The 115343-nt window shown below is 70.7% G+C and carries 86 protein-coding genes (2 of these 86 running past the window's edge); 41 read left to right on the forward strand and 45 right to left on the reverse strand.

What is annotated here, in order from left to right; all coding sequences use genetic code 11:
* A protein-coding gene (locus POL72_RS03010) for a hypothetical protein (RefSeq protein WP_272093469.1) crosses the window boundary here: on the reverse strand, nucleotides 1–857 show its 5' portion. 52 nt of this gene lie to the left of the window's left edge; 857 of the gene's 909 nt are visible here — the first part of the coding sequence; it begins with the start codon at nucleotides 855–857; the stop codon falls past the left edge of the window.
* A 233-nt stretch (nucleotides 858–1090) separates the two neighbouring features.
* On the opposite strand from POL72_RS03010, the gene POL72_RS03015 reads away from it, so the two are divergent.
* Nucleotides 1091–2467, forward strand: coding sequence for an MATE family efflux transporter (locus tag POL72_RS03015; protein WP_272093470.1), 1377 nt, complete (start codon nucleotides 1091–1093; stop codon nucleotides 2465–2467).
* A gap of 257 nt (nucleotides 2468–2724) precedes the next feature.
* Nucleotides 2725–3327 carry a carbonic anhydrase gene (locus POL72_RS03020; RefSeq protein WP_272093471.1) on the forward strand — a complete coding sequence of 201 codons (603 nt, stop codon included), beginning with the start codon at nucleotides 2725–2727 and terminating at the stop codon, nucleotides 3325–3327.
* Between the two features lie 187 nt (nucleotides 3328–3514).
* Here POL72_RS03020 and POL72_RS03025 read toward each other — a convergent pair whose 3' ends face one another.
* Together POL72_RS03025 and POL72_RS03030 are read right to left on the reverse strand one after the other, a co-directional pair.
* Complete coding sequence (locus POL72_RS03025; RefSeq protein WP_272093472.1) at nucleotides 3515–7099, reverse strand: DEAD/DEAH box helicase; 3585 nt, start codon at nucleotides 7097–7099, stop codon at nucleotides 3515–3517.
* Between the two features lie 37 nt (nucleotides 7100–7136).
* Nucleotides 7137–7685, reverse strand: coding sequence for a hypothetical protein (locus tag POL72_RS03030; protein ID WP_272093473.1), 549 nt, complete (start codon nucleotides 7683–7685; stop codon nucleotides 7137–7139).
* A gap of 76 nt (nucleotides 7686–7761) precedes the next feature.
* Between POL72_RS03030 and pdxR the strand changes: the two genes are divergently transcribed.
* Both pdxR and POL72_RS03040 read left to right on the forward strand, forming a co-directional pair.
* The gene (gene pdxR / locus POL72_RS03035; RefSeq protein WP_272093474.1) at nucleotides 7762–9240 is read left to right on the forward strand and encodes a MocR-like pyridoxine biosynthesis transcription factor PdxR; all 1479 of its coding nucleotides are present in this window, start codon (nucleotides 7762–7764) and stop codon (nucleotides 9238–9240) included.
* 166 nt (nucleotides 9241–9406) lie between these two features.
* The gene (locus tag POL72_RS03040) at nucleotides 9407–10627 is read left to right on the forward strand and encodes a serine/threonine-protein kinase (protein ID WP_272093475.1); all 1221 of its coding nucleotides are present in this window, start codon (nucleotides 9407–9409) and stop codon (nucleotides 10625–10627) included.
* A 144-nt stretch (nucleotides 10628–10771) separates the two neighbouring features.
* Here the strand turns inward: POL72_RS03040 and POL72_RS03045 are convergent, their stop codons facing one another.
* The 5 genes from POL72_RS03045 to POL72_RS03065 are packed head-to-tail and all read right to left on the reverse strand — an operon-like array spanning nucleotide 10772 to nucleotide 14140.
* Nucleotides 10772–11146: a hypothetical protein gene (locus tag POL72_RS03045; protein WP_272093476.1), complete on the reverse strand. Its 375-nt coding sequence runs from the start codon at nucleotides 11144–11146 to the stop codon at nucleotides 10772–10774.
* 52 nt (nucleotides 11147–11198) lie between these two features.
* Nucleotides 11199–11771 (reverse strand): hypothetical protein, encoded by a 573-nt coding sequence (locus POL72_RS03050; protein WP_272093477.1) that lies wholly within the window; start codon nucleotides 11769–11771, stop codon nucleotides 11199–11201.
* Nucleotides 11743–12546 (reverse strand): ParA family protein, encoded by an 804-nt coding sequence (locus POL72_RS03055; RefSeq protein WP_272093478.1) that lies wholly within the window; start codon nucleotides 12544–12546, stop codon nucleotides 11743–11745. Before POL72_RS03055 ends, POL72_RS03050 begins: the two co-directional genes overlap by 29 nt.
* Nucleotides 12543–13418: a DUF4388 domain-containing protein gene (locus POL72_RS03060; protein ID WP_272093479.1), complete on the reverse strand. Its 876-nt coding sequence runs from the start codon at nucleotides 13416–13418 to the stop codon at nucleotides 12543–12545. The genes POL72_RS03055 and POL72_RS03060 overlap by 4 nt, the downstream gene beginning before the upstream one ends.
* Entirely contained in the window at nucleotides 13418–14140 is a 723-nt protein-coding gene (locus POL72_RS03065; protein ID WP_272093480.1) for a TRP-like protein, read from the reverse strand. The genes POL72_RS03060 and POL72_RS03065 overlap by 1 nt, the downstream gene beginning before the upstream one ends.
* A gap of 726 nt (nucleotides 14141–14866) precedes the next feature.
* On the opposite strand from POL72_RS03065, the gene POL72_RS03070 reads away from it, so the two are divergent.
* Both POL72_RS03070 and POL72_RS03075 read left to right on the forward strand, forming a co-directional pair.
* Complete coding sequence (locus POL72_RS03070) at nucleotides 14867–15640, forward strand: hypothetical protein (RefSeq protein WP_272093481.1); 774 nt, start codon at nucleotides 14867–14869, stop codon at nucleotides 15638–15640.
* 318 nt (nucleotides 15641–15958) lie between these two features.
* Nucleotides 15959–17443, forward strand: a complete 1485-nt coding sequence (locus tag POL72_RS03075) for an RCC1 domain-containing protein (protein WP_272093482.1) — start codon at nucleotides 15959–15961, stop codon at nucleotides 17441–17443.
* Nucleotides 17444–17664: 221 nt separating this feature from the next.
* Here POL72_RS03075 and POL72_RS03080 read toward each other — a convergent pair whose 3' ends face one another.
* A complete protein-coding gene (locus POL72_RS03080) occupies nucleotides 17665–18255 on the reverse strand; it encodes a Uma2 family endonuclease (protein ID WP_272093483.1) in 591 nt (196 codons plus the stop codon).
* A gap of 407 nt (nucleotides 18256–18662) precedes the next feature.
* Between POL72_RS03080 and POL72_RS03085 the strand changes: the two genes are divergently transcribed.
* The 3 genes from POL72_RS03085 (at nucleotide 18663) to POL72_RS03095 (ending at nucleotide 21222) form a co-directional block, all read left to right on the forward strand.
* On the forward strand, nucleotides 18663–19010 hold the full coding sequence (locus tag POL72_RS03085; RefSeq protein ID WP_272093484.1) for a hypothetical protein: 348 nt from the start codon (nucleotides 18663–18665) through the stop codon (nucleotides 19008–19010).
* Nucleotides 19011–19146: 136 nt separating this feature from the next.
* A complete protein-coding gene (locus POL72_RS03090) occupies nucleotides 19147–19797 on the forward strand; it encodes a hypothetical protein (RefSeq protein ID WP_272093485.1) in 651 nt (216 codons plus the stop codon).
* A gap of 75 nt (nucleotides 19798–19872) precedes the next feature.
* Nucleotides 19873–21222: a type VI immunity family protein gene (locus POL72_RS03095; protein WP_272093486.1), complete on the forward strand. Its 1350-nt coding sequence runs from the start codon at nucleotides 19873–19875 to the stop codon at nucleotides 21220–21222.
* An 82-nt stretch (nucleotides 21223–21304) separates the two neighbouring features.
* Here POL72_RS03095 and POL72_RS03100 read toward each other — a convergent pair whose 3' ends face one another.
* The 3 genes from POL72_RS03100 to POL72_RS03110 form a co-directional block, all read right to left on the reverse strand.
* Complete coding sequence (locus POL72_RS03100) at nucleotides 21305–22483, reverse strand: hypothetical protein (protein WP_272093487.1); 1179 nt, start codon at nucleotides 22481–22483, stop codon at nucleotides 21305–21307.
* Between the two features lie 167 nt (nucleotides 22484–22650).
* Entirely contained in the window at nucleotides 22651–23049 is a 399-nt protein-coding gene (locus POL72_RS03105; protein ID WP_272093488.1) for a hypothetical protein, read from the reverse strand.
* 439 nt (nucleotides 23050–23488) lie between these two features.
* Nucleotides 23489–23917: a MarR family winged helix-turn-helix transcriptional regulator gene (locus tag POL72_RS03110; RefSeq protein WP_272093489.1), complete on the reverse strand. Its 429-nt coding sequence runs from the start codon at nucleotides 23915–23917 to the stop codon at nucleotides 23489–23491.
* A 134-nt stretch (nucleotides 23918–24051) separates the two neighbouring features.
* Here POL72_RS03110 and POL72_RS03115 point away from each other — a divergent pair, with 134 nt between their 5' ends.
* The gene (locus POL72_RS03115) at nucleotides 24052–25557 is read left to right on the forward strand and encodes an FAD-dependent oxidoreductase (RefSeq protein WP_272093490.1); all 1506 of its coding nucleotides are present in this window, start codon (nucleotides 24052–24054) and stop codon (nucleotides 25555–25557) included.
* Between the two features lie 43 nt (nucleotides 25558–25600).
* Here POL72_RS03115 and POL72_RS03120 read toward each other — a convergent pair whose 3' ends face one another.
* The 3 genes from POL72_RS03120 to POL72_RS03130 all read right to left on the reverse strand — a co-directional run bounded on the left by POL72_RS03120 (nucleotide 25601) and on the right by POL72_RS03130 (nucleotide 27578).
* Nucleotides 25601–26353 carry a hypothetical protein gene (locus POL72_RS03120; RefSeq protein ID WP_272093491.1) on the reverse strand — a complete coding sequence of 251 codons (753 nt, stop codon included), beginning with the start codon at nucleotides 26351–26353 and terminating at the stop codon, nucleotides 25601–25603.
* Nucleotides 26354–26633: 280 nt separating this feature from the next.
* On the reverse strand, nucleotides 26634–27299 hold the full coding sequence (locus tag POL72_RS03125; RefSeq protein WP_272093492.1) for a hypothetical protein: 666 nt from the start codon (nucleotides 27297–27299) through the stop codon (nucleotides 26634–26636).
* A 138-nt stretch (nucleotides 27300–27437) separates the two neighbouring features.
* Entirely contained in the window at nucleotides 27438–27578 is a 141-nt protein-coding gene (locus POL72_RS03130; RefSeq protein WP_272093493.1) for a hypothetical protein, read from the reverse strand.
* A 78-nt stretch (nucleotides 27579–27656) separates the two neighbouring features.
* On the opposite strand from POL72_RS03130, the gene POL72_RS03135 reads away from it, so the two are divergent.
* Nucleotides 27657–28400: an SGNH/GDSL hydrolase family protein gene (locus POL72_RS03135; RefSeq protein WP_272093494.1), complete on the forward strand. Its 744-nt coding sequence runs from the start codon at nucleotides 27657–27659 to the stop codon at nucleotides 28398–28400.
* Nucleotides 28401–28412: 12 nt separating this feature from the next.
* Here the strand turns inward: POL72_RS03135 and POL72_RS03140 are convergent, their stop codons facing one another.
* The 3 genes from POL72_RS03140 to POL72_RS03150 all read right to left on the reverse strand — a co-directional run bounded on the left by POL72_RS03140 (nucleotide 28413) and on the right by POL72_RS03150 (nucleotide 33222).
* Nucleotides 28413–30113, reverse strand: coding sequence for a S9 family peptidase (locus POL72_RS03140; RefSeq protein ID WP_272093495.1), 1701 nt, complete (start codon nucleotides 30111–30113; stop codon nucleotides 28413–28415).
* Nucleotides 30114–30612: 499 nt separating this feature from the next.
* A complete protein-coding gene (locus tag POL72_RS03145; RefSeq protein WP_272093496.1) occupies nucleotides 30613–31005 on the reverse strand; it encodes a hypothetical protein in 393 nt (130 codons plus the stop codon).
* 732 nt (nucleotides 31006–31737) lie between these two features.
* Complete coding sequence (locus POL72_RS03150) at nucleotides 31738–33222, reverse strand: serine/threonine-protein kinase (protein ID WP_272093497.1); 1485 nt, start codon at nucleotides 33220–33222, stop codon at nucleotides 31738–31740.
* Between the two features lie 110 nt (nucleotides 33223–33332).
* Here POL72_RS03150 and POL72_RS03155 point away from each other — a divergent pair, with 110 nt between their 5' ends.
* Nucleotides 33333–37490 carry a protein kinase domain-containing protein gene (locus POL72_RS03155; RefSeq protein ID WP_272093498.1) on the forward strand — a complete coding sequence of 1386 codons (4158 nt, stop codon included), beginning with the start codon at nucleotides 33333–33335 and terminating at the stop codon, nucleotides 37488–37490.
* Nucleotides 37491–37536: 46 nt separating this feature from the next.
* Nucleotides 37537–39285 carry a hypothetical protein gene (locus POL72_RS03160; protein WP_272093499.1) on the forward strand — a complete coding sequence of 583 codons (1749 nt, stop codon included), beginning with the start codon at nucleotides 37537–37539 and terminating at the stop codon, nucleotides 39283–39285.
* Nucleotides 39286–39300: 15 nt separating this feature from the next.
* On the opposite strand, the gene POL72_RS03165 is transcribed toward POL72_RS03160, so the two are convergent.
* Together POL72_RS03165 and POL72_RS03170 are read right to left on the reverse strand one after the other, a co-directional pair.
* Nucleotides 39301–40734 (reverse strand): FHA and sigma-54 interaction domain-containing protein, encoded by a 1434-nt coding sequence (locus POL72_RS03165; protein ID WP_272093500.1) that lies wholly within the window; start codon nucleotides 40732–40734, stop codon nucleotides 39301–39303.
* A gap of 122 nt (nucleotides 40735–40856) precedes the next feature.
* Nucleotides 40857–41978, reverse strand: a complete 1122-nt coding sequence (locus POL72_RS03170) for a hypothetical protein (protein WP_272093501.1) — start codon at nucleotides 41976–41978, stop codon at nucleotides 40857–40859.
* A gap of 677 nt (nucleotides 41979–42655) precedes the next feature.
* On the opposite strand from POL72_RS03170, the gene POL72_RS03175 reads away from it, so the two are divergent.
* Together POL72_RS03175 and POL72_RS03180 are read left to right on the forward strand one after the other, a co-directional pair.
* A complete protein-coding gene (locus tag POL72_RS03175; protein WP_444547637.1) occupies nucleotides 42656–44158 on the forward strand; it encodes an endo-1,4-beta-xylanase in 1503 nt (500 codons plus the stop codon).
* 179 nt (nucleotides 44159–44337) lie between these two features.
* A complete protein-coding gene (locus POL72_RS03180) occupies nucleotides 44338–45951 on the forward strand; it encodes a non-reducing end alpha-L-arabinofuranosidase family hydrolase (protein WP_272093503.1) in 1614 nt (537 codons plus the stop codon).
* Nucleotides 45952–46230: 279 nt separating this feature from the next.
* Here POL72_RS03180 and POL72_RS03185 read toward each other — a convergent pair whose 3' ends face one another.
* The 3 genes from POL72_RS03185 to POL72_RS03195 all read right to left on the reverse strand — a co-directional run bounded on the left by POL72_RS03185 (nucleotide 46231) and on the right by POL72_RS03195 (nucleotide 50340).
* A complete protein-coding gene (locus POL72_RS03185; protein ID WP_272093504.1) occupies nucleotides 46231–47157 on the reverse strand; it encodes a hypothetical protein in 927 nt (308 codons plus the stop codon).
* Nucleotides 47158–47254: 97 nt separating this feature from the next.
* The gene (locus POL72_RS03190) at nucleotides 47255–48616 is read right to left on the reverse strand and encodes a DUF1552 domain-containing protein (protein WP_272093505.1); all 1362 of its coding nucleotides are present in this window, start codon (nucleotides 48614–48616) and stop codon (nucleotides 47255–47257) included.
* 29 nt (nucleotides 48617–48645) lie between these two features.
* Nucleotides 48646–50340 carry a DUF1592 domain-containing protein gene (locus POL72_RS03195; protein ID WP_272093506.1) on the reverse strand — a complete coding sequence of 565 codons (1695 nt, stop codon included), beginning with the start codon at nucleotides 50338–50340 and terminating at the stop codon, nucleotides 48646–48648.
* An 864-nt stretch (nucleotides 50341–51204) separates the two neighbouring features.
* On the opposite strand from POL72_RS03195, the gene POL72_RS03200 reads away from it, so the two are divergent.
* On the forward strand, nucleotides 51205–51441 hold the full coding sequence (locus tag POL72_RS03200; RefSeq protein ID WP_272093507.1) for a hypothetical protein: 237 nt from the start codon (nucleotides 51205–51207) through the stop codon (nucleotides 51439–51441).
* A gap of 166 nt (nucleotides 51442–51607) precedes the next feature.
* On the forward strand, nucleotides 51608–52648 hold the full coding sequence (locus POL72_RS03205; RefSeq protein WP_272093508.1) for a Gfo/Idh/MocA family protein: 1041 nt from the start codon (nucleotides 51608–51610) through the stop codon (nucleotides 52646–52648).
* 99 nt (nucleotides 52649–52747) lie between these two features.
* Here the strand turns inward: POL72_RS03205 and POL72_RS03210 are convergent, their stop codons facing one another.
* The 5 genes from POL72_RS03210 to POL72_RS03230 all read right to left on the reverse strand — a co-directional run bounded on the left by POL72_RS03210 (nucleotide 52748) and on the right by POL72_RS03230 (nucleotide 58070).
* Nucleotides 52748–53383, reverse strand: coding sequence for an HD domain-containing protein (locus tag POL72_RS03210; RefSeq protein WP_272093509.1), 636 nt, complete (start codon nucleotides 53381–53383; stop codon nucleotides 52748–52750).
* Between the two features lie 418 nt (nucleotides 53384–53801).
* A complete protein-coding gene (locus POL72_RS03215; RefSeq protein WP_272093510.1) occupies nucleotides 53802–54989 on the reverse strand; it encodes a family 16 glycosylhydrolase in 1188 nt (395 codons plus the stop codon).
* A 30-nt stretch (nucleotides 54990–55019) separates the two neighbouring features.
* The gene (locus POL72_RS03220; RefSeq protein WP_272093511.1) at nucleotides 55020–56771 is read right to left on the reverse strand and encodes a glycoside hydrolase family 43 protein; all 1752 of its coding nucleotides are present in this window, start codon (nucleotides 56769–56771) and stop codon (nucleotides 55020–55022) included.
* 237 nt (nucleotides 56772–57008) lie between these two features.
* Entirely contained in the window at nucleotides 57009–57149 is a 141-nt protein-coding gene (locus POL72_RS03225) for a hypothetical protein (RefSeq protein ID WP_272093512.1), read from the reverse strand.
* Between the two features lie 3 nt (nucleotides 57150–57152).
* On the reverse strand, nucleotides 57153–58070 hold the full coding sequence (locus POL72_RS03230) for an endo-1,4-beta-xylanase (RefSeq protein WP_272093513.1): 918 nt from the start codon (nucleotides 58068–58070) through the stop codon (nucleotides 57153–57155).
* Between POL72_RS03230 and POL72_RS03235 the strand changes: the two genes are divergently transcribed.
* Nucleotides 58039–58395: a hypothetical protein gene (locus POL72_RS03235; RefSeq protein ID WP_272093514.1), complete on the forward strand. Its 357-nt coding sequence runs from the start codon at nucleotides 58039–58041 to the stop codon at nucleotides 58393–58395. The two genes, POL72_RS03230 and POL72_RS03235, sit on opposite strands and share 32 nt — an antisense overlap.
* 76 nt (nucleotides 58396–58471) lie before the next feature.
* Here POL72_RS03235 and POL72_RS03240 read toward each other — a convergent pair whose 3' ends face one another.
* Nucleotides 58472–60424, reverse strand: a complete 1953-nt coding sequence (locus POL72_RS03240) for a DUF1552 domain-containing protein (protein ID WP_272093515.1) — start codon at nucleotides 60422–60424, stop codon at nucleotides 58472–58474.
* Between the two features lie 573 nt (nucleotides 60425–60997).
* Nucleotides 60998–62131, reverse strand: coding sequence for a carboxylesterase family protein (locus POL72_RS03245; protein WP_272093516.1), 1134 nt, complete (start codon nucleotides 62129–62131; stop codon nucleotides 60998–61000).
* Nucleotides 62132–63278: 1147 nt separating this feature from the next.
* On the opposite strand from POL72_RS03245, the gene POL72_RS03250 reads away from it, so the two are divergent.
* From POL72_RS03250 to POL72_RS03275, 6 genes are all read left to right on the forward strand, one after another.
* Nucleotides 63279–64064: a CE1 family esterase gene (locus tag POL72_RS03250; protein ID WP_272093517.1), complete on the forward strand. Its 786-nt coding sequence runs from the start codon at nucleotides 63279–63281 to the stop codon at nucleotides 64062–64064.
* Between the two features lie 122 nt (nucleotides 64065–64186).
* Nucleotides 64187–65425 carry a CE1 family esterase gene (locus POL72_RS03255; protein WP_272093518.1) on the forward strand — a complete coding sequence of 413 codons (1239 nt, stop codon included), beginning with the start codon at nucleotides 64187–64189 and terminating at the stop codon, nucleotides 65423–65425.
* A gap of 196 nt (nucleotides 65426–65621) precedes the next feature.
* Nucleotides 65622–67274: a DUF1592 domain-containing protein gene (locus tag POL72_RS03260; protein ID WP_272095908.1), complete on the forward strand. Its 1653-nt coding sequence runs from the start codon at nucleotides 65622–65624 to the stop codon at nucleotides 67272–67274.
* Between the two features lie 14 nt (nucleotides 67275–67288).
* Nucleotides 67289–68713, forward strand: coding sequence for a DUF1552 domain-containing protein (locus POL72_RS03265; RefSeq protein ID WP_272093519.1), 1425 nt, complete (start codon nucleotides 67289–67291; stop codon nucleotides 68711–68713).
* Nucleotides 68714–68846: 133 nt separating this feature from the next.
* Nucleotides 68847–70037: an alpha/beta hydrolase family protein gene (locus tag POL72_RS03270; protein WP_272093520.1), complete on the forward strand. Its 1191-nt coding sequence runs from the start codon at nucleotides 68847–68849 to the stop codon at nucleotides 70035–70037.
* Between the two features lie 382 nt (nucleotides 70038–70419).
* Complete coding sequence (locus tag POL72_RS03275) at nucleotides 70420–71889, forward strand: PAS domain-containing protein (protein ID WP_272093521.1); 1470 nt, start codon at nucleotides 70420–70422, stop codon at nucleotides 71887–71889.
* Between the two features lie 749 nt (nucleotides 71890–72638).
* Here the strand turns inward: POL72_RS03275 and POL72_RS03280 are convergent.
* The 4 genes from POL72_RS03280 to POL72_RS03295 all read right to left on the reverse strand — a co-directional run bounded on the left by POL72_RS03280 (nucleotide 72639) and on the right by POL72_RS03295 (nucleotide 80556).
* A complete protein-coding gene (locus POL72_RS03280) occupies nucleotides 72639–74018 on the reverse strand; it encodes a DUF1552 domain-containing protein (protein WP_272093522.1) in 1380 nt (459 codons plus the stop codon).
* Nucleotides 74018–75679, reverse strand: a complete 1662-nt coding sequence (locus tag POL72_RS03285) for a DUF1592 domain-containing protein (protein WP_272093523.1) — start codon at nucleotides 75677–75679, stop codon at nucleotides 74018–74020. Before POL72_RS03285 ends, POL72_RS03280 begins: the two co-directional genes overlap by 1 nt.
* Nucleotides 75680–76642: 963 nt before the next feature.
* Complete coding sequence (locus POL72_RS03290) at nucleotides 76643–77767, reverse strand: serine/threonine-protein kinase (RefSeq protein WP_272093524.1); 1125 nt, start codon at nucleotides 77765–77767, stop codon at nucleotides 76643–76645.
* Nucleotides 77768–77811: 44 nt separating this feature from the next.
* Complete coding sequence (locus POL72_RS03295; protein WP_272093525.1) at nucleotides 77812–80556, reverse strand: serine/threonine-protein kinase; 2745 nt, start codon at nucleotides 80554–80556, stop codon at nucleotides 77812–77814.
* A 189-nt stretch (nucleotides 80557–80745) separates the two neighbouring features.
* Here POL72_RS03295 and POL72_RS03300 point away from each other — a divergent pair, with 189 nt between their 5' ends.
* The gene (locus POL72_RS03300) at nucleotides 80746–82245 is read left to right on the forward strand and encodes a serine/threonine-protein kinase (protein WP_272093526.1); all 1500 of its coding nucleotides are present in this window, start codon (nucleotides 80746–80748) and stop codon (nucleotides 82243–82245) included.
* A gap of 335 nt (nucleotides 82246–82580) precedes the next feature.
* Nucleotides 82581–83063, forward strand: a complete 483-nt coding sequence (locus tag POL72_RS03305; protein ID WP_272093527.1) for a hypothetical protein — start codon at nucleotides 82581–82583, stop codon at nucleotides 83061–83063.
* Between the two features lie 30 nt (nucleotides 83064–83093).
* Here POL72_RS03305 and POL72_RS03310 read toward each other — a convergent pair whose 3' ends face one another.
* Nucleotides 83094–84257 carry a hypothetical protein gene (locus POL72_RS03310; protein ID WP_272093528.1) on the reverse strand — a complete coding sequence of 388 codons (1164 nt, stop codon included), beginning with the start codon at nucleotides 84255–84257 and terminating at the stop codon, nucleotides 83094–83096.
* 235 nt (nucleotides 84258–84492) lie between these two features.
* Between POL72_RS03310 and POL72_RS03315 the strand changes: the two genes are divergently transcribed.
* Together POL72_RS03315 and POL72_RS03320 are read left to right on the forward strand one after the other, a co-directional pair.
* Nucleotides 84493–84975: a peroxiredoxin gene (locus POL72_RS03315; protein ID WP_272093529.1), complete on the forward strand. Its 483-nt coding sequence runs from the start codon at nucleotides 84493–84495 to the stop codon at nucleotides 84973–84975.
* Nucleotides 84976–85090: 115 nt separating this feature from the next.
* The gene (locus POL72_RS03320) at nucleotides 85091–87097 is read left to right on the forward strand and encodes a DUF4139 domain-containing protein (protein WP_272093530.1); all 2007 of its coding nucleotides are present in this window, start codon (nucleotides 85091–85093) and stop codon (nucleotides 87095–87097) included.
* A gap of 88 nt (nucleotides 87098–87185) precedes the next feature.
* Here the strand turns inward: POL72_RS03320 and POL72_RS03325 are convergent, their stop codons facing one another.
* The 3 genes from POL72_RS03325 to POL72_RS03335 all read right to left on the reverse strand — a co-directional run bounded on the left by POL72_RS03325 (nucleotide 87186) and on the right by POL72_RS03335 (nucleotide 90370).
* Entirely contained in the window at nucleotides 87186–88427 is a 1242-nt protein-coding gene (locus POL72_RS03325) for an alpha/beta hydrolase family protein (protein WP_272093531.1), read from the reverse strand.
* 314 nt (nucleotides 88428–88741) lie between these two features.
* Nucleotides 88742–89713, reverse strand: a complete 972-nt coding sequence (locus tag POL72_RS03330; RefSeq protein ID WP_272093532.1) for a type 1 glutamine amidotransferase domain-containing protein — start codon at nucleotides 89711–89713, stop codon at nucleotides 88742–88744.
* A gap of 45 nt (nucleotides 89714–89758) precedes the next feature.
* Nucleotides 89759–90370 carry a Crp/Fnr family transcriptional regulator gene (locus tag POL72_RS03335; RefSeq protein ID WP_272093533.1) on the reverse strand — a complete coding sequence of 204 codons (612 nt, stop codon included), beginning with the start codon at nucleotides 90368–90370 and terminating at the stop codon, nucleotides 89759–89761.
* Nucleotides 90371–90561: 191 nt separating this feature from the next.
* Between POL72_RS03335 and POL72_RS03340 the strand changes: the two genes are divergently transcribed.
* The 3 genes from POL72_RS03340 to POL72_RS03350 all read left to right on the forward strand — a co-directional run bounded on the left by POL72_RS03340 (nucleotide 90562) and on the right by POL72_RS03350 (nucleotide 93027).
* A complete protein-coding gene (locus POL72_RS03340) occupies nucleotides 90562–91050 on the forward strand; it encodes a hypothetical protein (RefSeq protein WP_272093534.1) in 489 nt (162 codons plus the stop codon).
* Between the two features lie 423 nt (nucleotides 91051–91473).
* Nucleotides 91474–92337, forward strand: a complete 864-nt coding sequence (locus POL72_RS03345) for a mechanosensitive ion channel family protein (RefSeq protein ID WP_272093535.1) — start codon at nucleotides 91474–91476, stop codon at nucleotides 92335–92337.
* Nucleotides 92338–92595: 258 nt separating this feature from the next.
* Nucleotides 92596–93027 (forward strand): nuclear transport factor 2 family protein, encoded by a 432-nt coding sequence (locus tag POL72_RS03350; protein WP_272093536.1) that lies wholly within the window; start codon nucleotides 92596–92598, stop codon nucleotides 93025–93027.
* Between the two features lie 81 nt (nucleotides 93028–93108).
* On the opposite strand, the gene POL72_RS03355 is transcribed toward POL72_RS03350, so the two are convergent.
* Together POL72_RS03355 and POL72_RS03360 are read right to left on the reverse strand one after the other, a co-directional pair.
* Nucleotides 93109–94509, reverse strand: coding sequence for a vanadium-dependent haloperoxidase (locus POL72_RS03355; protein WP_272093537.1), 1401 nt, complete (start codon nucleotides 94507–94509; stop codon nucleotides 93109–93111).
* 448 nt (nucleotides 94510–94957) lie between these two features.
* Nucleotides 94958–95695 (reverse strand): helix-turn-helix transcriptional regulator, encoded by a 738-nt coding sequence (locus POL72_RS03360; RefSeq protein ID WP_272093538.1) that lies wholly within the window; start codon nucleotides 95693–95695, stop codon nucleotides 94958–94960.
* Nucleotides 95696–95798: 103 nt separating this feature from the next.
* Here POL72_RS03360 and POL72_RS03365 point away from each other — a divergent pair, with 103 nt between their 5' ends.
* Together POL72_RS03365 and POL72_RS03370 are read left to right on the forward strand one after the other, a co-directional pair.
* The gene (locus POL72_RS03365) at nucleotides 95799–96911 is read left to right on the forward strand and encodes a DNA alkylation repair protein (RefSeq protein ID WP_272093539.1); all 1113 of its coding nucleotides are present in this window, start codon (nucleotides 95799–95801) and stop codon (nucleotides 96909–96911) included.
* A 57-nt stretch (nucleotides 96912–96968) separates the two neighbouring features.
* Nucleotides 96969–97622 (forward strand): HD domain-containing protein, encoded by a 654-nt coding sequence (locus POL72_RS03370; protein ID WP_272093540.1) that lies wholly within the window; start codon nucleotides 96969–96971, stop codon nucleotides 97620–97622.
* Nucleotides 97623–97664: 42 nt separating this feature from the next.
* On the opposite strand, the gene POL72_RS03375 is transcribed toward POL72_RS03370, so the two are convergent.
* Nucleotides 97665–98624, reverse strand: a complete 960-nt coding sequence (locus POL72_RS03375) for a diacylglycerol/polyprenol kinase family protein (protein ID WP_272093541.1) — start codon at nucleotides 98622–98624, stop codon at nucleotides 97665–97667.
* Nucleotides 98625–99223: 599 nt separating this feature from the next.
* Here POL72_RS03375 and POL72_RS03380 point away from each other — a divergent pair.
* Both POL72_RS03380 and POL72_RS03385 read left to right on the forward strand, forming a co-directional pair.
* The gene (locus POL72_RS03380) at nucleotides 99224–103171 is read left to right on the forward strand and encodes a M36 family metallopeptidase (protein WP_272093542.1); all 3948 of its coding nucleotides are present in this window, start codon (nucleotides 99224–99226) and stop codon (nucleotides 103169–103171) included.
* An 89-nt stretch (nucleotides 103172–103260) separates the two neighbouring features.
* On the forward strand, nucleotides 103261–103920 hold the full coding sequence (locus POL72_RS03385) for a carbonic anhydrase (protein ID WP_272093543.1): 660 nt from the start codon (nucleotides 103261–103263) through the stop codon (nucleotides 103918–103920).
* 352 nt (nucleotides 103921–104272) lie between these two features.
* On the opposite strand, the gene POL72_RS03390 is transcribed toward POL72_RS03385, so the two are convergent.
* Nucleotides 104273–105496, reverse strand: a complete 1224-nt coding sequence (locus POL72_RS03390; protein ID WP_272093544.1) for a cytochrome P450 — start codon at nucleotides 105494–105496, stop codon at nucleotides 104273–104275.
* 683 nt (nucleotides 105497–106179) lie between these two features.
* On the opposite strand from POL72_RS03390, the gene POL72_RS03395 reads away from it, so the two are divergent.
* From POL72_RS03395 to POL72_RS03420, 6 genes are all read left to right on the forward strand, one after another.
* The gene (locus POL72_RS03395) at nucleotides 106180–107370 is read left to right on the forward strand and encodes an STAS domain-containing protein (RefSeq protein WP_272093545.1); all 1191 of its coding nucleotides are present in this window, start codon (nucleotides 106180–106182) and stop codon (nucleotides 107368–107370) included.
* 166 nt (nucleotides 107371–107536) lie between these two features.
* Entirely contained in the window at nucleotides 107537–108865 is a 1329-nt protein-coding gene (locus tag POL72_RS03400) for a cytochrome P450 (RefSeq protein WP_272093546.1), read from the forward strand.
* Nucleotides 108866–108986: 121 nt separating this feature from the next.
* Complete coding sequence (locus POL72_RS03405) at nucleotides 108987–110522, forward strand: prenyltransferase/squalene oxidase repeat-containing protein (protein WP_272093547.1); 1536 nt, start codon at nucleotides 108987–108989, stop codon at nucleotides 110520–110522.
* Nucleotides 110510–111688: a hypothetical protein gene (locus POL72_RS03410; RefSeq protein WP_272093548.1), complete on the forward strand. Its 1179-nt coding sequence runs from the start codon at nucleotides 110510–110512 to the stop codon at nucleotides 111686–111688. Before POL72_RS03405 ends, POL72_RS03410 begins: the two co-directional genes overlap by 13 nt.
* 128 nt (nucleotides 111689–111816) lie before the next feature.
* The gene (locus tag POL72_RS03415; protein ID WP_272093549.1) at nucleotides 111817–111984 is read left to right on the forward strand and encodes a hypothetical protein; all 168 of its coding nucleotides are present in this window, start codon (nucleotides 111817–111819) and stop codon (nucleotides 111982–111984) included.
* A complete protein-coding gene (locus POL72_RS03420; RefSeq protein WP_272093550.1) occupies nucleotides 111981–113117 on the forward strand; it encodes a tetratricopeptide repeat protein in 1137 nt (378 codons plus the stop codon). Before POL72_RS03415 ends, POL72_RS03420 begins: the two co-directional genes overlap by 4 nt.
* Before the next feature lie 81 nt (nucleotides 113118–113198).
* On the opposite strand, the gene POL72_RS03425 is transcribed toward POL72_RS03420, so the two are convergent.
* The 3 genes from POL72_RS03425 to POL72_RS03435 all read right to left on the reverse strand — a co-directional run.
* Complete coding sequence (locus POL72_RS03425) at nucleotides 113199–113735, reverse strand: hypothetical protein (RefSeq protein ID WP_272093551.1); 537 nt, start codon at nucleotides 113733–113735, stop codon at nucleotides 113199–113201.
* A gap of 439 nt (nucleotides 113736–114174) precedes the next feature.
* Nucleotides 114175–114879, reverse strand: a complete 705-nt coding sequence (locus POL72_RS03430; RefSeq protein WP_272093552.1) for an HPP family protein — start codon at nucleotides 114877–114879, stop codon at nucleotides 114175–114177.
* A 272-nt stretch (nucleotides 114880–115151) separates the two neighbouring features.
* Nucleotides 115152–115343, reverse strand: partial view of an SDR family NAD(P)-dependent oxidoreductase gene (locus POL72_RS03435; RefSeq protein ID WP_272093553.1) — the final stretch only. 525 nt of this gene lie beyond the right edge of the window; only the last 192 of its 717 coding nucleotides appear in the window; its start codon lies beyond the right edge, outside the window; the stop codon is at nucleotides 115152–115154.

Consider the following 115343-nt stretch of genomic DNA (forward strand, 5'->3'; position numbering starts at 1 on the left):
TCGTCGAGCGGCACGTCCTCCTCGATCACCTCTCCGGCGGCGGCCGCCGTGCGCCGCACGGCCGTGAGGCCGAGCTGGATCTGCGCCTTCACCGGGAAGACCTGCCGGAGCGTCGTCGCCCAGTCGTTGAACCAGTCCCGCAGGCCCTCGAGCCCCTCCCGTTGCTCCCGCCAGGCCCTCGCCAGCTCGGCCGCCGGCACCCGAGGCGGCTGCGCCTGCGCCCCGGCGCCGGCCTCGAGCCTCGCGAGCAGATCGCGCACCTGCTGCACCTTCGCCTCGGTCAGCCCGCGCGCCGCGAGGGTCCTGTGGACCTTCTTCGCGTCACCATCGCTGTTCCTGGCGAGCCCCTCGAGGCGGCGGAGGTACGTCCCGACCGACGTGGTCACCGTCGACCCGAGCGGCTGCGGCTCCAGGTGCTTGAAGAACGCGGCCTCGAAGCCCTCGCGCCTCTCGCGCGCCACGACGCGGCGGATGATCGCGCGCGTGCGCGGGAACCACGTGTTCTCGAAGACGTCGACCTCCCGGAGCAGCTGCATCCGCTCGGCCCCCTCGACGCCCCCGCCGCTCGCGGCCTCCACCGCGGCCTCCGCGAAGAGGTGCTCGAGCGGGCGCTGCTCGCCCGCGGCGAGCTTGAACAGCCGCCACCCCTCGCGGTGCTCGTTCGCCGCGTAGCCCTCGCGACGCGCCCGCGCGATGAACGGCGCCGCCTGGACGTTGACGAGGAACCGGAGAGCGCGACCCAGGAGGTCCTGCTCGGCCGCGGTGAGCGCCAGCGGCAGGGACGCCTCGGAAGGCCCGGACGACGCGGGCCGCGCTCCCGGATTCCGGGAAGCGCTCGCGGACTTCGCTTTCGACATGTCGTTTCTCCTCGCTGGCGCGCCTGGACTGGGCTCGAGCGCTCAGCGGCGTCGGCGGACTGCAAGCTGCGCGCCAGCGGGGTGGACGGTGGACTGTCGCCGCGCGTTCGCTACGTTACGCCGCGACTGAACAGGCCACCACGAGGCCGCTTTCCACCCGCTCCCAGGCGAGGAACCTGATGCAATCGAAGTTTGGAACCGACCTGACGACAGGCAGTATCCCGAGACATATCGTGAGTTTCTCCCTCCCGATGCTGATCGGGGGCTTCCTTCAGACGACCTACAGCTTCATCAATGCCATCTGGGTCGGTCAGTTCCTGGGCACGGCGGCCCTGGCGGCCGTCACCGTGAGCTTCCCGGTCATCTTCACCATCTTCGGCGTCGGGATGGGGATGACCCTGGCAACGAACATCCTCGTCTCGCAGAGCTTCGGCGCCAGGCGGTTCGATGAGCTGCGGCGCGTGGTCGACGGCTCCACCGTGCTGATCTACGGCCTGGGCCTCCTGCTGACCGCCCTCGGGGAGCTCTTCACGCCCCAGATCCTCCGCGCGATGGACACGCCGGCCGACGTCTTCGCGCCGTCGGTCAGCTATCTCCGCATCTACCTGCTCTCGCTGCCGTTCAGCTTCGGCATGTTCGCGCTCCGGAGCATGCTGCAAGGCACCGGCGACTCCAAGACGCCGCTCTATTTCCTGCTCGGCTCCGTCGCGCTGACGACCGTCCTCGACCCGCTCCTCATCTTCGGGCGGCTGGGGCTGCCGGAGCTCGGCCTGAACGGGACGGCCTGGGCCACGCTCGTCTCTCAGGCCATCGCGCTCGTGGCGCTCAACCTGTACCTCCACGCCCGCAGGTCGCCGATCGCGCCGAGCTGGCCGCGCTTCGGCCAGCTCGGACCGACGATCCGAAAGACGCTCCGTATCGGCGCGCCGGCGGCCGTCCAGCAGTCGGTGGTGGCGCTGGGCATGGTCGTCGTGACGGGGATCGTGAACGGGTTCGGGGAGATCGCGACCGCAGCGTTCGGCGCGGCCTCGCGCATCGACCAGATCGCCTTCCTGCCGGCGATCAACATGGGGATGGCGATATCGACGCTCGCCGGGCAGAACCTCGGGGCGGGGCACCACGGCCGCGTGCGCGAGATCTTCGCGTGGGGTTGCCTGTTCAGCGGCGGGATGACGCTCCTCATCTCGGCGGTGGCGGTCGCGTTCCCCGAGGCGCTCCTCAGGGTGTTCATCACCGATCCGGCCGTCATCGAGCTCGGCGTGTCGTACCTGCACACGGTCGGCGCGTGCTACGTGTTCTTCGGCCTCACCTTCGTGAGCAACGGCATCATCAACGGCGCCGGCGCGACCATGGTCACGACCGCGACGACGCTGCTCAGCCTCTGGGTCGTCCGCGCCCCGCTCGCGTACTGGCTCTCGCGCGAGATGCGCAACGTGAAGGGCGTCTGGTACGCCATCGCGGCGAGCTTCGTCGTGTCGATGATCACGGGCACCGCCTACTACGCCTCGGGGCGATGGAAGCGGGCCCTTGTCCAGAAGGCGCCTCCGGGCGAGGCGCCGAGGCAGGCCGACCCCGCGCAGGCGTTTGCGAGCGAGGTCGGAGAGGCGTGAGGGCGGCGGAAGCGCCCGCGCGGACCGGCCGCCCTGCGCGGGGGCTGCCGCGCAGGGCGGAAGGCCTCGGATCGCCGCCGCTCGGCCGCCTCGCGCCGTGGACGCGCGCCCGGTTTGCCTCGTCCGGTTCGCCCGCTTCGCCTCGCGCCGGTTCCCCTCGCCGCTCCCCCTCGCCTGATGACGCGCAGAGCGCGGGAACCTGACGCGCCCCCGTTCCGACTCATGCGGGGACCGCTCCTGGTCCGCGAGGAGAACCGATGCAGCTCTCGAACAGCAGGTCACCCGAGGCCCCCGCCTCGACGCGGCGGCGGCGCGCAACCGCAGCGCTGGATCCCCGCCATACGCTGCTGATCTCGTGCTTCGACGCCGCGCTCCCCTTCGGACGGATGGGGCTCGCTGCCGACGGGGTGCCCTGCGCGCAGGTCCGATCGCCGGCGCACCTCGTGGCGCCCTGGAAGGACAACGCCGAGAGCGAGAATGCTTCGCTCCTGCTGTCGCTCTCGATGCGGGAGACACACGACGTCGTGATCTGCGGCCACGTCCGGTGCGCGGCGCTCGAGGTGCTCCTCGACGGGGAACGCGATCGGCAGGCCTTCAGGCTCCTGTCGCAGGTGCCCGCGGCGCGCGCCACGATCGACCTCGTGCGCCACAACTACGTCGGCCTCCACCGCGACGCCCTCCGCGAGGTGACGGCCCAGGAGAACGTGCTGACCCAGCTCGATCACCTGCTCACCTACCCGCTCCTGGCGCAGGGAGGCGGGCCGCGCGTCCACGCCTGGCTATACGACGAGCGCGACACGTCGCTCTGGGCCTACTCCTTCGAGGAGTCGCAGTTCGCGCACCAGATCTCGCTCCGGTGAGGAAGAGCGCGGGTCGGAGAGCGCACGTCGGGCGGCACGAGTCAGAGCGCGCGACTCGGGATAGGGCGAATTCTGCCGGAATGACGGAACCGCCAAGGCGCCATAAGACGCCAAGATTTTGTGTTTTCTTGGCGTCTTATGGCGCCTTGGCGGTTCAAACGACCCCGCCTTCAGTCAAAGCACTCCGTCACGGACTCGGAGGGCTTGAGTCCGAGAGCTCGCCGTCCCCGCCCTCGCCGCCGTCCGGCCCCCGGAGCTGCGCCGAGAGCAGGCCGACGAGCTCCTGCGTCGAGAGCTTGCCGGCGGCGTCCTTGCCGCCGAGCACCTGGGCCACGAGCGAGCGCTTCTCCGCGTGCAGCGACAGCATCTTCTCCTCGATCGTCCCGAGCGCCACCAGGCGATAGATGGTGACCGGCCGCCGCTGACCCAGGCGGTGCGCCCGATCCGACGCCTGATCCTCGACCGCGGGGTTCCACCAGGGGTCGAGGTGGATCACGTTGGTGGCCGCCGTGAGGTTGATGCCGAAGCCCCCCGCCTTGAGCGAGATCAGAAAGAGCGGCGCCGACCCCTCCTGGAACTCGCGCACCCGCTCGGCCCGGGCCTTCCGGGGCGTCTCGCCGTCGAGGTAGACGTACGCGACGCCGCGCGCCTCGAGCGCCTCGCGCACCAGCGCGAGGTGCGACGTGAACTGGCTGAACACGAGCGCGCGCTGCCCCTCCGCGCACAGCTCGTCGACGAGCCCGAGGAAGCGCGCGAGCTTGGACGAGTCGAGCGCCGAGCGCGCGTCGTAGAGGCGCGGGTGCGAGGCGAGCAGCCTGAGGCGCGTGAGCGCCGCCAGCACCTCGACGCGCCGCTCCTGCTCGCGCCGGACCGCCCGGCTCGTCTCGAGGTCGGACAGCGCCGCGAGGCGCGCGTCCTCGTACAGCTGCCACTCGGCGCCCGAGAGCACGACCGGCACGCGCACCTCGGTGCGCGCCGGCAGCTCGGCCTCCACCTGCGCCTTGGTCCGCCGGAGGAGGAACGGGGCGAGCACGCGCCCGAGCGCGGGCCCGGCGGCGGGGTCGATCTGCCGCTCGATCGGCATGGCGTAGCGGTCGCGGAACGCGTCCCATCCGCCGAGGAGGCCGGGGAAGACGAGCGCGAAGAGGCTCCAGAGCTCGCCGAGGTGGTTCTCGATCGGCGTGCCCGAGAGCGCGAACCTGAAGTCCGCCTGGAGCGCCCTCGCGGCGCGGAAGCGCTGGGTGGTCGCGTTCTTCAGGCTCTGCGCCTCGTCGAAGACGACCGTGGCGAAGCGCCGCGCCGCGAGGCGCGCGGCGTCGCGCACGAGCAGGCCGTAGCTGAGCACCATCACGTCGCCCGGGCCGAGCCGCGCGAGCGCGCCGTCGCGATCGGCCTCGTCCGCGTAGACCGTGAGGCGGAGGGAGGGCGCGAAGCGCCGCGCCTCGTCCTGCCAGTTGAAGGCCACCGAGGTGGGCGCGACGACGAGCGCCGGCCCGCGCTCGCCGCGCTCGAGCAGGACGGCGAGCGCCTGCACCGTCTTGCCGAGGCCCATGTCGTCGGCGAGCACGCCCCCCGCGCCCCAGGCCGCGAGCCGCACGAGCCAGCGGTACCCGTCGAGCTGGTAAGGGCGGAGCTCGGCCACGAGCGCCGCCGGCGCGATGGGGCAGAGCTCGCCGGCGGCCACGACCCGCTCCACGAGCTGCCGGAAGGCGCCGTCCGCCTCGAGCGCGGCGCCGGCCCGCTCGAGCTCCCACAGCACCATGGCGGCCGAGGGGCCCACCGAGAGGCCGTGCCGGGCGTCGTGGACGTGATCGGCCAGGCGCTCGAGGTGAGCGCGCAGGGCCTCGCCCAGCTCCACGTAGGTGGTGGCCTCGACCTGCACGTAGCGCTCGTGGCGGCGCGCCGAGTCGAGGAGCCGGGCCAGCTCCACGCGCTCTCCCGCGACGCTCAGCCCGCCGAGGACGCCGAACCACTCGCGCCGCTTCTCGAGGACGACCTTGAGCGCGCGGGGGCCGCCGTCGCCCACGACCCGCAGGGGCTCGCTGACCCACTCGAGCTCCGGGGGCGGCTCGCGCCGCGCGCAGGCTGCGAGCAGATCGAGCGCGCCCTGCGCGCTGGCGAAGCGGTAGTGGAACGGGCGGTCCTCGAACGGCTCGGCCCCGGCGAGCGGGAGCTCGGCGGCGAGCGCGGCGGCGAAGTCCTCTTCCCGGCGCAGGTCGCGCACCGCGTGCAGGGCCCGGTCGCCGCGCCGCACGTGGACGTCGCGCGCGCCCGCGCCCGGCACGAGCGGCGGGGCGTCGGCGAGCGGCCGCACGCGCAGCTCGACCTCCACCGCGCCGCGCGGCTGGGCCGTGAGCCGCAGCACCGGGAGCAGCTCCGGCGGGACCGACTCGCCCATCACGCTGCGCGGCATGGCCACGGGCACGCGCAGCGCCCACCGCGAGAGCGCGGCGAGCAGCGCACCGTGGCTCTCGGGCGGGAAGACGTCGCCCTCGCGCGCGAGCACGTCGAGCAGCGCCCGGATCTCGGCCTTGACGTCGAGCAGCGTGAGCCGCCGCGCGCCCTTGTCCCAGTCCCAGAGGAACAGCACCTCCTCGGGCCGGGCGCGGCGCGCGCGATCGAGCAGAGCAGGGGGCAGCGCCGTGCCCTCAACGCCGGCGCTCACCCGCACGGCGCCGTGGCGCTCCTCGGCCACGACGCCCACCGGCGCGCGCTCGATCCTCACGGCCACATCGGGCGCCTCGTCGAGGAAGAGGCGCGGGTGGCCGATGAGCGCGTCGAGCAGCGCCCGCGAGGCGAAGGCGTTGCCCTCGGGCAGGAGCGACGCGATGCGGGCGTCCTCGGCGGAGAGCTTGCCGCCGTGCTCCAGGAGCAGGCGCTTCTTGCCGAGCCGCGCCCCGGCGCCGCGCTGCCCCTTCTTGCCCAGCCGGTGGATCCAGGGCGCGACCACCACGCCGGCCGCCTCGACGACGTCGAGCCGGAAGGCGAGCTCGACGCCGCCGCGCGCCCCGGGGCCCTCGTCGAGGGCCCTGTCGAGCGCCTGCAAGGCCCGCTCCCAGGCCGGGCGGCCGAGCTCGTCGAGCGCCTGGAAGAAGGCCTCGCTCGGGGGCTGGCGGAGCCAGAGCAGCGCGGCGTCGATGGCCGCGAGCACGTGGACGCAACCGCCCGCGCCGCAATCGCACTCGGCGCGGAGGGCCCCGGGCGCGAGGATCAGCCGCGCCTCCGGCCTGACGAAGCCGGCGCCCGCGCGGTGCGCCTCGAAGGGCCGCGGATCGTCGAGGCGAAAGCCGGGGAGCGCGGCGTCGAAACGCAGCGCGGCGGCCCGAAGCGCCCGCTCGGGGCGCGGGGCCGCCGCGTCCGGCACGCGCGCGCGCAGCTCGCAGAGCCGCTCGTGCGCCGACAGGGCCCTCGGCTCCTCGGGCGCCCGCAGCAGCGACGGCGCCGCGGCGCGCGCGAGCGCGGCGTCGTCGCGCTCGTCCTCCAGGAAGCGAGCCACGAGGGGCGGCAACACGTCGCGCAGGCGCGAGGGCGCGAGCCACACGAGCGCGCTCGCGAGCTCCTCGGCGCTCGCGAGGTCGATGAGGCGCCGCCGCGCGCCGAGGAGCTGCAGCTCGGGCCAGAGCGTGGGGTCGACGCGCGGCGCCACCGCCTCGAGGCTCAGCCGGGCCAGGTGCGCGACGCCGTGCTGCGCGAGCCACGCGAAGAGGGCCGCGCGGGTCTCGAAGGGCGCCGCCGGCGCTGCGGGAGGGACGGCCTGGGTGTCGCCTGGCATGACAGGCGGCGTAACGTCGTCGGTGCGAGGGCGCGGTTCAAGGGGTTCTGGCGCGCTGGCCCCCGCGGGCGAGCGCGCCGAAGGGCACGGCGGGCGCGGCCGCGAGCAGCAGCGCCCCGCCCGCGGCCGTGTAAACCGAGTAGGAGAGCACCGCCTCGAGGCCGCGCCCCGAGAAGGTCATCGCCAGCGCGAACGCGAGCAGCAGCATCCCGCTCGCGAACGCGAGCGCCCGCGTCCACACGCCCGCGAGCAGGCCGACCCCGAGCGCCGTCTCCAGCGCGGTCGCCGACCAGGCGAGCGCCGGGACCATCCAGGCCGGCGCCCACGGGTTGATCGCGCCGGTGTACGCGACGAAGCGGCCCCACTCGCCCCAGGCCACGTTGCCGGTGCCCGGCGGGCCCCACAGGCCGAAGCGGTCGGCGACCGCCGACAGGAACGCGGCGGCGAGGCCCAGCCGGAGCAGCAGCGCGCTCGCCCAGGCGAAGCGTGGCGAAGCCCACGGCGGGGCGAGGCCTAGCCCGTGGGCGGCGGCGAGAGCGTCGGCTGCAGGATCGGCGGGGCGCGGGGCGGAATGCGAGATCGTCATGGCTCCTCTTTCGCCCCGGAAGCTGGCTCCGGGGTGGTCCAGTGAGGAGGTCCATTTCTGGCATGATGGCTGGACCATGCGCCCGTGGACCTTCCCCGTCTCGCTCGACCCGGGCTCGGCGGAGCCGCTGTTCCTGCAGATCGCCCGGCGGATCGCCGCGGACATCGGCCGCGGGAGGCTCCGGCCCGGCGCGGTGCTGCCCGGGTCGCGCACGCTGGCGAAGACGCTCGGGGTGCACCGCAACACCGTGCTGGCCGCGTACGACGAGCTCGAGGCCGAGGGCTGGCTCAGCTCCGCCGAGCGCAGCACGCGCGTCTCCGCGGCGCTGCCGCCGCGCCCGCGCGGGGTGGCAGCGCCCCGGGGCGAGCTCGGCTACGACCTCCCTGCCCGCCCGGCGTGGCGCACCTTCGCGCCGGATCCGGCGCGCCGGGGCGTGCTCCACTTCGGGGCGGGGCTGCCCGACCTCCGCCTGGCGCCCGCCGACGAGCTGGCCAGGGCGTACCGGGCGGCCGCGCGGGCAGGCGGCCGGACCGCGCTCGGGTACAGCGATCCCCGGGGCGACGTGCACCTCCGGCGCGCGCTCGCTTCGCTGCTGCGGGAGACGCGCGGGCTCGCGTGCGACGAGGACCACCTCCTCGTCACGGCGGGCAGCCAGGGCGCGATCGACCTCGTCGCGCGCCGCCTCCTCGGGCCGGGCGACGCGGTCGCGGTCGAGGACCCTGGCTACCCGCCGGCCTGGGACGCGCTGGCGTCGACAGGCGCCGAGCTCCTGCCCGTCGGCGTCGACGGCGATGGATTGCGCGTCGACGCGCTGGAGGCGCTCGCCGCGCGGCGGCGGGTGCGGCTCCTGTACCTGACGCCGCACCACCAGTTCCCGACCACGGTCACGCTCTCGACGGCGCGGCGGCTCCAGCTGCTCGACGTCGCGCGCGCGCGGCGGATCGCCGTCCTCGAGGACGACTACGATTTCGAGTTCCACTACGACGGCCGCCCGGTCCTGCCGCTCGCGGCCACGGACATGGGCGCGGTGATCTACGTCGGCACGCTGTCGAAGATCCTCGCGCCCGGGCTGCGCCTCGGGTGGGTGGCCGGGCCGCGGCCGCTCGTCGAGGCGCTCGCCGCGCAGCGCATGCGCGCCGACCGGCACGGCAGCCCGGCGCTCGAGCGGGCCGTCGCCGCGCTGATCGAGGACGGGCTCCTCTCGCGCCACGCGCGCAAGATGCGGCGCGTGTACGAGGCGCGGCGGAATGCGCTCGCGGAGGCGCTCCGGGCCGAGCTGGGCGGCGCCGCGGAGCTCGCCGTCCCGGCCGGCGGGATGAGCCTCTGGGTCTCGTTCCCCGAGGGCGTGGACGCCGAGGTCGCGGCGCGCGCCGCCCCCCGGCACGGGGTGGGGTTCTACCCCGGCGCGCGCTTCAGCTTCCGCGGGGGCGAAGCGCGCGCCGCGCGGCTCGGGTTCGCGTCGCTCGATGAACGCGAGCTGCGCGAGGCGACGCGCCGGCTCTGCGCCGCCCTGCGTGCCCGGCCCGACATCCAGCGCGGCCGTACGACCTTGTGAGTACACATCCCCGATTGGCACTCTGCTGGAGGTGCGCTGTCCGGGATTCCCAGGGTCCCATGTTCGCGATACGCTCTGGGGATGCCCCGGTCCCTGACCCCAGCGCGTCGCCCGAGAGGGACACCGACGTGGCTGGGACGCAGAGGCGGCACGGAGGTGCTCGATCGTGTTCCATCCTTCCTCGTTCGATTCACAACCTGACTCCCAGAGGAGAGACAGCGCGCGCGCGAAAGGAGCGCTCGCTGATCGACCGGCAGACTCCCGCCCCGCCTCGTCGCGCCGCTCCGTACGGCTGCGAGGCCGCCTCATCGACGGGCGTTACCAGGTCGATCAGCTGCTCGGGCGCGGCGCGATGGGCGAGGTCTGGCGCGCGCACGACGGCGTCCGGCGCGCCGATGTCGCGCTGAAGTTCCTCACGGTGGCGCGCGGCGGGCGCAACGTCGACGCGATCGAGCGGTTCCGCCTGGAGGCGCGGGTCGCGGCGCAGCTCGGACAGAAGACCCGCGGCGTCGTCGCCGTGCTCGACGCCGGCGAGGACCCCGCGGCGGGCCCGTACATCGTGATGGAGCACGTGTGCGGCAGGTCGCTGCGTCAGCTGCTGGAGGAGCGAGGCACGATCCCCGCCGTCGAGCTCGCGTCGTTGCTCCGCCAGCTCGGAGAGGCGCTGTCGATGGCGCACGGCCTCGGCGTCGTGCACCGGGACATCAAGCCGTCGAACATCCTGCTCGTCGAGGGGAGCGACGGCCATCTCTGCGCCAAGATCACCGACTTCGGGATCGCCAAGTGGGTCGGCCAGGATCGGCCGGCCGATTTCCGCCGCCGCACCGCGGACGGCGTGGTGCTGGGCACGCCGGCCTACCTGAGCCCGGAGCACACGTGTGAGGGTCTTGGCGGCCCGCAGCTCGACATGTGGTCGCTCGCGGTCGTCGCGCACGAGGCGCTGACCGGGCGGCAGCCGTTCCCGGGCCGCAACCTGGCCGCGGTGCTCGCGGCCATCCTTGTCAGCGGGCGCCCCCCGCTGGCCACGTTGTGCCCGGGAGCGCCGCCCGCCCTGGAGGCGTGGTTCGCGCGCGCCTTCGCCATCAGCCCATCGGAGCGGTTCCCCAGCGTCCAGGCGATGATCTCCGCCTTCGAGGCCGCGGCAGGGGTGCCGGTGGCGCCGCCGGCCGCGGCGCGGGGGCGGCGCTGGCGCGTCGCTGTGGCCGGGGTCGCGGTGGCGCTCGGCCTCGCGGTGCCCGCGGCGCTGCTCTGGGAGCGGTCCGGGAGCGACGGCGCGCGCCGCGCGGATGAGGTGGTCCGCGACGCGGCGCGCGCTGCCGCCCGCGTCGCCGACGCCGCGCAGGCAATGACAGCGCGCCTCCTGGAACGCCAGCGCACAGCGCCCTGATCGCGGATTTCGCGCCGCGTCCGCCTCGTCAGGACGCGGGCGGAGCCGTCCAGGAACTAAGTCAAGCCCAGGCTCGATGGGGGCCCGCGATGAACAGGCCGACCCAGACGTCGCGCGGTGGTGGTGATCGGGCGGCCGAGCAGCTCAGCGCTCGCTCGCGTGCGCGATGGTCTCGATCATGCGCGGGATGGCCACGGAGATGAGGATCCCCAGGTTCGCCCGCTTGTTGTCCACCAGCATGCCCTGGAGCAGATTCCCGTGGTTGAGCACCACCACGGTGTGGTTGCCCGCCATGTCGAGCAGGTAATACCGCCCTAACGGAGGGAAGTTCGAGTCGCGCAGCGAGCTGTCCAGCTCCTCGGTGATGCGGGTGAAGAGGGCCACCGCCACCGGTTGCTGGTTGAAGCCGGCGAGCGACAGGCCCGCCGAACGTTCCCAGATGTCGGTGGCCAGCAGCCCGTCGCGGAGGATGTTGCGGAGATCATGGACTGCGGCCTCGAGGACTTTGGTATCGATCATCGTGCTTCCGTCGCTCCTGGGCGCGCGCGCCCGCATTGAAAACCCGGATGTACTACAGCCCGCGCAAGGTCGTCGCGAGCGCCTCCTTCAGCTGCTCGAACGACCGCGTGGAGAGAGCCTCGTCGCCCACGGTGCCGAGGCAGAAGCCACCGCGCGCCGTGCGCGCCTCGACCCAGGACATCATCTGCGCGCCCAGCCAGAGCGCGCCCGCCGTGGCGTCGACGCCGGGGATGCTGCGGACGCCGACCAGCGCCGAGAGCAGCGGCCCCACGAGGGACACGTGCGCCTCGGAGATGCCGTGCGCCGCCAGCGTGAGGCCGTTGTCGTCGGCCACGAAGGCGCCCACGCACGCGTGGTGATCGAGCGTCCAGGCGACGAGCGCGTCGAGCCGATCGGCCGGGTTGTCGGAGGTCTGAACGAGGCGCGGCACCTCCTTCACCTCCTTGGGCACGTCCTTGGGCGCGGCCTTCGCCGGCACGGGCGCCGCCTTCGCCGGCGCGCCGGCGCGCGGTGCCCCCATGGCGCTCACGAGCGCCGCGGGCTCCCGCGACCGCGTCGCGCTCACCCGCGCGAGGAGCGAGCTCACCCGCTGCGCGTCAGTCCACGAGACGGATCGGACCGTCATCCTCGCCTCCTGCGTTGGAGCCCAGGCGCTCCTCGATCTCGGCCACCAGCTTGTCGAACACCGCGGAGACCGCGGGCGGGCGGCGGCTCAGCAGGCCGAGCGGCACGCCCGCGCGGCTCGCCTGGAGGAACGTGCTGTCGCGCGGGACCGCGGTGTCGAAGACCTGATCGCGGTAGAGGGACCACAGCTCCTCCAGCGAGGCCAGCATCACCGGCTCGCGGAACGAGCTCATGGTGCCGACCACGCCGAGGAGGGAGCAGGCGGAGCCGATGTCGCGGAGCCGCGCCAGGAGCTCGAGCAACCGGGGCATGGCCCGCAGCGCGAGCGGCTCGCACTGCGCGACGGCGATGACGCTGTCCACCTCCTCCAGCGTGAGGCGCGACATCCCGCCGAGCCCGGCCGGCGTATCGAAGAGGACGAGGTCGAAGTCGCGCTGGCTCTGCTCCAGGATGCGCCCCACGATGTTCGCCTCGCGCGCGTTGATGGCGAAGCGATCCTCATCGAGCGCGTCGACGGGGCCCATGGGCAAAAGACAGAGCTCCGGGAGCCGGGTCTTCACCAGACCCTCGAGCGGGGGGCCGCCGCGCGCGAGGCTCGCGGCCAGGCCGGGGCGGTCGCTGACGCCGTCGAGCGACATGCCGATGGCGCCCTGCAGATCCGTGTCGACGAGCAGGGTCCGCGCGCCTCGGCGCGCGAAGGCGAAGGCGCAGTTGAGCGCCACGGTGGTCTTTCCGACTCCGCCCTTGAGGCTGGCGAATGCGATGGATCGGGTCATCTTGGGTATCCGAGCTTGCGTAGCTGTTCCAGGTTAGCGCGCACGAGGCTGGATGCGGGATCGAGCGTCGAGAGGTCGATGAGGACGCAGGCCGCCTCGCTGTAGCTGCGTTCCATCAAGAGGCGCCGCGCGTCGGCGTTGAGCTGCTTGATGCGGGCCGCGCGCTGCTCCGGCGAGATGAGCGCGATCTCGATCCGCCTCGACGAGATCGGCGGCGGCGCCTCCACGCTACCTTCGTCGATCCGGCGCAACGAGTCGAGCACCAGCTCCGCCAGATCCTTGAAGATGGTGCGCTCCTTCGTCGAGCCGACGGCGGGGGTGACGCGCACCCGCATCTCGGGGCGGATGAGCCGCGCGAACGCCTCCTCGCCCACGCCGAGGCCGTCGAACGCCGTCCACACCTGGCCGCGCCGCACCTCGATCAGACCCACGTCGGCGCTGGCGTTGCTGACCACGAGGACGTGCGACTCGCCGGACATGCAGATCATCTGCAAGAAGTCGACGGGCACGAAGTTCATCCCGATCGGCGCCGACTGGGCGCCCGCGGCGTGCGCCATGAGGATGAGCGTCTCCTCGGCGATGGGCCACGTCACCCGCGTGGTGCCCGCCGCTCCCGGGACCTCCACGCCATCGTTGACGGCGAGCACCAGCCGCGCCGTGCGGCGGAGGAGCTGCGCGACGGCGTCCTCCGGCCCACCCGGGAGCGACGGCGCGTAGATGATCAGCTCCGCGCTCTGCACGCCGTCGAGGGCTTGATCGAGCTCCTCCCAGGTCGCGGCGCCGAGGGCGCTCACCGGCGCCTGCCCGGCGATGACGCGGATGCACCGCATGCGCTCGCGCAGATCGGGAACAGCGACCACGACGATGGCCATCAGCCTCCGGTGTCGCGCCGCACCCGGCGCAGCATGACCGACGACGCCGTATCGCCCGGGCGCATGCGCGCGCACGCCTCGAACGCCTCGACCGCAGCGTCGTAGCGGCGCTGCACGAACGCGGCGGTACCGCGGGCGAACGCCTCGCGGTAGAGCCGATCCTCCTCGGTCTCGTACACCCGTGGCGTGAACGGCGCGCTCGCGGGGGGAGTCGGCGCGCTCGCGGGAGGAGTTCGCACGCTCGCGGGGGGAGCCTCCGGCGGTCGCCGCTCCAGGCCGCGCTCCGGCACCGTCGGCGGCCCCGGATCGGCGCCGGCCTCGGACGGCAGCGTGTCCAGCTGCGGCCGGAAGGAGACCGACGGCCGGTCGCTGAACGGCGACGCCACCTCCCTCCCCGTGTAGAGGCCGACCAGCACCTGCAGCGTGCGGAGCCGCCCGAGCGGGCACATTTGAATGATGTCGTCGAACGTCGAGGAGCCGTCGATGTACCGCGCCACCAAGAGCGCGTCGGGCGAGCGGCCCGCCGACACCGGGATGGGCCCCGCCACCTGATCGAGGCCGCCGAGCCGCTTGGCGTAGGCGCCGGCGAGGAACTCTTTGATCCGCTCGATGCTCGCCTGCAGCTCGCGATCGCCGGGCGACTCCGCGCGCGCCCGGTACAGCACCGCCAGCGCCTCCTCGTAGCGCTTCTCACGGACCAGCCGCACAATCTCCGCCCGCATGGGCGCGCTCTTCGGGACCGCGCGGCTCTCGGGCTCCACCATCAGCGCTGAGTCGAGTTGGTCTTTCACGGCACAATGGCAAGTTACATGCCTCGACCGCCGGCATTCAAGCTGTTTGGCTGCACCTTCACGGCGGCCGTCCCCGGTCAGCGTCGTCGATACCGGCTCGCCATCGTTCAGGTACGCGCGTGTGGGACCAGCCAGCACCCGCCAGAACATCGGGGGCTGCAACATGGGTCCCATGAAGGCCGGGGAGACAGGGGACGAGGCAATGACAGCCGCCCGCCTCCGCATTCGGTCCATTGAGTCGCCACGCGCTCTCGGGCGTTCCGACGGGTCAATCGTCAGCCAATCGCGGACGTCGCAAGCCGTATCCCACCCCAACGCCGGTTCGCCCACCGGCCGCCGTTTCAAATTTGAATGGTGATCACAAGATAGTGGGTGCAACTTACGTTGGGCTTGCGCTACAGTGGATGCACCGGCTGGACGCACCCCGCAACGTTGCATAAACGTCTGAGGTGGTTGTTGGAAAATTCCAGTAATCAAGCTCGGCATGCAGCGCGAGGGGGAAGCGCAGGATTTCAACCGAGGTGAGGTCCAGCAGCAGCGTCCATTTCGGTGCGCCGTGGTTTGTCTTGAAGCCACTCGAGGCGCTCACGGCGCTTGGTTCAGGTAAACAGAGGGATTGTTCAACCAACTGACACACAGCCGAAAAGGAGATCGCTCATGCGGCAGGTCTTGCGGCACATTTTCGAGAAGAAGCAGGCATACGCTCGTCTACCCCTGTTCGAGCGCATGCGAGACGAACGGCTCGATCCGAGCGAGCGGCTCGCCTTCTATCCATGCATGGCGTACTTCATCCTGAGCTTCGGTGATCTGAACAAATTCGTACTACGGGAGGAGCACGCGGCGGACGAATACCAAGAGATGGTCAACGCCCACACGCGCGAGGACGACCATCACTGGCCCTGGTACCTGGAGGATCTGTCCAAGCTCGGCTACGACGTCGAGGGCCGGACCACGGACCTGCTGCACTTCCTCTGGGGTGAGGAGACGATGCAGAATCGGGTCCTCACCGCGCGGCTCACCGCGCTCATCAAGGGCACGACGGGCCTCGAGCGGCTCGTCATCATCGAGGCGATCGAGGAGACCGGCAACGTGCTCTTCGGGGCGATGCTCCCGCTGGCGGAGACCCTGGAGAAGCGCCTCGGCACGCAGCTGCGCTACTGCGGCTCGTTCCACTTCGAGCGCGAGTCGGGCCACGCGGTGAACGCCGACCACGCCGAGCTCGCGCGCATCCCGCTCGACGCGGAGACGCGCGCGCGGTACATCGCGCTCGCGGACGAGGTGTTCACGATATTCGAGCCGTGGACCCACGAGCTCTTGCGCTATGCCCTCGCGCACCCCATGAGCGTCCCCGTGGCCGACCCCGAAACGGACGGCGTGAGCCAGGTGATGACCCGGTCGTCGGTGCTCACCGCGAGAAGCACCGCCGCGTGAAGCACCGCGGTTGAAGCCTCTCGGGTCGCGGTGGCACCGCGCCCTCCACAGCACCCATCCCTCCGGTGCTTGCCGCGCGCCGAGCGCGCTGCGCAAGATGCTCAATCCAATCTTGCACCGATGGTGATCGCCGTTGAAACGGCGAGGGAGCGCACTCACAGACCGTTGCCGCTCGCACGGATGTCGGGTGCGCGCCGAAGCGCCCTTGAGGCCTCCGGGAAAGCGGAGACATCGGAGATCGGGCATCAACTGGACTTCTCGTCCTCCGTGCGGTAGGGCTGTGCAAAAGGACGCCAGGAGTGTAACCGGATGCTTGAGATGAAGAGGACCCCCCAGACGCGACCCACCTTCTGCTCCTTTCTCGTCGTCGCCGCCACCCTCGCTGCGGGGGCAGGATGCGCCGCTCCCGACCGGCATTTCTCGGACAACGGCGCGGGTGGCGGAACGGGCGGCGGTCCGAGCGATGCGCAGGGTGGCGGAGGCGACGGCGCGTCGGGCGGGGGCGGCGGGGACACCTCCGGCGCGGGCGGCGGGGGCGCGTCCGGCGCTGGGACGTCCGGCGGCGGGGGCGGGGGCGGCGGGGGTGATCCTGGATGCCAGATCCCGGCAGACAGCCCCACGCTCGCCGACGCCGTCATGGTGGCTGCGGGCGGCAACCATACGTGCGCGATCCGGCATGACGGCTCTCTCACCTGCTGGGGGGACAACTCGTTCGGCCAGCTGGGTGTTCCGCAGGCGGTGGCGGTCTCCTCGAGCACGCCGGTGAGAGTGCAATTTCCCGCGTCGCTCGGCACGGCGACGATCACGCAGATCGCGTTGACCGAGCAGGCGACCTTCGCCATCGACAGCCAGCTCCGACTCTGGGCCTGGGGAAACAACGAGACCGGCATCCTCGCGAATGGCTCCAAGGACGCGATGGCCCACGACGCCCCGGCGATCGTCAATGACGGTACGGCCCCGCTGCTCGTGCGCAAGATCGCGCCCGAGTGGTACTCGGCGTGCGCGCTCACCTCGACCAGCAGCATTTACTGCTGGGGGGCCAACCTGTTCTCGAGCCTCGGGCCGGAGGCGACCGGCGAGGAGAGCCTCGTCCCGGTGAAAGCGTTCAACTTCACCGCGACGGCCGGTCCGAGGGCCGTCCTCGCACCGGGCATCGGCTCGATAGGCAGCTGCTTCTCGACCGGTGCCGCGGAAGACGGGCTGCGTTGCTGGGGCGCGATGGGCGGCGGATATATCCTCACGAACACCCCGGCCGGCTCCGAGGGCGGCGCGAACTACAGCGCGCACACGCCGCTCATCGCGGCGGGAGCGACGCTGCCCCTCTCCGAGATCTCCTACGGCACGAACTTCGGCTGTGCGCGCGATGACGTGGGAGGCCTCTTCTGCTGGGGGACGAACAACAGCTCAGGTCAGCACGGCGCCGAGGCTCCCCCGGCCGGGACGGCGGCTGCGATCCCGGGTGTCTGGGGTCCGATGTCCACCGGCTACGTCTTCGTCTGCGCGATCGACGACCAAAGGCAGCTCCGCTGCCGTGGCAGCAACGAGCAAGGGCAGCTCGGTCGCAGCACGCCGACGAGGGCCGATAACACGCGGATGGAGCCCGTCGTGCTCGGCGACGGCACGGCCCTCGCCAAGGTCGTCGCGGTGAGCGCCGGCTTCTTCCACACGTGCGCGATCGTCGAGGGGGCGTGCGGCCCCACGGGCCCTGGCCAGGTCCTGTGCTGGGGCAAAGGCACCCTGGGTCAGCTCGGCGACGGCGCCGCGACGAGCTCCGCGATCCCCGTCGAGGTGAAGGCGCCCTGAGCGCGACGCCCCCGGCAGTGTGCGAGTACTCACGTTCGACGATTGTCGGGACATCGACATCGGGCTCGCTTGGCAAACCGACGCGGCGACTTTCCGATGATCTCCGCCTTCGAGGCCGCGGCAGGGGTGCCGGTGGCGCCGCCGGCAGCGGCGCGGGGGCGGCGCTGGCGCGTCAGGGCGGGCGGGGCCGTCCAGGAACTCTAGCGCGCCGTCCAGGAACTCTAGCGCACCCAGAGGACCGAGAGATCGAGCTCGATCGCCTCGAAGGGCTCGACGCGGACGCGAGCGGCGTCGCGGTGGACGACGGCGGGCCCCCAACCCCGACCCGAGGCGAGCGAGAAGACCTCCAACGTCCGCGCGATCGGGTCGACAAGCCACGCGTGCCGCACGCCCTCGCGCGCGTAGATCGGCATCTTCTCGTCGCGGTCCACGTCCTCGGTCGAAGGGCTCAGCACCTCGCAGACCCAATCCGGGGCGAGCGGGAAGAAAGCCGTCGTGGGCAGTTCGGGCATGCGTTCTCGACGCCAGCCAGCGATGTCCGGTACGACCGCCTCCACCTCGCCCGGCTGCGCTGGGTCCGGAAAGCGCAGTTCGGGCTCGTCCAGGATCCACCAGCCGCCAGGACCCCCCCTCCCTGCATCGAACGGACCGCCGAGCTCGATGCCGAGGCGGGACGATGCGCGGGCATGAGGCGGCGCCGGCCTGGGGAACACGTGCAAGGTGCCCGCGATGAGCTCCGCCACCTTGTTCGGCGGGACGGCTTCGAGGTCGGCGTACGTCGCGCGGCGCTGCTTGGCGGCGGGCTGGCCCATGGCGGAAGCCTGCCCGGGGACGCGCGGCGCGGCAAGGCAACGACGAGCAGGGGTCCGGCGGCGCGCCGGCCGGGGCGCTCATCGACGCGGGGGCACCACGGCGACCACCAGGGCCAACCCGAGCGCGTGCGTGTGCGGGTCCGGCGGCTCGCTGCTCTTGCACCTGCAAATCATCGAACAGTCCACGAGCGCCCCCTATCGCCGGTGAGAGCGAAGCTGGAGCACGGTGAGCGAGAGGACCTGCTCGAGTTTGAAGAAGCGCGCCCTGGACAAGCATCATAATTTGGCCGGGCAGACATTCCAGCTCATCGACGAGGCGCACGCAGCGGTTCGGGAGCAGCCGCGATAGCCGCCCTGGCGCAGCGCGATGCTTGACGAGCGTCAGACGCCTCGCCTACCGTTCGGGCATGTCCGCTTTTGGTCCCGCCTTGTTCGTTCGACGCACCGACGGCAAGGATCTCGACGAGAGGGAGCAACAGGCCGTCGTCGAGATGGTGCGTCAGGCCACGCGAAAGCTCGGCGTGACGGACGAGCACGACGAGGCGATCGAGCCTCGCCGCCGCGACTACGGGGAGACCGAGGCCGGCGCTCTCTGCGTGCTCCTTTATTCATCCTACAGCTACTACGGCATGCCCGAAGAGGTCATGGCGGACCAGAACGAGACATGGAAAGAGCTCGGAATGAAGATCGCTCGCGAGGTCGAGGCGGCCGCGCCGAGCACCTATCGGTTCGACTGCTACACCATCGAGGACTGACCTCCTCGGCGCCCGGAGACCGATGGTTGCGTCGAAGCGTCTCCTTCGACGTCGGGTCAACTCGGCATCACGTCGAGGTTGATCGTCCTCGGATTTTCGAGACGCGGAGCTCGGAGCCGGGTAGGCTCGCGACCCCATGGCCTGGTTCTACGTCGTCCACGGCTCCATCCGCTTTCCGACAGCAGATGGCCCACCGGCCTGGCACGACGCTCCCATCCCCACCTGGAAAGGAAAGGGCAAGCTCGAGGTCGGCAAAGCGCTCGAGTGGACCGCACGCGAGGCCCTTGTCGACCCGAGCGCTCCGGCGGGGGAGCGCGCGGCGTACTTCTTCGATGCCGTCGCTGACGGCTCCGTCGTGACGTTCCGCGGCTTCATCCATCGCGACGACGCGGACACGGTCATGGCGGTGCTCGGCGTCGCCGCGGAGCTCGAGGCCAAAGGCGAGGTGCTCTTGCATCATGTGTTCGATCGAGACTCGGGGGTGCGGGTCACGGTTGCGAAGGGCCGGATGACCGTGCGCGAGGGAGACGTGAAGATGCCGAGTCACGTCATCGAGGAGGTCGAGCAAGAGAGCATGTCGCGCGCGCGGCGGCTCGAGGCTGGCGAAAAGCCCCCGCCTGCGAAGGCGAAGGCTGCGACAAAGAAGACGCCGAAGGCGAACGCTGCGACGAAGGCAACGAAGGCTGCGACGAAAGCGACAAAGGCGGTGAAGGCTGCGACGAAGGCGGTGAAGGCTGCGACGAAGGCGACGAAGGCTGCGACGAAGACGAAGGACAATCGTTCCTGAAGCCGAGGTGAGCCGTACGCTCTCCGAACGGCGGCCCTTGCGCCACATCGAGGCATGGTCTACGGGGCGGGCGCCATGGCAAACCGCCCCGCCCGCTCCTCCGCCACGATCGATTGGCCGAAGAGCGTCGAGCCCACCGAACCCGCGTTCCTGAACCTTCGTTTTGCGGCGGTGGCCGACGGGATCTCTCGACCCGAGGTCGAGTCGAGCGTGCTCCACCTGCTCGACGAGCTGTCGCGGCACGGTGGCCAGTCGGGCGGCGCGTCGTTTCTCTGGTCCAGTGGTCACGACGTGGAGTGCTCCGTGGAGGGCCTCGTCCTTCCGCCAAAGGCGAGCACGTGGCTTCGCACGCGACTCCAGAGCCAATGGCGCAAAGCGCTCGTCGAGCTTCGACTGCATCAGGAGCTCGCGCCCGTGCGCGCCAACCAGCCCTCGCGAGGCGTCGCCGCGGAAGAGCATGCCGCGGGAGCGACCGAGGCGTCGGCGCTCGGCGCCTTCGAGCCGCTGACCCTTCGCCATCCCGACACGCACGAGGTGCTCGTGCTTCCTTGCATCGAGATCATGGTGGTGGCAGCCGGGGAAAACGCGACCGTGCGCTCCGCGGTCCGCGAATTCGGCGCGCGCTGGCTCGCGCGATTCCCTGACACGGCCCTCCTCTCGAAGGGGGGAGATCACAAGGCATATCGGGTATCGAGCGTCGCCCAGGCCCAGGCGTCGTGGTGCTCCCATTTCGACGCGAAAAATCGGCGGGTCGGGGGCGTGCATTCGCTCGCCGCCGGGGGAAATGTGCGCTCGCCCGAGCCCCCGACGCTCGTCGGGGAGCTCATGCCCGAAGGCGCCGCGGCGCGCGGGTGCCTTCCGATCGCGTGGGCATCGCGCCCTTCCGAGCTCGCGACCCTCGTGGACGAGCTCTGCGGAGGCCTCGAGCTCACCTCCGGTTGGTGTGGCATTTCGCAGTACGTCGGCCCCGACGGAGACGCGCAGCGATGGCTCGAGGACCAATGGGGGCCCCTGCGTGAACGAGGGCTCCCGAGTCATGCTTCGTGGATCCGCGATTTCCCGGGGATCACCGTGGGAGAGCCGTTCGTGTACTCGATCTGGGGCAATCAACCGTATCTGCTCCACGTCGGGTGGATCACGCTGCTCGGGCGTGATTTCGCGAGACGGATGAACCAGGAGCTCGCCTCGCTCGCGTCGGCCGTGGAGATGGCGTCTCTCCCGGGCGGCGTCGTTCGAATCCGCACCGGGGACGCGCCGAACGCGGGTGGCACCATCGACGACGGCCGCGAGCTTCGTGTCCGTGAGCGCGTCGGACGCGCGCTGCGATCGCTGCGCCTTCCGGATGATGATCTCGAGCACTTCGGCGTCCGGGCGCTCTCCGAAAGAGAGAACCGCGCCTATTATTTGCGCTTCTTCGGCGCGTGAGGCCCCTTCGGGGAACACGTCGGCCTCGCCCGGGGATCCCTGCCATCGCAAGCAGGCTCCGAGGCCGGTTGTGCGCTCGCGGCTAGTCGGCGAGCTGCCTGGCCCACGCGATGTAGACATCGTAGCGGGGGGGATACGCGACCGTGGACGGCTGGGCGGCGCGGCGCTGGAAGAGCTCCAGGGCGTGCGCGGCGAGGCCACGGCTGATCTCCGCCGCCTCCGACGCGGTGACGGCCGGCGGACCGGGCTCGTTCTTGAGGCGCCGCTCCGCGAAGGGGTGCGCGCCTTCGGCGACCTGGCGGAACACCTTGGCGGCCTTCCACGAGGCGATGGCGCAGAGATCGTCCACGTGGCTGTCCGCCCGCACCCAGGGCGAGCGCAGGTGCCCCGAGGCGTCGGCGATGGCGCGCAGGCGCAGCAGCGTGCGCTCGGCCTCGGCCGGCTCGTTCGAGGCGAGCAGGGCCTCGTAGCGCAGCGGCAAGAGATGCGGGATCGCCACGCCATACGCCAGCAGGATGTCGAGCATCGGCAGCGCCTCCGGGTAGGCGGCGCGCGAGACCAGGCGCGTCACCCAGCGCTCGATCACGCCCATGGCGCCCTCGCGCCAGAGCCCCACGCCCTGACGACACACGGGCACCACGCGCTGCACGAGCAGGCGATGGATACCCAGCACCTTCGTCGGGTTCTCGCGCAGGGCATCGCGCAGCCAGTAGAGCGCCTCCAGGCGCTCGAGGGGCATGGCGCTGGCCAGGAATTCGAGCGGTATCTTCACGAGCTCCACGGTCGAGAGCGCGCTCTTCTTCGCGAAGGCCTCGTGCTGCGCCGCCGGGATCGCGCCGCGGATGAACGGGTGCTCGCCGTGGATCGACTCGGCGAAGGAGGCAGAGCATCGACACGCGAGGGCCTCCAGCGCATCCGGCAGGGACGCCTCGAGCGTGCGCAGCGCCGACGCCACGGCGTCCGCCTCGAGCAGGCGCTGCATCGGGGCCCACACCGCGCCATCGAAGTCGGAGAGCGTGGGCAGCAGGACCTCGAGCGCTCGCGCGCGCTCGTCCGGCAGGGTCTGCACCCAGAGCCGGCCGCACAGGCGCTTCCACTCGGACGCGTGCTCCTCGAGCACACCGCGGCTCGTCGTCAGACGGATCCTCGGCCCGTCGAGGCTCGCCTCGTACGGAGGCGCCGCGTCGCCGGGCGCGAAGCTCTCGCCGAACGCGGAGATCAGGCTGTGGATGGCATCGACCGGCGACGGCGCGGGAGGCACGACCTGGTGTATATCCGCGGCCGCCGCGGGCCGCCAGCGTGGCCCTCCTCGTCGAAGCACCTCGGTGAGATCGGACAGCGCCTCGCGGCGAAGGCCACCTGCGCGGCGGACTCCCGGATGGGGAGCTCGGGATGGATCACCCCATCACCGCACGCATCGAGGACCTGTCAGCAGAGATATGCGTAGAAATTCCCGAGGGCGCGAAGCGGCTCCACCATTTCCTGCTTGCCGTCCGCCAGAGCCGATTGCCTCCAGCGAATCGCTCGGTCGAGCATGGCTGCAATCCTCCGCTCCAGCTCGGGATCCCTCATGAGCGGCGCCCAGAGACGCATGCCTGCACCGTCGACACCTGCGCCACCGTAGGCGACCCAGCTGGCGGGATTCTCCCGCCTGAACTGGAGCAGAAACCTGTGAGCCGAGCCGTCAGAGAATTCCAGACTATTGATCGTGCCCGATCGCCACGTGACCAGCTCAGCCACGTCGAGCCCGCTCATCACGGTCGAGCGCCAGGTCGCTCCCAGGTCACTCGAGCTCCTGACGGCCTCGGGCACGAGCCCGTCACCCACGCCGAGCTCCACCGACGGCAGCACCCCCACGAAAGCCCAGGTGCCGAACAGTGCGCCGCGACGGTGGGAGCCTCGGAGGAGCCCCCCACAGTCGCAACGAATCGTCCACCGCCCATCGTCCAACCGCACCGGCTTACCGAGGAGCGATGCCAGCGGCAGCCCACAGGCGTCGCACGCCGTAGGAGGTCGCCAACCGTGGACCCCCTTGCGCACACCGAACGGAAGCCGCGAGAAACAGTTGTCGCAAAGGCTCATGCCTTCCAGCTGGATGCTTCCCGCCGTGAACGGGCACTCGATGTGCGCATTGTGCAAGGCGGTGGCTGTCACGCGTTCCAGGTGCCCACTCCTTTACCGAACCCGGTCACTGGACCGGGGACCAGGAAATCCACCCCACAGCCTGCGGGCACCCCGACGGCGCCGCAGGAGGCCTGCGACCACCTCAGGTCTTGTCCGTTCCGCCTGACGGATCCATCAAGTCGTCCACGAACCGGCGCATCAGGCGCACCAGGTCGCTGAAGTCTTCCTCACTCCACTTGGCGAGGATAGGGGCCGCAATCCTCTGACGGGCGGCGTCCAAGGCGTCGGTCATCTGCCGCCCCTTGTCGGTGATCACCGCCTCATGGATGCGACGATCGGCCGGGCTCGGTCGACGTTCGATCAGCCCCAGGCTCTCGAGCTTTGCGACCTGGCGGCTGACGGTCGTGTAATCGCGCCCGGCTCGGTCCGAAAGCTCGACCACGCCGATCGGCCCGAAGCGCTCGATCCCCACCAGCAGCGGAAAGAGGGCTCGATCCAGGGAGATGCCTGCCTCCGCGAGCAGCGCCTGATCGCGCTGCGGCTGATTCATGAGCGCGACCAGATCGACCATGGCTCCGTGGAGCTCGCGGAGCTTCTTTTTTATAATCCGTGTATTTTGCACAAATTCCCTTGACGCTCCGGGAGGCGCGACTATATGCATAGTACACATATCCGAGACGCAGTCCAACAAAAACGGAGGTCTCAGTGGAGTCTAATTTTTCGACGGATGTCCTGATCGTCGGCGCAGGTGCTGCTGGGTTGACCCTCGCCATCGAGCTCGCCCGTCGGGGCGTCGCGTTCCGGCTCATCGACAGGCTGGACCGGCCATTTCCCGGCTCGCGCGGCAAAGGGATCCAGCCGCGCAGCCAGGAGGTGTTCGAGGATCTGGGCATCCTCGACCGCGTCGTCGCGATCGGCGGTCTGTACCCACCCCCGCGGGAGTATCGCGATGACGGAGGCTACGAGGAGTCGCAGATCATGGATCCTCAGGACCCGACGCCTGGCGAGCCCTATCGCCTGGCGCTCCTCGTGCCTCAATTCCTGACCGAAGCCGCGATGCGCGAGCGTCTGGCGGAGCTCGGGAAGTACCCGGAGTTCGGCCGCGAGCTGAAGAGCTTCGAGCAGGATGGCGAGGGCGTCGACGCCCGCATCTCCGGCCCGACGGGTGAGGAGACCGTCCGCGTCCGCTATCTCGTCGGAGCGGACGGCGGCCGCAGCGTCGTACGGCAGGCGCTCGCGATCGGCTTTCCCGGCAAGACGATGGGGGTGCGCGCGGTCGTCGCCGACGTCGTCCTGGATGGGCTCAGCAGGGCCGCCTGGCATCGCTTCAACCATGGGTCGATGGAGAAGCAGATGTCGCTGTGCCCGCTCGCCGGCACCGACATGTTCCAGTTGCAGGCGCCGATCCCGCTGGAGGGCGATGTGGATCTCTCCGCGGAAGGCCTCACAGCGATGGTCACGGGCCGCACGGGCCGAGGCGACATCGTGATCCGCTCGGTCTCCTGGGCCTCCGCCTACACCATGAACGCGCGCCTCGCCGACCGTTACCGGGACGGACGCGTCTTCCTCACCGGCGACGCCGCGCATATCCACCCGCCGACGGGTGGACAGGGCCTCAACACGAGCGTGCAGGATGCCTACAACCTCGGCTGGAAGCTCGCCGCCGTCCTGGCAGGTGCTCCGGAGGCGCTGCTCGCGACCTACGAGGAGGAGCGGCGGCCGATCGCCGCGGAGGTGCTCGGCCTGTCGACGAAGCTGCTGGAGGCGGCCAAGCGAGGCGACATGCGCCGCGGTCGCGAGGTGCATCAGCTCGATCTCGGGTATCCGGAATCGTCGCTGGCGATGGAAAAGCCGAAACGCAGCGGCGGCATCCTCGCGGGCAACCGAGCGCCGGACGCGCCCGTCCGCGGCGCGGCGGGGATGCCGACACGGCTCTTCAAGCTCTTCCAGGGTCCGCATTGGACCTTGCTGGGTTACGGCGTGGACCGGCTCTCGCCCGTCGAGCCGCGTCCCGGACTCCACATCCACGCCGTCGGGCCGCGCGGCGACATCGTCGATGAGGGCGGCCATCTCCGCGCTGCTTATGGCGTGTCGCTCGGCGACTGGGTGCTCGTCCGGCCGGACGGATATATCGGCGCCATCGTGTCGTCCGATCATGCACCGGCCCTGGAAGCCTACCTTGCCAGCGTCGGCCTCCCCTCACGGGGATGACACGTCGGGGCCGTTCAACGAGCCAGCGGCGCGGCCCTCCGCGTCAGGGGAGACGGAACATCGACCAGGGCACCTGGACGCCGGTACCACCGTTCTGGCCGATCAGGTTCGCGGTCTCCGTTCCGGGGTCCAGCGTGATCGACGAGATGTAGCGATCCCCCGTGACCATCACCGGGCCCTTGATCAGGTTGTTCTGCGCGTCGTACCCGGTCACGCCGAAGAAGCTCTCGTTCTCGACGTCCGAGTACACCCAGAAGGTGAGCTCCCCGCAGCGCACGATCGGGCACGGCGTGGTGAGGCAGGTGATCTTCCAGCCCGCGGGCGGCGTGGGCAACTCGTCTGTCGCGCTCGCGACGCTGGGAACACATACGACGCATTCCAGGCTCCCCTCTGCGCCGGAGCAGTCGTGGTCCAGCGCGCAGGCGTTTCCGCACGCCCCGCAGTCCTTGGCCGTGTCCAGCGACGCGCAGTAGGCGGGCTGCCCGCCGCTGGCGGGGCATGTCGTCTGCTGCGGTTCGCATACGACGCTACAGGTGCCCTCGGCGCACACCTGCGGCGTCGCGCACGCGTCGTCGCAGGTGCCGCAGTGCTCCGGATCGGTCGCGAGGTTCGTGCAGATCGTCGTGCCTCCCTGGGAGCACGCGTCCGGGCTCGTCGGCGGGCAAACGCACGCGCTGTCCGAGCACGCCTGGCCATCGCCGCACTTCACCCCGCACCCTCCGCAGTTGTTCACGTCGCTCGTTGTGTCGGCGCAGTAGGTGCTCGCGACCGGCGGGCACGCCGTCGGCTGCGACATGGGACAGCTGAGGCTCCCTCCGGAGGAAGACTGAGCGCTCGTCCCGCCGTCGCCGTCGTCTCCGCACGCTCCGAGGACCACCGCCGCCAGCACGATCGAAGCACCCATCACGAGGCCATTCCGGCATGTACGCATCGCGGCAAACCTCCCGTTATCGGATCAAGCTACAAGGGGTGCTCGCTGCACCACAAGACGACCGGCCGCCAGGAACCCGGCCGGCTCATTGCCTGAGAGCCACCTCACGTGCGCGAGCGACGCCTCGCCGTCCCCGAGCTCCTCTCTACCCGAGAAGCGGCTGGAACACGTCGGGCAGCACGCCGCGCTCCGCGGCGCTCCGGAGCGCGTCGCGGCAAGCGGCGCACGCCGGCGCGTGCTCGCGGTAGCTCGGCGTGAGGCCATCCGTGCGGAAGATGCCGGCAGCGGCGGCCTCCGTGTCCGGGTGGACGTGGAACTGGACGGGCACGCCGAGCGCGTAGAGGGGCGCGCCGTCGCTCCGCAACACGTAGAGCGAATAGGGCGTGTCATCGCGCGTGCGCCACCTGTCGATGGAGAAGAGATACGGCGCCTCGCTCGCGGCGCCGGCGTGCCGGCGAAGAAAGCACAGGTCGCCCGCGTAGGAGACGAGCTCGTCGAGGTCCGTCGCCACCGCGACGGGGATCGGGCGCTCCAGCCATCGCTCGAGCGCGAGCCACACGGCCCCGAGGACCGCCGGATCGGCCGCGGCGTGCTCGTCCACCACGAACGCGCGGTCCACGGCGCTCGCCTCCGAGGGGCCGCGCACGCCATAGATCGACGCCAGCGCCGAGAGCGCGATCTCGGCGTCGAGCGGCGCGCCGCCTCGCTCCTCGTCGCACGCCGCCGCGAAGGCCGCGGCGTCGATCCGGGTCGCGAGCCCCGCGCGGCGCAGGCTCGCGAGCGCTTCCTCGGCGCGGAGGGGGGTCGTCATGTGCTCATGTCATCCATCGATATCCTCCGTCCAATGCCGCCGCGGGATCGCGGCGCATCCCCGCGGCCGCCTCGTTCGATGATGCGATGATGCACGATCCCGCCGTGGAAGGATACTCCCGCGCCGGCCCGGGTCCGTTCAGGGCTGCAGCGCTCTGCTGTGGATCTCGCGGACGCTGACCTTCCCCTCGACCGTGTCGAACCGGACCTCGCTCCCCGTCAGCGCCTGCTGGGCCGGGGCTCGGACCGGTGGCGCGCTGGGAATCGACGGATCGTCCACGTCATCATGCCCCTTGACTGAGCCCTTGGTCAGCCCGCGAGGAGCGATTCGAAGGATATCTAGCCCGGCAATGAAGCGATGCTATCCTTCTTGATGCGCTCTCTCCGCCCGCTCCTCCTGCCGGTTCTGCTCCTGTTCGGTGGGATTCTCCTGCTCGCCTTGACGCTGCTCGGCAGCTCTCCACGGAGCGCGCCCGCCGGTGCCAGCGAGGATGTCGCGCCCACGCGCGGGCTCGAGGAGATCCGCTATCTGGCTCTCGGCGACTCATTCACGGCAGGGACGGGGAACCAGCCGGCCGACGCGTTCCCCTCGCGCCTCGCCGAGCTCTGGCGCGCGCAGGGCCGCCGGGTGACCCTCAAGAACGTGGCGGTCAACGGCTACACCACGGAAGACGTGCAAGAGCGGGAGATCCCGGAGGTGGCACCATTTCGCCCCACGCTGGTGACGCTCGCGGTGGGCGCCAACGACTACGTGCGCCGCTGGAGCGCGGACGTCTACCGATCGCGCGTGCGGGTGCTCCTCCGAGCGATCATCGACGCTGGCGTCGGGCCGAATCGGATCGTGGCGCTCCCGCAGCCCGACTGGTCGCTCTCTCCGGCCGCCGCTTCGTTCGGAGATCCGCGGCAGATCGGCGCGGACATCGTCGCCTTCAACACCATCCTGCGCGACGAGGCACGAGCCACGGGCGCGCGCTACGTGGACCTGTATCCGCTCATGCACAGGCAGGCGGAGGCGAAGATGCTCGCCGGCGACGGCCTGCACCCCTCGGCGCGCGCGCACGCCGAGTGGGCGACGGCGCTCTACGAACAGGTAGAGCCCTGAGGTTGCGGGCCGCTACTTCTTCTCGTTCTTCTCGTGGTTCACCATGTCGAGGAGCTGCCCCGCGACGGCCTCATCCACCCGGAGCGGCACGACCCCGAAGCTCTCAGCCACCGCGTCCTGCTCGAACAAGAAGCGCCGCAACACCTCGCTCGGATAGTCCTCGAGCGGCAGCGCGTACGCCCCGTACGGCGTGCCGTCGAGCGCCAGCGCGTGGTGCGCCCGCGCGTCGACGCCACGGAAGCTGTGGCACTTGACGCACCCTTGTTCGCCGATCAGCGCCTCGCGCACTCCACCGGTGAGCGAGCGGAACGGCGCGAGCGGATCCTTCTCCACCCAGTGGAAGCTCGCCGCATCGAGCCCGAATGCCGCGTAGGTCTTGTTCCCCAGGTCCGCCGGCAGCGGCGCCCGGAAGTGCAGGAACGCGCCGAGCGGCCGGATCATCATCGGCATCGGCTCCTCGCCCTCGATCCACGAGTAGGCGCGCTTCAGCCGGTAGAAGTCGACGAGGCGGTAGAGATTGTCCTCGTCGTCGATTCCGACCACGATGACCGCCTGCGCCTTCTTCAGCGCCTCGCGCGAGAAGTACTGTCGCTCGCCCCGGAGGTTCGAGACCACCAGCCAGTCGCCTTCGCCCACCTCGGACTTCGGCCGCTCGGCCAGGTAGGCGAGCAGATCGATGGCCTGATAGGTCCTGCCGGGCAAGGCGTAGCGCTCGAGCCCCCCCTTGCCCAGAAGGCCGCTTATCGTCTCCCGCAGCGCGGCGTCGACCGGGTAGGTCGTGATGGCCCGGGGATCCTTGCGGAGCTCCGACAGGTCGAGCGGCGGCCGCGTACCCCAGCGGCGGAGCACGCCGAAGGGGTTGTCGATGGGGAGCTCCTTGAGGCCCGAGGCGACGAAGGGGAACACCAGATCGCCGACCATGTCTCCCCTTCCGCCCCAGTGCAAGATGCTGTGCGCGTCGCGCCTGGGGACGACGAACGTGTCGACGTCGGGCGCGCCCGCATCATGGAGCGCGCGCGCGAAGGGTCGACCGAGACGCACCCAGCCGACGTCGTCCTCGCCGCCGAACAGCATCAAGAACGGCGGCGCATCGGACCGCGCATACGTGATGGGCGACGACTCGCTGCGATCTTCGACCGAGTCCGCGAAGAACGCCGCGTCGGGGTGCCCCGCGAGCGCCGCCTCGCCGAGGTCGTACGTGCCACGCAACAGGATGACCCCATCGACGCGCTTGGGATCCATGCCGGCCCCCTCGAGGAGCCGCCGATCGAGCGCAAGGAGGGACGCCATCCACGCGCCGGTGCCGCGACCAGCGAGGATCAGGCGCGTCGGGTTGCGCGCGTCGGTCACCTCTTGCAGGACCCGGGCGACGTCCGCGGCGCACGCGCGCAGCGTGTAGCCCTTGTGGATGTTAAACGAGACGGCGGCGGCGGCGACCCCGTTGCGCTGTAGGGAGTCGCCGACGTTCGCAGCGAAGGAGAGCCGCTCGTCGGGCTGCGAGGGCTCGTTCCCCTGCAAGAGAACGACCAGCGGGCCGCGCTTGCTCGCGCGCGGCGGCGCGTAGAGATCGACGCTGACGTTCGGCCCCTCAGGCCCCAGCCGCTGCACCCAGGCGTACGTCACCGTGGCTACGGAGCGGGCTCCAGCTCCTGCGCGCCGCCTGAGGAGCTGCGTGCCGAGGACGATGAGCACCGCGAGGAGCCCGACGCCCACCCATTGTCCCGTTCGACCCAGCCATTCTCGCGTCCGACCCAGCCATTCTCGCGTTCGAATACCCATCATCGCTCCGCTCTTGAGCCCGACGCTGAGCCCGTCAAGCGGCAGGTTCGTCGGTCGCCTCCCAGCGACACAGAGGTGGCCAGCGTGAAAGGGCGCGACTTCGAAGGGGACAGTCGTACGAGCTGGGCATCGAGCGCGTGCCCCCAGAGCCCTTCAACCATCTCAAGGCCGGCGACAGGGCGGTCTACGTCATTGCTGTGACACGTCGGTCGAGGTGTCGATCGTGAATGTCGCCGGCTGCGCCGCCTTCGACGGAACCCCGGGGCCCTCGTGGAATACCTTGGTGATGAAGGCTGCGATGGTCGCGCCACGTCGTCGTCGACGTGTGTTCCCTCGGCCTCGTGGGACGCCGCGGGCGGAACGGCGCGCGGCGGCGATCGGGGTGGCCGGCGGAGAGGCCCCGGGGCGGCTCGCCGCGACGGCGCCGGCCCCCTCAGGGCTGCAGCGCTCTACAGTGGATCTCCAGGACCCGGATCTTCCCCTCGACCGTGTCGTACCTGAGATCCAGCCCCGTCAGCACCTGCTGGGCCGGGCAGCTCAGGGTCACGTTGTTCCCGGCGTACCCGATCGCATAGCTCGTGTGGGAAGCCGAGGCGAGGTCGAGGGCCGTATTGGCCGCGTTCCTTGGAGCGTAGTTGATGCGCACGTCCTTCACATAGGTGTTGGCGCCGTCCACCTTGAGCCGCAGACCCGTGGGGTAGTTGGCGACCGGGATGGCGGCGCTGAGCCCGCCGGCGCGGAAGCCGCCCGGCCACGAGAAGATGGTCTCCGGGTCGATCGCGCCGGTCCGCGGGAGATCGGGCAGCAGGAGGTCGAACTCCGGCACACGCCGGACATCCTGGCGATGAACTCGTCAGGCTCGGTGAGGGGCTCCTGGAAGGCGGTGAGTTCGGTCAACATGAATCCAGCGCCATCATCGATGTGGCAGTGGATATACTCCCAGGCCGAGAGGTTGGCGTTCAGGCCCGAGTCCCAGCGCACGTTGACCGCGGCGTTGCTGACGGTCCAGGTCTCCGAGAGGGACGGGGCGTCCTCCATGAGCTCAGGGTCGGCCGCCTCGACGGCGCAGCCGGCGGCGAACAGGGCGACGAGGGGGAACGCAGAGCGAACGATGCGCATGACGAGATCTCCTCAGCTCTCTCGAGCTCTCTTGTTGTCGAACCGGAGGCAGCCAGCCGCGCAGCGCGCCAGGAGCGGCGCGGCCGCGGCGGCCTCGCGGGGGAGCCCCATCGCAAGCGCCTTGCCAGCGCGCGGCGCTCGCGACCTGGCGTCGCCCGCCGAGGGCCATTCCCACCGATCACCTGGGAGCGACGCGCCCTTCACGGCCGTCGCGATGCTCGCGGCGGGACGGCTTTGCGCCGCGCAGGCGCCCTGCCTGCCACAGGCCGGCTGTCCCCTGTCACACCGCCCTGTGACACCCCTGTGGCAGGGGCCGTATCAGCGCCCCGCCCGCGTCAGGTCGCGGCGCTCGCGGCGCGGCCCGTGTCATCAGGCCGCGGCGCATCGCATGCCCGCGTCAGGCCGCGGCGCATCGCATGCCCGCGTCAGGCCGCGGCGCTCACGGCGCCACCCGGCGCAGCGCACCGCCCTCGCCCCGGAGCGGCGCACGTTCGCTCTCCCCCTCCCCGCCCTCCCCGGCAAGCCCCTCGGCGAACGCGCCGGTCACGAACACGCCCGCCCCGGTCGCGGCGGGCGCCCAGCCGCGCAGCGCCTCGGGCTCGGCCGCGTGCAGCGCGAGGCGCGGGAGGACCTCGGGGCTCGCGCCGGCCCGCGCGCCGAGCTCCGCCCAGAGCTCGAGGGCCCAGCCGAGCGCCCGCTCCGGCGCGCGATCGAACGGCGCGGGCAGCGCGGCCAGCAGCGCGTCGGCGCTCTCGACCACGAGCGTCGCCCCGAGCCGGACGAGCGCCGCGCGCGCCGCCTGGACCAGGCGCTCCACGTCGGCGAGCGCCTCGTCGCCCGCGTCGTCCGGCGCCGAGAGCCGGGCCTCGACGAGCAGCGCCGCGCATGGTCCCCCCGGCGCGCGCTGCCCCTGCGCGCAGGCGCCCGCGAGGCGAGCGTCGGCCGGTGAGCGCGCCGCGGGCGCCGCGCTCTTTCGGCCCGGCGCGCCGACCGCCCGGCGCAGGGCGGCGAGCAGCTCGGGCACGCCCGCGTACCGGTCCGCCGGCTCCTTGGCGAGGCAGCGGCGCACCACCGCGTCGAACGCCGCCGACACGGGCGCGCGGTCGCTCGGGCAGGGCGGCGGCGAACGCAGGTGCATCTCCTCGGTCTCGACCGCATCGGCGCCCTGGAACGGCAGCTCCCCCGTCACGAGCTGGTAGGCGAGCAGGCCCACCGCGTAGATGTCCGTGCGCGCATCCACCGCGCCGCCGAGGATCTGCTCCGGGGCCATCGTGAGCGGCGTGCCGAGGATCAGGCTGCTGCTCTTGCCGCCGCGCGCGCGATCGACGTCGCGCGGGCGGAGGAGCTTGGCGATGCCGAAGTCGACGAGCTTCACGCCCGGCGCGCCGGGCCCGCGCTCACCAGGGCAGACCATGACGTTCTGGGCCTTCACGTCGCGGTGCACGACGCCGATCGCGTGCGCGGCGGCGAGCGCGCCGCCGACCTCCTCGAGCAGGGCGGCCGCCTCGGACGGCGAGAAGGCGCCCCGCGCGCGCAGCTCGGCCGCGAGGCTCCGGCCCTCGACCCACTCCATCGCGATGTACGGCCGGCCGTCGTCCAGGGCGCCCACGCCGCGGACCTCGACGATCGCCGGGTGCTTGAGCCGCGCGAGCACCTCCGCCTCCCGCTGGAAGCGCCGGAGGATCGCCGGCAGGAGCGACAGGCCGCGGCGGAGGACCTTCAGGGCGACCGGCGCGCCGCCCCCGACCGGGACGGCGCGGTGCACGACGCCGAAGCCGCCCCCGAGCCGCACGTCGTCGAGCACGTAACCGCCGACCACCGCGCCGGCCGGGAGCGCGTCGCCGGCGGCGCTCGCCTCGAGCTCCAGCGGTCGGCCCGAGATGGCGGCTGTCTCGTCCTGGTTGAGCTCGGCAGGCGGCCGCATGGCACCCTACCCCAGTATACTCGCGCCCCATGCGCTGCTCCGAGTGCCATCGCCGCCTCCCAGGGCGGGCCGGCGCCGCGTGCCCGGCGCACCCCCTGGCCCCATCGTCGGTGACGAGCGCCGACGAGCGAGAGGACGAGGCGCTCGATCGGGATCCGTCGCTGCTGGTCCCCGGGCTCCGCATCGAAGGCTTCCGTATCGAGCGGCTGCTCGGGCAAGGGGGGTTCGCGCGCGTCTACGGGGCGACGCGCGAGGCCGACGGCCGCTCCGTGGCGCTCAAGGTGGCGCGCCGGCAGGACGACGGCCGGATCGCGCGCGAGGCGGCGGCGCTCGCCCGCCTCGATCCGCCGCTGGTCCCCGCGCTGCTCGGCCGCGGGCGCTCGGGAGAGCTCGGTCCGTTCCTCGTGCTGGAGCGGCTCGAGGGCTGCTCGCTCGCGCGGCGCCTCGCGGACCTGCCGGGCGCCGGCGCGATGCCGATCGCGCAGGCGTCGGCGATCGTGCGCGCGCTCTCGGCCGCGCTGGACGCGGTGCACGACGCCGGGCTTGTGCACCGCGATCTCAAGCCCGAGAACGTGTGGCTGCGGCCGGGCGGGGAGGTCGCGCTGATCGACTTCGGCCTGGCCGCGCAGGCGCGCGCGGACGGCGATGCGCGCGCGGCGCTCGGCCCCGATCTGACGCAGACCGGGGCGATCCTCGGGACGGCGGCGTACATGGCGCCGGAGCAGTGCCTCGGCGCGCGCGCCGTCGACGCGCGCGCCGACATCTACGCGCTCGGCGCGATGATCTTCGAGCTGCTCACCGGACGTCCGCCGTTCGTCGGCGAGGCGGCCGAGGTGCGCCAGGCCCACGTGGCCCGCCGCCCCGAACCACCGTCGTCGATCGCGCAGCTGCCGGAGGGCGCCGACGAGGCGGTCCTCCGGTGCCTCGCGAAGGATCCAGAGGCCCGCCCGGCCCGCGCGAGCGACGTGGCGCGCGCTCTCGCGGCGTCGCTCGAGGCGCGCGTCGCCCCGTCCCGAGGGCGCGCGGCATCCTCCGGCGCACCCGCAGGCCGATCCGACGCGTCATCAGGCCGATCCGACGCGTCCCAAGGCCGATCCGACGCGCCCGAAGGTCGATCCGACACGTCCCCAGGCCGATCGGACATGGCCGAGGGCCGCTCCGACACGCCCCAAGGCCGATCGGACATGGCCCAAGGCCGATCCGGCGCGCCCCAAAGCCGATCCGACGCGCCCGCTCCCACCGCCGGCCCGCACCGCGCGGTGGCGCTGCTCGCCCTGCGCACGCGGGAGCGCGCGGACGCGCTCGTCGACATCGCCCGGGCCGAAGGCGGCATCCTGGCGCGCTTTCGCGGGGAGCGCATGGTGCTCGCCTTCCCCGCCGCCGAAGCGCCAGGCGACGGCGTGCGCGCGGCGGCGCGGGTGGCCCGGCGCCTCGCCGAGGCCGGCGCAGCGGAGCCGCCCCTCGCGGTCCACCTGGCCCCGCTCCGGGTGCGCGCGGGCACGCACGGCGTCACGCTCGCGGGCGCTGCGCTCGAGAACGCGGAGACCTGGGGGGCCGGTCCGGGCGACGCGGACGCCATGCCGCCGGCGCTCCTCACGGCCGAAGCGCGGCGCGCGCTCGCCGACAGCCCGCACGTTACCCCGCCCCCTCCGCGCGAGGTGGCCCCCGAGCCGCGCAACGCGCCCCCCGACGAGCCCGGCGAGACCTCCCTGCGCGGCCGCGACGCGGCGCTCCGCGCGGCCCTCACCGCCGCGCAGGAGGCGCTCGCCGGCGGAGGGCCGGCGCTCGTCACGGCGCTCGGCGCGGAAGGGCACGGCAAGAGCCGGTTCCTCGCAGCGCTCGCGGCGGCGCTCCACGCCGGCGGCGCGGCCGTGCACGCCGCGGCGGCGCTCCGGCCGGAGGCGGCCGAGCACGGCGCGACGTTCGTCGCGCTCCTGCGCGCGTCCCTGGATCTCCCGGCCAGCGGCGAGCGCGACGCGAATGCCCGGGAGGCGCTCGTCCAGCGGCTCGGCGCGGCGGAGGCCGCGCGCGCCTGGCCAGCCGTCGGGCTCGCCCTTGGGCAGCTCGCCCCCGCAGACCCGGCCGCCGCGCCGCTCCTGGAGGCGCCGGGCGCGCGACGCCACGCCGAGGCGCGCGCGCTCGCGGCCGCCCTCGCGGCCGCCGCGCCGATCGCGCTGCTGCTCGACGACGCCGACCGCGCCGACGCGTCCGCGCTCGACGCGATCGAGCTCGCCACGGCCGAGGGCAGCGCGGCGCGCCTCGCGATCGTGCTCGCCGCGCGGCCCTCGATCGCGTCGCTCCGTCCGGGGCTCGGGGAGCGCGCCGCCCGCCGGGTGACCCTCGACCTCGGCCCGCTCGACGCCGAGGCCGCGGGCGCGCTGCTCCAGGATCACCTCCGCCCCGTCGAGTTCGTCCCCCGCGCCGTGCTCGATCGCCTCCACGCGCTGGCGCGCGGCGTCCCGCGCGACCTGGTGGAGGTGGCGTGCGCCCTGCGCGTCGGCGGCGCGATCCAGCGCGCCCGGGGCGGCGAGGGCTGGACGCTCGCTCCGGACGAGCTGCTCTCCCTGTCCGCCGCGCCGCTCGGCGAGCGCCTCGCCGCGCGCGCGCTCGCGGCCCTGCCGCCGCCGCTCGTGGACCTGCTCGAGCGCGCGGCGATCCTCGGCGACGACCTCTCCCCGGCCGAGCTCGAGGCCGCCCTGCGCGCGCTGGATCGCGCCGCCGACACGCGGTCGGCCGGCGCCGGCGCCGGCGCGCTGGACCCCGGCGTCGGCCTCGCGCGCCTCGCCCGGGCCGGCGTGCTCGTCGCGCTCTCGGCGTCGCCGCCGCGCTACGCCTTCCGGCACCCGCTCCTGCGCGAGGCCGTCGAGGCGCGCATCCCGCCCGCCCGCCGCCGCGCGCTGCACGCCGCCGTCCTCCGGGGCCTCCTCGGCGCGCCGCGCGCCGCCGGGGCGCGCGCCCGGATCGCGCGGCACGCGGCCGCCGCGGGAGACCTGGCCGCGGCGGCGGCGGCGCACGCCGAGCTCGCGGACGAGGCGCTCGCCCGGCACGACGTCGTCGAGGCCGAGCAGCGCTTCACCGCGGCCCTGCGCCTCGTCGGCCTCCTCGAGCGCGACGACCCCGAGGCCCGCGGCCGCGCGCTCGCGGGCCGAGGCCGGGCGCGCTACCGCCTGCAGCGCTTCGAGGAGTCGCTCGCCGATCTGCGCGCGGCCCGCGCGCTGGCCGAGGCCGCGGGCGACAGGGGCCGCGCGGGCGAGCTCCTCCTCGAGGAGGCGACCGCGCTCGACTGGCTCGAGGACTTCCCCGCGTCCGCGGCGATCGCGGCGCGCGCCGCCGAGCTGTGCGCCGGCCTCGGCGACGCGCGCCTCGACGCGCGCTGCCTGCTCGCGGGCGGCCGCTCGGACTGCCGCGACCAGCGCGTCGACGAGGGGATCCCCAAGCTGGAGCGGGCCGCCCGCGGCGCGCTCGCCGTCGGCGACCACGAGACGCACGTCATCGCCCGGCTGGTGCTCGTCGCGTCGCTCTCGGTGGCCCGCCGGCTCGACGAGGCCGAGCGCCACGCCGAGGCCGTCGTCGAGGCCTGCCTGCGCGCCGGCGACGCCTTCCACCTGTGCACCGCGTACATCAACCGCGTCTTCATGTGGGTGAAGCGGCGGGAGGAAGGGCGCGCTGTCGCGGACCAGCGGGAGGCCGTCCGCCTCGCCCGCGAGCTCGGCCACGCCCAGCTCGAGCGCTGGGCCACGCTGAACCTGGCGGAGCTGCGGTACTGGCTGGGCGCGCCCGACGAGGCCCTCCCGCTCGCGCGCCGCAGCCTCGAGCTCCAGCGGCGGTATTTCAACAAGCGCCCTTCGCCGGACGATGTCCTCCTCCTCGCCCGGATCCACCTCGCCCGCGGCGAGCACGACGAGGCGGCCCGCCACCTGGCCGAGGCCCGCGCGAGCCTCCCCAAGCCCAGCCTCACCCCCTGCGCCCGGACGCTGGCACGCCTGGTGCAGCAGGCCCTGGACGACCGGGCGGCCGGTCGGTTCGACGCTGCGGCATGGCGCGCGCTCGTGGAGGAGGCGCGGCATACCGCGATCCTTCATGAGCACGCCGAGGCGCTGCACAGCGCGGCCCTCTCGGCCCTCCGGGCGGGCGCGGCCGGCGAGGCGCTGGCGCTCGTGCGGGACGCAAGGGCGGACTCGGCGGGCTTCTGGGAGCAGCGGTTCGACGAGATCGAGCGCGCGCTCCTCTCGCCGGGCCTCTCGCCGGGATCGAGCGGCGAAGCGTGAACCGATGATCCGGCTCGCCAGGACGAGAAAGGAACCCGATCGCGTGATGATCTCCCGGATCCCTGGGCTGCTTGTGTTCTGTCTCGGGCTCTCTTGCGCCGGCGCGGGCTGCGCCGGCGTCGGCGTCGGCGTCGGCGACGACGCCTCGCCGCTCGACGGGCCGCCGCAAGCGGCGCCGGCGGGGAGCGGCAGCTCGTCGAGCGCGTCGGCCTCCGGGCCGGCCAGCGGCGGGTCGGCCAGCGGCGGGTCGGCCAGCACCAGCGCTGCGGTGGCGGCGTTCGCGGACGCGGTGCAGGGCGTCTGGGGCAACGGCCTCTCCGCCGAGGCGCTCACCCGCAACGCGCTGATCACGAACCCGCGTGCCAACCCCGTCATGGTGTCCGTCCCGCTCGCGACCGACAGCTACGCCGACGCAGGCCCCTATCCCGTGCTCCAACGCCAGCTCCGCCACGAGCCCACGCGCGAGGTGATGGGCTATCTCGTCGCCTGCGCCCTCGAGGTGGGCCAGAGCGTGTCGTACACCGACACGTCGACAGGCGAGGAATTCACGTTCGACGGCAAGATCGGTATCTGCCCGGCCTGGGCCGCGGGCCCGGTGGGGGTGAAGTGCCAGCAGCTCGTCTCGGCGTGCATGCTCTCGCTCGTGAACGCCATGGGCCGCTCGATCACCGTCTCGATGCGGGGCCAGGCCTTCCCGGAGCACCGGCCGGGGCTCCTCACGCCGGCGCCCTCCGTCCGCGTGGTGACGAGCACGGAGGACGGGGACACCATTCCGAGCTTCAGGCGGTGCAGGATCGATTCCCAGGGCGCGTCGCGCAGCTGTGGATGGACGGCCGAGCACGTGGGCTCCTGCACCCCGGGATCGACCGTGTTCATCGCGACCGGCGAAGCGCCCCTGACCGACTGCGCCGACGACGCAGCGAGCGCCGTCGGGCTGCCCGCCAGCGATATGGTGCTTCGCGTCTGCAGCGGTATCCGCGGCTGCGAGGCCGGCTCACCCGATCGAATCGACTCGAGCGAGGTGCGCTGCGGCAGGCGCGCCGAGCCCGCGCTCCGCTTCGTCTGCCCTTCCAGCGCCTACTTCAGCCTCATGAGCGGCCCGCGGACGAGCGGCCGCGCCGGCCTCCCCGCGCCGGCCGGGAGCGGCGCCGCGGCGCTCCAGACGAACCGGCGCTTCAGCGTGGGGAGCCGCCCGCGCCCGAGCCCCCCGCCGCCGCCCGGCGCCATCTCCGTGGTCGAGGCGACGTTCCGCGCGGCGGTGTATCCGGCGGCGGAGGCCGACGTCTTCGGCTGGCGCGAGGGCGCGTTCTACGGGAATCTTTGGGGCAATGAGCCCCTCCATCCCCGTCTCAAGACGGGGATGAACGAGGTGAAAGAGAACGGCGAATTCAACCCTGCTCCGACCCCCGAGGAGTTCTCCGGGCAGGCCATCTATCGGCACGCCTTCGCCTGCACGGGTGAATACTGGACCGATCACGCCGCGTACGTGGCGGAACGCCTCTGCGCCGGCGCCGAGGGCGAGATGGACTGCGTCGCGACCTCGGTCGGCGCCTGCGGCGAATCGTACGCTGTCACGAGCTGTCCGCCGCTCCACCAATGCTCCGTCGACGACGGGGGGCTCGTGGACGGCGACAGGGACTTCCAGCAGTGCGATGGAGGCGGGGGCACATGGCCCCACCCGATCACGGTGTTTCTCAACCACCCGTCGGATGTCGTCCGGAACTCGCCGTTCTCCCCGTTCGCGCCGTTGTTGCCCGGCGGCGTGTTGTCCGGCGATGCGGCGCGCTGTCCCTGAGCGGCGGCCGTGCGCTCACCCGCCCCTGTAGTCGCCTGGCTCGATGCCATAGCGGGCGATCCACCGGTGGATCTGCGTCCTCCCCTTGCCCATCGCCCGCGCCACCGCGCTGACGTTCCCGCGGTGCTCGCGGAAGAGGCGGATCAGCGCCTCCCGCCGGCGGTCCTCCTCGTCGGAGCGCTGCGGCTCGCCGGGCTGGGGGGCCTCGGGCTTCGGGGCCTCGGGCGCGGGGCCGCCGCGCGGGAGGACCGCGGGCGGCGGCAGGTGATCGAGCTCCACCCGCCCGCCGCCCGCGAGCACGATCGCGGTCGCCAGGCACTTCTCCAGCTCGCGGACGTTGAGCCGCCACTCGCGCAGGAGGAGCGCGCGCGCCGCCTCGCAGCCGAGCGAGATCGACGCGGCCCGGTCCGGGGCGGCGCGGCGGAGCAGCGCGGCGATGAGCAGGCCGAGGTCCTCCCGGCGCCTGCGCAGGGGCGGCAGCTCGAGCACGAAGCCCGAGAGGCGCGCGAAGAGATCGCCCCGGAAGTCGCCGCGCTCCACCATCGCCGGGAGGTCCCGGTGCGTGGCCACGACCACGCGGAGGTCGACCTTCACGGGGCGCGTCGCGCCCACCGCGACGACCTCCGACTCCTGCAGCACGCGCAGGAACGCGGTCTGCGACGCCGCGGGCAGGTCGCCGATCTCGTCGAGGAAGAGGGTGCCGCGGTCGGCCGCGCGGATGAGCCCGGGCCGGTCCTCGGCCGCGCCGGAGAAGGCGCCCTTCTTGTGGCCGAACAGCTCGGACTCGATGAGGCTCTCGGGCAGCGCGCCGCAGTTGATGGCGACGAACGGGCCGGGCCGCCCCGAGAGCGCGTGGACGGCGCGCGCGACGACCTCCTTGCCGGTGCCGCTCTCGCCCTGGAGGACGACGGGGATCGGCGCGGGCGCGACGGCCCGGAGGGAGGCAAAGCGCTCGGACAGCTCGGGGGAGAAGGTGGCGAGGCCGAACGGCTGATCCGCCGCCTGGGTCGCGCCGCCCGCAGGCTCGTCGGGCGCGGCGGCCTCGCGGAACAGGAAGAACGTGTGGCCGAGCTCGATCAGGTCCCCTTCGGCCAGGAGCGCGCTCCGCTGCGGCACGCCGTTCACGAACGTGCCGTTCGTCGAGCCGAGATCCTCCAGGCGGAGCCGGCCGCCCTCGCGCGTGATCCGCGCGTGCCGCGACGACACCCAGCCGTCCTCGAGGCGCACGTCGAGGATCGCCCGATCGCCCTCGATCCGCCGGCCGATCGAGCGCGCAGGGCCCCGCCCGAACGCGACCTCGTCGACCCCGTCGAGCGCGAGCCGCGCGGGCGGATCCATCGGCCGCTGGCACTGCAGCACGAGGAAGAGGAACGGCCGAGGCTCGTGACCAGCGTCGGCGCGCCGCCGGGTGCGGACCAGCGTCGTCGGATCCTCCCGCGCGGCGCTCATCCTGCCCCTCTCCTCCCCCGGGCGGGCGCGCGCGGAGGAGGCGCCGGGATGTCGAGCTGGGCCTTCATGCTGCGGGCGTACGATCTATCACGCCCGCCGACCTGAAGCGCGCCGCGCGGCGATCAGCGATAGGGCCCGCGCGGCTCGGGGGCCGCGAGCGCGGAGACGATCGCGATCGCGCGCTCGATCCGGTCGCGCCGCGTCTCGAGGTGGCCGAAGACGAGCGTGACCGCGGCGTCATCGCCCGTGACCGACGCCGGGCGGAGCGCGGCGATCTCGCGCCGCAGCTCGTCGCCGAGGCGCTGAGCCACCCGGTCGGGCGCTTCCGCCAGGAGCTCGTAGGCCCGCGGCAGCGCGTCGTCGCCGGACGGATCGAGCGCGCCCCGGGGCGGGCCGCGCCTGGGCCGGCGCCTCAGGGTGAAACGTTCTGAAGGCGACGCGGCGCGGGCCGCGCGGACGCGGGTGCCGAACGCGCCCTTCCCCCCTACCCGGCCGAACTCGACGGTGAAGAGCCTCCCGCGGTGCTCGAGCTCGATGGTCATCCCGCCCGCGGACGAGGCGGTGCCCGCGCCGGACAGGAGGCGCCCGCCGAGCCCCTGCGAGAGCGCCCGCAGCTCCTTGGTGAGCCCGCGGCCGCGGTCCGCGACGAGCGCGGCGGCGCGGATGGCGCTCGCGAGCTTCTCCGCGTCGTCCTCCAGCCCGGCGCGGACGGCGGTGAGCCGGTGCGACTCGAGCGTGACCTGGTAGTCGGCGGCCGCGCGGAGCGCCTCGCGCAGCGGCGCCGTGAGCCACCAGCGCGCGAGCGCCGGGATGCTGGCCTTGACGACGAAGGCGCCGTCCAGCGCCGGATCGCCGACGTCCACCTGCCGCGCCCGGAATGCCCCGCCGCTCCCCCGGCGCAGCCGCTGCTCGTGGACGCGGAGCCTGAGGCCCGACGGGTTCCGCGCCGTGCCGGTGATGCGGGTGTGGTAGCGCGCGACGGACACGTCGTCGTGATCGATGTCGTGGTCGACGAGCAGCGAGACGTTCTCACACACCACGGAGATCTGCATCCGTGGGTCTCCCTGCGGATCCGGCCCTGACGTGAACTTGCCGCCGACCAGGGCCGCGGCGCGCTGCCAGCTCGGCCGGGCGAGCCGCCAGCGGGCCTCCGCGGCCCGCTTCGCCTCCTGCCGCGCTTCCGCGAAGCACCTCACGAGCCCCGTGATTCCGGAGAGGATCATCAGGACAACGATCGGCTCCATCCTCCGCGATCCTACCCTCCCCGCCCGGGGCGCGCCCGGGCGTGGCGGCGAGCACAGCCGCTGGCAGCGCGGCCGTCCCCGGGCAGAGCGCGTGGCGCAGCTCGCGTTGGTCGGGGGATGAGGAAGTCCAATGCAGGAAGGGAGAGGAAGTCCAGTGTGGGATAAGGAAGTCCAGTGTGGAGAGGAGAAAGAAGGCCCAACTCCTCCGGAGATGTCAAGTCCCAACTGCGAGAGCTGCCCTGGGCCGACAGAACATGATGCCGCGCAATCCGGCCTCTCTGAAAAAGTAACACCATATCGACAACTTACCCATGAATCGACGGGCCAGCCTTCACTCAACAGCCTTCTTGGATTGACATCCTGGTTGTGAGCGTTCACATTGATGCCCGTCGGTATTCTTTTGCTTCGCTTCGAAAGGGCGGTCATGCGCACCGAGACCTTCGTCAGCCGATCGATCTCGGCATCGGTTGGGTTCGCTCGGTCATCGTGTTGGTGAGCCCGCGAACGTCGCGGTCGCGCCTCAGCAGCGCTGGGCGCGAGGTCTCGTCTCCACGGCGACCCGCACGCCCGCCCCATGAAGAAGCGACATCATAGTAACAACTTATGGTTGCGCCCAAGGGGCCGCTTCACGCCACGGCCTACGACATGCCCCTTGGGTACAGGAGAACCTCATGAGAATGCGATTTGAACGATGGCCCCTGCTAGCCACGCTCGCGCTCGGCGCCTGCATCTCCGCCGAGCCGATCGACGAAGACGGCTACGAGCTCGACGATCTCGCCGAAGGCATCACCATCGATACCGCGGCGACCTACACGATCACGGGCGTCCAGAGCGGAAAATGCGTCGAAGTGGCTGGAGGCAGCACCGCTGACGCAGCGGCCCTGCAGATCGCCAGCTGCAACGGCTCGACGCGCCAGCAGTTCCGCATGGAATCGGCAGGCGGCGGCTACTATCGCATCCGCAACGTCAACAGCAACCGTTGCATGGACGTCGCCGGCGCCTCCACGAGCGACGGCGCCCGCATCCAGCAATACTCCTGCTGGACCGGGGAAAACCAGCAGTGGTCGTTCACCGACGTCTCCAGCGGCGTCGTGCGCCTCACCGCACGCAACAGCGGCAAGTCCCTCGACGTCTACGGACGCGGCACCGCCGACGGCACCGCCTTGGTCCAATGGGCGTCGAACGGCGGGACCAACCAGCAGTTCCGGATCACACCGGTGGGCTCGGGCAGCAGCAGCAGCAGCGGCACCGGCGGCAGCGGCGGCACCGGCGGCAGCGGGGGCGCCGGCGGCAGCGGCGGAGCCGGAGGAGGAGGCGGCGGCGGCAAGTTCGTCGGTAACATCACCACCGGCGGGCAGGTGCGATCGGATCTGTCCCGATACTGGAACCAGATCAGCCCGGAGAACGAGGGCAAGTGGGGCTCCGTCGAGCCCACGCGGGACGTCATGAACTGGGCCGGCATGGACCGGGTCCGCGATTACGCTCGTCAGAAGGGCATTCCCTACAAGGGCCACACGCTGATCTGGGGCGCCCAGCAGCCGAGCTGGATTGGCGGTCTGTCGCAGAGCGAGCAGCGCGCCGAGGTAGAAGAGTGGATCCAGGCGTTCTGCCAGCGCTACCCGGACGTCGCCATCATCGACGTCGTGAACGAGCCGCCCCCGCACACCACGCCGGTGTACATGAACGCCCTCGGCGGCGCGGGCTCGAGCGGCTACGACTGGATCGTGCAAGCGTTCAAGTGGGCGCGGCAGTACTGCCCGAACGCCAAGCTGCTGCTCAACGACTACAACAACATCGAGTACAGCGGCGACAACCAGAACACGCTCAACATCGTGAATCGGATCCGGGCGGCAGGGGCTCCCATCGATGGCATCGGAGCTCAAGCTCACGACGCGCACAAGCTCAACACCAGCACCGTCAAGGGCTTCCTCGACAAACTCGCCGGCACCGGTCTACCGGTCTACATCACCGAGTACGACATCAACCTGGCGAACGACACGCAGCAGCTCAACGTGATGCAGAGCCAGTTCCCCATGTTCTACGACCATCCGAGCGTGAAAGGCATCACGCTGTGGGGGTACATCAGCGGCCAAACGTGGGTGACCAACTCAGGGCTCATGAGCAGCAGCGGCCAGATGCGGCCCGCCATGTCCTGGCTCATGAGCTACCTGGGACGCTGACGCTGAGCGCGCTGACGCGCGGTTCACGGAGCTCCGCGCGCCCTGGGATCGCTGCGCAGGCTCGTCCGCTCGGTCGCGGGTCGACGGAGTCGACCCGTAGGGCCAGAGCTTGCGCAGCCGATCCCGGGTGCCTTCCAACGTGTCTTACCTCCCGCTTCGTATACCTTTGAACAGAGGGGATGATGATGAGAATCCGATTCAGGCGATGGCCGCTGCTCGCGACGCTCGCCGCCACGGCCGCGTGCGTCTCCGCCGAGCCGATCGATGAAGACGGTCACGAGTTCGACGCCCTGGCCGAAGGCGTCACCATCGATACCGCGGCGACCTACACGCTCACCGGCGTCCAGAGCGGAAAATGCGTCGAAGTGGCTGGAGGCAGCACCGCTGACGCAGCGGCCCTGCAGATCGCCAGCTGCAACGGCTCGACGCGCCAACAGTTCCGCATGGAATCAGCAGGCGGCGGCTACTATCGCATCCGCAACGTCAACAGCAACCGTTGCATGGACGTCGCCGGCGCCTCCACAAGCGACGGCGCCCGCATCCAGCAATACTCCTGCTGGACCGGGGAAAACCAGCAGTGGTCGTTCACCGACGTCTCCAGCGGCGTCGTGCGCCTCACCGCACGCAACAGCGGCAAGTCCCTGGACGTCTACGGACGCGGCACCGCCGACGGCACCGCCTTGGTTCAGTGGGCATCGAACGGCGGGACCAACCAGCAGTTCCGGATCACACCCGTGAGCTCGGGCAGCAGCAGCAGCAGCAGCAGCGGCGGCGGCACCGGCGGAGCCGGCGGCAGCGGCGGAACCGGCGGAACCGGCGGCAGCGGCGGCAGCGGGGGCGGCGAAGGTTGCGGCTTGCCGACCACCTTCCGCTGGCAGTCGAGCGGCATGCTGGTGAGCCCGAAGTCCGACGCGACTCACAATATCGTGTCCATCAAAGATCCGACGGTCTCCTTCTTCAACGACCGATGGCACATCTACGCCACCACGGCGAACACCGCCGGGAACTGGCAGATGACTTATCTGAACTTCACCGACTGGTCCCAGGCCGCATCCGCGCCGCAATACTACATGGATCGCACGCCCGGCTTCAGCGGCTATCGGTGCGCGCCGCAGATGTTCTTCTTCAGGCCTCAGAACAAGTGGTACCTCATCTATCAATCGCAGCCGCCGCAGTTCTCCACGACCAGCGACCCGAGCCGCCCGGACAGCTGGACCAGACCCCAGAACTTCTTCGCGTCCACGCCCGCTGGCATGCCCAGCCTGCCCATCGATTACTGGGCGATCTGCGACAGCGCCAATTGTTACCTCTTCTTCACCGGCGACGACGGTCGGATGTACCGCAGCCAGACCACCCTGCAGAATTTCCCGAACGGGTTCGGCCCGGTCTCGGTCGCCCTTCAGGACTCGAATCGTAACAATCTGTTCGAGGGGAGCTCCACGTACAAGATCAAGGGCATGAACAAGTACTTGACCGTGATCGAGGCCATCGGCCCGACGGGCGCCAGGTTCTATCGCTCGTTCACCGCGGATCGCCTCGACGGCGCGTGGACCCCGCTCGCGCACACCTGGAACGCGCCGTTCGCAGGTCAAAACAACGTGACCTACGCGTCAGGCGTGGCTGACTGGAGCGACGACGTCAGCCATGGCGAGCTGGTGCGCGATGGCAACGACGAAACCGCGACGCTCGACACCTGCAATCTGCAGTTCCTGTATCAAGGACGCAACCCGAGCTCGGGCGGCGAATACTCGCAGCTCCCGTACCGCCTCGGCCTGTTGAAGGCAGTTCGCTAGCGGGCCGAACCTGTTGGAGCTCATCGAGCTCCAACAGGTTGCTCCGCCTCCTCGATCAGCTTGCTGGGCCGCCTCGAGGTTCTGGCTCGCCGCTGCGCGCCGGGTGTCGAACAGGTCTCTCCTGGCGCCCAGGGTGCGCGCGGTGTCCTCGACGCGGTGTGGGCGAGCGCGTGCTCAACAGCTGTCCGCAGCCGGAGCACGGCGCGTCCCGGGCCGCACTGCACCTCAGGACGCCGACGAGATCATGGGCCGAGCGAGGCCGTCGGGCCCCGACGCGCCCTACTTGCTCACCGACACCACGTCCAGGCGCAGCATCTGGCCGGTGGTCGGCGCCGTGTCGTACGGCGGCAGCCCCTCGAAATAGTCTTTGGTCCAATTGGCGATCTGGCGTTCGTTGCCGTCGTTCATCACCACCTTGACCATGGCGCCGCCGTTGACCTGGATCGTCGCCTCGTAGTCCTCCTTGTGAATGTCGTGAGCGCGGTACTGATAATTGTTCAGCCAGTACGTCTGGCGCGGCTCGCTCACCTCAATCGAATATTGCTGGTAGTTGATGGAGTCGCTGGGGCCAACGCTGCCGCCTATCATGAACGGCTTCTTGGGCATCTCGCCCCCCTCGATGTCCGTCGGCTCCCAGATCCCGCGCACCCGCAGCTTGACCGAGTACGTCGTGCCCGGATCGCCGCCGAAGATCACCTGCTTCTCGATGCGCTGGGTGTTGGGCGGATGATTGCACGTCGCCATGGAGGCCAGCGGCAAGGGCGTCGACGGGGCGCACGGGGCATCGACGAACAGCTTGTCCAACCCGCTCGCATAACTTGCGAGATCTGGAGCGGCGTCGCCGCCACCCGAGCCACCGCCGCCGCCCGAGCCGCCGCCGCCGCCCGAGTCGCCGCCGCCCGAGCCACCGCTGCCGCCGGAGCCGCCGGAGCCACCCGAGCCACCGCCGCCGCCCGAGCCCGACGCGGCGTCATGCGTACCGGAATCGCCCGGCGCTGCTCCCCCGGTTCCCCCGGCTCCCCCCGCGCCGCCCGTCTCGGTGCTGCTGCATCCGGCGACCGTAAGCAGCAGCGCAAGCAGAGCCATCGCCGGCGTTGCGCAGATACTCCGCATCCCCACGGTATCGGGGCTCGGACCGGGGTCATCGATGGCGGTGCGGTTCGCGCAGACGAGCCGCGCTGTAGCGAACGATGAAATCGAGTTCATAGAACCAGTATCCTACGTTGGGGACGATAACGTTGGGGACGATACGTCGGCGCGGGCAGGTCGGCGAGCGCCTCTTCCAGGCGCCGCGACGCCGCGCTCAGACCTGGATGCCCGCGAGCGGTGACGTGACCCGCCCCGCGTCGATGCCGATCTCCGTCACGTTCACGCTCATGACCTGGGCGACCGTCAGGAGCGCCTTGCTCAGGTTGTCGCCGGGGAAGTTGCGATGCTCGTCGCCGCGCAGCCGCCCTCCGGCTTTCCCGGCGAAGAGCACCGGCCATTCCGTCCTCGTGTGCACCTTGCCCCACGCGGTGTCGGACGTGACGTACACGAGCGAGCTGTCGAGCAGGTTCGAGCTGCCGTGCGGCGTGTTCTTGAGCTTCGTCAAGAACTCGTTCAGGCAGCGCATCGTGTAGATCACGCCCTTGTCGACGCGAGGCTGACTCGATTGGTCCCCGGCATCTCCGTGGCAGATGGTGTCGTGGAAGTCGTCGTTCATGTCCTGCGCGAGGTGCCGGTAGTAGACGTGCGCGGCGGGCAGCGAGAACATGAACGAGAGCACGCGGGTCCTCTCGCACGCGAGCGCGAGCGCCGAGAGCTCGACCATGGCGGCGTTCACCGCAGGGGGCGCCTCGCTCTGCGAATCCTTGCCGACGGTGGGGACCGTCGGGCTCTTGCACGCCGCCGTCGGACCGCCGCCGGACGACATGGTCTCGAGGCGCTGCTCGATGGCGCGGATCGACTCGAGGTGCTCGTCGATACGATGCCTGTCGGCCGCCCCGAGCCGCTGCTTCAGGCTCGCGCCGTCCTGCTGGATGGAGTCGAGCACGCTCTTCCGCACGTTCGCGATCTTCGTGGCCTGTTCCGCGCCGTCGTCGGTGGGCTCGGGCAAGCCGCTCATGAACAATCGATTGAACACGGCCTTCGGATCGTACTCCGGGTTGTTGCGCGCGTTCGGCCCCTTGTGCGAGACGGTATGCAGCGAGTCCGGAGGGCCGCCCGGCGTCGCCGGCGTCACCCCCACCTCGAGGGAGCGGTACGGCGCCCCCGCCGAGATGGCGTCCGCGACGACCTGGTCGATGGACGCGGCCCGCACGGCGTTCCCGCTGAGCGGCGCGCCGGTCGTGGCGCCCGCCGACCCCGTGGGATGCTCGGATCCGGAGACCACGAGCTTGTTCTCGAGGCCGCTGATCACCGTGAGGTACGACTTGAGGTCCGCGAGGGGCTGGAGCTGGGGGCTGAGGTCCCAGGCCTGACCGGAGCCCGTGCGCGTCGGCTTCCAGCGACCGGGAAGCGTGCCGTTCCCGAAGAACCAGGTGACGTAGAGCGGCGAGACCGGGGTCTTCGTCTGAGCGAGCGCCGTGCCGCTCTCGTTCAGCATGATCTCGAGCAGGGGGAGCGGGATCGTGACGGCGGCGCCCGTCGCCAGAATCCCCCGGAGAACAGTTCGTCGGTTCAAGGCTTTGTTCGTCATTGGGGTACCTGCGATCAGGGTTGGGGGGCGACGGACGAGAAAGCGTCGTTGGTCACGACGTCGAGGACCAGCTCGCGCAGCTTGTACCCCGACCCTTCGAACGAGGCGGTCAGCGCGTTCAGCACGCTCGCGTCCACCTTCCTCTCCTCGTGACCCGCTGCATACGTGTAGTACTTGCGGACGAGGCATTCCGCGACGGAGGCGTCCGCGCTGAGGGTCAGGCCGAGCGCACGCGCGTCGGCGACCGGCTGCCCGTCGAACTCGCCGCTCGGGTCGATCGGCAGGCCGTGGTCGGTCGTGCGGAAGCGGCCGATCGCGTCGAAGGTCTCGAGCGGCAGGCCCAGCGGGTCCATGTACGAGTGGCAGCCGGCGCAGGCGGGCTTGGTCCGGTGGTTCTCGAGCCGCTGACGCTTCGTGAGGGGCTTGTCCGCGGGCGGCTCCGGGAGCTCGAGAGCGACGTCGCCGGGCGGCGGCGGGATGGGCGTGCACATGAGGGCGTCGCGCATGAACTTGCCGCGCAGGGTGGGAGAGCCCTCCTTCTGGTTCGCGAACTGCGAGAGGAAGCCCGCTTTGCTGAGGATCCCGATGCGCGGGCCGTCCGCGGGCAACGCGCGGACCTCGAAGGCGCCCGAGCCGAGGCCGGCGGTGTCGAGACCGTAGAGCTGGGCGAGGTCGCTGTTGACGACGACCTTCGTGGTCGAGAACAGGTCGAGCGCGCTCGCTTGATCGTCGAACGCGAGCACCTCCCAGGTGCCTCGCATGTCGCGGACCATCGCCGCTTGCAGCGCGGGGTTGTACTCCGGAAAGAGCCCCGAGTCCTTTGCCTGGGTGCCGATCCGATCGAGCCGCATGTACTCCTCGGCGAAGGCGCCGACCGCCTCGCGCCCGGCAGGCGTCTCGAGCAGCCGCGTCGCCGCCGCGCGGATCCCCTCCACCGTTCCGAGCGCCCCGCTCGCGGCCTCGTCGAGCAGCTCCTGGTCCGGCAGGCTGTTCCACAAAAGGAACGCGAGCCGGGACGCCATCTCGTAGCCCGTCAAGCGAAGCGACCCGTCGGCGCTCGGCGCCCCGAGCTCCGGGCGATACAGGAAGTTCGGAGAGGTGAAGAGGGCCACGGTCGCCCAGCGGGCCCCCTCGACGGGGCTCTCGAGCTCGGTCGCGGCCTTCGCGGCGACGGCCGCGAGCCGGTCGAGCTCGGCGGCCTCGAGCGGGCGGCGCCACGCTCGAAGCCCGAGCGTCTGGAGGAAGCCACGCACGCAAGCGTCGTTCTCCGCGCCGCTGGGCGCGCAGCCGATGAACTGGTCCCGCTTCGCGCGATCCGCGAACACCGCGTCGACGGCGCTCTCGATGGCCGCGTGGTACTGCTCGACGCCTCGCTCCGAGGTCACGACGGTCGATGCGCCGATGACCGCAAAATTCCCGTTCCAGCTGTCGGCGTCGAGCTGATTGATATCGACCTCGACGCCCAACATGTCGTGCACGGCGTTGCGGAACTGCGTTCTCGTCAAACGGCGCAGCATCCCGGCCGCGGGCTGGAACGGCGGCGGGTCCGAGTCCGAGCCCGGCGACGTTCCATCTCCCCCGCTCGAGGATGCCCCAGCGCCCTCCGTCGGGTCACCCAGCGCGCCCGTGCACGCGGCCGCGAACGCGAGCGCGCAAACGGCGGCGATCTCTTTTGAGGAACGGAGCTCGTGCCACGACGGCTTCTTCATCTTGCTCTCCGATAATGCAAGGGGATGACGACGCGCGGTAACCCACATCTCGCGACCATGCCTCGGAGCAGGTGCTCGCATCGCCGAGCCAAGCTCGCCCGGCATGACGGAACCTGGAGCACCTGAGACCGGACCGGGCCGCTGTGATGACACTGCTGCGCCCGAGGAGGGGCTGAGGCATGGCCCGCCGCAACCTAGGTTACGCCGCCCCCGAAGTTGCCATCCGGCCGCCTCGCCGGGCTCCCGAGAAAATTCCAGCTGACAGCACCTAGGGCATCACGACAGCCGTCGAATCAGCAAAGCTTGTCGTGGCCTCTGGTGAATCGCCTCTGGCGAAACGCCAAGCACCATCGATCGGCAATCGCTTCCGCGACGGCCGAACGAACGGAATCGACACCGGAACCGATCAGAAGACGAAGGTCTCGGCGCGCATGACGCCCACCGAGGGCGAAGCGAAAGGATACCCCTGAGCCGAATGTGAACGATCACATTTCAGGAGTCAACGCCAATCGACCGGCACGCGGGCCCCCTCGATCCCGAGCTGGGACGACGCTGGCGGGGCCCTCCAGAGCCGCACGCATCCTGGTCGAGACCGCGCCGGTGCTGCGCAACAGCACCATCCAGGCTCCGTGGAACCTACAGCCTCGCAGAAGCCAGGCTCGTAGGACAGCTCACGCATGGCGGCGACCGGCCACCGCCACGCGTCGCCGCCCGCGTCGCCGGCACGCGTCGCTCAAGGCCGAGCATGGCTGCGCGGCGGTCAATTTTGATTGACCCAGCCATGTGAACGATCACAATCTGTGTACGAGCTGCGATCATGCGGCCGAGCTTGCCCCTTCCCTGATCAGGAGACGTCGGATGTGGATGAGCGTGAAGCTGGTGGGTGCCGTGATGGTGAGCGTCGGCACTGGCTTTGCATGCGGCTTTGCAGGCGGCTTTGCGGGCGCAGCATGGGCCGCGGGCGGGACGGCGGACGTCCCTGCATCGGTTGCCGACGGGAAGGATTTCGGCTGCAGCGCCAAAGGACAGCAAGCCTGTCCGATGCAGGGGCTGGATCAAGGCGGTTCTGTACAAGGCAGAGTACGCCGCGAAACACGGTGACGCCGCGCTCCGAGGCGCCGCGCCCTGCTCTCGCCCTCTCCGCTCCTCGCGCTGGGCGCGCGCGCTCCTTCCAGTTCCAGGCCCTGGCCCTACCCGTCGGGTCGATTCACGTCGAGCGTTCATAGACGCGCCGTCGGCCACCCGCGTCGCGCGCTGCAAGGTGCCCATGTCCACATCTGCACAAGATCCGAAGTCGAGCGAATCCATCACCCCCGTGCGCTGGGGCGTCCTCGGGGCGAGCAACTTCGCGTTGAAGGTCAGCCTGCCCAGCATGAAGCGAGGGCCCCTGACCCAGATCGCCGCGCTGGCATCGCGCGACATCGACAAGGCGCGCGCCGCCGCGCAGCCTCTCGGGATCCCGAAGGCGTACGGCAGCTACGATGAGCTGCTCGACGATCCGGAGATCGAGGCCGTCTACAACCCGCTGCCCAACCACCTGCACGTGAAGTGGTCGGCGCGCGCCGCCCGCGCCGGCAAGCACGTCCTGTGCGAGAAGCCGATAGCGCTCAGCGCCAAGGACGCCGCGGCGCTGGTCGACGTGCAGCACGAGACGGGCAAGCGGATCGCCGAAGCGTTCATGATCCGCTACCACCCGCAGTGGCAGCAGGCCAGGGAGTGGGTGCGAAGCGGCCGGATCGGCGAGCTGGTCAGCGTCCAGGCGGCGTTCTCGTATTTCAACCGCGACGCCACCAACATCCGCAACAGGGAACAGGTCGGGGGCGGCGCGCTCTACGATATCGGCTGCTATGCGGTGAACACGTCGCGCTTGCTGTTCGGGCGCGAGCCCGTGCGGGCGATGGTGCTCGTCGAGCGCGATCCCGAGTTCGGCACCGATCGCTTGACCTCGGGCCTTCTCGACTACGGCGGCGCGCACCTGACCTTCACGTGCAGCACGCAGGCGGTGGCCTACCAGCGCGTGAACGCGCTCGGGACCAAGGGCCGAATCGAGATCGAGATCCCGTTCAACGCCCCCGCCGACCAGCCGTGCAAGATCTTCCTCGATGACGGCTCGACGCTGAACTGCAGCTCGGCCAAGGTCACCTCGTTCCCCGTCGTCGACCAGTACCACCTGCAGAGCGAGGCGTTCTCGCGCGCCATCCGCACGGGCGGCCCCGTCGAGAATTCGATCGAGGTCGCGGTCGGCAACATGCGGGTCATCGACGCGCTCTTCCGCTCCGCCGAGAGCAGGCGCTGGGAGAAGATCTAGCTCCGCGCGTCAGAAATCCCGCCAGAGACACCGGTCGATGACGAGCGGGCCGCCGAGGGTGTGATTGACTGACTACGGATCTCGACGCGCTGGGTCCGGTCACTCCTTGAACGGCGCCGCCAGGATGACGTCGTAGAAATTGGGGGCATGGAAGCCCGGGACCAGGCGCTCGGCGATGTCGGCCGTGAAGTTGTAGAAGGCCGTCTCGGGCTTGCTGGCGAGCATATCAGCGATCGCCTGCGGAAATGCGCGCTTGAAATCGAGACGCGGGTACGCGTGGAGCACCTCATCCACCTCGTCCGCGGAGAGCTCCTTCAAGTCCTTGCCGGTGATGTCCATGATGGTTCCGACGTGGAGCAGCGCCACCTCGGGCCGCTTGTAGGGCGGGACCCCCCTCACGGTGTGCAGCGCAATCGCGTCCCACACGACGCCGATCGCCTCCTCGGGCACGCCGTGCTGCTTCAGGAACTCGCTCGCCGCGTTTGCGCCCTCGACCTCGTACCGCTCCGGGCCCCGGAACCTCTCGGCCAGGCCGAGGTCATGGAGCGCCGCCCCGAGGTAGAACAGCTCGAGATCGAGCTCGAGCCCGCGCCGCTTCGCGAGGAGCGCGCCGAAGATGTACGTGCGCATGACGTGGTTGAAGAGGAAGGGCGCCGACATGTCCCGCGCGAGCTCGGTCGCTTCCGCGGCCAGGTGGCTGTCAGGGATGCGGATGCCAGCGATCTCGTTCTTCACGGTCCTCTCTCCTTCGTGGGGCGCCGAGCCCGGAGGGAGTCTTCGGCCTAGCGCCCGGCCGGGCACAGGACCTGTGCCCTCGGGCTGATGTTCTTCAGGCCGGCTAGATTCCACCCGTCGGCGTGTCAGGATCGGCTATTCAGCTCCGCGGCATTCTGCCGCTCTTCTTGCCGAACAACCTGCGGGCGACCAGGCGTGGCCACCATCGGAAGGATCCGCCAGCTTGGGTCAACGACACACCCGATGTGCGTTGACCAGGTCCTCCCGTGCCTTGCCGGGAAGAATGGAAATACAGAGAAGGGTCCGCCGCGTTGAACTCTCGCCCCGGATCCCCGGCCGGACTCCTGGAGGGTGGGACTCGCCGCGCCCCGCGGCGCCCGGCCGTCACGGCCGCGGCGCCTTCGAGCATCCTGCGAGGTCAGCCGCGGGGCCGGCGCCGTCGCATCGCCAGGGCGGAAAGCCCCAGGGCGAGCGCTGCGGCCCACGAGCTCGTCGTGGCGCTGGCTCCGGCGACGACGCACCCGCAGCCTCCGTCGGAGGACTCGTCGTCCGGCATCGTTCCGTCGCTCCCACCTCCCTCGCCCGTCGCGCCGGCGCCCACGGAGGCGCTGACCCCCGTCGTGGCCCCGACCTCGCCGCTGCCGGAGGAGCTGGCTGTGGCCCCCGCCCCGCCCTCGCCGCTGCCGGAGGAGCTCGCCGTCGTCGCAGCCCCGCCCTCGCCGCTGCCGGAGGAGCTGGCCGTCGTCTCCGCCCCGCCCGCGCCGCTGCTGGAGGCGCTGGCTGTCGCCCCCGCCCCGCCCGCGCCCGCGCCGGTGCCCGTCCCGGTGTCCTCATCGCGGGGCACAGCGCCGGTGAACCCGGTCTGCCCCTCCCGTGTCAGCGACAGCACCAGCGTGCCGTCCTTCACCGTCACGTTCTGCGGGTCGAAGTCCACGCGGTTCCCGTCGAACGTCCAGTCCCCTTTGCTCCATCGCGTGCTGTCCAGGGAGTTGAAGTCGTCCTGCCACGCGAGCTCGAAGTTCCCGTTGTTGTAACGATAGTACTTGATCCAGTTGACGAACTGGTGCTGGGGGAGGGCGGAATCGTCGAACGCTCCGACCCATTCGGTGGCGTCGGAGGACCACGTGTTGAAGCGAAACGACTGGGGATTCTTCAGGGAGGTCACCTGCGCCCCCGTCGTTCTCTTGATCTCTCGCCCATCGATGCTCCACGCCACGTAGTCCGGCGTCCACTCCAGCGCGTAGGTGTGATAGGCGTCCGCGAGGGAGACGCCCGCGTTGTGCACCTGCTCCGACGTCACCCTCGTGCCCATCCCGGTGATGATGTTGGACTGCCAGCTCCGGGCGTTGTCCTTCCCGAAGACCTCGATGTCGATCTCCTCCCAGAACGCGCCGGACATCTCGGAGCCGTTCTTGTAGGTGAAGAAGGTCGACAGGATGCCGCTCCCGCGCGACATGCGCATGCGCATCTCGATGCGACCCTGAAGATAGCTCTGGGACGAGTAGACCTCTGCGCCCTTGTAGGGCTTCGCGGCCGCGGTCGAGCTGAAAGCGAGCGCCAGCGAGGCGGCGGCGAGCATTGAACCTGAGCGAACTCTCGTGAACATGATCAAACCTCCAATGATTGCACCAGACCGTCAATTCGCGGCGGCCCCGCTCCGCCCGGCTTCTCGGGCACGACGCCGCCGCGCGGCGACCGCGCCCAGCGCGATCAAGGCTGCGAGCGCGCCCGCGGGGGAGCTGGGCCCGGATTGGACCCGGAAGGCGCACCCGCCCTCGTCGCCGCTGGCGCCGCCAGCGGTCGCACCGCCAGCGCCGCCCGTGCCGCTCCCCGCCGTGGCTCCGCTGCCCGCCGTGGCTCCGCTGCCGGTGGTCGCTGCGCTGCCGCTGCTCACACCCCCGCCCGCTCCGCCGCTGCCCGTCGCTCCCCCTTCACCCACGTCCGGAGCGCCCCCGGCGCCAGCGCCCCCGGCGCCCGTCGGATCGGGATCCGGGGCGTCGAGCGGAGTGAACTTCCACCAGTTGACATTGAACAGGAAACCGCTCCCACCGGTGAACTTCAGGTACAGATCGTGTATCCCTGTCGCGCCGTCGACGGCACAGGACGTGGTGACCCAGGTCTGCCAGCCGCCGGTACCCTCGACCATGCAGGTCCCCACCAGCGTGCCGGTCGCGCTGTCGAGGCGCAGCTCGATGCTGCCGCCAGCGTTCGCCGAGGCCACCCTCGCGTCGAAGGACACCGCGCCGGTGCCAAAATCGACGCCCTTCACCTTGATGTAGTCGCCGTTTTCAATCGACCCGACGTTCATTCCCCCCTCGCCGCATACCTCGGTCTCCACCCCGGATTCCCAGGCGATGGTCTCCGCCTCCGTCATGACATACGGATTCAGGTTGCCGACGCCGGGCGGGCCCTCCTTGCTCATCTTGATCGTCGGGAATGTGCCGTCGGCGTTGAACGTGAACCGCTCGACGGCGGCAGAGCGGTGATACCCGCCACCGCCCGGCAAGGCGCCGTTGTGATAGAAGAAGTAGGAGCTCCCCTTGAAGTCGATGACGCCCGCGTGGTTGGTGAAGCTGCTGCCCTCCGTGGGCATGATGACCCCCCGGTAAGTCCATGGGCCGGTGGGCTTGCTGCTCGTCGAGTAGGCGATGTACTCCGAGATAGGGCCCCCCGCGTACACGAGGTAATACAGCCCATCACGCTTGTAGAGCCACGGACCTTCTTCGTACTTGGTCTTGTGGCGACCATCGTCATTCCCGGTGCGCTGCCCGAAGCTCTCCGCCGTCATGGGCACGCGAACGACGTCTCCCTGGTAGGAGATCATGTCTTCGTTCAGCTTCACGTAGCACACGCTCGGGTTTCCCCAGTACAGATAAGCCTGGCCGTCGTCGTCGATGAACGGCGTCGGATCGATGTCTCCGCAATCCGCGGTGATCAACGGCCGCCCCACGGCGTCTTTGAACGGACCGGTGGGGCTGTCCGACACGGCCACGCCGATGGTCATCCTGTTCAGCGAGCGGCTCGTGACAGGAACGTAGTAGTAGAATTTCCCGTTCCTGTGGATGGCCTGGCCTGCCCACGCGTCTCCCTTTGCCCAGCTGAAATCGCTGAATTTCAGCGGCGACCCGTGATCCGTCCAGTTCACCATATCCTTGGAGGAATACACCCTCCATTCGTTCATCCCGAACCAGTCCGTGGCGCTGTCTTCGTCGTGTCCGGTGTAGAGGTACACCGTGTCACCGTGGACCATGGGAGCCGGATCCGCGGTATAATTGGTCTGCACGACGGGATTGTCCGCCAGGGAGACGGACGGAAGCGCGGTCGCGCCGCAAAGCAACAACGCCGCCCCGAAGAGCTTACGTTGGAAGGGTATCGTGTTCGTGGCCATTCTTGAATCCTTGCTGCTCTCCTGAAGGATGTCAGGCATTGCCGATGTCGTGGGTCGCTCGGTTCATGGCGCCCCGGCGCCTCCCGCCGAGTGGTTCGTCGTAGAGACAGCCGGCTGGGCGAGCTGGCAGCGATCGTCTCCCGCAGAAGGTGAACATCGGCGGCAGACGACGCTCCAGCTCTCCAGCCCGGCTACTCTCCGACGACGCGCACCGAGCGCCGTCGTTGAACCCTCAGCTCAGAACTGCGTAAGGAAATCCCAGACGTCGTGAGGATTCCAGGTCATGATCGCGAAGATCCGCGATTTGCCGATGCACAGGCTGGCGTCGGCCTGCTCGAGTCCGTTGTACGAGCGGAGATCAACGCTCGAGCGTGACATCAATCACCCGCGATCCAGGAAGTCCATCAGCCACTGCATGGCCGGCCGCATCCTGCCGTCATCATACTGGATGCCGGTGTTGTCCCGCCAGGTGGTGCCGACGATGTAACCCCACAAGGTGATGCCCTGGACCGAGGGGTGGTTCCAGTACATCGTGAACTGCTCCTCCATGATCTGCTTCTGCCTGTTGTCGTTCGCCTCGCCGATGTCGTACTCGGTGATGTACACAGGCTTGCCCAGCGAGGCGAGCTGGTCAATGAAGCCCTTGACGGTGTTGGTGTTGATCTTGTACGCGTCGTGGGCCTGCGCGCCGATGGCGTCGACCGGGGCGCCCGCTGCGATGACCGCCCTCGCGATCTTCATGAAGTTGTTGTGGTCGTTCTGATACTCGATGTTGTTGTAGTCGTTGAGGATCAGCTTCGCGTTCGGGCAGAACTCGCGGGCCCACTTGAAGGAGTTGACGATCCAGTCCCAGCCGCTGGCGCCGTCTCCGCCGATGCCGTTCTTGTAGGACGGCGTGGTGTGGGGCGGCGGCTCATTGACCACGTCGATGTACTTCGTCTTGGGGTAGCGCTCGCAGAACGACTTCATCCAGTCCCGCACGGCCGCCTGCTGCTCGTTGCCGGGGAGGCTCCCGACCCAGCTGGGCTGCTGGGAGCCCCACACGAAGACGTGGTGCTTGAAGATGATGTTGTTGTCCTGCGCGTACTTGTAGATCCTGTCGAGCTTGCTCCAGTCCTTGTTCCCGCGGCTCTTCTCGACCTCGCCCCACTTCCCCTCGTTCTCAGGCGTGATCTGGTTCCAGTACTTCGCGAAGCCGTCGCGCACGGCGCCGCGCGTCGTGATGTTGCCGACGAACTTGCCCGTGGGCTCGGAGCCGCCGGCTCCGGTGGACGCGCTGGTGGACGCGCTGGTGGACACGCTGGTCGAGGCGTCCGCACCGCCGCCACCTTCGTTTGATCCGCCGGTGCTGGCGCTGGTCGTGGCGCCGCTCGTCGTGGCGCCGCTCGTCGTGGCGCCGCTCGTCGTGGCGCCGCTCGTCGTGGCGCCGCTCGTCGTGCCGTTGCTGGTCGTGCCGGCGCTGGTCGTGCTGCCAGCTCCTCCCGCGCCGCCCGTGCCATCGCCTTCGCCCGCATCGGAGCATCCAGCGAGAGTCGCGAGCCCGAGCGCGATCCACGTCGTACCGCGCAGCCATCGAGAAGAACGGTTCTTATTCATGTTGGATTTCCGCAAGTTGAACAATTGAAGATGGGGATGCTTTTTTGAGCAGAGAGCCGACAGGCAGCGGATCGAGCTCCGAAACGTCTGGATTCTTTGCTTCTTCAGGCGATGATCGGGGCGACGAGCCCACCTTCGAGGCTCTCATCGCCGAAGTCGTCGAGCGGGCCCCCCTGGCCGTTGGTGCACCCGACCGCCGCGCCGATCGTGTTGAGCAGCTTGTTGTTGGTGATCTTGACGTCGACGAACTGGCCGGTCTTCAGGTAGCCCGCGGCGCCGCCGGCGAGGATGTACGGGACCTTCCGGTACCCGTGGTACTTGTCGGCGTTGTCATTGAGCCACACCGCCACGCCGTGATCGAGGAGCGTCCCCGAGCCGAGCTCGTACGACGAGAGCCGATCGAGCAGGTACTTGAAGAGCCGCGCGTGGATCCGGTCGATCTGGTGGTGCAGCTCCTGAGCGCCCTCGATCGGCGGGCCCGAGGTCCCGTCGCTGTCGATGCGGTGGGAGATCTTGTGGTAGCTCTTCTGCCGCACGCCGTGGATCGTGTACTCGGTCCCGTCGTTGCCGTCACCCACCTGGAGCGTCGCCACGCGCGTGACGCCGCACGCCATCGCGAGCGCGATGATGTCCATCTGCATCCGCGTGACGGCCTCCACGTTCTCGGATTTGCCGACGTTCGGCGAGATCGCCTCCATCTCGTCGACCTGCATCTCCGGGAGCTTGCACGCGAGCGCGACCTCGAGGTCGCGGATGCTGTCGAAGTGGAGCTGTAGCCGCTCGCGATCGCTCTTGCTGATGTCCTTCCGGCTCATGAGCGCCTTCATCTCCCCGCGCACCAGGTCGTTCACGCTGGTCCGACGCTCGACCAGCGACTGCTGGACCTCGGTGTCCACGTCGGCGAGGCCGAAGAGCTTCTGGTACGCGTTGGCCGGGTTGCGCTCGGCGGCGCGCAGCTGCTTCGGCCCGCGGTACGAGAGCACCTCGTTGATGTAGCCGGCCATCCTGCCCGCGTAGAGCGTCAGCGGCTCGACGCCCGCCGGGTTGAGCTCGGTCGCGATGCGGTTGTCGATCGACTCACCCATCGCCAGCGACTCGTTGCCCGCCGGCTGGTCCGACACGCGCGCGGCCGTGAGGCACTGGTTGCCGCCGCCGGAGTGGCCGCACCCGTTGCCCTTGAACGCGAAATCCACGCCGCGCAGCATGATGAGCTTGCTCGCGTGGTCCTTGAGCTCGCTGACAGCGCGGTCGCTGTCCTTCTCCATCGACGCGGCGGTCAGCGGGCCTGTCGCGCTGGGCCAGAACATCTCGGGCTCGTCGTTCGTCGTCTGCGCCACGCCGTTCGCCTGGCGCATGAAGATCGCGAAGGGCGGCACGTCGCCCGTACCGGCCGAGGCGCGCCGCGAGGCGAAGGTCTCCAGGAACGGGAGCGCCACCGTGACGCCAAAGAAATGGGGCGACTGCAGAAACGCCTCGAGCGCCGCGCGCACGCCGGCGGCGAACGGCTCCTCGCCCTCGAAGAGCTCCTTGCCGCGGTGGAACAGCGCGAGGTACGCACCCCGCTCGTCGTCCGTGATGGGGCGCCGGAAAGCCCGCTCGCCGAACCGCTCGACGAACGCCTGCGCCCGCGCCTCCGGCTCGGCCGGCAGGTCCGCGGGCACGAGCCGGCCGAGCTTGCCCTGGTCGGCGGTCACCATCGCCGCGAGCTCCTCCGCGGCGCGCTGGTAGTCGCTCCAGAGGCCGGGTGTCACCAGCAGCGCAGCCTCGTTGTTGTCGAACACGCCGCCGAGCGGATCGCTCGTGAAGGACGCCGAGAGACCGGGCCTGTCGTCGAGGCGCAGGAGGTCGCGCACCGTGTTCTCCCACTGCGCGTGGCTCAGCCGCGGGAACATGCTCCGCTCGGCGACCTGCGACGCCGCCGCGCCGCCCGGCGACGGGCCGTCGCCCTCGTCCTGGGCGCCCAGGGAGCCCGTGCACCCCGCGAGCAGGAGCGCCGTACCGCACAGCGCCCGCCTCCAGCGTGACAGGAGGGTCATCGAAAAAGACGGTCGGGTCATCCCTCTCTCCCTCTCCTGGTCAAGCGCTGGCGACCGAGCGGCCAGCTCAGCGTGGCTGTCAGTGCGCCTACCATCCAACGGAAATCGTCCTGTTCACTCCGTCATCGAGCGCGGGTCGATCTTGCCTGTTGCATGCGGTCCGCAACCGTTCAACGCTGGACGATTCAACCACGACGAGAACTCGTGAGCTGACTCACGAACAGGATCACGAGAGATCGCGCGGTCTCGAGGGGGCAGCCCGACAGCCGGCGACCTGCGGTGCGCCGATCCGCCGCCCGCGGCGCGCCGCCGAGCGAACGGCACAGGCGCCGAGATCCATCGAAGGACGAAGGTCTCGGTCCGCACGACGACCCACCCAAGGCGAAGGAAAAGGATACTGCTCCGGGGCAATGTGAGCGATCACATGATCGATGTCAAACCCAATCGACCCGCCCGCGGCTGTCCTCCGGCCCGAGGAAGGACGCTGACACGGACGTGGGGCCGTGAGAACTGGAACTTTCCGGCGGCGGCGCGCATGCGGAGAGCGCCGCCACTTACTCCGAGCGACGTGAAGGCGCGCGAGGAGCGCGGAGGCTACTGACGGTCGAAGAAGTCGAAGACGTCGGGCAGCACGAGCGGAACCATCCCTGGATGGTCCGCGTCGACTTCCTTGTACGTGATCGTGTAACCGCCAGCCATCATCCAGTCGCGCAGCGCGTGGCTCCCTGTGAGGGAAGGCGTGCCGCGGGTCCCCTCCGTCACGAAGATGGGCACATTGCGCAGCCGGTCCCACGGATAGCCCGACTCCTGGACGAAGGGTCCGGACATGGGCGCCAGCGCCTTCCAGTAGTCGGCGTACTTCGCGCCGATGTACCAGGTGCCGCCGCTCCCCATCGAGTGTCCGGTGAGGAACATCGAGCTGCGATCGATCGGGTACTCGTGCAGCACCAGCTCCAGGACGTTGATGACGTCCTTCTCGCTGAGCTCCTGGTCGCGTTCTCGCTCGGGCGTACGCATGGCCAGGAGCTTCTCCGCCTCCTCGGGTTGCCCGAACACGGCCGGCAGCCGCAGGAAGTTGCCGTAGGCGCCCTGATAGCCGAGCGGCGAGACCAGGAGCACGCCATGCTGGTCGGCCAGATTCACCATCTGCTTGTTGTTCTGATCCAGGTACGAGCTCTCGTCGTTCGAAGCGCCGTGCAAGAACATCACGAGGGGCAACTTCGACGTGCCGTCCCAGCGATTCGGGACGCAGACGCGGTAAGGAACGTCGGCGCCCGCCTCTGGAAAGCGGTACGTCCTGCGCTGGTCGCCTTTGGCGCGCCACTGCGGAGAGCTGGGATCGGCGACGGACTCGGCGAGCGCTCGCGCCTCGAGCACCTGAGTGCGCGGATCGAGCGTGGTCCCGAACGAGATGGTCACCGGCTCGAATTCGTCTGAACCGCCCGCCCCGCCCGTCCCTGCGGCGCCGCCTTCGCCGCCGGCCGCCGTCGTCCCGCCGCTGGGCGCCTCGCCGCCCGTGCCGGCGCCCGCTTGACCTCCCGCGCTGGCCGAGGCGTCCCCAGGAGCCCCCCCGCCGGGGCCGCTGGAGGCGGCGTCCGGCGCGCTGGCGCCGCCGCCACCTTGGCCGGTGGAGGCGGCGCCGCTGCCGGCATCATCGCTCCCGCAAGCGGCGAGCGACAGCGCGCAACCGATGCAGGCCAGTGACGAGAGGAATCGACGTGTCGTCATGCTCACTCCGGGGTCGAGATCAGCCCGTTCTGGGCGGGCTGCTCAGCGATCGTGGTTCTCCGAGGCCTCTTGGCGCGCGACTCGATGGCTCGTTCACCGATCGCAGAAAAATGCACTGACATCAACCAAGTCCACGTCACGAGCGAGCTGCCGGCGCCCGCACAGCCCGGCGGCCCCCAGCGCGACGCGTTGAGCCGTGCCACTGGGCCACCGATTCGCGCATAGCGGCCCGTGTGCCTGCTCAAATACGATGTCAGCAGTCTTGCGCGATCACGCGATGCGCGCGCATGTCGCAGGTGAGGCCTCGCGCCCGGCGCGAAACGAGCGATGCCGCCGCGACCTCATTCTTCCTCGCGCCCGGGACGATCGAGCGAAAAGAGCCAGCGCAGAGGCCCGATTCGGAGCCTAGGACGAACGGCACAGTGCGCAGTGCGGCCCCTCCAAGGCAAAGCAGCAGGACCCCCGAGCGCGCACCGTGGACGATCGCATTCTGGGCGTCAAACAAAATTGACGCCCTCCACTGGCCCGCGGCCGGTGCCCTGTTTGACGCGCCGCTTCGTCGGAGGAGCCACGCCAGCCATGTCCTCCCTCGGGCTCGAGGATACCCGCGGTCCCGTCGACAGGAGTTGACATCGATGATGTGAACGATCACAATGAACACCTTGCCGCGAGGGCGGCGAGCGAAAATCCAGCGAGACGGCTTGTTTACATCAAAGTCGCGCAAGCTCGCTGAATCCTAGCTCCGCCGTCGGACTCGGATCCTTCAATCAACTGGAAACAACCTCACCCTGCGGGCGCGCCTCGTAGAACACCGCCGGTGAGGGAAAAATCGCGCCTGGGTATTCGAATGACGAACCAACCTACACTCGTTCGAGCCACATTGTTCGCAGCGCTGGCCGGCTCTTGCGCCCTCTCGGCTTGCGGAGGTAGCGTCGATGGCGGCGCGAGCTCGTCAGGCGACGACCCCAACCCCGGGACGGGCGGGGCCGCCGTCTCAGTCAGCAGCGGCAGCACCACGACCGGCGGCACAACGACCAGCGGCGGCACAACGACCGGCGACGGCGGCGCGTCCGCGGGTGGAGCGGGCGGTGAAGGAGGAACGAGCGGAAGCGGTGGTTCGCCAGGAACCGGTGGCTCGGGCGGATCGATGGGAGGCAAGGTGCCCCCGGAGCCGAGCACGGGTTGCGGCAAGGCCAATCCGCAGACGGGCAGCGCGCAGAGCCCGCTCACCGTGTCGGGTCACCAGTACTACGTGAAGCTGCCGACCGGCTACGACGCCAGCAAGCCGTACCCGGTGATGATCATGTTCAACCCGACGAACAACCCGATCAACTGGGCAGAGCAGAACGCGGGCTTCGAGGCGACCGGCCCCAAGGAGGCCTGGATCCGCGTCTACCCTCACCCGGCCAACCCCAGCTCGGGCTGGGGGGCCAACGATGTCGCATTCTTCCAGCCGCTCTACGATCAGATCACGGCCAACCTCTGCATCGACAAGGCCCGCGTGTTCGCGGCGGGCGAGAGCTCGGGCGGCGATTTCTCCAGCATCCTCGGCTGCGAGCACGCGGACAAGCTGCGCGCGGTGGGCCCGTGCGCCACCAAGAACGTATCCCAGTACCCGCTCAACGCCGATACCCGAAAGTGTACCGGGCAAGTCACGGCGGTCGTCATCCACGGAAAGCGCGACTCGGTGGTCGGGACGGACAACGGCCCGAAGACGCGCGACTTCTATAACGATCTGAACCACTGCCAGGCGAGCACGACGCCGGTCGAGGGGTACACGGACGATCTCTCGAACTGCGTCATGGCTCAGGGCTGTGACGAGGACTATCCGGTCTATTGGTGTCAGCACGGAGACCCGAACTACAGCAACACCAACCACGGCTGGCCCGCGTTCGCGCCCAAGTTCCTCTGGAGCCTGTTCTCGACCTACTGAGGACATGATCGGCCCGGCGACGGCCGGCGCATGATGCCTGCATCAACCGGCCGGGGAGCGTGGCGGATGACCCGCGATCGCCCGTGCCACCGACGAGCAGCAGTTGGCGAGGTGGTTTCCGTATGCGTAGATCTGGTTTCGGGCTGACCGTTCTTTTCACCGTGGGCGTGGCGACGGGGCTGACCGCTTGCTCGTCGGATGCGGATCCCGTCGACACCGGTGCTGGTGGTTCTTCCGGCACATCCACGAGCGGCGGCTCCACCACCTCGGGCACCTCGGGCGCGACGTCGGGCGGAGGAGCCGTCGGGAGCGGAGGCGCGGGCACGGCCGCGAGCACGAGCGCGAGCAGCTCCAGTGGCGCGGGCGGCGACTCGGCCGGTGTCGGTGCCGCCGGTTCGACGGGCGCTGGCGACGGCGGCTCGACGGGCACCGGCGACGGCGGCTCGACGGGCACCGGCGACGGCGGCTCGACGGGCACCGGCGACGGCGGCTCGACGGGTGCTGGCGACGGCGGCTCGATGGACCCTGGCGGCGGCGGCTCGGTGGGCTGCGGCAAAGCCGTGACGCGCCCCGACCCTCGCGCGCAGCAGACGCTGACGGTCGGTGGGGTGACGCGCTACTTCCTGATTCACGTCCCGGAGAACTACGACCCGAGCAAGCCGCTGCCGCTGGTCTTCGGTATCCATGGCCTGAACATGAACAACGTGTGGGCTGCGCACGACAACAGCGGATTTCAGCTCATCCAGGAGACCAACAACCAGGCGCTGCTCATCTACCCGCAGGGCTTGCCGGCGGACGGGCAATCCAGGCCTCCGAGCACCCAGTCGCAGTGGGGTACTGCAGACTCCAACTGGGGCGGTCCGCCGCCCAGCGCCAACAGGGCGCGCCTGGACGCCGACCTGGCGTTCTTCGACGCCATGCTCGAGCATGCCAAGGCGAGCTACTGCGTGGACACGAAGCGCGTCTTCGCGGTCGGGTTCAGCCAAGGTGGCTTCATGACGAACACGCTCGGCTGTGAGCGGTCGTCCGTGTTCCGCGGTCTCGCCCCGGTCGCCGGATGGGGTCCCAATGCATCGCAGCCCACGTGCAGCGACGCCAGCGCCGCGCACGCGCTGATTCAAACGCAAGGCGACACCGACACGACCGTGTCCCCCCAGCTGGGGCAGTCGACCCGCGACTTCTGGCGGGGCCGGAACGGCTGCCAGGCGACCACGATGCGGTCGAGCTTCGGCGACTCGTGCGTCGAGTATCAGGGCTGCAAGGAGGGCCAGCCGCTCGTGTACTGCACGCACCCCGGCGGTCACTCCGTACCGTCCGGCGCGGGCGGGCGAGCCTGGCGCTTCTTCCAGTCGCTCAAGTGAACCTCGCACGCCGTGTGGGGTCAACGCGGCCTCCCGCAGGCTGTGGAGCGAACGCGGTCCCCTCGAGGCATGGATTCCTCGACGTTCTGATGGACACGACAGTTCCTGGATGATGGTTGCATTGTAACTACTCTGAATAACTGCTTTGTCACCCGAGCTTGATCAGGAGGCAATGATGACCCCACCGTCTTTTTCGATGACCGGCTTGCCGCGCAGCAGGAGGGCGCTCGGCGCGGGGCTCTGCGTCACGGCGCTCCTGCTCGCGGGATGCACGGGCTCCCTGGGCGATTCGGACGGCGGCGGCGGCCCCGCGCCGGACGGCAGCGACCCACCCACCGGCGGGGTGGCGCGCGGCATCGACATGCCAGGGGCGCCGCAGTTCCACCGGTTCGTGCGTCTCACGAACTCGCAGTGGGCGCGCAGCGTGCAGGTGGTTCTGAATCTCGCCGATCCTTCGTCGCTGTCCGACGGGTTCGAGAAGCCTGTCTCGGGCATCACGGACTTCACGAACAACGAGCACCTGCTGAGCGTGAACCAGCGCTCGTGGAGCGACTACCAATCGGCGGCGGAGGCGCTCGCCGAGGAGGTGACGGATTCGGATGCGGCGCTCGCCAGGGTCTACCCGGATAAGGACGAGACCGGCTTCATCGAAACCGTGGGGCGCCGTGCGTATCGCCGTCCGCTGACGGACGACGAGATCGCCAGGTACTCCGAGCTTTTCGAGACCGGCGCGGCGATGTCCGGCACGAAGAGCACGTTCGCCAAGGGCGCGCAGCTCGTGATCCGGACGATGCTCCAGTCGCCGCACTTCCTCTACCGCACGGAGCTCGGCGAAGATCGCAAGCCGCTCGATGGTTACGAGATCGCGGCGAAGCTCTCGCTGTGGCTGCGCGACGCCGCGCCCAGCGACGAGCTGCTCGACGAGGCGCCCACGCTCACGACGCCGGAAGCGATCGCCGCGGTCGCCAAGACCATGCTGGAGGAGCCCACCGCGGTCAAGGGCATGCGGTACTTCCACAGCGAGCTGCTCCACTTCGATCGCTACGCCACGATCAGCAAGCTCGGCGTGCCGAGCTACAACGAATCGTTGAACGCGGAGTACGAGGAGAGCGCGTACCTGTTCTTCGACAAGATCTTCACCGAGGGTCTCGGAGTCAAGGAGATCCTCACGTCCACCAAGGGCTTCGTGGGGCCGGGGATGGCGAGCCTCTACGGCCTGGCGCCGAGCGGGAGCCGCATGGTGGAGCAAGACCTCGGTCCCGATCGCGTCGGCTTCTTCTCGCAGCTCCCCTACCTGACGCTGAACGCCCTGAACGATGAGTCGGACTCGATCCACCGCGGCGTCAGCATCAACCTCGACATGCTGTGCGCGCCGCTCGGCGCGCCGGCCCCCAACATTCCGCCGGTCCCGCCGCTCGAGCCCGGGCAGACGAACCGTCAACGCATCACGCGGCTCACCTCCGGCTGCGGCGGCACGTGCCACAACCAGCTCATCAACCCCGTCGGCTTCGCCTTCGAGCACTTCGACGGCATGGGGCAATATCGGGACGAGGAGAACGGAGGTCTGCCGATCGACAGCAGCGGTGTCTACGCGTTCTCCGAAGGGACCAAGTCGTTCGGGGACGCCGGCGAGCTGATGCACTACATGGCGGAGGGCGAGCAGGCTCACCTCTGCTACGCCAAGAAGCTCGCGAGCTTCGCGCTCCAGCGCGACGTCGTCCCGTCGGACTTGCCGCTCGTCGAGACGCTCGCCGAGGTGAGCCGCGGCGCCAGCGGCTCGGTGAAAGAGATCATGCTCGAGCTCGTGAAGAACGACGCATTCCGGACTCACATGGGAGGTACGCTGTGAACCCGAAGATCGCAATGAACCTCGCTCCTCCGAGCACAGCACACCGGCGCGGCATGAACCGGCGCGCGTTCCTGCGCGCGGGCGGCGTCGCCATCGCCCTTCCGTTCCTCGAGGGTTTGCCGTCGCGCTCCGCCTGGGCCGCGGACAGCTCGCCCGTGTTCAGCCTCTATATCGTGGCGGCGTGCGGCGTGGTGGGTAAGAAGTTCTTCCCGGACCAGACTGGCCAGCTCACCACCGACGGGCTCGCCGCGATGACGGACAAGGCGACGCACGTGCTCGCGCCTCACGCCCCGAACCTGCTGTTCATCCGCGGCATCAACTTTCCGATGGGGGGCCCCACCAACTGCGGCCACGCGCAGGGCCTGTGTCAGTCGCTCACCGCGCGCCCGGCGCAGGGTGGTGGCAGCACCGCATCCTCGGGCGGCGTGTCCGCGGACGTGGTCGTCGCCAAGCTGGTGAACGAAGGCGGCGCCGAGCCGCTCACGCTCTACGCCGGTAACCGCAGGAACGGGTACATCGCCGAGCGCATCTCTTTCAAGGGCGGTGGCGCCGGGCAGGTGCGTTCTGCGGACGACAACCCGTACACGCTCTACGCCAAGCTCGTCGGCCTAGCGGAAAGCGGCGGCGGCAGCAGCGGCGGCAACGGCGGGCAGGTCGCCGACGAGCTCATCCGCAGCCGCAAGAGCGCGAACGACTTCGTGCGCGAGGAGCTGAACAGCCTGATGCGCATGTCGGCCCTGAGCTCCGCTGACAAGAAGCGCCTCCAGCAGCATTTCGAGGCCATCCGCGACGCCGAGGTCACGATGGGCGAGATGGCCAGCACCTGCAGCCAGGCGGGCCTCTCGACGTCGGAGCTCGATGCGCTCAAGAGCGGCTTCGCGTTCAAGACGAACGGCATGATCGAAGACGTCGCGAAGCTCCACCTCGAGCTCGTGGCGCTGGCGTTCGCCTGCAACTTCAACCGCGTGGCGACGCTGCAGCACGGCGACGGCACGGATGGGACGAAGTATGCGGTACCGGCGAACGCGACGCTCGGGTGGCCCTTCCACCACATCAGCCATCGTGTGCAATCGGACGCCGCTACGGGCAACAACCCGACGGCCGAGCAAGCACACGCCGAGATCGACGTGCTCCGCATGCAGACGCTGCTCCACGGCCTCGATCAGTTCAAGGCGCGCGACCTGTTCGACAAGTCCATCATCATGTGGACGAACCACGTATCGGACGGCCCGTCGCACAGCTTCCGCAACGTGCCGACGATCATCGCCGGAAGCGGCGGCGGCTACCTGAAGCAGGGAGCGTACATCGACGCCGGAGACGTCACGAACAACCGGCTCTTCAACGGCCTCATCGCCGCCGCCGTTCGGGACAAGACCGAGTGGACGGAGAACTTCGGCGAGGGCAAGGGCTCCGGGCCCATCGACGGCATGCTCGCCTGAGCGGCATCGCCGGGCGGTGAGCGTCGCTGGACTCGATACCAGAATCGCCAACGCTCACATCGACTGCGAAAGACCCCAGTGAGCGGACGAAGAGCAAGTCGCGCGCGTACCCTTCGCGCGAGAGGAGACCTCCATGCAAGCATTGGCGCACGTAACGGCAGCAGCCGTCGCCCTCCTCCTGTTCGGCTGCGGTGCTGACGACTCGCTGCCCTCGGAGGCCGCTGGCACTCCGGCGGGCTCGAGCGGAGCCGCGGGCTCTGCCGGCTCTGCGACCACAGGCGCTGCGCCCGCGGGCAGCGGCGGCGGCGATGTGAGCGCGACCGGTGGCACGGCGGGTGGGGGCGCCTCCGACGGAGCGGCGGGTGGCTCCAGCGGAGCGGCGGGCCATGGCGGCGCAGGCGCCGGTGGCGCTGGCGCCGGTGGCGCTGGCGCTAGCGCAGGCGCCGGTGGCACGGGCGCAGGCGCCGGTGGCGCAGGCGCGGGCGGCGCGGCGACGTGTGACCCCGCGGACGAGACCGCCGATCCGACGCCGGTCAACGTGAGGGGCATGGGAGCCGCGTTTACCGGCTCCCACGAGGTCGTGGTCGAAAAGGACCCCGGATTGTCTGGTCGCACGATCTTCAGGCCGAAGGACCTGGGCGGAGCCAACAAGTACCCGATCGTTGCCTGGGGGCAGGGCGGCTGTTCCTTGAACGGCACCACCAACCCAGATTTTCTGGGCGAGCTCGCGTCGCACGGGTACCTGGTGATCTCCGACGGTGAACCGAACGGCTCCGACTCGAGGCCCATGGTCGACGACTACAAGGCCATGGGAAAGCCCCTGATCGAATCCCTGGATTGGGCGATCGAGGAGAACGGGCGAGCGTGCAGCCAGTACTACCAGAGCCTGGCTGCCGACAAGGTCGCGGTCATGGGTTGGTCCTGCGGCGGACTGATGGCGGAGGGTGCTGCCGGCGACCCGCGCGTGACGACCGCAGTGATCTGGAGCAGCGGGATGATCAACCCCGATCAGAAGATCCTCGACGCGCTCCACGCGCCGATCGCGTTCATCCTCGGCGGCCCCGATGACGTCGCTTACCCGAACGGGACCCGGGACTACCGGAACACCAGCCGCGTGCCCGCCGTCCTTGCGAGCACCAACGTGGGCCACGGCGGCACGTACGGCCAAGACAACGGCGGAGTCTTCGGCAAGGTCGGCGTCGCCTGGCTAGGCTGGCAGCTGAAGGGTGACATGGGGGCGACCGGCAAGGGCATGTTCGTCGGCGCGAGCTGCGGGCTGTGCACCGACCGGGCATGGACCATCGAGTCGAAGAACGTGAACTGAGTCTACGGCGCACGACCGGCGCTCCCGGCGAGCGCGAGCCGCAGGAGCTCCTGCGGAATCCGAGGCGGACCTGGAAGGTGCGCCACCGCCCCCGTGCCAGACGCCGATGGCGTGCAGCCTCGCCTGGCCCCAAAAAAAAGTGAGCACTCACACAGTTGGTCTCCGGTCCCATCGACTGCGCGCGCCTTGACGCGATCCGGCGGCTCGACGATAGGCCCAGCGAGGTGGTGCAGCGCTCGTCACTGGCCATCGCCACCGCGGGGGACGGCAGGTGCGCGTCGCGGTGGGCCTTGTCGACTTTCTGGCGAGATCGACGTGCGGAACCGTTACACTACGGCACGACGGGCGGCGCGCTTGCGGATCAGCGCGGGGAGGAGCGAGCATGGGTCGGGACAGGGGCGAGCGGACATCCGGACCGTTCGGACACGCGGACGCGAACGGGGCGTCCGGAGGGGACCACGACTCGGAAGCAGGGAGCCCGGTGGGCGGGCCCTGCCAGCTTGGCGGGATCCCCGCGCCGGGCGGGGTGACCGCGCGCGGCGATGACGAGATTGACTACAAGGCCGAGTGCGCGGCGCTGCGCGCGCGCGTCGAGGAGCTCGAGAATGAGCTGGCCAGTCGGCGCGGCGAGCTCGGGCGCGAGAGAGGGTTGGTCAGCGCGGCGGCGGCGTACCTCGACGCGCCGTTCCCGCTGGGCGCCACGCAGGTGCCGGCGCTGATCCACTGGCGCGTGGATGGCACCGTGACGCGCTGGAACGACGCCGCCAGGTGCCTCTTCGGCTGGAGCGAGGGCGAGGCCGTCGGCCGCCGGCTCTCCGAGCTCGTGGCCGCAGATCCGGTGTCGCCCGAGGAGGTGCAGGCGTTCAACCACGATCCCGGCGAGAGCCTCTTCGCGACGACGACGAGCGTGGGCAGGACGAGAGAGGGAGACGCGATCACCTGCCGGTGGACCTACGCCGTGCTGCGCGATGAGCGAGGCGACGTCCGGGAGATCGCGGCCATCGTGGATGAAGGCGACGATCCGCGGCAGAGAGAGCGCCTGATGCACGAGCGCTATCGGATGCTCCTGCAGCTCGTGGACAACTCGCCGAACGTCATGTTCATCAAGGACGCGGAGGGGCGCTACGTGTTCCTCAACCGCCATTATGCGCGGGCCATCGGGCGGCACGTCATCGAGTTCCTCGGCAGGGACGAGCATGAGTTCGGCGCCACGCCGCCCGGCGTGGCCGACCGGATCGTGGAGAAGGAACGGGAGGTGTTCGCGAGCGGCCAGGCCATGCGGTACCAGGAGGTCCTGGACTACGGCAGCCAGAATTTCTATTTCTTCACGGTCAAGTTCCCGGTTCGCAACGAGCGCGGCGAGCTGATAGGCGTCGGCGGCGTCGTGAGAGAGGACACCGACCTGAGGCGCGCGGAGGCGGAGCGGGCCGCGCTGCAGGAGCAGATCATCGCCGCGCAGCAGGAGGCGCTCAGGGAGCTGTCGACACCGCTCATCCCGCTCGCCGACGGCGTCCTGGTCATGCCGCTCGTCGGGACGGTGGACAGCGCGCGCGCGGGGCAGATCATGGAGACGCTGCTCACCGGGATCAGCGGCCAGCGCGCCCACACCGCGATCCTGGACATCACCGGCGTGCGCGCTGTCGACACGCTCGTCGCCGATGCGCTGACGCGGACCGCGCGCGCCGCCCAGATGCTCGGCGCGCGCGTGGTGCTCACCGGCATCCGCCCCGAGGTGGCGCGCGCCCTGATCGATCTCGGCGCCGACCTCACCGGCATCGTCACGATGGGCACCTTGCAGAGCGGCATCGCCTATGCGCTCCGGCCCACGGAGCGCCCGCGCGCTGCCCGGTGAAGCGCGCCGCCCGCGCGCTGCCCGGTGAAGCGCGCCCTGGGTGCATGGCAAAGAGACCGAGGCCCTTCCCCTGCGCGCCGACTGGAGCGCGCGATCCGGGGACGAGCTCGCCCATGAGAGGCCGCGCGCGGGTCCATTTTCGTTGGCACCCACAATGTGAGCGCTCACAGTCCGTCTCGGGGTCTCCTTTCGCTTTCCCCTGACCAGGCCGTCATGCGCTGGCTCTTCGGCCCTGGGATCGGGCTCGCTCTCTGCGCCGATTCCATTCGCCTGATCGTCGCAGACGCGAGCGACGGCGAGGTCGCAGGGGCGCCGCTCGCGCCGTAGCGCGCTGGGCGCGAGGTCTCGTGTCTCTTCGGGGGCTCTCGATCGATCACTTCGATGGCGCCAGCGGAGCTCGCATCCCCGCGGCCCTCCACTTCGGTGTGCGTGGTACGGAGGCTGGTGGACATGCACACCGGGTTTCCGACAGCGGAGCTCCCGGACAGGATACACCCGAACGAGCCCGGCTACGTGCGCATGGCGAACGTCTGGTACGGGGCGATCGGCGACCTGCTGCGGTGAGGCGACGTCGCGGTCGCGCCTTCCCGGTGCGACCATCCTGCTCGCGCCGCGTCGCGTGACGGCGCCAGCCTGTACCTCGAGGACCGCCGGCCGGCGTCGTTGAAAACGCGCCGGCCAGCGTCGTTGAGCTCGCGCCGGCCAGCGTCGTGGCACTTGCGCCGGCCGGCGCTCTGTCCTTGCGACGGCTACGTCAGGTTCGTGAGCGGCCCGGTGCAGAATTTCGGGTCGCCGAACGTGTTCCGGTTGTCGCCGAACAGGTTCAAGATCGAGACGAGCAGGTTGTTGTGCGAGAGGTTGGGGTACCGGACCCAGCGTCCAGTGCGCAGACCTCCGCCGCCGCCGGCCAGCAAGAACGGCATGTTCGACTTGTTGTGGCTCGGCGGATCCGAGAGCTCGGACCCGAAGAAGACGACGCTCTCGTCGAGCAGCGAGTGTCCACCCATGTCGATCTTCGCCATCTCCTGCAGGAGATAGAGATGCTGCTTCGAATACCAGTTGCAGATGAGCTCGCACTCGGCCGCCCTGAAGCCACCGTCGTGCTGGTAGAAATGGTGGTGCTCGCTCAGGTTGAGCCAGGGGAAGGTGTGCTTCGCCTCGGTGTCGCTCCACTGCAGCGTGCCGACCGCGGTGATGTCGCAGGCGAGCGACATCACCAGCATGTCCATCATCAGCTTGCCGACCTTCGGGATCGCCGCGTCGGTCGAGGTGTCCTTGACCTTGCCGTCGTTGTCCGCGCTGAGCCCCGTGCGCGGGTTGTAGTCGGACGTGTCGACCTTCGTCGGCGCCTTGCACGCGCTCGTCTCGACCGGCGCTGCGGTGTCGAGGCTCTTCTCGATCTCGCGGATCTTCGTCAGGTGCTGGTCGATCTTCTGCGCGTCGGCGGCGCCGAGCCGCGAGGACAGGGCGGAGTAGCGCCCGTCGAGGAAGTCGAGGATCGACTTCTTTCGCGCGAGTCGGCGGGCGGCGTCGTTGCCGGCGCTGGGATCCAGCGTGCCGAAGAGGTCGGTGAAGATCTCCGTCGGATCGAGGCGCGGCGCGATCGGCCTGAACGGCGCGGTGCTCTCGAAATTCGCGGCGTTCATGGGTGACAGCAGGCCGTGGGACTTTCCCGTCGCCCAGCGCACCGCGATCTCGATGCTCGCCTTCGCCTTTTGACCGGCGGAGATCCGGGAGGCGATCACCTGATCGATGGACGGTCCGCCCCCGTAGCCGCCGTTCGGTGCCTGGGTCGTGCCCGAGAGCCAGGCGATGATCCCGGCCTGGTGCTGCTCACCGACCGCGCTCTTCATGTCGAGGCCGTCGACGACGAGCAGCTTGTCCTGCACCGGCGCGAGCGGCGACAGGATGGGCCCCAAGGTGAAGCTCGTCTCGGTGCCGGTCGGCCGCCAGCGGTTCATCACCGTCCCGCCCGGCGTGTAGACGGAGAGGAAACGCTTGGCGGGGGCGGGTGCCGCGCTCGCCGTGCGTTCGGTGCCCATGATCTCCAGCCAGGGGAGCGCGATGGCGATGGCGCCAGCGCCGCGCAGCACGGCACGTCGGCTCAAACGAAAGTTCGACATAACCATCACTCCTCCTGGGCAGCCATGTAGTGGAACGCATCCGTCTGCGTGAGCTCGATCAGGAGCTGCTTCACATTGTATCCGGACGCCTTGAAGGCGTCCGTGACAGCCTTCTTGGTGCAAGCGTCCCCGGCGCGGAGCGTGAGACCATAGCCGTACTCGGCCCAGTGCGTCGCGAAGCAGTTCTGCACCGCATCGGTCTGGGCGAGCCCCTGCACCAGCTCGATCGGCCCGTTCACCTTGATGTCCGTGCCCGGGACCCCGCCGCTCGCGTCGATCGGGACGTCGTTCTCCGTCGTACGGAACAGCCCGACCGCGTCGTAGTTCTCGAGCGCGAACCCGACCGGATCCAGGTACTGGTGGCAGGTCGCGCAGACCGGGTCCTTGCTGTGCTGGCTGAAGCGCTCCCGCGCCGTCTTGCCGGTGTACGGCTCCGGCGGCTTCACCCTCGCCAGGATGTCGCCGGTGGGGAGCGGGATCTTCTGGCACATCAGCTTGTCGAGCACGAAGCCGCCGCGGACCACGGGGTTCGTGTTGTTCGAGTGCGTCGTCCCGGCCATCATACCGGCCTGGGTGAGGAGCCCGAGGCGCTGGGTCGTGTCGAGCTGCACCTGCTGGAACTCGTCGCCCGTCACGCCGGAGACGCCGTAGAACGCCGCGAGAGGTCCATTCATGAAGGTGTACGGGGCCGTCAAGATGGACGCCCAGGTGCCGTTCTCCTCGAAGATCTCGTGCGCGAGGAATCGCTGCGTCTCTTCGTGCAGGAGCGAGCCGATCGTCCGCGAGAAGGTCGGGAACGTCTCCGCGTTTCGCTCGAGATCCGCGAGGCTGCTGATGGGGAGCAGGTTGTCGAAGAAGTACCGGACGGTGACCCGGGACCGAGGATCCTCGAGCATGCGCTCGGCGTGAGCGCGCACGCCTTCCTTGGTCGAGAGCTCACCCGCTTGCGCCGCCAGGCGCAGCTTCTCGTCGGGCATCGTGCCCCAGAGCAGGTACGATAGGCGCGTCGCCATCTCGTCGCCCGTGGGCCGGCGGAGCTCGGGGCGCTGCGGGTCGGGCGTGCCGAACTCGATGCGGTAGAGAAAATCCGGCGATTGAAGCAGCCCCTCGATCACCGTCGCGACGCCGGCGTCGAACGTGGCATCCGTCCGGCCGGCGGTGTACAGCCCGAGGAGCTCGTCCGCCTCGCCGGCGGCGAGCGGCCTTCGGTAAGCGAGCGGCGCGAGTCGCTCGATGATCGAGCGCGCGCACGCCTCCTCGTCCTCCGCCCTCACGCTGCTCGCGCAAGGGTGGAGCTTCGCGAGCGCTTCCGGGGTGGCGGTCGCGCGCTTGGCGATGCCCTCCGCGACGGTGCCCAGCTGCTCGGCGAGCAGGCTCGAGACCGACAGCACGTCCGCGTCATTTCCAAAGCCGTTCCCGACCTCCTCGCTCGGCAGTGAATAGGCCGGGTCGGTCGTGTCGCCCAGGAGGTCGCGGACGGTCTTGTTGTACTCGAAGCGCGTCAAGCGCCGCAGCGGTGCTCGCCCGGGGTACACCGCGCCGTCCTCGCAAGCGGCCGGGTCCGTCGGGCCCGTGCCCGTGCCCGTCGAGGTGGGCGGCGGGTCGTCGATCGGCTTGGAATCGTCGGAGCGAAATCCGCCCAGGTCTCCCGTGCAGCCGCTGGCCACGATCAACGCGATCGAGACAGCTGACCGAGAGCCTAGGCGAGGACGCGCCTTCTCATGTTCTGAGGGCCTAACCATGGTTCTCTCTCCTCGCCCGCTGTGGGCACGCTAAAGTGGAGCGCAGGCGGGATCTGGTGTCTACCCTCGCCCGTATCGCGACAGCTCGTGGCCAGTCCGGCCTGAATATATTTCTGCTACCTGCCGAGAAAATCCAGCAACCACTCCAGGGCGGGGCGCGGCTGGCCATCACGGATGAGGCCGAGTCCCTCCCCCACGTCGTGCCATGGACGTAGCCCGAGAGCGCGATGCCTTCGACGTTCTCGTGGCTCCGGAACATCGTGAACTGCTCCTCCATCACCCGCCGCTGCCTCTCGTCATCAACGCCATTTGGCCTCCCGTCGGGATGGTAAGGAAACGACTCACAATGCAGGCATCAGCGACGACGATGACAAGATGCTTGTGGCCTGCGGTGACACGACCATCGAGGTAGCTACGCTCGCGCGGACCACCCCCTGCGCACCGATGCTACCGGTGAACAGCATCCATGATTTTTCACGACAATCGTGGAACAACCGAGGTCTGTCGCGTTCTCCGGTGGCTCGCTCCTGGCGAAACGCCGATCGCCATCGTTCGGCAATCATCTGCGCAACGACCGAACGCGACCGGCACCAGGCTCGACCCGATACCCGACCACGCAGCTCGCAATGCGCATGGCGACCCACCCAGAGCAAAGCGAAAGGATACCTCTGCAATGTGAACGCTCACATGCCCGATGTCAACGCCTATCGACCGTTCCGCGCGCGTCCGCCGACCCGAGGGAGGACAAGGCCGGCGGAGCTCCTCCGGAGCGACGCGTCAACAGGAGCAGACGCCGCACCACGGTCGTGCAGCTGAACGAGATTATGGTGTTGAACGCATACCGACGCTCCGGGCTCCCCCGCGGACGCCGGAACCGCAGCGGCGCGCTCAGCCGCGCGAGGGCCGCCCCTGTTCCAGGAGCCCGCCCGATTCCCCCTCGCCCACCGACGCCGCCGCGCGCATCGACTGCAAGGCGGCGATGATCTCCTTCGTGACCCGCGGCCCGCCCGGGGCGTAGGACGGCGCGAGCGGCTTCAGCGGCGCCGGGAGCACCTCGGCGACCCGCGCGCCGATGGCGTCGCGCGACGCCGCGTGCCCCTCCTCCTCGGCCGCGGCCCGGAGCGCCCGCGCGAAATCGGCCGCCGTGGGCCAGCGCGCGTCGCGATCGCGCTCGATCGCCCGCGCGACGGCGGCCGTGACGGCCTGGCTCACGCCCTCGCGCTCGCTCGAGAGCGGCGGCACCTCGCGCTCCAGGACGGCGTGGAGGGTCGAGACCATGTTGCTGCCGGCGAACAGCCGCCTGCCCGCCAGCACCTCCCACGCCACGACCCCGAGCGAGAACACGTCCGAGCGCCGATCCAGCGGCCGCGCATTCGCCTGCTCCGGCGAGAAATAGCTCAGCTTCCCCTTCACCATCCCGGTCTTCGTCCGCGTCGTGCGGCGCAGGGCATACGCGAGCCCGAGATCGCAGATGGACGCCCGGCCGTCGACCCCGACAAGGACGTTGGAGGGCGAGATGTCCCGGTGGATCACCTGGAGCAGCTCCCCCGAGCTGTCGCGCGCCTCGTGCGCGGCGTGGAGCCCCTCGGCGGCCTGCGCGATGAGCTCGATCGCGTCGCCGACCCCGAGCGCCTCGGGTGCCCGGGTGAGGTGCTTGAGGGTGACCCCCACGACGAGCTCCATGACGATGTACGGCGCCCCGTCGTCGAGACCGTAATCGAGGACGGGCACGAAATGGGGGCTCGCGACGCGCGACGCGATGCCCGCCTCGTCGAAGAGCATGGACGAATAGCTCGACTCGTACCGCAGATCGGCCCGGATCCGCTTCACCGCCACGAGCGACTCGCGCTCCAGACCCGCGCAGCCCGCCCCCGCCGCACCGCCCGCGCCGCTCGCGTCCCCTCGGCCTGCAGCGCAGGCGCGACGCGCGATGAAGACCTCGGCCATGCCGCCCTTGGCCAGCTGCAACAGCAGCTCGTAGGGACCGACGGTGCCCAGATCAGACGAATCCATGCTCACTGCTCTGGGCGGCGGGTTATCACGTCAATGTAACTTCATCAACCTTGGCCCCCTTGCGCTTCGTTCCGTTCACGCTCTGATTTGCGCTCCGGGGGGCGCCCTTGTCCGGCTCCGCCTCCGCTGCCTTCCCGCGCGCGGTCCTGCGCAGGGCCGCGGGCGACGAGGCCCTCGTTGTCCGTGGGGGCGTCGCCGCCCCGCTCGGCGTGCTCGGCCAGCACCCGCTCGTCGGTCTCGCCCACCGAGCGCAGCCAGCGCGCCGCAGCCCGGTGGCCGGCCGCGCGATCGCCGTCCGTGAGCATCCCGTAGGCGGCGTCGCGCACCAGGGCGTGACGGAACGTGAGCTCGTCGTGCCCCGGGTAGCGCGACACGCCGCGCCGGGCGACGAGCTCCTCCGAGAGCAGGCTCTTGAGCCAGCGGTCGAGCGACTCGGCCGAGGTGCCGGCGCCGAGCAGCTGCCGCACGCCCTCGGGCCAGAAGCTGCCGCCGAACAGGCTCGCCGCCCGCAGCGTACGCCGCGCCTCGGCCGGCAGCGCCTCGATGCGCGCGTGCATCAGGGCCACGACCGTGGGCGGCATGTCGCTCCGGCCCTCCGCGCGCGCGCGCATAAGCTCCTCGAGGAAGAAGGGGTGGCCGTCCGCGTGCTCGACGAGCCGCGCCACCTCGGGCAGCGCGAGCTCCTCGCCGAACACGCTGCGGACGAGCCGCTCGGCCGCCCGCTGGCTGAGCGCGCCGAGCTTGATGTGCTGCACCCCGCGCGAGCCCCAGAGGCCGGGGAACGTCTCCATCACGCTGTGGCGCGCGAAGCCGAGCACGAGGAGCGGGCGATCCGAGAGCACCTGGAGCGCCTCGTCCAGCAGCGAGAGCGAGGCGTGATCGCTCCAGTGCATGTCCTCGAGCACCACAACGACCGGCCCCTCGCCGCAGCGCGCCGCGAGCCACTCGAGCACGGCGCGGCGGGCCTGCTCGCTCACGGCGACAGCGTCCCCGCGGGCGGCGCGCAGCTCCACGTCGGGGTCGTCGAACGGCGTGCCCGCGATCTCGCCGAGGTACCAGGCGACGCGCGGGGCGTCGTCGGCTGGCGCGGGCAGGGCCCGCGCGACGTGCTCGCGGATCTTGACGCGGCGCGCCTCGAGCGCCTCGCCGGGCAGGCAGCCGGCGGCCGCGAGGACGATCTCGCCCAGCATGCCGAACGGCGCGCCCGCGCCGAGGGGGTCGCCCCGCGCCACGTAGACCGACGCGCGCGCGTCGCGCTCGCGCACGGCGCGGACGAGCTCGCAGCGCAGGCGCGTCTTGCCGATGCCCGCCTCGCCGAGGACCAGCGCGGCGCGCGCCACGGGCTCGTCGGCGCTCTGCTCGAAGAGGCCGCGCAGCGTCGCGAGCTCGCGGTCGCGCCCGACGAACGAGGTGACGCGGCCGAAGAGCGTGCGCTCGGGCTCGGTGCCGTCGCGCTCGCCCTTCAGCAGGAACGAGGGGCCGTCGCCGATCACCTCGAAGCGCGGCGCCGCGAGCCCGGCCGTGACCTCGTCGATGCGCACGTCGCCCTCGGCCTCGCGGAGGCGGGCGACCGCGCGGTCGATCACGTCGCCCGCGGGCAGGCGCTCGCCCACCTGCGCGCGGCCCGTGGCGAGCGCGACCGGGCGCCCGGGCAGGCGCGCCTTCAGCGCGAGCGCGCACTGCGCGGCGCGCGCCGCGAGGTCGAAGGCGGCCATCGTGCCGGCGCCGCCGCGGCCGGAGAACACCTCGTCGGTCTGCGAGGACAGGAGCACCATGCGCGTGCCGCCCGGGAGCCGCACGCGCTCGCCGCCGAACGCCTCGGCGAGGTCCGCGACGATCCGCTCGACGCCGCGATCGCTCGCCGGCTCCGGGTCCGCGGCGCCCAGATCGACGAGGACGACGCTGACGAGCCGCCGCTCGTCGTCGGTGACCGACGCCGGCGCGCCGTCCGCGCCCGCGCTGGACGCGCGCGCGAGCAGGGCGCGCGCCTCCGCGAGGGCGGCCGCCGCCGCGCGGCCGTCCGCGGGGCGCGCCGCCGGGTCCTTCGCCAGGAGGCGCGCGACGAGCTCGTCGATGAAGGGCGGCACGTCCGGGCGCCGCTCGACGAGGCGCGGCGCCTCCTCGAGGAGGATGCGGCACACCTCGGCGAGCGGGTCGTCGGCCGCGAAGGGGCGCTGGCCGGCGAGGCACTCGAAGAGCACGACGCCGAGCCCGAAGACGTCGGCGCGCGCGTCGACCTCGGCGTCGCCGCGCGCCTGCTCGGGCGCCACGTAGCCGAGCGACCCGACGAGCGAGCTGGCCTCCGTGACGAGCGAGGTCGACGCCGCCGCCCGGGCGACGCCGAAGTCGAGCAGGACGACGCCGTCGACCCTGCCTTCGCGCAGGAGCACGTTGCTCGGCTTGAGATCGCGGTGCGTGATCCCGATGGCGTGGATCGCGGCGAGCGCCTCCGCGATCTGGTGCGCGACGAGCAGCGCGTCGGCCACGGGGAGCGCCCCCTCCCCTAGGCGCGCGTCGAGCGTGACGCCCTCGAGCCACTCCATCGCGAGCCACAGGGCGCCGTCGTCGCCCGTGCCGTGCGCGATGTGCTGCACGATGAGCGGGTGCTGCACGGCCTCGAGCATGCGCGCCTCGCGCCGGAAGCGGGCGGCGAGCTCCGGGGGCGCGACCTTGAGCGCGACGGGGCGCCCGGTCAGCTGGTCGATCGCCCGGTAGACCGTGCCCATCCCGCCGGCGCCGGCAAGGCGGTGCACCTCGAACCGGCCTGCGACCAGCGTGCCCTCGCGCATGGTGCCAGCTTATCCGAGACCTCCCGTCAAGTGCGCGGCGCGAGCGCTCGGTGGTGACGGTCCGGGGTGTTTGTTGTACGCTGTGCGCGCCGACACGCTCCGACACGCGCCAACACCAGAGCGCCGCGCCGCCCGCACAGGACGCCTCCCCAGGGCCGTCGGCCCGGCCGATCGAAGAGGGACCCCCCGATGAACCCCGGACAGCAGGTGACGAGCACGCTCAGGCTGGCGCGCGAGCTCGGGAAGGGGGCGATGGGGAGCGTGTGGGTGGCCGATCACCTCGCGCTCGGGACGCAGGTGGCGGTGAAGTTCATGGCGCCGGCCTACGCGGACCAGACCGGCTTCGTGGAGCGCTTCCGGCGGGAGGCGATGGCGGCCGCGCAGATCAAGAGCCCGCACGTCGCGCAGGTCTTCGACCACGGCGTCACGACGGACGGGGTGCCGTTCATCGTGATGGAGCTCCTCGAGGGCGAGGACCTCAAGAGCCGCATGCAGCGGCTGGGCGCGCTGCCGCCCGTCGAGGTCACGACGATCGTGTCGCAGACGGCCAAGGCGCTCGGCCGGGCGCATCAGGTCGGGATCGTCCACCGCGACATCAAGCCGGACAACATCTTCCTGCTCGACGTCGAGGGCGAGCTGTTCGTGAAGGTGCTCGACTTCGGGGTGGCCAAGCGGGTCCACGGCGAGCTCGGCATGACGTCGACCGGGAGCGTGCTGGGCACGCCGCTCTACATGAGCCCCGAGCAGCTGCTCAGCGCGAAGCACGTCGACTTCCGCGCGGATCTCTGGGGGCTCGCGGTGGTCGCCTACCACGCGCTCACCGAGCAGGTCCCGTTCCGGGGCGAGACGCTGGGCGCGCTGTCGGTGGTGCTGCACACCGGGATCTTCACGCCGCCGAGCGAGGTGAGGCCGGAGCTCTCTCCGGCGATCGACGCCTGGATGAAGAAGGCGCTGGCGCACGATCCCGCGGCGCGCTTCGCGTCGGCGCGGCAGATGGCGGAGGCGCTGGAGCGCGCGGTCCTCGGGATCGGGCGCACGGCGTTCACGACCGAGCCCTCGTCCGCGGGGGAGCGCTCCCACCACGGGAGCGCGTCGCAGCCGGTGCTGTTCGGGGAGCCGACGCCGCTGCCGCCGGCGCCGGGCGCGCGGCTCTCGACGACCGGCACGCCGCCGTCGTCGGCGCCGGGCGCGCGGCTCTCGACGGACGGCGCGCCGGGGCGGACGCTCGCCGGCATGGCGACCTCGGGGACGGACGGGGCCCGGAGATGGGCGCCGGCCATCCTGGCGGCCGCGCTCGCGTTCGGAGCGCTCGTGGCGGCGGTCGTCTTCCTGGCGACGAAGCGAACGCCCACGGCCGAGGTGACCCCCTCGTCGGAGGCTCCGGCCCGGCAGGCCGCGCCCGTCCCGGCGCAGCCGGTGGTGCCGGCGCCGGCGAGCGCCGCCGCGCCGGTGCCGGCAGAGCCCGCGAGCGCGACGCCCGCGGCCGAGACGGCGCAGCCGGCGGCCACGGCGGCGACCGCGCAGCCGGCGAGCGCTGTCCGGACCGGCGCAGCGGGGAGGCCGGGTGCGACGGCGGCGCCGCGCGGCACCTCGGAGGGGCGCGGCCGTGCCACGCCGCGGGAGGGGGCGGCGGGCCGCCCGACGGGGACGAAGCCGCCCGCGCAGGTCGAGGACACGATCGGCTTCTGACGCGGCCTCCGGCCCCGTCCTGCTCCAAAGCCGTCCCAGGCGCCCGTGGACACGGCCTTCGGACGACCTGGTCAGACGGAGCGCCCGAAATGGGGCGCTCGCGCCGATCGACTGCAAAATATGGAATCAACCGCGCTGGCACGGGCGAGGTCGACATCGGAAGGTGAGGCCCGGGGGGCGCACTGCGACATCCCGCCTCACTCCTCCAGCGGAAGGGGCACAGAAATCGGCGCAAACGCACCGAGGCGCGAGAATTCCGGATTGGCACAGAGCGTGCGGTATCCGTCGCCGGGGCCCTGAGCGAGGACGCGCTCGACGCGAAGGAGGTCTCTTTCATGGAGAAGCTGGTAATTGGCCTGGTGCAGACGCACGACGAGGCGGAAGCCGCGGCGGAACGCATCATCGACTGCGGCTACACCCGACAGGAGGTCAGCCTGCTGATGACCGACGCGACACGCCACAGGTGCTTCCGGAGCCCGGACGGAGCGCCGTCGTCACAGACGTTCGGCGCGGCGGTCGCGATGAGCGTCGTGGTCCCCGACCTCGGGTTCGTTGTCGCCGGCCCGCTGGCCGCGGTCGTGGCCAGCGCGGTCGGCGCCGGGATCACGGGCGGCCTGCGCGAGATCCTCATGACCGCGGGCGTCCCGAGGCACTGGGCGGAACGCTACGAGGCCGGCGTCCGGCAGGGCGGGATCCTCGTGAGCGTGTTCGCCCGCAGCGAGCGAGACGTCGGCCTGCTCCATCTGGTCCTGGACGACAACGGCCTCTACGCGATCCGGCACGCCGCCGAACGCGAGGCGTACGATATCTTTTGCTGATCGCGCCAGCAGCGCGAGCGGCGCTCGGGCTCAGCCTCCCAGCGACCTGAGCCGCGCGCGCAGCATCAGGGCCCCGATGAGGTCCTCCTCCGCGTCGCTCCGGCGCGACCAGCCGAGCGACAGGTAGCGCAGGAGCTCGCCGAACGTCGGTCCGGCCGGCGCCGCGCTCGTGCCGCCGCGGACGACCCAGAGCTGCTCGCCGTCGGCCCCTAGCGCGACGATCGCGCGGTGGGGCGCCGCCGCGCCGCCGCCGAGCGCCGAGCCCGAGAGCCGCGCGATCGGGTAGAGCTGCCGCGCCGCCGCCGCCTCCCAGCCCGGCTCGCGCTCGTGGCCGAGGAGCTCGTCCTCGCGCAGGAAGCGCAGCGTGCCCTCGATGGCGCCGATCGCGAGCTCCCGGTAGAGGTCCTCCGGATCCGCCGGATCGGCCCAGTCGTACGCGCGCGCGAACGCCGTGTACGTCGCCGGCGGGGCGACGCCGCGGACGGGCGGCGACGACGCGGGCGCGCCGCGGCCGCTGTCGCGCCGGAGCACCCGGTTGAGCCGTGCCACCTCGTCGGCGATCGACCCCGGCCCCGGCTCGACGAGGCGCACGGCGACGCGGCGCTCGGGCGCGAACAGGGCCCCCATGAGCGCGCCCAGCACCGGGGCGCCCAGCTCGGCCGCGAGGAACGTCGAGCCGCGGTGCGGCCGGATCGCCCGGTCCGTGGCATCGCGCTCTTCGGCCGCCGTCGCGCCCTCAGGCAGGTCGACGTCGAGCTCGACGACATCGCTCCGGTCGGGCGCCTCCACGCCCGCCTCGAGACCCTCCTCCCCTTCCCTCACGAAATGGCGGACGAACCCGCTCGCCTCGAAGCACCAGCCGTCGTCGTGGACGACGTCCTCCGAGAACACGAGCGCGAAGAGCGTCGCGCCGGGGTGGCCGAGCTCGGCGGCCGCGTCGAGCACGGCGACGGGCGGAGAGAGCTCGTCCTCGAAGAGCTCGGAGAGGTGGTCGAGCTCGTCGTCCCCGCCGCCGGCCGCCTCGCCGCTCGAGTAAAACGCCGCCGAGTACCCGGGCACGCCGGGGAGCGGCGCGATGAACAGGCGCGGCGAGGCGACGCCCCAGCCACCGAGCGCCACGGCAAAGCCCTGGGACAGCGCGCGGTCCGGGATCTCGGCGGGTCGAAAGATCAACGCAGCGAACGTGGTGGCCATGAGGCGCTCATCGTAACCCGATCGCCGGCCCGCGGCCGGCGTCCGACGCGCGCGGCGCGCCTTCATAACCGCTTACTCAAGTTCTCCCTGGTCCGGCGCGCGGGCGCCGCCACGGCAGGAAATCTCGAAGGAACCTGCCGAGAGCCCGGCTCGCCGCGCCCCCGCCCGACGGAGAGCCGCCGCGCTCCGCTGGGCGCCTTGGACGCGGCGCGGCGCATCGGGTAGAGGACACACCATGCTCGGTAAATCCACCCTGTCCGTCGGTGAGACCGCCCCTGATTTCAGCCTGCAATCGCAGAAGCAGGAGACGGTGAAGCTCTCCGACTTCCGTGGCAAGAAGACCGTTGTCCTCTTCTTCTATCCCAAGGACGACACCCCGGGGTGCACCGCGGAGTCGTGCGCGTTCCGCGACCATTACGATGCGTTCGCGGAGGCCGGCGCCGAGGTCATCGGCGTGAGCGCCGACTCGGCGGGGTCTCACCAGCAATTCGCCGACAAATACCGCCTGCCCATGACGCTGCTCAGCGACCCTGGCGGAGAGACCGCCGCGCGCTACGGCGTCAAGTCGCTCTTTGGCCTCCTCCCGGGCCGCGTGACGTTCGTCATCGATCGCGACGGCATCGTTCGACATGCCTTCTCCTCCCAGCTCCGCGCGACCCGCCACGTCGACGAGGCGCTCACGGTCGTGAAGCAGCTCGAGGCCTCGGGGCGCGGCTGACGCGCGGCGCCGCGCCCTATCTCCCGGCCAGCCACCGTCGTTGACGCCCTCCGGAGGGGCGTTATGGACACCTCCGGGGCGGGGCCACAGCACGCCTCCGCCGGGGGAGGCGACGATGAACCATGGATTGAGGACCACGGCGACGCTGAGGGCCGCCGCGATGGATCCGGCCCGATCGGGGGCCGTGTCGGGCACGCTGCTGCTCCGCCGGGTGGTGCTCTCGACGGGCGGAGTCGGATATTTCGAGTACGAGGCGCGGGTGCGCGGCGACGCCGAGCTCCGGCTCGAGGTGCGGCTCGATCAGGTCGACGACGTATTGAAGAGCATCGTCGTCTACGACCTTCACGGGGTGACGGGGAATATCACGCTTCCCGGGAAGGAGCCGCTGCGCGACCTGTTCCGCGAGCTCCCGTTCGACGAGGGCGCGCTCGAGTCCGCGCCCGCCCTGCTGAACGCCCTGCGCGGCGCCGAGGTGCGGACGCGGGGCCTGCAAGGCGCCGTCGCCGGGCGGATCCTCGCGGTCACCACGGCGCAGGCGGCGCTGCCGCACGGCGGATCGGAGGAGCGGCACCGGCTCGCGCTGATGTCGGAGGGCGCGCTGAAGCAGGTCGTCCTGGAGGAGCTCGAGAGCGTGGAGCTCGTCGAGGAGCGGCTGCGCCAGCAGGTCGGCGCGGCGCTGGTCGGGCTCTCGAGCGGGCGGGAGCGCAACCGCCGCGAGCTCGTCGTGCGCACGGCCGGCGAGGGCGAGCGGGTGGTCCGGGTGGCCTACGTCATCGAGGTGCCGCTCTGGAAGACCACGTATCGGCTCACGGTGCCCGAGGACGCGCAGACGAAGACAGCGGCGCTGACCGGGTGGGCCGTCGTCGAGAACCAGAGCGGCGGCGACTGGCAGAACGTGGACTTCACCCTGGTGTCGGGCGACCCGGTGACGTTCCGCCAGGCGCTCTACGAGATCTACTACGTGTCTCGCCCGGAGGTGCCGGTCGACGTCGCCGAGCGGGTGCTGCCGCTGCTCGACAAGGGCGCCGCCGAGCTCGCGGCCAGGGCGGCGCCGCGCATGGGTTACCGCGCCGGCGGCGCCGATGGGGCCCCCGCGCCCGCCGCGGGGACCGCCGCGCCCATCGCGAAGGTGGAGCCGGAGGCCGAGGAGGCGGCGACGCAGGTCGTGTTCCGCTTCCCGGCGCCGCTCACGATCGCGAGCGGGCAGACGGCGCTCCTCCCGATCGTCCAGCGCGATATCCCCGCAGAGCGGCTGTGGCTCTATCAGCCGGAGGCGAGCGCGCGCAGCCCGCTCGCCTCGGTCCGGCTGAGGAACGACGAAGACACGACGCTCCCGGCCGGAGCGATGACGGTCTACGAGCGCTCGAGCCGGGGGGTCGTCACCTATGTCGGCGACGCGCGCCTCGCGCCGCTGCCGCCGGGCGAATCGCGGATCGTGAGCTTCGCCGTGGACCGGAAGGTGCGGATCGACCGCGAGGAGCGCGGCGAGGAGGTGTTCTCGCGCGCCAAGATCCAGGGCGGCGTGCTCGAGATCGTCAGGACCGCCCGCAAGGTGACGGTCTACACGATCGTGGGCGCGGCGCGCGAGCCGCGCGTCGTGCTCATCGAGCACCCGCGCATCGCCGGCTGGGACCTCGCCGAGCCCAGGGAAGGCGTCGAGACGACAAGCGACCGCTACCGGATCCGGCGCGAGGTCGCCGCGGGCGAGACGGCGCGCGTGACCGTATCGCTGGAGCAGCCCATCTCGCACGCGGTCGCGCTCACGAGCCTCTCGAGCGAGCAGATCGAGGTCTACCTGTCGTCGCGCGAGATCCCCGAGGCGCTGCGCGCGGCGCTCGCGCGGCTCGCGGAGCTCAGGGCCGCGGTCGCCGAGAGGCAGCGGGCGCTCTCGGTCCTCGAGTCCGAGCTCGCGGCGCTGCGCGTGGAGCAGGAGCGCGTGCGCAACAACCTCAAGGCCGTGCCCGCGGGGAACGCGCTCCACGAGCGCTACCTCAAGGCGCTGGGCGAGCAGGAAGACCGGATCGCGGCCGTGTCGGCGAAGCTCCCGGGCGCGCGGGAGGCGGTGGCCAGCGCCGAGCGGGCGCTCGCCGAGTATGTGCGCGGCCTGTCTCTCACGGCATAGCGCCGAGCGCAGGCCGCGCGCGCCCGGCGCTGTCCTGCGCGGCCTCCCCTCCCCTCCTGACGACCCTGAGCCGGGCGAGCGCGCCCGATCAAGGCGGCGGGCCGAGGAGCTCCTCGAAGTCGCTCATCATCGTGCGAAAGTAGCTCTCCGCAGGCGAGTAATGGTCCCCTGCGTACGTGCGCAGCACGACGTCGGCGTCGGCCGCCAGCAGCGCGGTGTAGGTATCCACGCTGTTGTAGTACGGCACGATATCGTCCTGCTCTCCGGAGTGCAGGAACACCTTGCCGCGGGGCGTCCAGCCTTCATGAAGATCCTGGCGCTCCGCGACCATTGCGAGGAAATCGCCCTCCACCCCCTCGGCGAACCCGTCGAGGAACCCCCGTTGATACACCTCCGTGGGCCGCTGCGACTGGACGGAGAGCGCGTCGAGCGCGCCTGCGACCGGATAGCGCCAGATCTCCTCCGCGGGGATGTTCAGCCCGGAGAGCGTGTTGGCGCTATAAACGGCCCAGTTGTAGATGGCGAGAGAGTCGAGCTCGCCCTCGGCGGTCATGATCTCGCGGTAGAACCGGCTCATGTGGTACGGGCCCGCGAAGGGAGCGCTGGCCGTCACCTCCAGGCGGTCGCTGTGCTCCTCCGTGATGAGCTTGTGGGTCGCGAGCGTGGCGCCGCCGCCCTCGGACCAGCCGGCGAGGAACAGCCGGTCATTCAGCGTCACGTCGAGCTGTTCGGCGAGCGTCTGAGCCGCCAGGATCATGTCCACCGAGACGGCAGCCAGCTCCGGATGATACGCATAGGTGTGCTCCAGATCGCTCGTGATATTGTAGCCTGCATAGTCGGGAGCCGAGACGAAGTAACCATGAGACGCCGGAACCGCGACGAGGAAGCGGGTCTCCAGCTGATTGGCGTCGTCCTTCGGTCCTGAGCCATCGTAGAGCGACGGAGCGTCGAGGCTGCCCTCGCCGTCCGACGACGGAAACGGCAGCATCGTGCCGTGGTGGTACTGGTAGTGCGAGAGGGGCCCCGCCGCTCTGGGCACCATCACGAGGCCGGAGAGCACCTCCGGAGTGTCCTTGTAGACCGACGAGTAATAGACACGATAGACGTCCACATCGTATCGCACGAGCTCGGCGAGGTCGTACTCCGGCACGTTGGCCGCGATCTGCTCCCCGGTGAGGGTGGCTGCCTTCTCATGGCGCAACAGGTCGCCACGCTCCGAGGGCTCGAGCTTCGGCACACCGCCGCCCACGACATCATCAGGAGCCGTGGGAGCGCAGGCAGCGAGCAGAGACACGGAGAGGACCGCTGCGAGGCGTTCAGCGCAGGTCACGTTGCTCCTCCTGAATATCGGCGTGTGCCCGAGCGGCGCGCCTCGCTTGCCGTCTGAACCAGCTTGGCGACCCAACGACCGCAGCGAGCTTATCACGGGCCGTTGAGCAGCACCAGCGAGATGGAGGTCCCCGGGCGCCATCCTGAGCGCGTTCGTCGAGGGGCGAGAAACGAAGCCCCTCGGATAACCTGGTCGGTTCGCTTCTCTGCTGCCGCTCGTGAGCGTGGCGTGCCGGTCTCGGCCGCGAGCCGCCGCATCACTCGGGGGCAGAACAGGCCAGGGAGACGCCATGGCCGGCGCTACGCCGAGCAGGTCTATCGACGGCCATCGCGGGCATCCTCGGCGCAGCGGGCGCCGCGTCGATAGTCGGCCAGGGCCTCCAGGTAAAGGGCGCTGAACCGATCGGTGGAGAAGGGATTCTGGCTGGTCACGAGGTTGCAATCCCGCTGCGCATAGGCGCTCCCCGGGAATGCGGCCTCGTGCTCGTAGCCGTGGTCCTCGAGCTGCTCGCCGATGCCCCGGACCTGGGCGTCGGCCCCCATCACGAAGGTCTCGATATAAACCTCCTCGAATGACGAGACCGACGTCACCGTCCGACCGCTGAGCGGGTTCGGCTGCCGCATGCGGGTGAGCACCGCCGGCGCATGGCAGATGAGCCCCACGGGCTGGTGTTTCGCGCCAAAGTGAGCGAGCAGCGCGTGCAGATCCGCGTTGTCGAGCAGGTCGACCATCACGCCCTGACCGCCGGGAACGACGATGCCGTCGAACGAGTCGGCCGCGGCGCGCGCCGCCTTCAGGCTGAGCGGCGCGCGGACCTCCGGGGCGCGCTCGACGAAGCGCTGCGCTTGCGCGCGCCGCGCTCCGTCTCCCCAGTACCGCGCATCGAGGCTCTCCGGGTCGATCGCCGGGGCGGCGCCTCCGTCGGTCGCGAACACGACCTCGTGCCCCGCGCCGGTGAGCGCCAGGTACGGCTCGTAGAGCTCGCCGAGGAAGGTGCCGGTCGCGCGCTTCGAGCTGTCCGCGAGCGTCTGCTCTCGCGCGGCGCTGAGGACGAAGAGGATCTTCCCTCTGGGTTTTTCTGCCACCGGGCGCTCGGGGAACACGGGGTGGAGCCTGGGCGCCGCCGCGCCGCACGCGACGAGCGCCGAGCCGGCAAGCAGGACCGAGAGGCCCGCTATCAGCGCCGTCCTTCGGGCCGCGCGCTGCGGCGCTCCGCGGCGCCCCGGGCCGCGCGTGGGTTCCGTTGCTGGGCGCTCGCCGTCTCGCTTCGTTCGTTCCGTCGTCATGCGGGAGACCATGACCAGCGGAGCGAGATCGCACCTTGACCTAGGTCAAGAAGCAGCGGACCTGGTCGCCGCGCGCTTCAGGCGGCTCAGGGCTTCGGGTGTGATGCCGAGATACGCCGCGATGTGGTAGTCGGGCACGCGGCGCGCCACGGCCCCGTGCTCTGCGAGGAACGCGCGATAGCGCTCGGCCGCCGGTTCCATCAGCAGCGACGCCTCGCGGCGCACCTTCTTCAGGTACACCCGCTCGACGATCCGCCGGCTCACCCGCTCCCAGTAGATGTCGTGCTCACAGAACTCGCTCAGCCGCGAGTAGGGCGCGACGAAGAGCTGCATCGGGGTCAGCGCCTGGATCGTCAGCCGGGCGGGTTCTCCGGTGATCAGCGCCTCCAGCACCGACATGAAGTCCGGCGCGGAGATGAACCCCTTGTTGAACTCCTTCCCATCGCTCCGCATGTAAAACATCCTCGCGATGCCGGAGCTGACGAGCGCCACCGAGTCGCTCGCCTCGCCCGCCCGCACGAACGCCTCGCCCTTCCGCAGGCTCTTCCCGTGAAACAGGGCCGCGAAGGCGTCGAAGCGCGGCGCCGGCCGGGCGTCGAGCGCGGCGATCATGCGCGCGAGCGCCGCGATCTGTTCCGCGCGCGAGAGCTGCACCATCGACGGCGAGCCTAGCACAGCGCGTCTCCCGTGCGCATACGCCTTCATCGTGACTCGCCGAGTTGGACGGGCTAGATCACACATGCATGAAGCACTCTTCAGCCACAGCGGTTCTTGTCGCCTCTTGCCTCCTCGTTGGCGCTGCATCGGCGCAGGCGGACGGCTCGCCCCTCGCGGGGAGCCCTCCCCCCGTGGTGTATCCCGCGGAAGGCTGGCCCAACGTGGGGCGCCCTGGCGATCCGGTCGTGAGCGTGGGCGGCCTCTTCAGCTATACTGGCCGCGAGAACGCCGATGACGCCGTGGGCGCCGGCGTCGAGGGCAGCTTCGCGTGGTACGGACAAGGCTCGTTCGTCTGGATAGGCGCCGTTGCGCAGGCGCAGCTCGTCGCCGACCGACCGGTCCACGAGAGGTTGGCGCTCGGTTTCCAGGGTGGGTTCGGCCCGATCGGCGCCGAGCTCTCGATGTACACCGAGGGCTCGGGCACGTCGAACGCCCGGACGTATGGGGCGCAGATCGTCCCCTTCATCGGGCTCCCCATCGCCTACGCGGGCTTTCGGCTCGCCCTTCCGTTCAACGAGGGAAATGGCGCGACGGCGCCCTCCTACGGCACGGAGTACGGGTTGGTCATCGGCCTGAAGTTCCCGATCAACCCGAGAGCCTTTGGACATAGTCTTCACTGAGCCGGTTCACAGCCCCGTACGCAAGCCACGCCATTCTCCACCTATGCAGCTGGCCCGCGTCCGCTCTCCCCTCCTCGACCATCACCTCGGCGGCGACTCGCCAGGCGATGGGCTTGCTCCTGTGCCCCTTCACGTCGGCCGCTCGTTCAACGTCGCACGTCGCACGTCGCACGTCGCACGTCGCACGCCGCGTGCGTCCCCGCCGCCGGTTGCTCCTTCGCTACACGAGGTATCCGCTCCGCGGCCGCCTGATGTCCGCAGGCCGCAGCGCTGAGGCTCGAAAATCTCGGTCACGCCCCTCGCGGAGCGACCCGCCGGTGTGATAAAGCTGGCCGCCAGGGGGCGAATCCAGCAAGGCGCGGCGCGCATGCGCCTTGCACGGGGCCCCCCGCGAGCGACGCAGACGTCGCCAGGAGGCTTGAGATGGACGAGAGGGTTCAGCGGTACGTGGACATGGGGGTAGCGCTCGGGGTGAGCGTCGGCGGGAAGATCGTGGGCGCGATCCTCGTCTGGGTCATCGGCCGCATGATCGTCCGGGGGCTCCTGTCGATGCTGCAGCGCAGCTCCGCGCTGAAGAAGCTCGACACGACGCTGGCTCATTACCTGGAGTCGGCGGCGTCCGTGCTGCTGAACATCCTGCTCGTCATCGCCGTGCTCAGCGTCTTCGGCGTCGAGACGACCACCTTCGCCAGCCTGCTCGCCGCGATCGGCATCGCCGTCGGCATGGCATGGTCCGGCCTCCTGTCGAACCTCGCGGCCGGCATCTTCATGATCCTCCTGCGCCCCTTCAAGACCGGGGATTACGTGACGGCCGGCGGCGTGACGGGCACCGTCCACTCGATCGGCCTGTTCGCGACGACCCTCGACACGCCCGACAACGTCCGCACCATCGTGGGCAACAACAAGATCTTCAGCGACACGATCCAGAACTTCAGCACGAACCCGGTCCGCCGCGTCGACTGCACCGCGCAGCTCGCCCACGGCGCGGATCACGAGGCGGCGATCGCCCGGCTCAAGACGCACCTCGCGCTCATCCCCAACGTCGCGAAGACCCCTGCTCCCAGCGTCGAGATCCTGGATTTCACCCTCGCCGGGCCCGTGCTGGCCGTCCGGCCCTTCTGCCACACCGATCACTACTGGGACGTCTACTTCGCCACGACCAAGATCATCCGCGAGGAGCTCGGCAAGATGGGGCTCCCCGTCCCGAGCCAGCACGTGCACATCAACCAGCTCGCGGCGGCGCCTCCCCATCGCGCCGCGAGCTCGGAGATTCACCCGACGGCCTGACGCTCCGTCGACCGCGGGTCGGCCTGCCCGCGCGCGCAGCCGGGCAGGCGGGTGGTCTCGCGAGCAAATCCTACGCGTCGCGGCGCTCGAGGAGCTCGACGCGGCCGGCGTCAAGCGGATGAACCGGACGCAGCTCGTCCTCCATCAGCGGAGCAAGGGCCCGTCCTAGTCAGGCTGCGCCCAGGCGCATGGTCGAGCGGGCGAGACGACGCCGTCGAGGCTCTTGCGCCCGCGCTGGCCGGGGAGCATGGTCGCTGCATGAGCGTCGAGGAGCGCGTCGCGGCGGAACGGCTTGTCCTGGCCGCAAACGAGGCCTTTTACGAGGCGTTCCGCGCCGGGGACTACCAGGCGATGTGCCGGGTGTGGGCCGAGCGGGCGCCCCTGGCCTGCGCCCATCCCGGCATGGAGGCGCTCTCGGGGCGCGCCAGCGTGCTCGAGAGCTGGAGCCAGCTCCTGCGCCAGACCTCGCCCCTGCGCATGCGCTGCCAGGGCGCCTCGGCGCACCTCTTCGGGGAGTTCGCCTTCGTCACGTGCTACGAGGCGAACGGCGACGAGCCCGCACACCTGTGCGCAACCAACGTGTTCGTCCTCGAAGACGGGCAATGGAGGATGGTCCACCACCACGCCGGTCCGCTCTCCGCGCCGCGACCCGAGCGGTGGGCGCCCGCTCGCTCCCGGCTCATGAACTGAGAGGCTGGCCGGGGCCGGGGGGACCCGCCATGAGGCCACGAGTCTCCGCTCGATGGATCGAGCGGCTCGCTGGCCAGCTCGTCAAGGAAGCGGCTGGAGGACCCTGTCGAAGACGGCGTCTCCGACGCGCTTGCCCTGACGGATCCCGCGCACTCCATCGAACCTCCAGTGGACGCCCAGGTAGATGCGGCTGACCGCGTTCTCCCAGGACGCCTCCTCGAAGCTGGAATAGCAGCGCGTGATCTCGGGTCGAACGTTGCCCCGCTCGTCCGTCGTTACCCCGTTGTACTCGTCGGACATGAAGCAGAAGGGGACACGATTCGTCCCATAATACCGGGTCAACACCTGGAACATGGCAGCCCCGAAGCTCGCGTGCCCGGAGGTGTACGCCGGGAACGCTGGGGTCATGCGCGGCGGGCCCTGGTTGCTGCCGGGGGATCCGAGGGGCGTCCACCTCCTGTCAGCTATCGTGAGCGAGTTGCTGTCCCTGTCGGCCCGACGAATCGCGACGATCGGCCGCCAGAACTCGTAATGGTATTTCGTCTCCCACGTGGCGATGGCGGCGTCGGCCAGCGCGATGTTGACCAGCGCAAAGTAACGAGCGTTCTCGATCTCCGAGTTGCACTCCTCGATCGCGAGGACCCGCGCGATCTGGTTGTAGAGCCGGGGCGGCTCCCCGAGGCGCGGGGCGGAGTCATACGACCAGAAGATCCCGATGACGGTCTGTTCCCGGGTGCGCGCGGTCGGGGTGATCTCGCCGTCGCCCCCCACCAGGAAGAGCTCATAGAAGCTCAACGCATACTCCAGGCTCCATAGCGGCGGCGGCGGCGGCGACCGGAACTCGGCGCCGCTCTCGATGGCGAACGGCCGTACCCTCCCCCATCTCGGGGTCAAGTACCCCTGATCGGGATAAAGCGGATCGACGCGATGCCGGCCGGGGGCGATGTCTGGGGTGTAACGCATCGGGGCGTCCGACCCGTCGTCCTCCCGCTCCGCGAGGATCTCGTCGGCGACAGCGCCGCCCAGCGCACGACCGTCCTCCTTGGCGTCGCCGTCGGGGATCGCCGCCAGGTACTCGTCGAGCCTCCCGTCGAGCAGCGCCCTCTGCCTCGGGAACAACGCCGTCAGCGTGCGGTGAGCTGCCGTGGCCACCGCCGCATCGATGGATGCATCCGGCATGTCGAGGAGGACGGAGTACGGCTCGTACCTCGGGACGATCGAGTTCACGGCGTCGAAGATCGCCGCATGAACGATCGCGAGAGCCCGTGATACGCGCGTCGGCCCGCGCTGGTCCCGCCCGCGCGCGCGGGAGGTGTCTCCTGCGACCGCGTCCAGAGCGACGGCGTTCCAGTCGAGGACCGCGTCCCTGTCCGGCGGATCTCCCGGCGCTTCCGGCACGTGCGCGGACGCTGGGCCTCCGAGCAGGGCGGCAGTCATGGCAGCGAAGGAGATGGACGCCCATCTCGCGGCTGAACAGTTCATTCACGCTCCTTGGTTCGAATCCTCAAGAATGGCCACCACACACGATGGCCCCTTGATCGTCGAATGGATGGATGGCCACCCAGGGACGAGCGGCATGCATCGACAACCTCGGCGAGCTCGAAGCCGTATTTACCCGCGCGACACCGGCCACCGCACGCAGGCGAGCACGGCTTCAGGGGGCAGGTCGGCCGTGCGCCATCGATCGCTGGTCACTCCTCGGCGGGGGCTCTCTCTGCAATCACCCGGAATCGAGCAGGCACCCCGTGCACCGGACGTCGCTCTTCGTTCTGGTCACTCGCCAAGATGTCGTGTGTTGTATCAAACCTAAGCTATCAGGCAGAGCCGATACGCGCAACCATACGACACCGTGCGTCCCAGGCTCCGCTGGTCGAACCGTGGTGGGCACAGGATCGGAGCGTGAACGGGGTCCGTCCGCCTTGGCCGACATTCACGGTCGGTCGCCGAGGAGCGGTCGCCACGCGCATTCGTTCGGCAAGAGCGCCCAGATGACGTCGGCGTTCGGACGAAACGCGATCTCCCGCAGGACGCGAGGCGTCGAGATGCGATCCATCCTGAACATTCGCGGCTCGTTCTTTCCCGTGTCCAGGGCGAGCACGTACCAGACAGGGCTCTGGATCAGGAGGCCGTGCGGCTCCACGCGCCGCCTCGACGTCCTCCCCTCGCGGTCGCTGTAGTCGAACCCGAGGCCGACGCCGGAGGAGAACGACTCCTCGAAGAGCCTCACCAGCTCAGCTGGAGGCGTCCCGGCTCCGGCGCGCACTGGCCCGCTCGCCGGATCGCCGACGATGACCCTGCGGCAGAGGGCGCGCAGCTCTCGCGCTCGTTCAGGAGGAAGGCTGCTGAGCAGCTTGGCCAGCGCGGAGCTGGCGGCGTTGCTCCACGGGAGGTCGCTCGCGGCCTGAGAGAGGCGGGCGGAGAGCCAGAGCGTGACGATCTCGGCGACCGAGAGGTGCACGGCGGTGACGCCCCGGCCTGCATCGAGCCGGATCCCCCCGCCGGGGCCGGCCTCGCCCTCGATGTTGACGCCGCGCTCCCTCAGCGTCGCGAGGTCCCTGCGCACGGTGCGGGAGCTGACCCCGAGCGTGGCGGCCAGCTCGCCGACGGTCGTCGCTCCCCGCGCGCGAAGCAGGTCGGAGAGCTCCATGACGCGGAGGGCGCGCGACATATGGTGACAGAATCTGTCAGGGTCTCGCGCTAGTCAACGCCCATGTCCGACCCACAGAAGACCTGGCCAATCGGCCTCGGCGTCCCCTCACCGACAGATGCCCATGGGTGACCGGCTGAAGGACCTCTTCGACGAGCGGCGCGTCCGCTCGATCGCCCGCGACCTCCGCTCGGCGCACCCTGGCCTCGATGAGCGCGGCTTCGCCCGTGACTGCCTGGCCGGCCTCTCCGATCTGGAGCTCACGGGCCGCGCCTCCCGGATCGCGGACGTCATGCACCACCACCTGCCGCAGCCCTTTCCGGAGGCAGCTCGTGTGATCGTGGCTTCCCTCGGGCCCGAGCTGGGTCGGAGCGACGCGTTCGGCCTGGAGCCGCTGCAGTACATGCCGCACGTGTTCTATGTGGCAAAGCGCGGTCTCGATCACTTCGAGGACGCGATGACCGCGCAATACGAGCTGACGAAGCGGTTCTCCGCCGAGTTCAGCATCCGCGCGTTCCTGACGAGGTACCCCGACGCGACGCTCCGCCGGCTCCGCGCGTGGGCCGCCGACCCGAACGTCCACGTCCGCCGGCTCGTCTCCGAGGGGACCCGTCCGCGGCTGCCGTGGGCCCCGCGGCTCCGCGCTTTCCAGCAGGATCCAGGCCCCGTCATCGATCTGCTCGAGATCCTGAAGGACGATCCGGAGCGCTACGTGCAGCGCTCCGTCGCGAACAACATCAATGACATCGGCAAGGACCACCCGAGCGTCGCGGCGAGCCTCTGCCGGCGTTGGCTCGACGGCGCGCCGCCCGGGCGGCAATGGATCGTGCGCCACGCGCTGCGCTCGCTCGTCAAGAAGGGGGATCACGGCGCGCTCGACGCGCTCGGCTTCGGCGCGGCGCCGAGCGTCGCGATCGCCTCGGCTTCGCTGTCCCCGCGATCGGTGAAGCTCGGCGGAGAGCTCCGGTTCTCGTTCGAGCTCACGTCGACGGCCCCGCGCGACCAGGAGCTGATCGTCGACTGCGCCGTGCACTTCGTGAAGGCGAACGGCTCGACGCGGCCAAAGGTCTTCAAGCTGCGGAAGCTCGTCTTGCCGCCGTCGGGTCGCGCCGAGATAGCCGGCAAGGTCTCCTTCGAGGAGATGACGACCCGCCGTCACTATCCCGGTCGCCACAGCATCGACGTGATGGTCAACGGCGTGGCGCACCCGCTGGGGCAATTCGAGGTGTGCCGGTGACCGAGCGAAGAAGACCGAGCCGTTGCGCGGGTCGGCTTCCGCGTCTATGAGGCGGCCATGAAGGACTGGGAAGCGCTCTTCGCAAAGAAGCTCGAGGAGACCGACCTCGGCAATGATCCGGCCCATGATCTGGCGCATTTCACGAGGGTGGTCGCCACGGCCAAGGCGCTCGCGGCGGACGAAGGGGCGATGCTCGAGATCGTCGTCCCCGCGGCGTGGCTGCACGATCTCGTCAACGTCCCCAAGAACGACCCCAGGCGCTCCCAGGCGTCCCGGCTCTCCGCGGAGGAGGCGCTGCGCTTCCTGCGGAGCGTGGAGTACCCCGAGGCGTTCCTCCCCGATATCGCCCACGCGATCGAGTGCCACAGCTACAGCGCGGGGATCGAGCCGACGACCCTCGAGGCGAGGGTGGTCCAGGACGCCGACCGCCTCGACGGCCTGGGGGCGATCGGGATCGCCCGCTGCTTCGCCGTGGGCGGCCTGCTCGGGGTGCGGTTCTACGATCCCGGGGATCCGTTCGCCGAGCGGAGGCCCTGGGACGACCGGGTGAACGCGATCGACCACTTCCACGTGAAGCTGTTCAAGACCGCCGAGAGCCTCAAGACGGCAGCAGGGCGCCGCGAGGGCGCGCGGCGGGCGGAGTTCATGAGACAGTACCTCGCTCGCCTCGCGCTGGAGATCGGCGGCGAGATGGCTTCTGACGTCAGCTGACGTCAGCTGACGTCAGCTGACGTCGGATAGCGTCGGAGCGCGTCAGCCCGTGCCGACGACCGTCACCGCGGCTGCCACGGCGACCGGGATGGTGAAGTTGTCGTCCATCCGCGTGGAGAACAGCTCGGTCGCCGCCCCGGCGAGGCCGGCGACGGCGGCCAGGAGGAGCCGCGAGGAGAGCGACGCCGGGCCGAGCGCCCACATCACGGCGAGGGCGCTCAGCGCGCCCGCCGCGAAGAAGGCGAGCGTGCCCTCCAGCGAGCGGCCGTCGCGCAGCCGCGTGCGGCCGAAGCGGCGGCCGATGAGGGCCGCCGCCGGGTCGGCCACCGCCAGCACCACAACCGCGAGCGACTGGCTCAGCCGTGTCCCGAACAGCGCCAGCAGGAAGAGCGCTGTCACATACCAGGTCGACGAGTTCACCCTGTAGCGCTCGTGCGGGTGCGCCACGAGCCGGAAGACCCCCATCAGCCGCTCATTGACCCGCTCGCTGACCCGGCGGGCGATCTCCATCGACCACACCGCCACCACGAACGCGCCGCTCGCGGCCACGAGCCCGCCGCGCTCCGGCAAGAGCTGGATCAGCCCGAGCACCGAGAGCCCCGAGCCCACGTGCCACAGGCTGCGCACATGGTTCGTCGGCCTGACGCTCGGCGGCGCGGCGACCACGCCGCGCAGCGTCAGCAGCAGCGACTCGTAGGCAGGCTGCACCTCCCGCTGGAACGCGATCCACGCCGCCTTGGGCGAGGGCGTACCGGTCGGGGTCGCCCGCTCGACCGCCGCGAGCAACACGCGGAGCCGCTCGCGGAGCCGCTCGAGCCTGCCCCCCGCGTCGTCACGCTCGGCGGCCACGACGAGCTCGCGGAGTCGCGACGCCACCCGCTCGACCCGGGCGCGGACCTCGGGCTCGTCGTGGAAGACGAACACGGCGGGATCGACCTGACGCAACAGTACGCAGAGCTCTTCGGAGACGAGCTTGGTCTCGACGTGCAAGGCGTGGATCACGTTGGGTTTTGCGAAGATAATCGCCGGGGGTCGGGCGCCATGTCAGCGCTTCGTCATACCAGCACCCCGCGCGTGAGCTGGCTCGCGGGGCCAACCCTGCATGAGCCCGCACCCACGAGCCGGCGCGGCACGACGCACCGCGCGAGTCCCCGCCACGGGCCGGCGCTGCACGACGCGCCGCGCGAGCCGCCCCAAACGCCCGACCAGGGCCCGGAGGAGATCGCGGGCGCGACAACCCCCCTCCTGCCCCACCCCGCGGCGACCGCGGCATACGCTCGGCTCGCCTCGCGAGGACGCATGACATGGCAATTCATGGATTCGTGCAATCTGCCAACAAGGATTGCTTCTCTATTCCATTCCCGCCTCGGCTCCGCGTGACTCGCGCTCTGCAGAGCGTCCGGACGAGATCGCATGAGAGGCGCCTTACGACGCCGGACAGAGCGATAGCCGTCGCGCTTTCCCTGCGCGCGCGCTGCGGCTAGGTTGCGTCGCGCCGCGGATTCGACGGGTGGGCGCGAGGCGCCCGGGGAGGCAGCGCGCGACCTGCGCGCGCGCGGCCGGTCATGCGTCGTCCCCTCGGAGTCGGAGAATCGAGGAACATGAAGGTCTCAGTTCGGTACACCGCGCTATCGCTCGCTCTGCTCGCAGGCCCCACCGCCCACGCGCGGGAGCGCCCGAACTACGACGCATACTTCAAGGCCCCACCCGCGCTGCCCGCCCGCGCGGGGCGCGACGTCGACGAGCGCGCGCCGGGCGCCGTCGTCGCGTCGACCGATCCGCAGCGCGGGGTGCCCACCTTCGCGTGGGCGACGTCCCCGGGCCACCGCCCGCCCGCCGCGACCCACGGGACGCCCGAGGCCGCGGCCCGATGGTACGTGCAGCGGTACGCGCGGCTCTACGGTCTTCCGCAGGCCGCGCTCGATACGGCCGTGGTGCGCCACGTCCACGACACCGGGCGCGGCGGCGTCGTCGTGACGCTCGGCCAGGACGTCGACGGGATCCCGGTCTTCCGGAGCGGGCTCAAGGTGCTCATGAAGCGCGACCTCGAGCTCGTCGCCCTCGCCGGCAACCTCCACGCGTCGGCCGTCCCGCTGCCGCCCGGCGCCGCCTCGCCGACGGCCGGCTCGCTCCGCGGCCGGGCGTTCTCCGGCTCGCCGGCGCAGGCGCTCGTCCGCGCCCTGCGCGACGCGCACCGCATCGACGTCAAGACGGCCGACCTCCGCGAGCTCGGCGGGGCGAAGGGCGGGTATCGGCTCTTCGACATCGCGGACACCGATCACGCGCGCCAGCGCGCCGGGGGCCTGCGCTTCACGCAGCCGGCGCGGGTGAGGAAGGTGCTCTTTCCGCTGCCCGATCGGCTCGTCGCCGGCTACTTCGTCGAGCTCGTCTCGGGCGACGCCGGCGGCACGAGCTCCGCGGCGTACGCCTGGGTGTTCGGGGCCGGCGACGGGCAGATGCTCTACCGGGAGAACCTCTCCCACGCCGCGTTCGATTACCGGGTCTGGGCAGAGGAAGGGGGCGATCACAGGCCGCTCGACGGCCCCCTCGCGGATCTCTCGCCGCACCCGACCGGGCGGCCCGACGGCCAGATCGCTCGGTTCATCGCGCCGAGCCTCATATCCATCGATGGGTTCAACACGAACCTCGACGGCGGGGCCGATCCTTGGCTGCCGGCCGACGCGACCTCGACCCGCGGCAACAACGTCGACGCCTACGCGGACCACAACCCGCCCGACGGGTTCTCCAGCGGCGATACGCGCGCGGAGCTCTCGGGGCCGGGCTCGTTCGACCACATCTATGACCCGCTCGCCGAGCCGCTCGCCACGCCCGAGCAGACCATGGCGGCCGTCACCCAGATCTTCTACGTCACGAACTGGCTCCACGACTGGTACTACGACTCCGGCTTCACCGAGGCCGCGGGCAACGCCCAGCGCGACAACCTCGGTCGGGGCGGCCTCGACGGCGATCCGCTCCTCGCGGAGGCGCAGGACGACGCGATCGGCGGCAGCCGCGACAACGCGAACATGGACGCGACGTACGACGGCGCGTCGCCCCGGATGCAGATGTACCTGTGGTCCGGGCCGGACCAGCGCTCGCTGAGCGTCACGCCGCAGAACGCCAGCTACGCGTCGAACACCGCCTTGTTCGGGCCCCAGCGCTACGAGGTGACCGGCGAGCTCGCCCTCGCCCTGGACGGCGCCGAGCCCCGCGGCGACGCGTGCGGGCCGATCACGAGCGACGTGGCCGGCAAGATCGCCCTCATCGACCGGGGCGGGTGCACCTTCGCCGAGAAGGCGCAGAGCGCGCAGGCGGCGGGCGCCGTCGGCGTGCTCATCGCCAACAACCGCGAGAGCGACGGCGCCCCGCGGCTGTTCGGCGAGGCCCCCGAGGTGACGACCCCCGCCCAGAGCATCTCGCAGGCGGACGGCAGCGCGCTCAAGGCGGCGCTCGCCGCCTCGGACGCGCCGATCACGGTCACCATGACCCGCGAGCCCAGCGTCGAGCGCGACGGCACGATCGACAACACCATCGTGGCGCACGAGTGGGGCCATTACATCCACCTCCGTCAGGTCGCGTGCGGCACCAAGATGTGCGGCGCGCAGAGCGAGGGGTGGGGCGACTTCATCGCGCTGCACATGGCGCTGCGCGACGGCGACGACCTCGACGGCGCCTTCCCGCTCTCGAGCTACGGGAGCGCGGCGCTCGGCGACAGCTACTTCGGCATCCGCCGCGCCCCCTACTCCGTCGACTTCACCAAGAACGGGCTGACGTTCAAGCACATCTCCGAGGGCGCCCGCCTCCCCGACCACCCGCTCAACGGCTCGGGCTCCGACAACTCCGAGGAGCACAACGCGGGAGAGGTCTGGGCGAGCATGCTGTTCGAGGCCTACGTCGGGCTGATCCGGCACGGCAGCGGCCTGACCCCGCCGCGCGCGTTCGAGCAGACCCGGCGGCGGATGAGCGATTACGTGGTGGCCGGCATGCAGCTCGCGCCGGTGAGCCCGACGTACACCGAGCAGCGCGACGCGCTCCTCGCCGCCGCGCTCGCCAGCGATCAGGGCGACTTCCTCGCGCTGGCAGAGGCGTTCGCCCGGCGCGGCGCCGGCACGTGCGCCGTGTCCCCGCGCGCCGACTCGCACGATTTCTCGGGCGTCGTGGAGAGCTTCAGCGTCCAGCCCGAGATCTCGCTGGTCCGGGCGGAGCTCGACGACAGCGCCGGCTCCTGCGACCGCGATGGGCTGCTCGACGCGGAGGAGTCGGGCACGATCGCGATCGAGATCGTGAATCGCGGCGCGGCGCCCCTGACGGGGGCGGTGGCGTCCATCGAGGTGCCTTCCGCAGGGGTGACGTTCCCGGACGGCGCGCGCGCGTCGTTCGGCGACATCGCGCCGTTCGCGACCGGGACCGCGACCGTGGCGGTGAAGCTCGACCGGACCGTGGCGCCCGCCGAGGACCTCAAGCTCAGCCTGACGCTGAAGAGCGCCGCGGCGTGCACGCCGGCGCGGGTGGAGGCCCTGGTGCGCCGCGTGAACTACGACGAGGTGCCGGGGTCCTCGGCGGTCGACGACGTCGAGGCGCAGAGCACGACCTGGAGCGTCGAGGGGCTCTCCGGCGAGGTCGTCTGGTCGCGCGCCGAGGGGACCGCGCCTAACCGCGTGTGGCGCGGCGTCAACCTCGGGAGCGTGTCCGACACGGCGCTGGTGTCGCCTGCCCTGGAGGTCAGCGAGACCGAGCGCTTCGTGCTGACGTTCGCGCACCGGCACCAGTTCGAGACGAGCGACGAGACGTTCTGGGACGGCGCGGTGGTCGAGCTCAGCGCCGACGGCGGCGAGACGTGGCAGGACATCGGGAGGCGCGCGCAGCCCGGCTACAACGGGAAGGTCACCGTCGAGTCCGGCAATCCGCTGGGCAGGCGGAGGGCGTTCGTCGGCCAGAGCCCCTCGTGGCCCGACGTCGACCACGTCGCGATCGACCTGGGGACCGCGTTCGCCGGGAAGACGGTGCAGGTGCGGTTCCGCGTCGGCACGGACGCGGCCGCGGGCGACACCGGCTGGGAGCTCGACGACCTCGGGTTCGCGGGCCTGAAGAACAAGCCGTTCGCGACGGTGGTCGAGGACACGGCCTCCTGCCAGGGCGGGCCCGAGGCCGACGCGGGGACGGACCAGGTGGCCGCGATCGGCGAGTTCGTGACGCTCGACGCCTCGGGGAGCTCGGACCCCGAGGAGGACGAGCTGACGTTCTCCTGGGTGCAGACGGCGGGGCCCGCGGTCGAGCTGACCGGCGAGGGCGCGCGGGCGACCTTCGTGGCGCCCGAGGTGACCGAGGCGACGACCCTGGCGTTCGCGGTGACGGTCAGCGACGGGATCCTGGAGGCGACCGACCAGGTCAGCGTGGTGGTCGATCTGGCGAAGGAGCCGGAGGCTGAAGGGTGCGGGTGCGCGATCCCGGGGGGCGCGCCGCGCGGGCCGCTGGGCGCGCTCGGGGCCGCCGCGGCGCTCGCGGCGTTCGCGGGGCGGCGGCGGCGGCGGGGCGGCGGAGCGAGTTGAACCGTGAGCCCCGTGAGCCCGGGAACATCTGAGGCGGAATATTCACCCATTGACGCCCGCGGCCCGGTCCCCCACGGTGGCCGATCAGCATGGGACTCAGCAACGCACCTCCCGCCTTTCCCGTCGTGCCCGCCGATCAAGCGCTGGAGCGCCTGATCGAGGGCAACCGGCGCTTCGTCGACAACATCCGCAGCGAGCACATCGAGATGGGCCCGCGGGCGCGGGCCGCCCTCGTGGACGGGCAGCAGCCCTTCGCCATCGTCCTCAGCTGCTCGGACTCGCGGGCGCCGTCGGAGCTCATCTTCGACCAGGGGCTCGGGGACCTGTTCGTCATCCGGGTCGCGGGCAACGTGGTGGCGCCCTCGCTCGTCGGCAGCGTGGAGTTCGCCGCCGCCGCCTTCGGGACCCGCCTTGCCGTGGTGATGGGCCACTCGCGCTGCGGCGCCATCGACGCCACGCTGAGCGAGCTGCTCCACGAGGACCACCGCGGCCCCCTCACCGACAACATCCGCGATATCGTCGAGCGCTGCCGGGCTCCCGTCGAGACGGTGGTGAGCGCCGCGGGCCGCCACGCCGACAGAGACTTTCTCCTGCGCGAGGCGGTGCGCGCCAACGTGCGCAACTCGTGCGATCACCTCCGGCACGGCAGCCGGCTGCTCGAGCGCCTGTGCGCCGAGGAAGGCATGCTGATCGTGGGCGCCGAGTACGCCCTGGAGACCGGCAAGGTGACGTTCCTCCCGCGCCCGTGACGAGCCGGCGCGCCTCGTCACGAGATCAAAGACATCCTGTTCTCGCTCTCCAAGCAAGTTCACCTGATAAGGCCGCTGCAGAGCAAGCAATCGCTCTTCTTCTACGTGGCCCTCGACCGCGCGCGGGCCAACCTGGCGATGGCAAATCACGCTGGCGGAGATCGAGAAGAGCTCACGCTCTAGAGCGAAAACCGGTTGAAACTGCCTGAAAGCGCAGAATTTCGAACCGAAGGCGTCATGAGACGCCAAGATATTCATCTTATGGCATCTTGGCGTCTCATGGCGTCTTGGCGGTTCACTTCTCGCTTGAGCAACGTGATCGGTGGTCTAGCGGCTCCAGCGCCCTCGAAGTTCAGGGTTTGGCGCGCCTCCGCAGCACTAGCGGGAGCGACTCGAACCCGAGCGGCATCATCGCCCGCGTCTGCCGCAGCGGAGGCGCCTCGCCGGGCGTGATGGACTCATAGCCGTCGAGGAGCGCGTTCAGGGCGATCCGCGCCTCCATCCGCGCCAGCGCCGCGCCGATGCAGAAATGGGTCCCCTGCCCGAACGCCAGGTGCTCCACCGGCGGACGGTCGAGCCGGAACGCGTCCGGCTCCTCGAAGACGGCCGGATCCCGGTTCGCCGCGCCGAACACGACGTCGACCAGGTGCCCGGCCGGTATCATCACGCCGCTCACGTCCACCGGCCGCGTGGCGACGCGCAAGAGGCGCTGCACCGGGCTCGAATGGCGCAGCGTCTCCTCGATGATGGGCTCCACGAGGCTCCGGTCCTGCTGGGCGCGCCGGTAGAGCTCGGGCCGCTCGGACAGGAGGTGCGCCATGTTGCCGATGAGGTTCGTCGTGGTGTCGTTGCCGGCGACGAGCAGGCCGACGCAGAAGCCGACCGCCTCGGGCGTGTCGAGGCGCGCGCCGTCGATCTCGGCCTCCACGAGCGCCGAGATGAGATCGCCTGACGGCGCGCGCCGCCGCGCCTCGAGCTCCGCCGCGAAGAAGTCGACCATCGCCTTACCGCGGCTCGCGCGTTCCTCCGCCGGTATACCGCTGTACGACATCACGGACTCGGACCAGCTCCGAAATTGCGCATAGCGCTCCGCCGGGATGCCGAGCAGGGTGGCGATCACCATCATCGGCAGGGGCATCGCGTAGGCGTCCATGAGATCTGACGGCCCGTCGCCCGTCGCTTCGAGCAGCGAGGCGGCGAGGCGGCCAATCCACGGCTCGAGCTCTGCGATGCGCCGCGGCGTGAACGATCGGCTGACGAGCCTGCGGAGGTGGGTGTGCCGGGGCGGATCGTCGTGCAGCAGCGTGATCCGCGGCAGGACACGGATCTTGTCCGTGACGTTCGACGAGAACGTCTGGGGATCCCGCAGCGCCGAGAGCACCTCCGCGTGGCGCAGGAGCGCGTAGGCACGGATTGGCTCGCCGAGGCCCGCGGCGCCGCCCGCGGGCACGCGCGCATAGAGCACCGGAGATCGCCCTCGGAGCGCGCGGTATGCGGGGTAAGGATCGGCTATCACCGAAGGCGCGGAGAGGTCGATGTGCTCGGGCGAGGGGCTCGCGGCGGTCTCGGTTTCCATGTCAAGGTCACAGCGGCGCAGCCGCTCTACCGGACAGGAGATCCAAGCGGTTCGTGGAAGTCAAGTCCTTTCCCCTGGTGGTACGACAGCATAGGTGACCGCGTGGATCTCCGGGCGGTGTCCGCTCGATCACCGCGATGAGGCACCGCGATGAGGCACCGCGATGAGGCACCGCCATGAGGCACCGCCATGAGGCACCGTCACGCGACGGTCACCGGGCGGCGTCGCCGAGGGAGCGATGATCGCGAACCCCCGGGGAATATGCGTAGCTCCTCCGATGTCGCCGGCGCCCTCACGGCGCGGCGGCAGACATGAGGAGCTCGGTCTTCCCATCTCGTCTGACCCCGTGCATCGCGGCGCTTCCGGGCCGAACGGATTGAACAGCATCCTGGACGCCGACCCCGATCACACATCGGGAATGGCCTTAGCACGAGTTCCGGATCTACCCGGCCTCAGCCGGAGATGTGCGGCTTGTAATCTCGCAATGCAAGCTGGAACCCTCGCTCGGATCGAAGCGTTTTTGCACATCTCCGAGCGCTCGTCATCGCTCTCGCGGGTCCTGAGAGGGGTGAGTCTGCCGATGCCGATTCTTGGTCAATGACACGCGCGATCCACGGCCCCTACGAACGAGGTGAGCACGGGTAGGAGGCCTGAATCGGGCTTGGGGGAGGGCAACATTCGTCATGACACAGCATTATATGAGTTCACGCGACCCGTGGGAGGCGGCCTATCTCTACTCCCCCGAGGCGCTGTTCGTAGCGGACATCGACGGCACGCTGTCGCACTGGAGCGAGTCATTCGGCCACACGGTCGGGCACGCGGCCACGCCGGGGACGGCGTTCTTCCAGCTCTTCCACGACGACGATCGCGAGGCGGCCCGGGCGAAGTGGTCTGTGCTTCTGGAGACGCCCGGGGCCGTCGAGCTCTGCGGGCGGGTGATGACGGCCGGGAACGTGTATGCGTCCTTCTCCTGCGTGCTGCGCAGAGCGCCGCACGGCCAGGCGGTCTACGGCTCGCTGCACCCGACGTCCGGCGCCGTCGATCTCCCCGCCGCCGGGCCCGGGAAGGGAGAGGACGCGGACATGCTCCGCGCCCTCTCCGACAACCTCCCTGTCATCGTCTGGTCATGCGACGCGGCGGGGGTCATCACCCGTCACGACGGGAGGGGCCTGGCGGGGCTCGGCCTCAAGCGGGGGCAGCTCGTCGGGACGAACCTCTTCGACGTCTTTGCCAGCGCTCCCGAAGGCACGGAGAACGTGAGGAGGGCGCTCCGCGGGTGTCCCTCCCATTCGATGAGCCACGTCCCCGCCAACAATTCGTTCTGGGAAAACTGGATGGTGCCGATCCAGAGCCCGCTCGGAAACGTCGAGTCCGTGATCGGGCTCTCGCTCGACGTCTCGGAGGCGAAGAGAGCGGAAGAGGAGCTCCGACTACGGCTGTTGCAGATCCAGAAGCAGCAGGAGGTCATCGGCAAGCTCTCGACGCCCATCATCCAGGTCTGGGACGGGGTGGTCGCGCTGCCCATGGTCGGCGTCGTCGACAGCGCGAGGACCGCCGACGTCATGCAGAACCTGCTCGACGAGATCGTCCGCACCAGCGCGCGGTATGCCATCCTGGATCTCACGGGCGTCGAGATGGTGGACACGCAGGTCGCGAATCACCTGATCAAGCTCGTGAACGCCATCCGGCTCCTCGGCGCGGGCGGGATCATCTGCGGCATCAGGCCGTCGGTCGCGCAGACGATCGTCGAGCTGGGCCTCGATCTGGACAGCATGGTCACGCGATCGAACCTGCGGGCTGGAATCATGTTCTGCATCAACCAGATGCGCCAGCCCGCGACGACGCCGGCGGCGAACGGCTCTTCGGGCCGCTGACCCGCGGCGTCTCCCCTTCTGCTTCTGCTCGCGCGGCGCGGGCGTTCGGCATCGTCGATCCGGCAAGCACCCCCGGCGCCTCCGGCGGCGCGCGCGCGAGCTCGTGACGACGACGAGACAGGCTCCGCAGGCGCGGTCGCAGCGAGAAGCGAAAACGAGGTTCGTCATGCTCTCCCCGGGTCGAACCGACCAAGACAGCATCCCCACCGCGGCCGGAGAGCTGCCGGTGCTCGGTCACCTGCCCGTCCTTTACCGGGACGCCGTCGGCCTTCTGCGCCGCAGCAGGAGCGCGCTGGGTCCGCTCTTCTGGGTCAACCTCGGGTTCGCGCAACGTCGGCTCTTCTATGTGGGAGCCGACGCGCTCGATCTCCTGCGCGCGCCCGAGGTGGTCATGGACCATCCGGAGCACCTCAAGGGGATCGTGGGCCGCTCGATGGCTGGGCAGGACGGGCCGATGCACCGGCGCATGCGCTCGGCCATCAACCCCTCGTTCTCCCCGCAGGGGTTCGCCAAGGAGGCCTCCGCCACCATGGCCTCCGCGTTCGCTGCGAAGATCGATGGCTGGCTCCAGCAAGAGAGCTTCGCGGTCCATCCCGCCATGCGGGATCTGACCCTCGAGATCATCTTTCGAATCTGCGGGGTCCCGATAGAGGATGTGCCCGCCTGGAGCCGGGCCTATCGCGAGCTGTTCTTGGGTGTTTACCCGATCCCGGGTCGTCTGCCAGGCATGCCCGCGTACCGCTCGGATCGCGCGCGCGCCTGGATAGACGACCGCCTGCGGAGGCTCCTCGCGCTCGCTCGCCGGGGCGGCGCCGCGGGCTCTCTCGTCGAAATGCTCTCGAAGGCTCGCGACGACGAGGGCGAGCCCCTGTCGGACCAAGACATCGTCGACAACCTTCGCGCGATATTGCTCGCCGGGCACGAGACCAGCGCCTCCATCCTGGCCTGGATCGTCATCGTCCTGTCGCGCCGGAGCGAGGTGTGGAGCGCGCTCTGCGACGAGCACACGGCGGCGCCGGACGCGTCCGTGCCCATGTCCGCGAGAGAGGCGGACCGGTTCCCTGTCACCAACGCCATCTTCCGGGAGGTCCTGCGGATGTACACGCCGGTCTGGTTCATCTTCCGGACGGTCACCGAGACGATCACGCTGAACGGTAGGCGCATCCCTCGAAATACGCCGCTGGCCCTCAGCCCCGCGCAATTCGGTTATGATTCATCGCTGTTCCCGGACCCCGACCGCTTCGATCTGAGCCGCTGGAGCGATCGCTCTAGCCCACCGGGTCCGCTGGAGCTGGCCGCGTTCGGCGGGGGGCCGCACTTCTGTCTTGGATACAACGTCGCTTGCATCGAGGCGCTCCAGCTTCAGTTCCTCCTCGTCCGGGCGTTGCGCCGCGCCGGGCTCGTTCCACACTTGGAGGGCGCTTCGCCGAAGCACGTGTACTTCCCGACCGGGCATCCGGCGGCCGCGACACGGGTCGTCTTTCGCCCGAGCTGAACGGGCAGCGCTCGAGCGCCCCAGCGCATCGAGGCATCGACCACGATCTCCGGCGGGACGACTCTCTTCACCATCAACACGGTCGCCGGCGGCAGCCGGTCCTCACCGGGTGGATCAGCGCATGAACACCTCGCCGCATTCGAGTCCTTCCGATCGCGCTCTGGCCGGGCTTCGCGCGCTGGTGGCGGAGCTCGGGCGAGGCGGAGGCTCCGTCAGTCCCTCGGTGTACGACACCGCCACCGTGCTGATGTTCGATGTCTTTCCCGAAGCCAGGGAGAGCATCATCCGGTGGCTTCTCGAGCAGCAGCGGCCGGACGCGGGCTGGGGGCTCTCGTCGGTGCCCCGCGCGCGCGATCTCCCGACGCTGGCGTCGATCGTGGCCCTCCATCCCTACCGCGAGCTCATGCCGCAGGTACGCCGCGCCTGCGAGGGGGGCCTGGCGTTCCTGCGCGACCAGGCAGCTCATTGGGGCACGTCCTTGCCGGACGACATCCCTGTCGGGCTGGAGCTGCTCATGCCCAGGCTCCTCGACCGGGCCTCCTCGCTCGGCCTCGGTGTCGATTGGGACCCGTACAGGGCCCTCATCGCGCTCGGCGAGCGACGCCGGGCCTTGATCGGCAAGGCCCGGCCGGCGGCCGGCAGCGCGGCGTCGCACTCCTGGGAGGGCTGGGGGGGCGGCCCCTCGCCTGACCTCATCGACGTGAGCGGCGGCGTCGGGCACAGCCCCGCGGCCACAGCGGCCTGGCTCCACGCATCTCGGGACAAGGCCGGCCTCGATGGCGCACGAGCGGCGGCGCGCGAGTACCTGCTCCGAGCGAGCGGCGCTACCGAGGTCGGAATTCCCGGCATCGTCCCCACGGTGTGGCCCATTCACCGGTTCGAGCAGGCCTGGGTCCTGTACGCACTGCGGGTCCTCGATCTGCTCGACCATCCCCGGCTGGGCGACGTGGCGCGGCCGCAGCTGCTCGACCTCGGCGCCGCGCTTCGCCCCGAGGGCATCGGCATGAGCGACGCGTTCACTCAGGATGGCGACATCACATCGACGGTCATCGCCACCCTGGGAGAGCTCGTGGCGCCTCGCGCCATCGGGACGCTGCGGCGCTTCGAGCGAGGGGGGATGTTCATCACGTACGCGAACGAGCTGCAGCCCTCGCTCACGACGAATGCACACGCGATCCACGCCCTCGCGTCCTGCGGGGAGAAGGCGTCGACGCCAGCGCGGTACCTCCTCGAGCGCCAGCAGCCGGACGGGCGGTGGGTTGGCGACAAATGGCACAGCTCCTGGCTCTACACGACCAGCCAGGTCATCTTGGCCCTCTCGCACGAGGGGCACGTGCCCGCGGTGAAGCGCGGCCTGGAGGCGCTGCTGCGCGCCCAGGGTGGCGATGGCGGCTGGGGAGCCGGCAGCGCGCCCACCGCGGCAGAGACGGCGTACGCCGTGCTCGCGCTCCGCGCCGCACGAAGGAACCGCGAGCTCGAATCCATGGCGCGGAGCGCCTGGCGACGGGGGTGCGACTGGCTGATGTCGAACCATGACATCGGCGCCGGCCAGGAAGATCTCCGCTGGATCGGCAAGGAGCTGTATTGCCCGGCCCGGGTGGACCGCGCGTGGGTCCTCGGCGCGCTCCTCGTGTCGCAACCGCCATGGGAAAGCTAGACGATCTGATCGAAAAGACGTGGCAGAGCCATGTCTTCGGCGATTCCTACCCGACCGCCGTCGGCCCTCGCGCGCTCTCCGAGAGGATGCGGGCCGTTTACTCGTGTTTTGTCGAGAGGTTCCGCCCGATCGTCCAGGAAGCCTTACCCGACCTGGATCCGGAGCACGTCGAGCGCCTCGTGCGCCAGATCGGCCCCAAGGCGACCGCGTTCTGCGCCGCGATCGCGATCGAAATCGAGAATGTCGAGCGCCTCGCCGCGGTCTCCATCGTATTTGGACTCCTCTACCTTCTCGATGGCCTGATGGATGACGGGGACCTGGCGATCGTCGCCGCAACGCACCGGTTCATCGAGGTTCACGCGCCGCGCCTGCACATTGCTGCAGCGAACGACACGAAGCAGCTGGCGTCCGCCGTACTCCTGAGCGAGCTCGAGGCGGCCAGAGCGCCGCGCCCCGATCCTGCCCTCGTCGCTGCGCGCGCTCGACCCCTGGAGGAGGTGGCGCGCCTGCTGCGTCGCCTGAGCCCTGAGGACGCAGGCGCGCTCATCGAATCGCCTGTCGCCGGCTTTCTGAGCCATGGCTCCGCCATGCGGCAGCTCAGCCAGCGATACGTCGAGCGCGAAGAGGGCGCGTTCTGGGACGATCACGCCGACGATTTCGTCGCGCATGCGATCGGGAGCATTCAGACGGCCGGGACGGTCGCCGTCGTCTATAGCCTCTACCGGAGCGCGAGCCCCGAGCTCCCCACGATCGGACAGGTGCTGGCCGCCCCGGCGGTCAGGCGCGTGTGCGAGCGATTCGCCGACGCGGCTTCGCGCATCTTCGACGACGTGGGAGATCAGGACGTCGATCGACGCTCGGGCTCCCGGGGCCGGTTCGATCTCAACCTCTTCAACCATCCGAACAGAAGGCTCGTCGAGGCAACCATGCGGTTCGTCGGCGTCGATGACGAGGACATCATCGCGGCGACGCTGCGCGACCTCGCCGCCGACGACAGCGCCGGGGATGGCCGCGTCGTCGAGCGATTCGTCGACGTCGTGCGCGGCGGCGTGGCGAGCTTGCCGGCGGAGCGCTGGCGCGACGCGGGCGTGTTCCTGATGCTCCTCAAGAGGATCATCGAGTCGGGATACGTCAACACGCTGGGGGACGCCGCGCTCGCGGAGTGACGCCGGGGCGGCGGGCGCGCTGGGCGCCCAGGCGCTCTGCTCTTTGCCGGTGTGCTCGATTCGCCCGTCGCTCACGCGCTCGCCGCCCCCTGGCGCGCGCGCGCCGGATCGCCGATCCTCCCTGCCCCATGCCAGCCCCCACGATCGTCCTGCTGACCGGCGGCGCCGACAGCACAACGTTGCTCCACGTCGTGAACGCGCGGGCGGCCGTCGTCCCGGCGTTCGTCGCTGGCGGCGTGCCGGAGAGCCCCGGGTTCTACCTTCACGACGCCCAGGGGTCCGACGAGGGCTCGTGAGCGCCTCCCCCGCGTCCGCCCCTCGCGCGGCGCGGCCGGCCCGGGGACAGGCCGCCGCGGGCGCCCGCGCCCTCCGCGAGCGCGCCCTCTGTCATCTCTCCATGGGCATGCTCGGCGAGGCCCGCTCGGATGCGGGCGAGGCGCTCGCGCTCGTCGAGCGGGAGCTCGGGCCCGCCGACCCGGAGGCAGCGGGCGCGCTGCTCGTGCTCTGGCGGATCGCGGCGGCGTCCGGCGACCCTCCCGCCGCCGAGGCGCACGCGCGCCGCGCCGTCCTCGCGCTCGCGCGGGCGCGGCGGGGCGGCGAGATCAAGCGGCTCCGCGTCCACGCATGGCTCGCCCTGGCCGCGACCGCGCGGCTCCAGGGCCGCTACGCAGACGCGGCGGCGCGCGCCCGCCGCGCGCTCCGGCTGGCCGAGGCCGCCTTCGGCACTCGCGACGTCGAGGTCGCCGCCTGCCTCAACGAGCTGGCGATGAGCTGCAAGTACCGCGCGCGCTTCGCCGAGGGGGCGCGGCTCTACCGCCGGGCGATCCGCGTCCTCGAGCGGGCCCACGGACCGGATCACCCCGATCTCGCGCCGCTGCTCCACAACCTCGGCGGGCTCGAGCACGCTCGCGGCCGGGCGGCCCGCGGAGAGCCGTTCGCGCGCCGCTCGGTCGCGCTGCGGGAGGCGGCGCTCGGACCCGAGCACCCGCTCGTCGCCGAGGACGCGGCCGCGCTCGCGGCCATCCTCGACGCGCAGGGCAAGCGCAGCGAGGCGGCGGCGCTCTACCGGCGCGCGCTCGCCATCTTCGAGCGCGCGTACGGCCCCGCGCACCACGAGGTCGCCTTCACCACGAGCAACCTCGCCGCCCTGCTCTGCGCCGAGGGCGAGCTCGACGCCGCAGCGCGCCTGTTCCGCAAGGCGATCGGGACGATGGAGGGGCTCCTCGGCCCGACCCACCCCGACCTGGCGATGGCGCTCAACAACCTCGGTGTGCTGCGCCTCCGGCAGGGCAGGCGAGCGTCGGCGCGCCGGCTGCTGGAGCGGGCGCTCTCCATCTACATGGCGACGCTCGGCCCGGGCCACCCGACGACCGCGGCCTGCCGGGAGAACCTGGCGGAGGCGGGTCCTGCCGGCTCGATCGTGGCCTGAGGAGGCACCACGCCGCGCGGTCGCCGCGGCTCGAAGCGTGGCGCGTCGCTGGCTCTGGCCCGCGGCGCCGCGCGCCGTGGGTCACCGCGCGCGCCGGGTCGAGCGCGCGGCGCCGGTCGTCCGCGCCTGCCGCGTCGCCTTGCGCCCGGCCTTCGGCTTCGCGCCGCCGGCCCGGAGGAGCGTGCCGTTGTGGTTGACGCCGATGGGGACGACGGCGCTCAGATCGCTGGTGGCCGACGGTGAGGACGACCCGCCGCACGTGATGCCGAACGTCGCGGTATACGTCCCCGGCGACCCTGGCGCGGTGAAGGACACGCTGACGTTCCGCTGGCCTTTGAAGGAGGCCGGGCAGCTCGAGACGCCGAAGTGCTGGCTCGAGACGCTGCACTGGCAACCCGTCAGCGTCACCCCTTGGCTGTCCACGGTGACCGTACGCCAGGCCGTCGTCTGCGCCTGGACTTGCCCGAAGTCACGGAGCGCCGGGCTGGACGCCAGCGCCTGCTCTGCCTCGCCGAGGGTGTCTTCTCCTCCCTCGTTCTCGAGGCTCTCCACCACGCAGCCCGCGGTTCCCAGGCTTGCGAGCAGCAGTGTCCCGACCATCACACATGATTGTTTCATAAAACCTCCGTCGCTGGACTCCACACAGGACGAGCGGCGCCCCGAAGCGACGACCAAGGCGGCGATCGCCGCCAGGCCTGGCCTCAGGGCCTCTCGCGGAGCCGCCTCAGCAACCGGCACGCCAGCGCCCGGGAAACCACGGCCCCGCCGCTGCGGCAGCTCGATGTGGATCTCCGTGGCCCGAGCGGGCGGCGGATCCTGCCGAATCGGGCCCATTCGTCCGACGCAGTGGAGCGCGGAGCCCAACCGCATCTCCGATGGGCGACCGTGACATGTCACGCCGCGACCGTGACATGTCACGCCGCGATCGTGACATGTCACGCCGCGGCCGTGACACCGCGGACAGGCGCGGCGCGACGCGCGACGAGGTGCCCTGATGCCATGGAGCGACGACGCGAGTCGCCCGTCCTCGGCCGCCCGGCGACGGGAGGTCCTTGGGTCAAGGAGGCGGCGGCGGATCCTGCTCCGGGCGCGCCTGCCGCGGGGCCCACAGCGGGTAGTCGACGCCGGCGAGGCGATTGATGACGATGGCCTGGAGCGTGAGCAGGACGACCCCGCCGAGGAGCACGAGGAGCATCGGAGGCCGGGACAGGATGCCCAGCGAGACGATGAGGGTCGTCGCGCCCGCGGGAGGGTGTGGCGCGCGGGCGAGCACCATGAGGCCGGCCGTGAGCCCCAGCGAGAGCGCCGCGGCGATGGCGCGCGCGAGGGTCACGCCGGTCGCGGTCGCCGGACCTGCGTGCGTGAGCCCGGTGATGAGCAGGCTCATGTACGCGACCGCGATGCCGATGCTGTGCCCGAGGATGGTGGTGCGCGGCGCGGCCGACGCCGCCGTTGGAGTGTAAAAGAACAGGAAGGCCGTTGGCCCGAGCGACGGAAAGACGAAGGGCGACTTCGTCACCACGGCGAGGGCTGCCATCAGGCCGATGCTCACGAACCCGTTCACGCAGCTGAAGACCGCGAGCACCGGTATCTTCGAGTAACGCTGGAGGAGCCACGGGAGCCTGAGGCGCGTGAAGATGCCGCGCACGACGTCCGTCATCTCGCCGCCGAGCGGGTGCCGCGGCGAGATCGGACCGTAGCCGCGCCCGCTTCCCCACGGCTCCGCCGCCGCGGGGGTCGATTGCCTGTCTCTCTCTGCCATCCTTCGTTCCTTGCGAGCTGGCTGCGCCTGGGCGCGCCCGCTTCCGCGGGAGCTCGCTCGCCGGCGGGCGCAACGGCCAGCTCACCACGATTCTACCCCGGGCTCCGCCAGATGGATCGGGGATCTCGCCCGACGCGCTCGGGCCCGCCGGGCAGCGCGCCTGCGCGCGGAGCTCGCGACCGATGGCGCGGCCCGTCGGGCGATCGACACGACCCCTCCACGCTCGAGACGACCGTCCCACGCTGGTCGGTGACCGCGCCTCCCCGGGCAGGTCAGAACTTCTCCTCCGACGGGCGCACGTCGATCTCGAGGGTCCAGGCGCTCGGCGCCTGGGCGTGGAGCTGGAAGTAGGTCTCTGCCAGCGCCTCCGGCGATAGCAGGGTGGCGGCCGTCCTCCCGGGCATCATGGCGCGGACCCGCGGGGTGTCGATCAGCCCGTCGATGACGACGTGCGCCACGTGGAT

Source organism: Sorangium aterium (genome assembly GCF_028368935.1).
GTDB lineage: Bacteria > Myxococcota_A > Polyangia > Polyangiales > Polyangiaceae > Sorangium > Sorangium atrum.

Bases quoted from the DNA above. Each gene is read 5' to 3' on its own strand.
- POL72_RS03020 (WP_272093471.1), top strand. From the start codon at position 2,725: ATGCAGCTCTCGAACAGCAGGTCACCCGAGGCCCCCGCCTCGACGCGG.
- POL72_RS03025 (WP_272093472.1), bottom strand. From the start codon at position 7,099: ATGCCAGGCGACACCCAGGCCGTCCCTCCCGCAGCGCCGGCGGCGCCC.
- POL72_RS03030 (WP_272093473.1), bottom strand. From the start codon at position 7,685: ATGACGATCTCGCATTCCGCCCCGCGCCCCGCCGATCCTGCAGCCGAC.
- pdxR (WP_272093474.1), top strand. From the start codon at position 7,762: ATGCGCCCGTGGACCTTCCCCGTCTCGCTCGACCCGGGCTCGGCGGAG.
- POL72_RS03045 (WP_272093476.1), bottom strand. From the start codon at position 11,146: ATGATCGATACCAAAGTCCTCGAGGCCGCAGTCCATGATCTCCGCAAC.
- POL72_RS03050 (WP_272093477.1), bottom strand. From the start codon at position 11,771: ATGACGGTCCGATCCGTCTCGTGGACTGACGCGCAGCGGGTGAGCTCG.
- POL72_RS03055 (WP_272093478.1), bottom strand. From the start codon at position 12,546: ATGACCCGATCCATCGCATTCGCCAGCCTCAAGGGCGGAGTCGGAAAG.
- POL72_RS03060 (WP_272093479.1), bottom strand. From the start codon at position 13,418: ATGGCCATCGTCGTGGTCGCTGTTCCCGATCTGCGCGAGCGCATGCGG.
- POL72_RS03065 (WP_272093480.1), bottom strand. From the start codon at position 14,140: ATGCGGGCGGAGATTGTGCGGCTGGTCCGTGAGAAGCGCTACGAGGAG.
- POL72_RS03070 (WP_272093481.1), top strand. From the start codon at position 14,867: ATGCGGCAGGTCTTGCGGCACATTTTCGAGAAGAAGCAGGCATACGCT.
- POL72_RS03075 (WP_272093482.1), top strand. From the start codon at position 15,959: ATGAAGAGGACCCCCCAGACGCGACCCACCTTCTGCTCCTTTCTCGTC.
- POL72_RS03080 (WP_272093483.1), bottom strand. From the start codon at position 18,255: ATGGGCCAGCCCGCCGCCAAGCAGCGCCGCGCGACGTACGCCGACCTC.
- POL72_RS03085 (WP_272093484.1), top strand. From the start codon at position 18,663: ATGTCCGCTTTTGGTCCCGCCTTGTTCGTTCGACGCACCGACGGCAAG.
- POL72_RS03090 (WP_272093485.1), top strand. From the start codon at position 19,147: ATGGCCTGGTTCTACGTCGTCCACGGCTCCATCCGCTTTCCGACAGCA.
- POL72_RS03095 (WP_272093486.1), top strand. From the start codon at position 19,873: ATGGCAAACCGCCCCGCCCGCTCCTCCGCCACGATCGATTGGCCGAAG.
- POL72_RS03110 (WP_272093489.1), bottom strand. From the start codon at position 23,917: ATGGTCGATCTGGTCGCGCTCATGAATCAGCCGCAGCGCGATCAGGCG.
- POL72_RS03120 (WP_272093491.1), bottom strand. From the start codon at position 26,353: ATGTCGCAGCCGACGGCGTGCCCGCCGGTCGCGAGCACCTACTGCGCC.
- POL72_RS03125 (WP_272093492.1), bottom strand. From the start codon at position 27,299: ATGACGACCCCCCTCCGCGCCGAGGAAGCGCTCGCGAGCCTGCGCCGC.
- POL72_RS03135 (WP_272093494.1), top strand. From the start codon at position 27,657: ATGCTATCCTTCTTGATGCGCTCTCTCCGCCCGCTCCTCCTGCCGGTT.
- POL72_RS03150 (WP_272093497.1), bottom strand. From the start codon at position 33,222: ATGCGGCCGCCTGCCGAGCTCAACCAGGACGAGACAGCCGCCATCTCG.
- POL72_RS03160 (WP_272093499.1), top strand. From the start codon at position 37,537: ATGATCTCCCGGATCCCTGGGCTGCTTGTGTTCTGTCTCGGGCTCTCT.
- POL72_RS03165 (WP_272093500.1), bottom strand. From the start codon at position 40,734: ATGAGCGCCGCGCGGGAGGATCCGACGACGCTGGTCCGCACCCGGCGG.
- POL72_RS03170 (WP_272093501.1), bottom strand. From the start codon at position 41,978: ATGGAGCCGATCGTTGTCCTGATGATCCTCTCCGGAATCACGGGGCTC.
- POL72_RS03175 (WP_444547637.1), top strand. From the start codon at position 42,656: ATGCGATTTGAACGATGGCCCCTGCTAGCCACGCTCGCGCTCGGCGCC.
- POL72_RS03180 (WP_272093503.1), top strand. From the start codon at position 44,338: ATGATGATGAGAATCCGATTCAGGCGATGGCCGCTGCTCGCGACGCTC.
- POL72_RS03185 (WP_272093504.1), bottom strand. From the start codon at position 47,157: ATGAACTCGATTTCATCGTTCGCTACAGCGCGGCTCGTCTGCGCGAAC.
- POL72_RS03195 (WP_272093506.1), bottom strand. From the start codon at position 50,340: ATGAAGAAGCCGTCGTGGCACGAGCTCCGTTCCTCAAAAGAGATCGCC.
- POL72_RS03200 (WP_272093507.1), top strand. From the start codon at position 51,205: ATGAGCGTGAAGCTGGTGGGTGCCGTGATGGTGAGCGTCGGCACTGGC.
- POL72_RS03205 (WP_272093508.1), top strand. From the start codon at position 51,608: ATGTCCACATCTGCACAAGATCCGAAGTCGAGCGAATCCATCACCCCC.
- POL72_RS03215 (WP_272093510.1), bottom strand. From the start codon at position 54,989: ATGTTCACGAGAGTTCGCTCAGGTTCAATGCTCGCCGCCGCCTCGCTG.
- POL72_RS03220 (WP_272093511.1), bottom strand. From the start codon at position 56,771: ATGGCCACGAACACGATACCCTTCCAACGTAAGCTCTTCGGGGCGGCG.
- POL72_RS03225 (WP_272093512.1), bottom strand. From the start codon at position 57,149: ATGTCACGCTCGAGCGTTGATCTCCGCTCGTACAACGGACTCGAGCAG.
- POL72_RS03240 (WP_272093515.1), bottom strand. From the start codon at position 60,424: ATGACCCGACCGTCTTTTTCGATGACCCTCCTGTCACGCTGGAGGCGG.
- POL72_RS03245 (WP_272093516.1), bottom strand. From the start codon at position 62,131: ATGACGACACGTCGATTCCTCTCGTCACTGGCCTGCATCGGTTGCGCG.
- POL72_RS03250 (WP_272093517.1), top strand. From the start codon at position 63,279: ATGGGAGGCAAGGTGCCCCCGGAGCCGAGCACGGGTTGCGGCAAGGCC.
- POL72_RS03255 (WP_272093518.1), top strand. From the start codon at position 64,187: ATGCGTAGATCTGGTTTCGGGCTGACCGTTCTTTTCACCGTGGGCGTG.
- POL72_RS03260 (WP_272095908.1), top strand. From the start codon at position 65,622: ATGACCGGCTTGCCGCGCAGCAGGAGGGCGCTCGGCGCGGGGCTCTGC.
- POL72_RS03265 (WP_272093519.1), top strand. From the start codon at position 67,289: ATGAACCTCGCTCCTCCGAGCACAGCACACCGGCGCGGCATGAACCGG.
- POL72_RS03270 (WP_272093520.1), top strand. From the start codon at position 68,847: ATGCAAGCATTGGCGCACGTAACGGCAGCAGCCGTCGCCCTCCTCCTG.
- POL72_RS03275 (WP_272093521.1), top strand. From the start codon at position 70,420: ATGGGTCGGGACAGGGGCGAGCGGACATCCGGACCGTTCGGACACGCG.
- POL72_RS03280 (WP_272093522.1), bottom strand. From the start codon at position 74,018: ATGGTTATGTCGAACTTTCGTTTGAGCCGACGTGCCGTGCTGCGCGGC.
- POL72_RS03290 (WP_272093524.1), bottom strand. From the start codon at position 77,767: ATGGATTCGTCTGATCTGGGCACCGTCGGTCCCTACGAGCTGCTGTTG.
- POL72_RS03295 (WP_272093525.1), bottom strand. From the start codon at position 80,556: ATGCGCGAGGGCACGCTGGTCGCAGGCCGGTTCGAGGTGCACCGCCTT.
- POL72_RS03300 (WP_272093526.1), top strand. From the start codon at position 80,746: ATGAACCCCGGACAGCAGGTGACGAGCACGCTCAGGCTGGCGCGCGAG.
- POL72_RS03305 (WP_272093527.1), top strand. From the start codon at position 82,581: ATGGAGAAGCTGGTAATTGGCCTGGTGCAGACGCACGACGAGGCGGAA.
- POL72_RS03310 (WP_272093528.1), bottom strand. From the start codon at position 84,257: ATGGCCACCACGTTCGCTGCGTTGATCTTTCGACCCGCCGAGATCCCG.
- POL72_RS03315 (WP_272093529.1), top strand. From the start codon at position 84,493: ATGCTCGGTAAATCCACCCTGTCCGTCGGTGAGACCGCCCCTGATTTC.
- POL72_RS03320 (WP_272093530.1), top strand. From the start codon at position 85,091: ATGAACCATGGATTGAGGACCACGGCGACGCTGAGGGCCGCCGCGATG.
- POL72_RS03330 (WP_272093532.1), bottom strand. From the start codon at position 89,713: ATGACGACGGAACGAACGAAGCGAGACGGCGAGCGCCCAGCAACGGAA.
- POL72_RS03335 (WP_272093533.1), bottom strand. From the start codon at position 90,370: ATGGTGCAGCTCTCGCGCGCGGAACAGATCGCGGCGCTCGCGCGCATG.
- POL72_RS03345 (WP_272093535.1), top strand. From the start codon at position 91,474: ATGGACGAGAGGGTTCAGCGGTACGTGGACATGGGGGTAGCGCTCGGG.
- POL72_RS03350 (WP_272093536.1), top strand. From the start codon at position 92,596: ATGAGCGTCGAGGAGCGCGTCGCGGCGGAACGGCTTGTCCTGGCCGCA.
- POL72_RS03355 (WP_272093537.1), bottom strand. From the start codon at position 94,509: ATGAACTGTTCAGCCGCGAGATGGGCGTCCATCTCCTTCGCTGCCATG.
- POL72_RS03360 (WP_272093538.1), bottom strand. From the start codon at position 95,695: ATGTCGCGCGCCCTCCGCGTCATGGAGCTCTCCGACCTGCTTCGCGCG.
- POL72_RS03365 (WP_272093539.1), top strand. From the start codon at position 95,799: ATGGGTGACCGGCTGAAGGACCTCTTCGACGAGCGGCGCGTCCGCTCG.
- POL72_RS03370 (WP_272093540.1), top strand. From the start codon at position 96,969: ATGAAGGACTGGGAAGCGCTCTTCGCAAAGAAGCTCGAGGAGACCGAC.
- POL72_RS03380 (WP_272093542.1), top strand. From the start codon at position 99,224: ATGAAGGTCTCAGTTCGGTACACCGCGCTATCGCTCGCTCTGCTCGCA.
- POL72_RS03385 (WP_272093543.1), top strand. From the start codon at position 103,261: ATGGGACTCAGCAACGCACCTCCCGCCTTTCCCGTCGTGCCCGCCGAT.
- POL72_RS03390 (WP_272093544.1), bottom strand. From the start codon at position 105,496: ATGGAAACCGAGACCGCCGCGAGCCCCTCGCCCGAGCACATCGACCTC.
- POL72_RS03395 (WP_272093545.1), top strand. From the start codon at position 106,180: ATGACACAGCATTATATGAGTTCACGCGACCCGTGGGAGGCGGCCTAT.
- POL72_RS03400 (WP_272093546.1), top strand. From the start codon at position 107,537: ATGCTCTCCCCGGGTCGAACCGACCAAGACAGCATCCCCACCGCGGCC.
- POL72_RS03405 (WP_272093547.1), top strand. From the start codon at position 108,987: ATGAACACCTCGCCGCATTCGAGTCCTTCCGATCGCGCTCTGGCCGGG.
- POL72_RS03410 (WP_272093548.1), top strand. From the start codon at position 110,510: ATGGGAAAGCTAGACGATCTGATCGAAAAGACGTGGCAGAGCCATGTC.
- POL72_RS03415 (WP_272093549.1), top strand. From the start codon at position 111,817: ATGCCAGCCCCCACGATCGTCCTGCTGACCGGCGGCGCCGACAGCACA.
- POL72_RS03425 (WP_272093551.1), bottom strand. From the start codon at position 113,735: ATGAAACAATCATGTGTGATGGTCGGGACACTGCTGCTCGCAAGCCTG.
- POL72_RS03430 (WP_272093552.1), bottom strand. From the start codon at position 114,879: ATGGCAGAGAGAGACAGGCAATCGACCCCCGCGGCGGCGGAGCCGTGG.